106 protein-coding genes, 1 tRNA gene and 1 riboswitch (1 of these 108 running past the window's edge) are annotated in these 115,343 nt (G+C 58.2%); of the genes, 47 read left to right on the top strand and 60 right to left on the bottom strand.

Translation table 11 applies throughout. The features are described 5' to 3' along the window. The 3 genes from DFT_RS00530 to DFT_RS00520 form a co-directional block, all read left to right on the top strand. Positions 1-1,337, top strand: the 3' portion of a protein-coding gene (locus DFT_RS00530; protein WP_054029300.1) for a propionyl-CoA synthetase. Its footprint begins 574 nt before the window's first position; only the last 1,337 of its 1,911 coding nucleotides appear in the window; its start codon lies off the left edge, out of view; its stop codon occupies positions 1,335-1,337. Positions 1,338-1,477: 140 nt separating this feature from the next. Continuing rightward, the gene (locus DFT_RS00525; RefSeq protein WP_054029299.1) at positions 1,478-2,656 is read left to right on the top strand and encodes a multidrug effflux MFS transporter; all 1,179 of its coding nucleotides are present in this window, start codon (positions 1,478-1,480) and stop codon (positions 2,654-2,656) included. Between the two features lie 21 nt (positions 2,657-2,677). Continuing rightward, positions 2,678-4,141, top strand: a complete 1,464-nt coding sequence (locus DFT_RS00520; RefSeq protein ID WP_054029298.1) for an MltF family protein — start codon at positions 2,678-2,680, stop codon at positions 4,139-4,141. A gap of 18 nt (positions 4,142-4,159) precedes the next feature. Here the strand turns inward: DFT_RS00520 and dapA are convergent, their stop codons facing one another. After that, complete coding sequence (gene dapA / locus DFT_RS00515; RefSeq protein WP_054029297.1) at positions 4,160-5,200, bottom strand: 4-hydroxy-tetrahydrodipicolinate synthase; 1,041 nt, start codon at positions 5,198-5,200, stop codon at positions 4,160-4,162. A gap of 231 nt (positions 5,201-5,431) precedes the next feature. Here dapA and DFT_RS00510 point away from each other — a divergent pair, with 231 nt between their 5' ends. The 13 genes from DFT_RS00510 to DFT_RS00450 all read left to right on the top strand — a co-directional run bounded on the left by DFT_RS00510 (position 5,432) and on the right by DFT_RS00450 (position 19,664). Beyond that, positions 5,432-6,046: a tetratricopeptide repeat protein gene (locus tag DFT_RS00510; RefSeq protein ID WP_054029296.1), complete on the top strand. Its 615-nt coding sequence runs from the start codon at positions 5,432-5,434 to the stop codon at positions 6,044-6,046. 32 nt (positions 6,047-6,078) lie between these two features. Further along, complete coding sequence (locus DFT_RS00505) at positions 6,079-7,272, top strand: hypothetical protein (RefSeq protein ID WP_054029295.1); 1,194 nt, start codon at positions 6,079-6,081, stop codon at positions 7,270-7,272. 328 nt (positions 7,273-7,600) lie between these two features. After that, positions 7,601-8,917: a dissimilatory-type sulfite reductase subunit alpha gene (gene dsrA, locus DFT_RS00500; protein WP_054029294.1), complete on the top strand. Its 1,317-nt coding sequence runs from the start codon at positions 7,601-7,603 to the stop codon at positions 8,915-8,917. Between the two features lie 12 nt (positions 8,918-8,929). Continuing rightward, complete coding sequence (dsrB, locus tag DFT_RS00495; RefSeq protein ID WP_054029293.1) at positions 8,930-10,075, top strand: dissimilatory-type sulfite reductase subunit beta; 1,146 nt, start codon at positions 8,930-8,932, stop codon at positions 10,073-10,075. Between the two features lie 97 nt (positions 10,076-10,172). Next, the gene (locus tag DFT_RS00490) at positions 10,173-10,412 is read left to right on the top strand and encodes a dissimilatory sulfite reductase D family protein (protein WP_054029292.1); all 240 of its coding nucleotides are present in this window, start codon (positions 10,173-10,175) and stop codon (positions 10,410-10,412) included. 18 nt (positions 10,413-10,430) lie between these two features. Beyond that, the gene (locus DFT_RS00485; RefSeq protein WP_369688293.1) at positions 10,431-11,888 is read left to right on the top strand and encodes a cobyrinic acid a,c-diamide synthase CobB; all 1,458 of its coding nucleotides are present in this window, start codon (positions 10,431-10,433) and stop codon (positions 11,886-11,888) included. Between the two features lie 78 nt (positions 11,889-11,966). After that, a riboswitch (SAM riboswitch) is annotated at positions 11,967-12,063 on the top strand. An 88-nt stretch (positions 12,064-12,151) separates the two neighbouring features. Beyond that, positions 12,152-13,459, top strand: coding sequence for an O-acetylhomoserine aminocarboxypropyltransferase/cysteine synthase family protein (locus DFT_RS00480; protein ID WP_152971812.1), 1,308 nt, complete (start codon positions 12,152-12,154; stop codon positions 13,457-13,459). A 13-nt stretch (positions 13,460-13,472) separates the two neighbouring features. Beyond that, the gene (gene metX, locus DFT_RS00475; protein ID WP_054029291.1) at positions 13,473-14,624 is read left to right on the top strand and encodes a homoserine O-acetyltransferase MetX; all 1,152 of its coding nucleotides are present in this window, start codon (positions 13,473-13,475) and stop codon (positions 14,622-14,624) included. Next, positions 14,621-15,310 (top strand): methionine biosynthesis protein MetW, encoded by a 690-nt coding sequence (metW, locus tag DFT_RS00470; RefSeq protein WP_054029290.1) that lies wholly within the window; start codon positions 14,621-14,623, stop codon positions 15,308-15,310. Before metX ends, metW begins: the two co-directional genes overlap by 4 nt. Before the next feature lie 209 nt (positions 15,311-15,519). Then, entirely contained in the window at positions 15,520-16,233 is a 714-nt protein-coding gene (locus DFT_RS00465) for a C39 family peptidase (RefSeq protein ID WP_054029289.1), read from the top strand. Between the two features lie 19 nt (positions 16,234-16,252). After that, the gene (locus DFT_RS00460) at positions 16,253-17,722 is read left to right on the top strand and encodes a RimK family ATP-grasp domain-containing protein (protein WP_054029288.1); all 1,470 of its coding nucleotides are present in this window, start codon (positions 16,253-16,255) and stop codon (positions 17,720-17,722) included. After that, on the top strand, positions 17,719-18,954 hold the full coding sequence (locus tag DFT_RS00455; protein ID WP_054029287.1) for a carboxylate-amine ligase: 1,236 nt from the start codon (positions 17,719-17,721) through the stop codon (positions 18,952-18,954). The genes DFT_RS00460 and DFT_RS00455 overlap by 4 nt, the downstream gene beginning before the upstream one ends. Further along, complete coding sequence (locus DFT_RS00450; RefSeq protein ID WP_054029286.1) at positions 18,951-19,664, top strand: N-formylglutamate amidohydrolase; 714 nt, start codon at positions 18,951-18,953, stop codon at positions 19,662-19,664. Before DFT_RS00455 ends, DFT_RS00450 begins: the two co-directional genes overlap by 4 nt. Here the strand turns inward: DFT_RS00450 and DFT_RS00445 are convergent. Both DFT_RS00445 and DFT_RS00440 read right to left on the bottom strand, forming a co-directional pair. Further along, complete coding sequence (locus DFT_RS00445) at positions 19,577-20,395, bottom strand: alpha/beta fold hydrolase (protein ID WP_054029285.1); 819 nt, start codon at positions 20,393-20,395, stop codon at positions 19,577-19,579. The two genes, DFT_RS00450 and DFT_RS00445, sit on opposite strands and share 88 nt — an antisense overlap. A 52-nt stretch (positions 20,396-20,447) precedes the next feature. Next, positions 20,448-20,906 carry a hypothetical protein gene (locus DFT_RS00440; protein ID WP_054029284.1) on the bottom strand — a complete coding sequence of 153 codons (459 nt, stop codon included), beginning with the start codon at positions 20,904-20,906 and terminating at the stop codon, positions 20,448-20,450. 416 nt (positions 20,907-21,322) lie between these two features. Between DFT_RS00440 and DFT_RS00435 the strand changes: the two genes are divergently transcribed. Then, positions 21,323-21,838 carry a hypothetical protein gene (locus DFT_RS00435; protein WP_152971811.1) on the top strand — a complete coding sequence of 172 codons (516 nt, stop codon included), beginning with the start codon at positions 21,323-21,325 and terminating at the stop codon, positions 21,836-21,838. Between the two features lie 25 nt (positions 21,839-21,863). On the opposite strand, the gene yihG is transcribed toward DFT_RS00435, so the two are convergent. The 5 genes from yihG to DFT_RS00410 all read right to left on the bottom strand — a co-directional run bounded on the left by yihG (position 21,864) and on the right by DFT_RS00410 (position 27,309). After that, complete coding sequence (yihG, locus tag DFT_RS00430; RefSeq protein ID WP_054030031.1) at positions 21,864-22,796, bottom strand: 1-acylglycerol-3-phosphate O-acyltransferase, YihG family; 933 nt, start codon at positions 22,794-22,796, stop codon at positions 21,864-21,866. Between the two features lie 84 nt (positions 22,797-22,880). After that, positions 22,881-23,564 carry an SDR family oxidoreductase gene (locus DFT_RS00425; protein ID WP_200906992.1) on the bottom strand — a complete coding sequence of 228 codons (684 nt, stop codon included), beginning with the start codon at positions 23,562-23,564 and terminating at the stop codon, positions 22,881-22,883. 29 nt (positions 23,565-23,593) lie between these two features. Continuing rightward, positions 23,594-24,406 (bottom strand): formate/nitrite transporter family protein, encoded by an 813-nt coding sequence (locus DFT_RS00420; protein ID WP_054029281.1) that lies wholly within the window; start codon positions 24,404-24,406, stop codon positions 23,594-23,596. Between the two features lie 86 nt (positions 24,407-24,492). Then, positions 24,493-25,176, bottom strand: coding sequence for an endonuclease/exonuclease/phosphatase family protein (locus DFT_RS00415; RefSeq protein ID WP_054029280.1), 684 nt, complete (start codon positions 25,174-25,176; stop codon positions 24,493-24,495). Positions 25,177-25,185: 9 nt separating this feature from the next. Then, positions 25,186-27,309 (bottom strand): VTT domain-containing protein, encoded by a 2,124-nt coding sequence (locus DFT_RS00410; protein WP_054029279.1) that lies wholly within the window; start codon positions 27,307-27,309, stop codon positions 25,186-25,188. Positions 27,310-27,542: 233 nt separating this feature from the next. Here DFT_RS00410 and DFT_RS00405 point away from each other — a divergent pair, with 233 nt between their 5' ends. From DFT_RS00405 to DFT_RS00390, 4 genes are all read left to right on the top strand, one after another. Further along, positions 27,543-28,505, top strand: a complete 963-nt coding sequence (locus DFT_RS00405) for an ABC transporter substrate-binding protein (protein WP_076750342.1) — start codon at positions 27,543-27,545, stop codon at positions 28,503-28,505. After that, positions 28,480-30,432, top strand: coding sequence for a SpoIIE family protein phosphatase (locus DFT_RS00400; RefSeq protein ID WP_054029277.1), 1,953 nt, complete (start codon positions 28,480-28,482; stop codon positions 30,430-30,432). Before DFT_RS00405 ends, DFT_RS00400 begins: the two co-directional genes overlap by 26 nt. After that, a complete protein-coding gene (locus DFT_RS00395) occupies positions 30,429-30,863 on the top strand; it encodes an ATP-binding protein (protein ID WP_054029276.1) in 435 nt (144 codons plus the stop codon). Before DFT_RS00400 ends, DFT_RS00395 begins: the two co-directional genes overlap by 4 nt. Before the next feature lie 249 nt (positions 30,864-31,112). Continuing rightward, positions 31,113-32,324 (top strand): hypothetical protein, encoded by a 1,212-nt coding sequence (locus DFT_RS00390; protein ID WP_054029275.1) that lies wholly within the window; start codon positions 31,113-31,115, stop codon positions 32,322-32,324. 26 nt (positions 32,325-32,350) lie between these two features. Here the strand turns inward: DFT_RS00390 and DFT_RS00385 are convergent, their stop codons facing one another. The 8 genes from DFT_RS00385 to DFT_RS00350 all read right to left on the bottom strand — a co-directional run bounded on the left by DFT_RS00385 (position 32,351) and on the right by DFT_RS00350 (position 41,416). Continuing rightward, positions 32,351-32,830 carry a hypothetical protein gene (locus DFT_RS00385; protein ID WP_054029274.1) on the bottom strand — a complete coding sequence of 160 codons (480 nt, stop codon included), beginning with the start codon at positions 32,828-32,830 and terminating at the stop codon, positions 32,351-32,353. Positions 32,831-32,918: 88 nt separating this feature from the next. Next, positions 32,919-33,527 (bottom strand): DUF2284 domain-containing protein, encoded by a 609-nt coding sequence (locus DFT_RS00380; RefSeq protein WP_083453235.1) that lies wholly within the window; start codon positions 33,525-33,527, stop codon positions 32,919-32,921. Beyond that, positions 33,506-33,967: a hypothetical protein gene (locus DFT_RS00375; RefSeq protein ID WP_054029272.1), complete on the bottom strand. Its 462-nt coding sequence runs from the start codon at positions 33,965-33,967 to the stop codon at positions 33,506-33,508. Before DFT_RS00375 ends, DFT_RS00380 begins: the two co-directional genes overlap by 22 nt. A 179-nt stretch (positions 33,968-34,146) precedes the next feature. Next, complete coding sequence (locus DFT_RS00370; protein ID WP_054029271.1) at positions 34,147-36,810, bottom strand: S8 family serine peptidase; 2,664 nt, start codon at positions 36,808-36,810, stop codon at positions 34,147-34,149. Next, positions 36,807-37,724 (bottom strand): S8/S53 family peptidase, encoded by a 918-nt coding sequence (locus DFT_RS26910; RefSeq protein ID WP_054029270.1) that lies wholly within the window; start codon positions 37,722-37,724, stop codon positions 36,807-36,809. The genes DFT_RS00370 and DFT_RS26910 overlap by 4 nt, the downstream gene beginning before the upstream one ends. Positions 37,725-38,014: 290 nt before the next feature. After that, positions 38,015-40,204, bottom strand: coding sequence for a DUF748 domain-containing protein (locus DFT_RS00360; protein WP_054029269.1), 2,190 nt, complete (start codon positions 40,202-40,204; stop codon positions 38,015-38,017). Further along, positions 40,201-40,962, bottom strand: a complete 762-nt coding sequence (locus DFT_RS00355; protein ID WP_054029268.1) for a DUF748 domain-containing protein — start codon at positions 40,960-40,962, stop codon at positions 40,201-40,203. Before DFT_RS00355 ends, DFT_RS00360 begins: the two co-directional genes overlap by 4 nt. A 61-nt stretch (positions 40,963-41,023) precedes the next feature. Next, positions 41,024-41,416 (bottom strand): universal stress protein, encoded by a 393-nt coding sequence (locus DFT_RS00350; RefSeq protein ID WP_054029267.1) that lies wholly within the window; start codon positions 41,414-41,416, stop codon positions 41,024-41,026. A 545-nt stretch (positions 41,417-41,961) separates the two neighbouring features. On the opposite strand from DFT_RS00350, the gene rlmN reads away from it, so the two are divergent. Next, on the top strand, positions 41,962-43,002 hold the full coding sequence (gene rlmN, locus DFT_RS00345; protein ID WP_076750340.1) for a 23S rRNA (adenine(2503)-C(2))-methyltransferase RlmN: 1,041 nt from the start codon (positions 41,962-41,964) through the stop codon (positions 43,000-43,002). Here the strand turns inward: rlmN and DFT_RS00340 are convergent. From DFT_RS00340 to DFT_RS00330, 3 genes are all read right to left on the bottom strand, one after another. Further along, on the bottom strand, positions 42,979-43,479 hold the full coding sequence (locus DFT_RS00340; protein WP_054029265.1) for a pyridoxamine 5'-phosphate oxidase family protein: 501 nt from the start codon (positions 43,477-43,479) through the stop codon (positions 42,979-42,981). The genes rlmN and DFT_RS00340 overlap by 24 nt on opposite strands. A gap of 14 nt (positions 43,480-43,493) precedes the next feature. Continuing rightward, entirely contained in the window at positions 43,494-44,342 is an 849-nt protein-coding gene (locus DFT_RS00335; RefSeq protein ID WP_054029264.1) for an amidohydrolase family protein, read from the bottom strand. A 541-nt stretch (positions 44,343-44,883) separates the two neighbouring features. Further along, positions 44,884-45,696, bottom strand: a complete 813-nt coding sequence (locus DFT_RS00330; protein WP_054029263.1) for a dihydropteroate synthase — start codon at positions 45,694-45,696, stop codon at positions 44,884-44,886. On the opposite strand from DFT_RS00330, the gene DFT_RS26065 reads away from it, so the two are divergent. The 6 genes from DFT_RS26065 to DFT_RS00305 all read left to right on the top strand — a co-directional run bounded on the left by DFT_RS26065 (position 45,686) and on the right by DFT_RS00305 (position 50,608). Then, positions 45,686-45,859: a hypothetical protein gene (locus tag DFT_RS26065; protein WP_161807056.1), complete on the top strand. Its 174-nt coding sequence runs from the start codon at positions 45,686-45,688 to the stop codon at positions 45,857-45,859. The genes DFT_RS00330 and DFT_RS26065 overlap by 11 nt on opposite strands. Before the next feature lie 152 nt (positions 45,860-46,011). Further along, a complete protein-coding gene (locus DFT_RS00325) occupies positions 46,012-46,518 on the top strand; it encodes a peptidylprolyl isomerase (RefSeq protein ID WP_076750315.1) in 507 nt (168 codons plus the stop codon). A gap of 213 nt (positions 46,519-46,731) precedes the next feature. Continuing rightward, on the top strand, positions 46,732-47,889 hold the full coding sequence (locus DFT_RS00320; RefSeq protein ID WP_054029261.1) for an ATP-grasp domain-containing protein: 1,158 nt from the start codon (positions 46,732-46,734) through the stop codon (positions 47,887-47,889). Positions 47,890-47,905: 16 nt separating this feature from the next. Further along, positions 47,906-48,655, top strand: coding sequence for an esterase family protein (locus DFT_RS00315; RefSeq protein ID WP_054029260.1), 750 nt, complete (start codon positions 47,906-47,908; stop codon positions 48,653-48,655). Between the two features lie 118 nt (positions 48,656-48,773). Next, entirely contained in the window at positions 48,774-49,592 is an 819-nt protein-coding gene (locus DFT_RS00310; RefSeq protein WP_054029259.1) for an NYN domain-containing protein, read from the top strand. Positions 49,593-49,996: 404 nt separating this feature from the next. Then, complete coding sequence (locus DFT_RS00305) at positions 49,997-50,608, top strand: response regulator (protein WP_054029258.1); 612 nt, start codon at positions 49,997-49,999, stop codon at positions 50,606-50,608. Between the two features lie 145 nt (positions 50,609-50,753). Here DFT_RS00305 and DFT_RS00300 read toward each other — a convergent pair whose 3' ends face one another. Beyond that, the gene (locus tag DFT_RS00300; protein WP_054029257.1) at positions 50,754-51,908 is read right to left on the bottom strand and encodes an MFS transporter; all 1,155 of its coding nucleotides are present in this window, start codon (positions 51,906-51,908) and stop codon (positions 50,754-50,756) included. A gap of 158 nt (positions 51,909-52,066) precedes the next feature. Further along, positions 52,067-52,513: a hypothetical protein gene (locus tag DFT_RS00295; RefSeq protein WP_054029256.1), complete on the bottom strand. Its 447-nt coding sequence runs from the start codon at positions 52,511-52,513 to the stop codon at positions 52,067-52,069. Positions 52,514-52,747: 234 nt separating this feature from the next. Here DFT_RS00295 and DFT_RS00290 point away from each other — a divergent pair, with 234 nt between their 5' ends. Next, positions 52,748-53,563 carry an MBL fold metallo-hydrolase gene (locus DFT_RS00290; protein WP_054029255.1) on the top strand — a complete coding sequence of 272 codons (816 nt, stop codon included), beginning with the start codon at positions 52,748-52,750 and terminating at the stop codon, positions 53,561-53,563. Between the two features lie 147 nt (positions 53,564-53,710). On the opposite strand, the gene rpmB is transcribed toward DFT_RS00290, so the two are convergent. The 4 genes from rpmB to DFT_RS00270 all read right to left on the bottom strand — a co-directional run bounded on the left by rpmB (position 53,711) and on the right by DFT_RS00270 (position 56,763). Beyond that, positions 53,711-53,902, bottom strand: coding sequence for a 50S ribosomal protein L28 (gene rpmB / locus DFT_RS00285; RefSeq protein ID WP_054029254.1), 192 nt, complete (start codon positions 53,900-53,902; stop codon positions 53,711-53,713). A gap of 511 nt (positions 53,903-54,413) precedes the next feature. Further along, on the bottom strand, positions 54,414-55,085 hold the full coding sequence (locus DFT_RS00280; RefSeq protein ID WP_076750339.1) for an outer membrane protein assembly factor BamD: 672 nt from the start codon (positions 55,083-55,085) through the stop codon (positions 54,414-54,416). 5 nt (positions 55,086-55,090) lie between these two features. Beyond that, positions 55,091-55,417: a thioredoxin gene (trxA, locus tag DFT_RS00275; protein WP_054029253.1), complete on the bottom strand. Its 327-nt coding sequence runs from the start codon at positions 55,415-55,417 to the stop codon at positions 55,091-55,093. Between the two features lie 116 nt (positions 55,418-55,533). Beyond that, a complete protein-coding gene (locus DFT_RS00270; protein WP_054029252.1) occupies positions 55,534-56,763 on the bottom strand; it encodes an EAL and HDOD domain-containing protein in 1,230 nt (409 codons plus the stop codon). A gap of 199 nt (positions 56,764-56,962) precedes the next feature. Here DFT_RS00270 and purN point away from each other — a divergent pair, with 199 nt between their 5' ends. Then, entirely contained in the window at positions 56,963-57,763 is an 801-nt protein-coding gene (purN, locus tag DFT_RS00265) for a phosphoribosylglycinamide formyltransferase (RefSeq protein ID WP_054029251.1), read from the top strand. Between the two features lie 19 nt (positions 57,764-57,782). Here the strand turns inward: purN and DFT_RS00260 are convergent, their stop codons facing one another. Then, a complete protein-coding gene (locus tag DFT_RS00260; protein ID WP_054029250.1) occupies positions 57,783-58,952 on the bottom strand; it encodes a TraB/GumN family protein in 1,170 nt (389 codons plus the stop codon). A gap of 146 nt (positions 58,953-59,098) precedes the next feature. Here DFT_RS00260 and DFT_RS00255 point away from each other — a divergent pair, with 146 nt between their 5' ends. Next, positions 59,099-59,905 carry a CbbQ/NirQ/NorQ/GpvN family protein gene (locus DFT_RS00255; RefSeq protein WP_054029249.1) on the top strand — a complete coding sequence of 269 codons (807 nt, stop codon included), beginning with the start codon at positions 59,099-59,101 and terminating at the stop codon, positions 59,903-59,905. Between the two features lie 38 nt (positions 59,906-59,943). Here the strand turns inward: DFT_RS00255 and DFT_RS00250 are convergent, their stop codons facing one another. After that, positions 59,944-60,678: a response regulator gene (locus DFT_RS00250; RefSeq protein ID WP_054029248.1), complete on the bottom strand. Its 735-nt coding sequence runs from the start codon at positions 60,676-60,678 to the stop codon at positions 59,944-59,946. A gap of 281 nt (positions 60,679-60,959) precedes the next feature. On the opposite strand from DFT_RS00250, the gene DFT_RS00245 reads away from it, so the two are divergent. Beyond that, positions 60,960-64,253, top strand: a complete 3,294-nt coding sequence (locus DFT_RS00245; protein ID WP_054029247.1) for an AfsR/SARP family transcriptional regulator — start codon at positions 60,960-60,962, stop codon at positions 64,251-64,253. Between the two features lie 10 nt (positions 64,254-64,263). Here the strand turns inward: DFT_RS00245 and DFT_RS00240 are convergent, their stop codons facing one another. Together DFT_RS00240 and DFT_RS00235 are read right to left on the bottom strand one after the other, a co-directional pair. Next, positions 64,264-64,854, bottom strand: a complete 591-nt coding sequence (locus tag DFT_RS00240) for a peroxiredoxin (RefSeq protein WP_054029246.1) — start codon at positions 64,852-64,854, stop codon at positions 64,264-64,266. A gap of 2 nt (positions 64,855-64,856) precedes the next feature. Continuing rightward, positions 64,857-65,438 (bottom strand): peroxiredoxin family protein, encoded by a 582-nt coding sequence (locus tag DFT_RS00235; protein ID WP_054029245.1) that lies wholly within the window; start codon positions 65,436-65,438, stop codon positions 64,857-64,859. A gap of 288 nt (positions 65,439-65,726) precedes the next feature. On the opposite strand from DFT_RS00235, the gene fdnG reads away from it, so the two are divergent. The 3 genes from fdnG (at position 65,727) to DFT_RS00215 (ending at position 70,512) form a co-directional block, all read left to right on the top strand. After that, positions 65,727-68,792, top strand: a complete 3,066-nt coding sequence (gene fdnG / locus DFT_RS00225) for a formate dehydrogenase-N subunit alpha (RefSeq protein WP_083453231.1) — start codon at positions 65,727-65,729, stop codon at positions 68,790-68,792. 16 nt (positions 68,793-68,808) lie between these two features. Further along, positions 68,809-69,531, top strand: coding sequence for a 4Fe-4S dicluster domain-containing protein (locus DFT_RS00220; RefSeq protein ID WP_054029242.1), 723 nt, complete (start codon positions 68,809-68,811; stop codon positions 69,529-69,531). 93 nt (positions 69,532-69,624) lie between these two features. Beyond that, positions 69,625-70,512 (top strand): formate dehydrogenase accessory protein FdhE, encoded by an 888-nt coding sequence (locus DFT_RS00215; RefSeq protein WP_054029241.1) that lies wholly within the window; start codon positions 69,625-69,627, stop codon positions 70,510-70,512. A 48-nt stretch (positions 70,513-70,560) separates the two neighbouring features. On the opposite strand, the gene DFT_RS00210 is transcribed toward DFT_RS00215, so the two are convergent. The 20 genes from DFT_RS00210 to rpmF all read right to left on the bottom strand — a co-directional run bounded on the left by DFT_RS00210 (position 70,561) and on the right by rpmF (position 91,089). Beyond that, positions 70,561-72,438, bottom strand: a complete 1,878-nt coding sequence (locus DFT_RS00210; protein WP_054029240.1) for an ATP-binding protein — start codon at positions 72,436-72,438, stop codon at positions 70,561-70,563. Then, the gene (locus DFT_RS00205) at positions 72,423-73,649 is read right to left on the bottom strand and encodes an ABC transporter substrate-binding protein (protein ID WP_054030029.1); all 1,227 of its coding nucleotides are present in this window, start codon (positions 73,647-73,649) and stop codon (positions 72,423-72,425) included. The genes DFT_RS00210 and DFT_RS00205 overlap by 16 nt, the downstream gene beginning before the upstream one ends. Beyond that, positions 73,630-75,774: a RelA/SpoT family protein gene (locus DFT_RS00200; protein WP_054029239.1), complete on the bottom strand. Its 2,145-nt coding sequence runs from the start codon at positions 75,772-75,774 to the stop codon at positions 73,630-73,632. The genes DFT_RS00205 and DFT_RS00200 overlap by 20 nt, the downstream gene beginning before the upstream one ends. A 134-nt stretch (positions 75,775-75,908) precedes the next feature. Further along, a complete protein-coding gene (gene proS / locus DFT_RS00195) occupies positions 75,909-77,429 on the bottom strand; it encodes a proline--tRNA ligase (RefSeq protein ID WP_054029238.1) in 1,521 nt (506 codons plus the stop codon). Then, positions 77,426-78,511 (bottom strand): flavodoxin-dependent (E)-4-hydroxy-3-methylbut-2-enyl-diphosphate synthase, encoded by a 1,086-nt coding sequence (gene ispG, locus DFT_RS00190; protein WP_054029237.1) that lies wholly within the window; start codon positions 78,509-78,511, stop codon positions 77,426-77,428. Before ispG ends, proS begins: the two co-directional genes overlap by 4 nt. Before the next feature lie 31 nt (positions 78,512-78,542). Next, positions 78,543-79,169, bottom strand: coding sequence for an MBL fold metallo-hydrolase (locus tag DFT_RS00185; RefSeq protein WP_054030028.1), 627 nt, complete (start codon positions 79,167-79,169; stop codon positions 78,543-78,545). A 47-nt stretch (positions 79,170-79,216) separates the two neighbouring features. Further along, positions 79,217-79,693: a transcription antitermination factor NusB gene (nusB, locus tag DFT_RS00180; RefSeq protein WP_076750314.1), complete on the bottom strand. Its 477-nt coding sequence runs from the start codon at positions 79,691-79,693 to the stop codon at positions 79,217-79,219. Position 79,694: 1 nt separating this feature from the next. Then, on the bottom strand, positions 79,695-80,168 hold the full coding sequence (gene ribH / locus DFT_RS00175; protein ID WP_054029236.1) for a 6,7-dimethyl-8-ribityllumazine synthase: 474 nt from the start codon (positions 80,166-80,168) through the stop codon (positions 79,695-79,697). Positions 80,169-80,273: 105 nt separating this feature from the next. Continuing rightward, positions 80,274-81,488: a bifunctional 3,4-dihydroxy-2-butanone-4-phosphate synthase/GTP cyclohydrolase II gene (locus DFT_RS00170; RefSeq protein ID WP_054029235.1), complete on the bottom strand. Its 1,215-nt coding sequence runs from the start codon at positions 81,486-81,488 to the stop codon at positions 80,274-80,276. Between the two features lie 62 nt (positions 81,489-81,550). Beyond that, entirely contained in the window at positions 81,551-82,219 is a 669-nt protein-coding gene (locus DFT_RS00165) for a riboflavin synthase (RefSeq protein WP_054029234.1), read from the bottom strand. A 271-nt stretch (positions 82,220-82,490) separates the two neighbouring features. Further along, positions 82,491-83,594, bottom strand: a complete 1,104-nt coding sequence (ribD, locus tag DFT_RS00160) for a bifunctional diaminohydroxyphosphoribosylaminopyrimidine deaminase/5-amino-6-(5-phosphoribosylamino)uracil reductase RibD (protein ID WP_054029233.1) — start codon at positions 83,592-83,594, stop codon at positions 82,491-82,493. A gap of 34 nt (positions 83,595-83,628) precedes the next feature. Beyond that, positions 83,629-84,084, bottom strand: coding sequence for a transcriptional regulator NrdR (gene nrdR, locus DFT_RS00155; RefSeq protein ID WP_054029232.1), 456 nt, complete (start codon positions 84,082-84,084; stop codon positions 83,629-83,631). Then, on the bottom strand, positions 84,081-84,560 hold the full coding sequence (locus DFT_RS00150) for a deoxycytidylate deaminase (protein ID WP_054029231.1): 480 nt from the start codon (positions 84,558-84,560) through the stop codon (positions 84,081-84,083). Before DFT_RS00150 ends, nrdR begins: the two co-directional genes overlap by 4 nt. 59 nt (positions 84,561-84,619) lie before the next feature. Further along, positions 84,620-85,861: a serine hydroxymethyltransferase gene (gene glyA / locus DFT_RS00145; protein ID WP_054029230.1), complete on the bottom strand. Its 1,242-nt coding sequence runs from the start codon at positions 85,859-85,861 to the stop codon at positions 84,620-84,622. Beyond that, a complete protein-coding gene (rpiB, locus tag DFT_RS00140) occupies positions 85,858-86,316 on the bottom strand; it encodes a ribose 5-phosphate isomerase B (RefSeq protein WP_054029229.1) in 459 nt (152 codons plus the stop codon). The genes glyA and rpiB overlap by 4 nt, the downstream gene beginning before the upstream one ends. A gap of 353 nt (positions 86,317-86,669) precedes the next feature. After that, positions 86,670-87,911, bottom strand: a complete 1,242-nt coding sequence (fabF, locus tag DFT_RS00135) for a beta-ketoacyl-ACP synthase II (RefSeq protein ID WP_054030027.1) — start codon at positions 87,909-87,911, stop codon at positions 86,670-86,672. Positions 87,912-88,116: 205 nt separating this feature from the next. After that, positions 88,117-88,344: an acyl carrier protein gene (gene acpP, locus DFT_RS00130; RefSeq protein ID WP_054029228.1), complete on the bottom strand. Its 228-nt coding sequence runs from the start codon at positions 88,342-88,344 to the stop codon at positions 88,117-88,119. Positions 88,345-88,465: 121 nt separating this feature from the next. After that, entirely contained in the window at positions 88,466-89,230 is a 765-nt protein-coding gene (gene fabG / locus DFT_RS00125) for a 3-oxoacyl-[acyl-carrier-protein] reductase (RefSeq protein ID WP_054029227.1), read from the bottom strand. 2 nt (positions 89,231-89,232) lie between these two features. Then, complete coding sequence (locus DFT_RS00120) at positions 89,233-90,879, bottom strand: acyl-CoA dehydrogenase family protein (RefSeq protein ID WP_054029226.1); 1,647 nt, start codon at positions 90,877-90,879, stop codon at positions 89,233-89,235. Between the two features lie 27 nt (positions 90,880-90,906). Continuing rightward, positions 90,907-91,089 (bottom strand): 50S ribosomal protein L32, encoded by a 183-nt coding sequence (gene rpmF / locus DFT_RS24710; RefSeq protein WP_076750313.1) that lies wholly within the window; start codon positions 91,087-91,089, stop codon positions 90,907-90,909. A gap of 404 nt (positions 91,090-91,493) precedes the next feature. Between rpmF and gltX the strand changes: the two genes are divergently transcribed. Both gltX and DFT_RS00110 read left to right on the top strand, forming a co-directional pair. Then, entirely contained in the window at positions 91,494-92,894 is a 1,401-nt protein-coding gene (gltX, locus tag DFT_RS00115) for a glutamate--tRNA ligase (protein ID WP_054029225.1), read from the top strand. Positions 92,895-92,945: 51 nt separating this feature from the next. Next, positions 92,946-93,019, top strand: a tRNA-Gln gene (locus DFT_RS00110). 289 nt (positions 93,020-93,308) lie between these two features. On the opposite strand, the gene DFT_RS00105 is transcribed toward DFT_RS00110, so the two are convergent. From DFT_RS00105 to DFT_RS00080, 6 genes are all read right to left on the bottom strand, one after another. Continuing rightward, complete coding sequence (locus DFT_RS00105) at positions 93,309-94,709, bottom strand: hypothetical protein (protein WP_054029224.1); 1,401 nt, start codon at positions 94,707-94,709, stop codon at positions 93,309-93,311. 55 nt (positions 94,710-94,764) lie between these two features. Beyond that, complete coding sequence (locus tag DFT_RS00100; protein ID WP_054029223.1) at positions 94,765-95,790, bottom strand: lipase family protein; 1,026 nt, start codon at positions 95,788-95,790, stop codon at positions 94,765-94,767. Continuing rightward, on the bottom strand, positions 95,765-97,360 hold the full coding sequence (locus DFT_RS00095; RefSeq protein ID WP_054029222.1) for a phospholipase D-like domain-containing protein: 1,596 nt from the start codon (positions 97,358-97,360) through the stop codon (positions 95,765-95,767). Before DFT_RS00095 ends, DFT_RS00100 begins: the two co-directional genes overlap by 26 nt. 26 nt (positions 97,361-97,386) lie before the next feature. Beyond that, entirely contained in the window at positions 97,387-98,379 is a 993-nt protein-coding gene (locus DFT_RS00090) for a TAXI family TRAP transporter solute-binding subunit (protein WP_054029221.1), read from the bottom strand. A gap of 126 nt (positions 98,380-98,505) precedes the next feature. Beyond that, the gene (locus DFT_RS00085; protein WP_076750312.1) at positions 98,506-99,849 is read right to left on the bottom strand and encodes an LssY C-terminal domain-containing protein; all 1,344 of its coding nucleotides are present in this window, start codon (positions 99,847-99,849) and stop codon (positions 98,506-98,508) included. Between the two features lie 99 nt (positions 99,850-99,948). Continuing rightward, on the bottom strand, positions 99,949-100,380 hold the full coding sequence (locus tag DFT_RS00080) for a sll1863 family stress response protein (RefSeq protein ID WP_054029219.1): 432 nt from the start codon (positions 100,378-100,380) through the stop codon (positions 99,949-99,951). A 735-nt stretch (positions 100,381-101,115) separates the two neighbouring features. Here DFT_RS00080 and DFT_RS00075 point away from each other — a divergent pair. From DFT_RS00075 to nfo, 3 genes are read left to right on the top strand one after another with little or no spacing between them, the layout of a single operon-like run. Next, complete coding sequence (locus tag DFT_RS00075) at positions 101,116-102,810, top strand: glutamine--tRNA ligase/YqeY domain fusion protein (protein ID WP_054030026.1); 1,695 nt, start codon at positions 101,116-101,118, stop codon at positions 102,808-102,810. Between the two features lie 29 nt (positions 102,811-102,839). Continuing rightward, complete coding sequence (locus DFT_RS00070; RefSeq protein WP_054029218.1) at positions 102,840-104,234, top strand: MFS transporter; 1,395 nt, start codon at positions 102,840-102,842, stop codon at positions 104,232-104,234. A 9-nt stretch (positions 104,235-104,243) separates the two neighbouring features. After that, positions 104,244-105,098: a deoxyribonuclease IV gene (gene nfo / locus DFT_RS00065; protein ID WP_054029217.1), complete on the top strand. Its 855-nt coding sequence runs from the start codon at positions 104,244-104,246 to the stop codon at positions 105,096-105,098. A 110-nt stretch (positions 105,099-105,208) separates the two neighbouring features. Here nfo and DFT_RS00060 read toward each other — a convergent pair whose 3' ends face one another. Beyond that, positions 105,209-105,409: a cold-shock protein gene (locus tag DFT_RS00060; RefSeq protein WP_054029216.1), complete on the bottom strand. Its 201-nt coding sequence runs from the start codon at positions 105,407-105,409 to the stop codon at positions 105,209-105,211. A 270-nt stretch (positions 105,410-105,679) separates the two neighbouring features. Between DFT_RS00060 and DFT_RS00055 the strand changes: the two genes are divergently transcribed. After that, positions 105,680-106,045, top strand: a complete 366-nt coding sequence (locus tag DFT_RS00055; RefSeq protein ID WP_054029215.1) for a hypothetical protein — start codon at positions 105,680-105,682, stop codon at positions 106,043-106,045. 43 nt (positions 106,046-106,088) lie between these two features. On the opposite strand, the gene DFT_RS00050 is transcribed toward DFT_RS00055, so the two are convergent. Next, positions 106,089-107,048, bottom strand: coding sequence for a nuclease-related domain-containing protein (locus DFT_RS00050; protein ID WP_054029214.1), 960 nt, complete (start codon positions 107,046-107,048; stop codon positions 106,089-106,091). A gap of 570 nt (positions 107,049-107,618) precedes the next feature. Between DFT_RS00050 and DFT_RS00045 the strand changes: the two genes are divergently transcribed. Further along, positions 107,619-107,990: a 4Fe-4S dicluster domain-containing protein gene (locus DFT_RS00045; protein ID WP_054029213.1), complete on the top strand. Its 372-nt coding sequence runs from the start codon at positions 107,619-107,621 to the stop codon at positions 107,988-107,990. A 56-nt stretch (positions 107,991-108,046) separates the two neighbouring features. On the opposite strand, the gene DFT_RS00040 is transcribed toward DFT_RS00045, so the two are convergent. Next, positions 108,047-108,793, bottom strand: coding sequence for an HAD family hydrolase (locus tag DFT_RS00040; protein WP_054029212.1), 747 nt, complete (start codon positions 108,791-108,793; stop codon positions 108,047-108,049). Positions 108,794-108,820: 27 nt separating this feature from the next. Next, positions 108,821-109,738 (bottom strand): DMT family transporter, encoded by a 918-nt coding sequence (locus tag DFT_RS00035; protein ID WP_200906991.1) that lies wholly within the window; start codon positions 109,736-109,738, stop codon positions 108,821-108,823. Between the two features lie 212 nt (positions 109,739-109,950). Here DFT_RS00035 and yihA point away from each other — a divergent pair, with 212 nt between their 5' ends. The 5 genes from yihA to DFT_RS00010 all read left to right on the top strand — a co-directional run bounded on the left by yihA (position 109,951) and on the right by DFT_RS00010 (position 114,505). After that, positions 109,951-110,541: a ribosome biogenesis GTP-binding protein YihA/YsxC gene (gene yihA, locus DFT_RS00030; RefSeq protein WP_054029211.1), complete on the top strand. Its 591-nt coding sequence runs from the start codon at positions 109,951-109,953 to the stop codon at positions 110,539-110,541. Further along, positions 110,538-111,452, top strand: a complete 915-nt coding sequence (gene era / locus DFT_RS00025; RefSeq protein ID WP_054029210.1) for a GTPase Era — start codon at positions 110,538-110,540, stop codon at positions 111,450-111,452. The genes yihA and era overlap by 4 nt, the downstream gene beginning before the upstream one ends. A gap of 6 nt (positions 111,453-111,458) precedes the next feature. Continuing rightward, complete coding sequence (locus DFT_RS00020; protein WP_054029209.1) at positions 111,459-112,295, top strand: ATP-grasp domain-containing protein; 837 nt, start codon at positions 111,459-111,461, stop codon at positions 112,293-112,295. 385 nt (positions 112,296-112,680) lie between these two features. Continuing rightward, on the top strand, positions 112,681-113,016 hold the full coding sequence (locus DFT_RS00015; RefSeq protein ID WP_054029208.1) for an HNH endonuclease: 336 nt from the start codon (positions 112,681-112,683) through the stop codon (positions 113,014-113,016). Next, positions 113,009-114,505: an ATP-binding response regulator gene (locus DFT_RS00010; RefSeq protein WP_076750311.1), complete on the top strand. Its 1,497-nt coding sequence runs from the start codon at positions 113,009-113,011 to the stop codon at positions 114,503-114,505. Before DFT_RS00015 ends, DFT_RS00010 begins: the two co-directional genes overlap by 8 nt. On the opposite strand, the gene DFT_RS00005 is transcribed toward DFT_RS00010, so the two are convergent. Further along, the coding region (locus DFT_RS00005) for an efflux RND transporter permease subunit (protein WP_152971808.1) at positions 114,506-115,343 on the bottom strand (838 nt) is incomplete at its 5' end.

Genomic DNA, 115,343 nt, shown 5'->3' with positions numbered 1-115,343 from the left:
CCCAGAAGTGCATCATCTTTCAACGGCCCATGCACAAAAGCGAGCTGGTAGCCGGACGCGACCTGGATTGGCAGGAGGCCATGGCCTCGGCCAAACCGGCCGACTGCGTACCGGTGGCGGCCACCGACCCGCTGTATATCCTCTACACCTCGGGCACCACGGGGCAGCCCAAGGGCGTGGTGCGGGACAATGGCGGTCATGCGGTGGCCCTGAAATGGAGTATGAAAAGCGTCTATAACGTCGATGCCGGCGAAGTTTACTGGGCCGCCTCGGATGTGGGCTGGGTCGTGGGCCATTCGTATATCGTCTATGCCCCCCTGCTCAAGGGCTGCACGACGATCCTCTTCGAAGGCAAACCGGTGGGCACGCCCGACGCAGGCGTCTTCTGGCGGGTCATTTCCCAACATAAAGTGTGCACCATGTTCACCGCCCCTACCGCCTTCCGGGCCATCAAACGCGAAGACCCCAAGGGCGAACTGATCAAAAAGTACGACCTGTCCAAATTCCGGGCCCTTTTCCTCGCGGGCGAGCGCCTCGACCCCGATACCCTCAAGTGGGCCCGGGGCCACCTGGGCATACCGGTGATCGACCACTGGTGGCAAACCGAGACCGGCTGGGCCATCTGTGCCAACTGCATGGGCCTGCACACCTTCGAGGTCAAAGAGGGATCGCCCACCAAACCCGCGCCGGGCTGGAACCTGCAGGTGCTGGATCCAGAAAGCAAACAACCGGTCAAGGCCGGCGATATCGGCGCCCTGGTCGTCAAACTGCCGTTGCCGCCGGGCAGCCTGCCGACCCTGTGGAACAATGACCAACGCTACATCGAATCCTACCTGGAAGAGTTCGATGGCTATTACAAAACCGCCGATGCCGGCTTCATCGACACGGATGGGTATGCCTTTGTCATGTCCCGCACCGACGACATCATCAATGTGGCCGGCCACCGTCTCTCCACCGGCGCCATGGAGGAGGTGCTCTCCGATCATCCGGATGTGGCCGAATGCGCCGTGCTGGGCGTGGAGGACAGCCTCAAGGGCCAAGTGCCGGTGGGCTTTGTCGTACTCAAGGCCGGGGTCAAGCGACCCGAGAAGGAGATCATCGACGAAGTGGTGAAAATGGTCCGCGACCGCATCGGACCGGTGGCCTCGTTCAAAAAAGCCACTGTGGTCAAACGGCTGCCCAAGACCCGCTCGGGCAAGATCCTGCGCGGCACGATCCAGAAAATCGCCGACAACAAAGCGTTCAAGACGCCGGCCACCATCGATGATCCGGCCATCCTGGGGGAAATCGAGGCGGCCTTGAACACCATCGGCCTGGCCGGTTCTCGACCCAAATAAACGAAATACCCTATTCACCCTATCAGCGAGGGGGCGCATCGGCGCCCCCTTTTTTTTCGATGGCTCTTGATGATCAGGAATTCATAAAGTAAGAGACAAAGCTTTTAACGCTGGTCCATCCGGCCATGGAAAGTGACCCCATGAACCATATCCGTGCGTTGCTGCTGCTCTCTTTACTGGCCGCATTTCCGCCCATGAGCACCGACATGTACCTTCCGGCGTTGCCTACGCTGCAAATCCTTTGGCACGCCGACACCGCCACCATCAACCTGACCCTGATTCTTTTTTTCGTCTGTTTCAGTGCCGCCCTGCTGATTTACGGCCCCATATCGGACAGCTTCGGCCGTCGCCCGCTGCTTCTCGTCGGCATCGGCGTCTACATGGCCGCCAGCGTCTTATGCGGCCTTGCCGACAGCGTGCACAGCCTGATTCTATTTCGCATCTTTCAAGCCTTGGGCGCCGCCTCGGCGGCCTCACTCACCATGGCCATCGCAAAGGATCTGTTTGAGACGAACGAGCGTCAGCAACTGCTGGCCTATCTGGGGGTGATCGTGGCCCTGGCCCCCATGCTGGCCCCCATGCTGGGGGGCCTGATTATCAAATGGCTCAGCTGGCAGTGGGTCTTCTTCATCCAAGGCCTGTGGGGCCTCATTGCCTTCGGCGGGGTGCTGCGCATGCCGGAACCCCTTAAAATCAAGGTTCCGGCCACGATCAACCAAATCCTGGGACGATACCTGCGGTTGCTGAAAAACGGCCGCTACCTGGTCATGACCCTGCTCATCTCCATGTGCATGACGCCGCTCTTCGCCTTCATCGCCGGTTCACCGAGCATCTATATGTCTCATTTCCGACTCGGCCCACAGCGCTTCGGACTCTATTTTGGCGCCAACGCTTTGGCCATGATGTGCGGCTCGTTTCTGTGCGGTTGGCTGACCCGGCGGGTAAAAGGCTGGCTGCTGCTGCGCATCGGATTCGCCGGCATGGTTGTCGGCGGATGCGCCATCGGTTTCATCGGCCATCTGGGACCGCCGGCCTTTGCCGCCGCCATGTTTACGGTAACCATCTGCTTGGGGCTGACACGGCCGATGAGCAATAACCTGGTGCTCGAGCAAGTGGAGCAGGATGTGGGAACCGCCGCCTCCCTGCTCATGTTCGTTCATTTCGTGGCCGGTGCCGCCGGCATGGCGTTGATCTCCCAACCATGGTCGGATCGAATCGGCATCATCGCGGCTCTGTCAGCGGGTTGCGGTCTGACGATCCTGGTCGGCTTGCAAGTGATGGCCTTTTATTGGAAAAGCGCGTTCAAAGCGGTTCAATAGGTTCGTGGATGGAAATGGATCATGCATAGGAGCAAACTGACCAGCTGCACTTTTTTCGTCTTCCTGTCCGCGTTCGTCATGATGGCATGCGACGGCAACCCGCCTTCCGAACAGAGTTCTGCCGCCGCGGTCGAACGCATATCGGCGCCCTGGCACGGTGATCTACCTGAAATCCTTGAGAGCAGAAGATTCATCCGGGCGCTGGTCACCTACAATCAAACCAACTTTTTCATCGAAAATGGAACGCCGCGGGGACTGGAATACGACCTGCTCAAACGCTATGAAGAATTTCTCAACCAAAATCGAAAAAAAAATGAACTCAAAATCAAAATGGTCTTTTCGGTACTGCCTTTCGACCAACTGCTCTCGGCTCTCGAAGATGGCCGGGGGGATATCGTCGCGGCTGGCCTGACCATCACCCCCGACCGAAGCGAAAGAGTTGCTTTTTCCGCTCCCTACCTATCAGATGTCGACGAAGTCCTGCTCACCGGCCCCAATGTGAGGGACCCGGTAACCATCAACGACTTGTCCGGCCGCACGATTCATGTCATGGCAGGAAGCAGTTACGCGACCCACCTGAAAGAGTTGAACCTCGATCTTCAAATGCGATTTCAGCGCCCGATCCGAATCATCGAGGCCGATGCCCATCTCGAAGAAGAAGACTTGCTGCAGATGGTCAATGCCGGGATTTACGACATGACCGTCGTCGATTCACACCTTGCCCAGATCTGGTCCAGGGTGCTGCCCGATATTCAGGTGCACGAAGAGATCAAGGTCAGCAGCGGTGGAGAGATCGCCTGGGCCGTGCGTAAAGAGAACCCAGAATTGCTGGCCAACCTGAACCAGTTTTTCAGGACTCACAGGCAGGGAACCTTCGCCGGCAACATGCTCGTCCGGCGCTACTACGAAAACACCCGTTGGATTCAAAATCCGCTTTCATCCAAATATAGAAATCAATTCGACACGCTGAAGGAGCTGTTTCAAAAATATGCTCGGACCTACGGATTCGACTGGCTGAAAATCGCGGCGCTGGCCTACCAGGAGTCCCGCCTGGACCACGCGGCCCGAAGTCATCGCGGCGCGGTAGGCATCATGCAGCTGCTCCCCAGCACCGCTGCCGGCCCGGCCATCGGCATCCCCGGCATCACCGACGTCGAGAACAACATTCATGCCGGCGTCAAATATCTGGCCTACCTCCGGGATACCTATTTCGACGATCCGGCCATTGCGCCCGAATACCGCATCGACTTTGCCATCGCCGCCTACAACGCCGGCCCGACGCGAATCAACCAGATGCGCAAAAGGGCCGAAAAACTTGGACTGGACCCCAATCAATGGTTTTCCAATGTGGAACAGGCGGCGCTCAGGTTCATCGGGCGCGAACCGGTCCAATATGTCAGCAACATTTACATCTATTACGTGGCCTACCAGACAGCCGCACAGGTGGTCGACCAGCGGTCCGACAGCGCATTTCCGCCTTCGTAGGATCTACCCGATTTTCATCTAATAATTTTCGTAATACAACCCATCCTGATACTTTGGATTGTCCAGCCGTTCGGAGATGTCCACGTTGAAGAAATCACCAATCGGTTGAAGCAGTTCCGGATGGTCGCGCCACACGCCGCGGGCGATCGCAAGGACGGCTTCCAGGCCGTTGCGCGTCATCTTGCCAAGGGGTTGTCGGCAGGGTCCTGAAGGCATGCCCAACAAACGCATCAGGGTCTTGATGGCCAGGGGATTTCGGGCGCGGCAAACCACCTCTCCATTTGCGGTCATCTCCCGGGTCTTCACGGTCACCAAACCGAAAAGCGGCTCCAACCCATTGAGAAGGGATTCGGCGCCGGCCCGGTCACCGCCGATGAGCCGTTCCACCATCTGGGTAGCCGCCTTGGGAACGATATTGCTGACCACCGAGATGACGCCGGCAGCGTCTATGGCCGTATCGGTCACCATCTCGTAGGTCATGGCATCGTCACCGGAGAGAATGGTAAAGTCCGACCCGCAACAGGTCCGCGTGCGGCGCATATTGTTCAAATCGGCCGTGGCCTCTTTGACCGTGCTCACATTGGGATGGGTCTTGAACAGCAGGGCCAGGTCTTCGGGCAACATCTGGGCACCGGTACGGCCTGGAATGATGTAGGGAATGATCTCCACACCCGGAAAAGCTGCGGCGATAGGCGCCACATATTCCCGTCGGATTTCTATGGAACTGGGACCGTTGTAATAGGGGTCCACGAGCAGGACCGCATCGACACCCTGTTCGACGGCATGGGCCGTTGCCTTCATGGCCTCCTGGGTATTGTTGCTGCCAGTGCCGGCAATGCAGAGGCAGCGTCCCTTGCAGGCCTTGGCCACCTGCTCCACCACCAGATTATGCTCTTCCCAGTCCAAGGTCGGACTCTCGCCGGTGGTGCCCACGGCCAGAATACCGGTGATGCCGCCGTCGATCTGAAACGCCGCCAGCTGCTCCAACCCCTCCCGATCAACGCGGGTCCCGTCTGTGGTGAACGGTGTCACCAGGGCGGTATAACATCCGGGTTTCATTTTTCCCCCTCTTGTCAGGTTTACAGAATTAAAGTTAAAGAATTAGAGAAGCTCGGGAATGCTGTCAAGATCTTATTGTGAAATGCCTTGACAAGCCCCGAACGGCAGCATAACGATGACCGGGTGCCCATCGGCAAGCGGCCAATTTGTTCGATATCTGCGTTATGGTTATGCTCAACATGTTATCCAAGGACTTATAATCAAACATCCAAAAAAAAGGGACCGATTACCATGCCCCAGGCAAGAAACATAGACGAATATATTGCAATTCAGAAACAGGCGTTGGCTGCCAACCCCGAATGTGGAACGACCCATTACAACCTCGGCGTGGCCCTGCTGGGCAAACATCAGGATGACGAAGCCGAGCGTGCTTTTTTAGAAGCCATTGACTGCAGTCCAAGTTTAGCCGAAGCTTACGTCCAACTGGGTGGATTGTGTCTGAAGCGCGGCGACCTGGATGGTTGCCTGGATTGGAACCAGCGGGCCGTCAAAGCCCGACCGGGGTTTTCGGAAGGCTACGGCAACATCGGTTATGTGCACCTGCAAAGAGGCGAGGTGGACAAGGCCATCGAATCATTCAAACGCTCCACCGCCTTCAACTTCCGTTTTGTGCAGGGGTACACCTCCATGGCGACGGCCTATCTCATGAAAGGCGAGGTGGACCTGGCCATCGAGGCCTGCCAGAGCGCCCTCAAGGCCGAACCCAACTTTCCCGTGGCCCACAACAACCTGGCCGTCGCCTACCTTGAAAAAGGAGATCTGGAAAAGGCCAGGCTGCATGCCCGGCGCGCAGTGGAATTGGGATTTGAGGTCGCCCCCCAAATCCTCAAGGATATCGAGGCATAGCCTGTCACTCAACAGAGGCGGAACCCCCCTCTATGAATCGGTCTGAAACCGACGTCGCATCCAGCGTGGTCTTTTTTGTCGGCCATCCACCGATGGCCATCGGCCCAAGGGACGATCAATGGCATCGGCCGCTGCCCCTCGATCGAGCGTATTTCGAGAAGGGAGCCGCTCATCATTCTCAGGCCGCAGTGACATACGGAGACTATTTTACGGCGGTCGTTGACTTCCTGACCCGAGACCGCATGGCCGTCGGCCGCCGGGCGGTCAGCAGGATGCGGGAGAAGCATACAAACCATGCCATTGAGGAAATCCGCATCCACCTGGTCAAACACGGCAACTGCTATCACCCGGCCATGGTCATCCTGGCAACGGGTGGTGTCGATGTCCCCATAGTGGTCAATGTGGCCGTCAGTCGAGAGGGGCAGGATATCATCGCGATCGAAACCGAGTGCCTGAAGCAGCTGAGTCGCCGATTTGCCGACCACCTCCTGCCCGAGGTCTACCACTTCGGAGCGGGCAGGCCCGGCAGCGGCGGCGAACTCCCCATGTTCGCCGGCGAATGGTTTTCCCACTATCACGAGTTTCACCTGGCCCACTCCAGTCCCAGCGGCGCCAATCGCCATGTGGTGTGGGACCCGGATCAGGGCCACTGGCAACTAAGCGAAACTCAAAGTGCCGACCTCTATCGTCAGGCCATGCTGATACTGACCTGCCACTTCGATCCCTACACCCTATCCGCCATTCAGCATTGGCACCATGCCGCCGGGGATTTCGTCGTCAAGGCAACACCTGATGGCATCGATCTGCGCCTGATCACCGTCCGCCGGTGTGCCCCGCTGCTGAACCTGGACACGCAAGACCCCATTACCCTGGAAACCTTGCTGGAAACGTTGGCCGTTTTTTTTCTACGCACCTCCTTGTGGATGCGCATCGATCGCATCGATGGCGTCGGCGAACTGATCTGGGCCGGAGAGGCCGCCCTCGCCCCCATATGGAAGGGATTTGGAGAAGGGCTCGAAAAGATGGCCGGCCGTCACGATCTGCCACCGGCATTCGCAGAGGCCGCTAAGCAATATCTGGCATCCCACACCCGGGAGGACCTGGTCGATTTGGGGCTGGAGATCCTGAACCGATATCCCCGGTCCCTGCCGGAGGCGACCCTGATCCAACGCCATCTGAAACGACACGCCGAGCAAATCCAAGCGTTGATGCACACAACCACCTGACGAAAAAGCCTATCGGCCATGGCCGGCAAATTGCGATGGGAAGGGTTTCCAGGATATAAGCGTTATCGCCCGGAACGGCGAGCAGCCAGGGTCTCCATCAGCCGTCGATAAGGGCTTTTTTATTGACAAACCAGGCAAATCTTTCTATATCAGCATCCTTTGATCGAGATTTTTTCCGCCCGTTATTCAAGCGTCATGCTTTTTTGGATATAACCTGAAAAATCAAGCGATAAATAATGCATACCGAGAGGAGGTGACCATTTTTTAACTCAGCCTATTGCGTCGTTAAGTCATAAGATTTGTTTATTAACCAAATGGAGGTAAAAAGATGGCAAAACACGAAACCCCGATGTTGGACCAGCTTGAATCCGGACCGTGGCCAAGCTTTGTGTCTGACTTGAAGCAGCAAGCCGAGAAACGGGCGAAAAACGCGGAAGGCATCGAGTTCCAGGTTCCCCAGGACGCCGTTGAAGACCTTCTGGGCGTGCTCGAACTCTCTTACAAGCATGGCCGGACCCACTGGAAACATGGCGGCATCGTGGGTGTTTTCGGATACGGCGGCGGCGTCATTGGCCGTTACTGCGACCAACCCCAGATGTTCCCCGGTGTCGCGCACTTTCACACCATGCGGATCAACCAGCCGGGCGGCAAGTTCTACACCACCAAATTCCTGCGCGACCTCTGCGATTTGTGGGATTTCCGTGGATCCGGTATCACCAATATGCATGGCTCCACCGGCGACATCATCTTCCTGGGCACCACCACCCCCCAACTGGAAGAAATTTTCTATGAACTGACCCACAAGCTGGATCAGGACCTGGGCGGCTCGGGCTCCAACCTGCGCACCCCGGCCGACTGCATCGGCCAGGCACGATGCGAATATGCCTGCTACGATACCCAGGCGCTTTGCTATGACCTGACCAACGAGTACCAGGACGAGCTCCATCGTCCGGCCTTCCCGTATAAATTCAAGTTCAAGTTCGATGGCTGCCCCAACTGCTGCGTGGCCTCCATCGCTCGTTCAGACCTCTCCTTCATCGGTACCTGGAAAGACGACATCAAAATCGACCAGGCAGCCGTACAGGCCTATATCGGCGGCGAAATCGTCCCCAACGCCGGCGCCCACTCCGGACGCGACTGGGGCAAGTTCGACATTCAGAAAGAAGTCATTGATCTTTGCCCCACCGGCTGCATGGCCATGGACGGCAAGACCCTGAAGATCAATAACCGTGAGTGCACCCGCTGCATGCACTGCATCAACGTCATGCCGCGCGCCCTGCGCATCGGCGACGAACGCGGCGTCTCCATCCTGGCCGGCGCCAAGGCCCCGATCCTCGACGGCGCCCAGATGGGCACCCTGGTCGTGCCCTTTATCGAGTGCGAACCTCCCTACACCAAGATCAAGGAAGAGGTCATCGAGCCGCTGTGGGATTGGTGGATGGAAGAAGGCAAGAACCGTGAACGTTTGGGCGAATTGATGAAACGCCAGGGCCTGCAAAAAGTGATCGAGGTTCTGGGCGTTGATCCTGATCCGCGCATGGTGCAAGAGCCGCGCTCCAACCCGTACATCTTCTGGAAAGAAGAAGAGGTCGAAGGCGGCTGGGAGCGCGACATCAACGAGTTCAGAAAACATCACTTGAGATAGGAGGGCGACACCATGGCATTTATTTCTTCAGGATACAATCCGGAAAAACCGATGGAAGACCGGATCACCGATATCGGCCCGCGCAAATACGACGAGTTCTATCCGCCGGTCATCGCCAAGAACAAAGGCAAATGGCTCTATCACGAATACCTGCAGCCGGGCGTGCTGGTTCATGTGGCCGAATCCGGAGACGAAGTCTACACGGTCCGCTGCGGCGGCGCCCGCCTCATGAGCACCTCACACATCCGTGAAATCTGCGAAATCGCCGACAAGCACTGCGGCGGCCACGTGCGTTGGACCACCCGCAACAACATCGAGTTCATGGTCGACAACAAATCCAAGGTACAGCCCCTGCTCGACGACCTGGCCGGCCGCAAGTTCAAGGGCGGTTCGTTCAAGTTTCCCGTGGGCGGCACCGGCGCCGGCGTCTCCAACATCGTGCACACCCAGGGCTGGATCCATTGTCACACTCCGGCCACCGATGCTTCAGGGCCGGTCAAGGCGGTTATGGACGAAGTGTTCGCCGATTTCCAGCAGCATCGCATGCCGGCCCACGTGCGCGTCTCCCTGGCCTGCTGCCTGAACATGTGCGGCGCCGTGCACTGCTCGGACATCGCCATCCTCGGCTACCATCGCAAACCGCCGATGCTGGACCATGAGTACCTGGACAAGATGTGCGAAATTCCGCTGGCCATCGCGGCTTGCCCCACCGCCGCCATCAAACCGGCCAAGGTCGAAATCAACGGCCAGAAACTGAATTCGGTGGCCGTGAACAACGAGCGCTGCATGTTCTGTGGCAACTGCTACACCATGTGCCCCTCCATGCCCCTCGCCGACACCGAAGGTGACGGCATCGTCATCATGGCCGGCGGCAAGGTCTCCAACCGCATCAGCGCGCCCAAGTTCTCCAAGGTCGTCGTGGCCTTCATCCCCAACGAAGCGCCGCGCTGGCCGAAAACCGCAGAGACCATCAAGCAGATGATCGAAGCCTATGCAAAAGATGCACGCAAATACGAACGGCTGGGTGAATGGGCCGAGCGCATTGGCTGGGAGCGGTTCTTCGAAAAATGCGAACTTGACTTCACGCATCATCTGATCGATGATTTCCGTGATCCGGCCTACTATACCTGGCGCCAGACCACGCAGTTCAAGTTCTAATGAACGACCGTTAAGCAAGAGTGTTATACACGAACTGCAGGGGGCCTTGGCCCCCTGCAGCCCTTAGACCCGCAGAGGATGAAAGGGGAATATGGCAATGGAATATGAAGAGGCGAAACAGTTAATCGTTGACCAACTGACCAAGAAGCTGAAGACCAAATCGAAGTTTTACTTCAACGATCTTTCCAAGATTCTCGACATGAAACCCCGGGATGCGAAGAAGATCGTCAACAAGTTGGTCGAGGACGGCGTTCTGGAGTATTGGTCCAGCGGCAGCACCTCCATGTACGGTCTGCATGGAACTGGCAAGCAAGCCCACAGCGAAGGCGAAGATTAGACCTTCGGCACTCCAACATTGATACCGGTTCCATCACAAAGGCCCCAGGCCGGCTGCCCCGGCTTTGTCGTCGCTGCCTTGCGCGGCGGTTCGGGAAAAACGATTTTCTCGGTCGGCATCATTGCGGCGCTCAGGAACCGGGGTGTATTGGTTGCACCCTTTAAAAAGGGTCCCGATTATATCGATGCCGGCTGGCTGGCTCTGGCCGCCGGCCGGCCTTGCTATAACCTGGACACCTTCCTTATCGATTCCCCCACCATTGTCGACTCTTTTCAAAGACACACGCAAAGCACCGGCGCCGCAGTGATCGAGGGCAATCGCGGCCTCTACGACTGCATCAGCACCGACGGCCTGACCTCCACCGCCGAACTGGCCAAACTGCTCGGCCTGCCGGTCATCCTCTGCATCGATGCTACAAAAACCACTCGCACCATGGCCGCCGTGGTGGCCGGTTGCATCCAATTCGACCCGGCGGTGCAGATCAAGGGCGTCGTCCTGAACCACGTCGCCGGCGCAAGACATGAAAACATCCTGCGCACCAGTATCGAGGAGCACTGCGGCATTCCTGTGGTGGGAGCGGTTCCCAAGCTTCGCAAACAGAGCTTTCCCGAACGCCACATGGGGCTGGTGCCCACCTACGAGCACCAGTGGGCCCAGGACGCCGTGGCCACCATCGCCGAACTGGCGGAACAATATATCGACCTGGCCCGGCTGTCCGACATCGCCGGGGTACCCTTACACGGCCGCTTCGATTCCATGGGCACAGGGACCCGCTCCGCAAGAACAATGACACCCAAAACAACTTATGCGGAGCCGGCCCTGCCGCGGCCGCGGATCGGCATCATCCGGGACTCGGCCTTCCAGTTCTACTACCCGGAAAACCTCGATGCCCTGGTTCAGGCGGGCGCGGACCTGGTGGTCACGAGCCCGCTGTTCGAAGACAACCTGCCCGACGTAGACGCCCTTTATATCGGCGGCGGATTTCCAGAAACCCACGCCCAGCGCCTGGCCCGCAATGTGACTTACCGTGACCAGATCAAAAGCCAGGCCGAGCAAGGCCTGCCTATTTATGCCGAGTGCGGCGGGTTGATGTACATGGGCCGGGAACTCGTCCTCGACGACGGGACCTTTCCCATGACCGGCGTGCTGCCCGTCTCTTTCGGGTTTTCCAAGCGGCCCCAGGGGCACGGTTACACCATCGCCCGGGTGGCCCGCCCAAATCCTTACTTTGAAACCGGCCAGACCATCAAAGGACACGAATTCCATTACTCCACGGTGCAGCTTCTGGAAAGCCCCCCAGAATCCATGGCTTTCGAAATGGAGCGCGGAAAGGGGCTCAAAAACGGCCTGGACGGCTTGTGCCACAATCGCGTATTGGCCACCTATACCCACATCCACGCGCTGGGCACCCCCCAATGGGCACCCGCCCTCGTGGACAGAGCGCGGGAATTCCTCCAGGCCAAATCGGGCCGCTGATCCTTACAACGCGTTCGTTGCCCTGATCCCCGGCTTGACAATTCGAAGTTGATGCCTTAAATATTCCGGTCACATACATAATCATGTTGAGAGGCGCGAGGGAACTGGCCTGACGACCGCCCGGCAACCTGTCCATAAAGGTGCCAAATCCAGCCCGTAAAGGGAAACATGAGGTCGGCGAGACAACATGGGATATGTTAGACCTCTCCGGCGCGAGAGGTTTTTTTATTTTAATACCGACAGACGATCCGAGGAGGATTGCCATGACCAAGACATACAAGGGATTTTCCACTCAGGCCATCCATGGCGGCCACACGCCGGACAGCGAGACCCATTCGCGCGCTGTGCCGCTCTACCAGACCACCTCCTACACGTTCGACGACACCACCCACGCGGCCGACCTGTTCGGTCTGCGAAAATTCGGCAATATCTACACACGCATCATGAACCCGACAACCGACGTGCTCGAACAGCGCATGGCGGCCCTGGAGGGCGGTGTGGGCGCCCTGGCCGTGGCCTCGGGCCAGGCCGCCGCGACCCTGACCATTCTCACTTTGGCTCAAGCCGGTGATGAAATCGTGGCCTCCACCGATCTGTACGGGGGTACGGTCAGCCTCTTCACCCACACCCTGCCCAAACTCGGCATCCGGGTTCGCTATGTCACACCGGGCGATCTGAACGGCTGGGAGCAGGCGGTCAACGATCGCACCAAGGCCTTTTTCGTGGAGAGCATCGGCAATCCCAAGCTCGACATCATCGACATCGAAAAGATCTCCAGAATCGGGCAAACCCACGGCATTCCGCTGGTCGTGGACAACACGGTCACCACACCCTACCTGCTCCGCCCCATCGCGTATGGTGCCGCCATTGTGGTCCATTCGGCCACCAAATTCATCGGTGGTCACGGCACCTCCATCGGTGGAATCATCGTCGACTCGGGCCGGTTCGATTGGGCCGCTTCGGGCCGCTTCGCCGCTTTCCTGGAACCCGAGCCGGCCTACCACGGTCTCAAGTTCCACGATGCCTTCGGCAACCTGACCTTCATCCTGCGTGCCCGGGTGCTGGGGCTGCGCGACATGGGCGCCGCCATCAGCCCCTTCAATGCCTGGCTTTTCCTGCAGGGACTGGAAACCCTGGCCCTGCGCATGCAGCGGCACAGCGAAAACGGGATGGCCGTGGCCCAATGGCTGGAAAAGCACCCCTGCGTGGCCTGGGTGCGTTATCCCGGATTGCCTTCGTCTCCCACCTATGACCTGAAAGGGAAATATCTTCCCAAGGGGCAGGGAGCGCTGGTCGGCTTCGGCATCCGGGGCGGACGTCAGGCGGCCGTGAAATTCATCGAAAGCTGCAACCTCTTCAGCCACCTGGCCAATATCGGCGATGCCAAGAGCCTGGTCATCCACCCTGCCTCCACCACCCATGAACAACTGAGCCCGGCGGAACAGCAGGCCGCCGGCGTCACGCCCGACTTTATCCGCCTCAGCGTGGGCATCGAGGATATCGACGACATCATCGCAGATCTGGATCAGGCCCTGAAACATGGCGTCAGCTGTACCCTGCAGGGAGATTAAAGGTATTATTCATATGGATCGCAAGTCGGTTGGACGGGTAACCCCCCAGACATTCACCTTCGGCGGCAAGGATGATCCGCTGGTCCTCGAATCCGGTTATACGCTGGGTCCGGTGGACATTGTCTACGAGAGCTATGGCGAACCCAACGCGGATCACTCCAATGCCATTTTGATCTGCCACGCCCTTTCCGGGGACCACCACGTGGCCGGATATCACGACCCCCACGATCGCCGCACCGGCTGGTGGGACAACATGATCGGCCCGGGCAAGGCGTTCGACACCCGCCGCTACTGGGTCATCTGCTCCAATATCATCGGCGGCTGCAAGGGATCGACCGGTCCGACCAGCATCGATGCGCGCACCGGCGATCCTTACGGCCTCACCTTTCCGGTGGTGACCATCGGCGACATGGTCGCGGCTCAGAAGCGCCTCCTGGACCACTTGGGTATCCAACGTCTCTACAGTATGGCCGGCGGCTCAATGGGCGGGTTTCAGGTGCTGGAATGGAGTCTGCGTTATCCGGAAATGGTGCGTTCGGCCATCTGCATCGCATCGGCCCCGCGCCTTTCGGCCCAGGCCATCGCCTTCAACAGCATCGGTCGAAGCGCCATCACCCGCGATCCGGAATGGAGAGAGGGGCACTACACCGGCAGGGGGCCGGAGCAGGGACTGGCCACGGCCCGCATGATCGGCCACATCACCTACCTGTCGGAAATGCTGCTGGACGCCAAGTTCGGCCGCCGGCTCCAGTCGGCCAACCGGCTGAGCTACAACTTCTCCAGTGAATTCGCCATCGAAAGCTACCTCAACCACAAGGGCAGCGCCTTTACCGAGCGGTTCGACGCCAACAGCTATCTTTATATCACCAAGGCCATGGACTACTTCGATATCGAACGATCCTACGGCCCGCTGAAAGAAGCCTTCGCGCGGGTTCAGGCGCGCTGCCTGTTCGTCTCCTACAGCACCGACTGGCTCTTTCCCACCAGTCAGACCAAGGAGATGGTCCGCGCCATGCTTTCCTGCGGCAAACCGGTGTCCTTCATCGATATAGATTCGCCCTACGGCCACGACGCCTTTCTGGTGGAGGAGGAGAAGTTGACCCGTATCGTCTCCGGGTTCCTCACCGGCGTGGAGAAGACCGTAGATAAGGAGATAACCGCATGAACGCCCAATACGTAGACCGCCTCAGCCGCACCGACCGGGATGTGATTCTTACCCTGGTGCCCGAGGGTGTCTCTGTGCTGGACCTGGGATGCGGCGATTGCAGCCTGCTCAACGAGTTGGTCGCCAAGCGCCGCATCCGCGGAACAGGCGTGGACATCAGCGGCGACCAACTGATCGAAGGCCTCGCCTTCGGCCTCAACGTCTACCAGGGCGACCTGGACGAGGGGTTGGCCGACTTTCCCGACAATGCCTACGACTACGTGATCCTGAACCAGACCCTGCAGGTGGTCAAGAATCCCCTGCTGGTCTTCAACGAAATGCTGCGCATCGGCCGCTATGGCGTCGTGGGCTTTCCCAATTTCGCCCAGTGGCAGCTGCGGCGCGGGCTGTTTTTCGGCGGGCGGGCTCCCAAATCGCCGGCCCTGCCTTTCGAATGGTACGACACCCCCAACATCCGCGTGCTCTCCATCCGCGACTTTTTCGACTACTGTCACGCCCAGAACATCCGGATCGTGCAGGAGCGCTACCTCATCGCCGGCAAATGGATGCACCGGCTGCCCATCACGGTGACCAACCTGATGGCCCATGTGGGGATGTTTGTCATCACCCGAAAACAATTCCAACTGAATGTGATTCCCACTGAAGGGCGCACTTCCCAAAAGTTTATTGATAAAAAAATCGCATGACAACGGAGATGGCAGGCGTGGGTGGCCCTGGCCACCTGTCCCACACACGCCGGGTTAAATACATCGCGCTCAGTTAGAATCCCTGATCACTCGATTATTCGATTGATTTTGGGACCGGGCAAGATTATGGTCGCTTGTGACGTTGAAAAAGGGGTTATACCGCCGAAACAACTTGAAAACATGGATTACCACCGCCTGCCCGTGCCGACATGGACACCCAGCTGCAATTTGAAATTTTGGCTCAACCCGACGACACCACCTGCGGTCCCACCTGCCTCCAGGCCGTCTACAACTACTATGAAGACGACATCCCGCTCAAGCAGGTGATCCGCGAAGTCAAGCAGCTCAAAGGCGGCGGTACCCTGGCCGTGCTCATGGGTTGCCACGCCCTGCAGCGCGGGTACCGGGCCAAGCTCTACACCTACAACCTGGAGGTGTTCGATCCCACCTGGTTCAAAATGAGTCCCAGGGAGATGGGCGAACGGCTCCAACGCCAGATGCGCACCAAAGTCCATCCCAAAATCAGGTCGGCCAGTAAAGCCTACCTCGATTTTCTGCGCATGGGCGGAACCATCCGCTTCGAGGACATGACCGCCAGCCTCATCCGCGGCCTTCTCAAGCGAGGCGTACCGATATTGACCGGGCTGTCTGCCACCTACCTTTATCGCACGGCACGGGAGGTCGCGGTGGGCCGCAAAATGGTCTATGACGATATCAAAGGGGAGCCGACGGGCCATTTTGTCGTTCTGTGCGGCTACAGCATGAACACCCGCACGGCCCTGGTGGCCGATCCCTTGCTGCCCAACCCCCTCAGCGAAAGCCAGATCTACCCGGTGCGCTTGAACCGGCTGGTGTGCGCCATCATGTTGGGCATCCTCACCTACGACGCCAATCTGCTGGTCGTCACCCCCAAAAAGGGGTAAGCCCAAGGAGGAAATCAAAGTGACCGTTCTCGTGGTCATCGAAAACCCGGAAGAGTGCCCCCTCAATTTCAGTGATGTGGAACCCGTCGCCGCCCGCACCTATCTGTCCGACTCATCCTATGCCGCCCTGAAAGGCGTCAAAGTCTTTAATATCTGCCGCTCCTATCGCTATCAGAGCATCGGCTACTATGTCAGCCTGCTGGCCGAGGCGCGGAACCACAAGCCGGTACCCAACATCACCACCATCCAGGACATCAAATCCATGGGCATCATCCGGCTGGTATCCGAAGAACAGAGCGAACTCCTTCAAAAAATTTTCACATCCGAAGACCCGCAAAAGCTATCGATCAATATCTACTTCGGCAAGTGCACGGACAAACGCTTCGAGCAGATCGCATCACGGCTCTTCAAATATTTTCCGGCGCCGTTTTTAAGGGCCGACTTCGGTTTCTACAACAACTGGCAGCTCTCCAACGTCTCGCCGCTGACCGTCAAGGAGATCCCGGTCGAAGAGCGCGCCTTTGCCGAATCGGTAGCCTCGGAGTATTTCGCCGGCAAGAAGCTCTATATCCCCAAGCGCTCCATCTCCCGCTACGACATGGCCATCTTATACGATCCGGCCGAGCAGCGCCCGCCGTCCGATGCCCGGGCCCTCAAACGATTCATCAAAGCCGCCGACGAACTAGGCATCGGCACAGAGCTGATCACCAAGGAGGACTCCAACCGGCTCTTCGAGTTCGATGCCCTCTTTATTCGCGAAACCACCAACGTGGATCACCACACCTACCGATTGGCCCGCAAGGCCGTGGCCGAAGGCCTGGTGGTCATCGACGACCCGGAATCGATCCTGCGCTGCTCGAACAAGGTGTACCTGGCCGAACTGCTGCGGCGCTCGAAAATCCCCACCCCCCAGACCCACATCGTACACAGCAAGAACCTCGAACAGATCCTGCCGGAAATCAGTTACCCGTGCATCCTCAAACAGCCGGACAGCGCCTTTTCCCAGGGGGTGGTGCGCGCCGAGGACGAGGCGGCCATGCTGGAACAGACCCGGCAGCTGCTCAAGAAATCGGAACTGGTCATCGCCCAGGCCTACCTGCCCTCGCAATTCGACTGGCGCATCGGCATCCTGGACCGCAAGCCCCTGTTCGCCTGTAAATATTACATGGCCGGCAACCACTGGCAGATCGTACGCAAGGACAAGGGCGGCCGGGAAATTTACGGCAAAGTGGAGACCCTGCCCGTGGCCAAGGCCCCATCGGTGGTGGTGAAGACCGCTCTCAAGGCCGCCAACCTCATCGGCGACGGCCTCTACGGCGTGGATCTCAAACAGGTGGGTAAAACGGCCATGGTCATCGAAGTCAACGACAACCCCAATATCGATGCGGGCTACGAGGACGACGTACTCCAAGATGAGCTCTACACCCGCATCATGGAGGTCTTTTTGAAACGCATCGAGATGCGCACATCGGGAAGCCGCAACGCATGAACGATACCCCCCTGCACCTGTTCGACGCCATGGGCATCGAGCTCGAATACATGATCGTGGATCGCCGGGACCTATGCGTGCGGCCCGTTGCCGATCGGGTCTTGATGGCCGCGGCCGGGAATATCGTCTCGGAGATCGAGCTGGGGCCGCTGGCCTGGTCCAACGAACTGGTGCTGCACGTGATCGAACTCAAGACCAACGGACCGGTCCCCACCCTGGCCGGCCTGCACCGCACCTTCGAACGCCATCTCGATCGGATCAATGGCCTGTTGCTTCCGATGGACGCCAGGCTCATGCCCACGGCCTGCCATCCCTGGATGGACCCCCAACGCGAAACCGTGCTGTGGCCCCACGAGTACAGTCCGGTCTACGAAGCCTACGATCGCATCTTCGGCTGCAAGGGACACGGCTGGTCCAACCTGCAGAGCATGCACATCAACCTGCCCTTTCACGGCGACGATGAATTCGCCCGGCTGCACGCCGCCATCCGCCTCCTGCTGCCCGTCATGCCGGCCCTGACCGCCGCCTCGCCGATCCTCGACGGCCGCCCGACCGGTTACATGGACGCCCGCATGGAGGTCTACCGTCACAACGCCGAGCGCATTCCCTCGATCGCGGGCAGCATCGTGCCCGAGCCGGTCTACACCCGGGCGGATTATGAACGACAGATCTTCCAGCGCATGTACGCCGATATCGCCCCCTTCGATCCCGACGGTACCCTGCAACATGAATTCCTCAACTCCCGGGGCGCCATCTCCCGTTTCGACCGCGGCGCCATCGAGATCCGGGTCCTCGACATCCAGGAGTGCCCGAGGGCCGACCTGGCCGCCGCCGCCCTGATCGCGGCCGCCCTCAAGGCCCTGTGCGACGAGCGTTGGGTGTCGCTGGAACGTCTCAAGGCGATGGCAACCCGGCCGCTGGCCGACCTATTCCTTCGCGTCATCCGCGAAGCCGACCAAACCGTCATCGAGGACAAAGACTTTTTACAGGCCGTGGGCATGCCGCCCTCAAAGGTCCAGGCCAGGGAGATCTGGCAGCACCTGGCCGAAACGACCCTGTCGACGCAAACAGTCGATCCGGATTTGAACCGGGCTCTCGAAAGCATCTTAGCCAAGGGGTGCCTGGCCCGGCGTATCAGCAGGGCCGCAGGCGCCGGTCCAAGCCGGGAAAAACTGTGTGACATCTACGGTGCCCTGTGCGATTGCCTGGCCAAAGGAGAGCAGTTCCTGTGAAGACCCTAGCCCTGATCGTCACCTGCGAGCACGGGGGCCACGTCATCCCCCCACCGTATCGCGACCTTTTCAAAGGCCGGCGCAACCTGCTCGACTCCCACAGCGGCTACGACTTGGGGGCCCTGGCCATGGCGCGCCGCATGGCCAAACGGTTCGACGCGCCCCTTTTTGCCGCCACACGCTCACGCCTGCTCGTGGACCTGAACCGCAGCATCGGTCATCCCAATATCTTTTCAGGCATCACCCGGTCCCTGCCGGCGACGGAAAAAGAGAACATTCTCAGGAAGTACTACGCCCCCCATCGCGACCCGATTCAAAAGAGCGTCTCCGAAGCCATCCTCAACGGTCGGGCGGTACTGCACATCGCCGTTCACAGCTTCACGCCGGTTTTAAGGGGCCGCAGCCGAAGTATGGACGTGGGCCTGCTTTACGACCCGGCGCGACACGGCGAACGACACTTCTGTCGAACATGGAAAAGAGAGATGCAGGCGCACAGCCCGAAATGTTCGGTCCGCTGCAACGCGCCCTATAAAGGCGTCTCGGACGGCCTGGCCACCTATTTTCGGACCCTTTTCACCCGCGACTATATGGGCATCGAACTGGAGTTGAACCAGTATCACTATCAGAAGGGACCGGCGGCCTGGCGAAGATTGGGCGGCGTGGTGCTCGATGGGCTTGAAGCGGCTTTGATGAACCCGGACATCAACTGAAGCACAGCCTCCGGCTCTTCCAGGTGGGGGACGTGGCCGCAGTGGTCGATCAAAGCCGGAGTTGCCGGCCCGCCCGACCTGGCGACGATGGTGCGCACCTGCCGTTCGGTGGCGTATTGATCCTCTCGCCCCTGGATTACCAGAAGGGGTACGGCGATGGCCGGCAGGGCGTATTCGATGTTCCAGTCTGCGAACCAGTCGCTGAGCCAGGTGTCGCTCCAGGCGCGAAAGACCGCTTCGCTCCTTTCGCCGTGGTACTTGACCAGCCCGCCCAACCGGCCGTTTTCAAAGGCCGTCACCGCAGCCCGGATGCCGTCCAGAGTGACCGATTCCACGAACACATGGGCCGCCTCGGTAATGATCCCGGCCAGGTACGGCGGCCTTTCGGCGCCATGCAACAGGGCGATGGTCCCCCCATCTGAATGCCCCACCAGAACAATAGGCCGTTCCGGTATGATCGCCGCAATCACCCGAGGCAACTCCTGCAGGGCATAGGCGTGCAGGTAGTGAACCGTGCGCGGCGCGGCCGCTGGTGAGGATCCGCCATACCCCAGACGGTCATAGACCAGACCGGAACAACCGGTGAGCCGGCAGAGCCGCCGGGGAAAATCCTTCCACATAGCCGCGCACCCCAGGCCTTCGTGAAGGAACACCAGGCAGGGCAGATCTCCATCGCCGTCGATGGACTCGTAGTAAATCCGCTGCCCCTCATGTAAGGTGATATGCGCCAACAGGAATTCTCCCCCGTTTTGTCGGTTGGTTGCATGCGGCCGGCAAGAGCGGCTATTTTTTCCTTCGGGACCTCAATAGGCTGCCGATTTTGCTGCCGCACACGGAAAGCAGGGGCACGATCAACAACGATGAAACGAACCCCTGCACGATGGAGGACACGGCCCAGCCGGGAATTTCGTCATACTGGCGCCAGTAGGCGAAGAGGCTGCCCACCTGGAGATACACGGCGACGGCGACCGCGCCGATCACGAACAACAGCACTCTGGAGGACGTGGCGTCCGAATAGAGGCCCAGAATGAAAGCGAACAGAAAACTCAATAGAAATGCCGCCATATGAGAGTAAAGCATGTTGGCCACGTGCTTGATCAACATGGGATGGTCACCGGCATTGATCGTCCTGAACGACTCGATGAACAGCGGCGATACGAAAAAATGAAACACATAGACCGTCAGGCACCAGGAGAGTAAACCGGTGCCCAGCCACAGCAGGCCGACCGACCAATTTTTCATTCCGCTATCACCTGTCGTCATGGTCCATGCGCTCGCTTCCAAATCCGTGGTCAAAACCCAGCAGTTCTAACTGAATGTGATTCACCCTGAAGGGCCTGCATTCCAGAAGGTGTTTGACAAAAAAAATCGCATGGCACCGGTTATGGCAGGCCCAGGTGGGGCAGGTGGCCAGGGCCACGTGAGCCTGCGGTCTTGGAGCCAGTTAAATGCAAACGGCGGACAAGCGGCCCAGACTGTTTGAGCGCAGCGAGTTTCTGGGTCGCCCGCCGTTCATTTTACTGGCACTTGACCGCTTGGCGTGTGGCATCGACCACCTGTCCCATCCGGGCCGGGTTTAATGAATGGCATTCAGTGAGAATCGATGGTCAAAACCGGCACCCTTTGAAAAATCCGAGCCAAAGGTATATGACGACGCCATGCAGACACCCGATGTCGTCATCCCGTGGCACACCCCGTCCCTCTGGAACGAGGCCAATGCCGCATTCGCCCATCTGCTCGATCACCGCAGGTCGGCGCTCCAAGCCACACGCCGGATGGCTGATGAGATTCGGGGGCGGCTCGCATCGCTGTTTCCGCTCATGGTGGATCTGTGCCATGCCTCATGCCCTACCTGCTCTGATATCTGCTGTCAACACGCCTGTGTCTGGATCGATTTCAAGGACCTGCTCTTTTTGCACCTGGCCGCCGTCCCCCTGCCCGAACGCCAACTGCGCGAAAAAAGCGGCGATCGCTGTCGCTACGCCGCCCCGCATGGCTGCAGCCTCGAGCGCCTGCAGCGGCCATTCGTGTGCACCTGGTATCTCTGCCCGGCCCAGACCCGAATCCTGCGGGAACACCCTGCACCATGGCACCAGACGCAAACCTGCCTGCAGCACATCAAGCAGTTACGCCGGCAGATGGAAAACGCATTCATCCAGGCGATCACCGGCTGAAATGAATCTCGCCCCACCGTCCGTGTTACGGCGCTTCGTTCGCCTCGGCCGAAAGCTCACCACCCGCCTTGATCGCCGCGATGCGCCGATCCTTGGCCCGCCAGAGCCCATTGACCCATTTCTGAATTTCATTCCGGAAGCCTGCATCTTCTTCATAACTTCGGCCGACCACATTTCCGGGAATAGGCAGAACCGCCACATGCACCGTGATGTGAGGCACTTTCCCGCTGAGCAGATCCCAGAAGTGCACCGGCGGGACGTTTTCCGGATAGACGATCGTCACGTCCAGAACGCTTGACAGATAGTCTCCCATGCTGGAGAAGACCAGGGCCACGCCCCCGGCCCTTGGCACGAGCAGATGCTCGTAGGGCGAGTTTTGCTTCGCATGCTTTTGATAGGTAAAACGGGTCCCCTCCAGAAAATTCATGACGGAAACCGGGTAATCCTTAAACTTTTCGCACGATTTGCGCGTCGCGGCCACATCTTTGCCGCGCATCTCCGGATGCTTCTCGAGGAAGTGGCGCGAGTACCGCTTGAGGAACGGAAAATCCAGCGCCCACCAGGCGATCCCAAGAAGAGGCACCCAGATCAACTCCTGTTTCAGGAAGAACTTGAGGAAAGGAATGCGCCGCTTGAAAATGTGCTGCAGAACGAAGATGTCCGCCCAGGAAATATGGTTGCTCACCACCAGGTAGGAGTGGGCGGTAGAGAGGTTTTCCACTCCCCGGAGATCCCACCGGACCTTGTGGATGATGGAGAAAATGAAACTGTTGCCTTCAATCCACACGTTGGCGATGACGATCAGTATGCGTGAAATATGGCGCCGGAAGCCTTTGTGGGGAACTATCCATTTGACGAGGACAAACAGGTATAAAACGCTACACCACCAGACGGTGTTGAGGCTGAACAACAGCAGGGTAAGTCCTCCCACGAGGAGCGGCCGAAACGATTGGGTCATGATCATATCTCCTCGCAGACAGAGGGCGAAAAGCCTTTTTGGAAGAATGACAATAAGGGTTCATCCAAGAACTATCCTCGACACCTACCGCGCCACCCAACCCCCGCAAACCGGAAAAACCTGGCCCACGAAGCAGTCCGCGCCGTCGCTGCACAGGTATGCGGCAAATTGCGCGTCTTCCCGCGCCGAAACCAGACGCCCCAGCGGCACCTCCCGCTTGAGCCGCTCCTGGAAGCGTGGATTTTCCTGAATCTCCCGGGGAAAATAGGTGGGGTTGTCGACAAAGTTCTGGGCGACGATATTGATCTGCACGTTGTGCGGGGCCGCCTCGACCCCCACGGCCTGCACATAGGCCGCCTGGGCGCCCCGGGCCGCGCTGTAGGTCGATGCCCGCTTCATGCCCCGCAAAGCCGATGCGCTCCCCATAACCACGATCTTGCCCCTGCGGCGCTCGACCATCTGCGGCAGAACGGCACGCACCAGGCGCGGCAGGGGATCGACCAGGGCGGCGAAGGTGTCGCGCCACTCCGCGTCGGTCACGTCGGCCACCGGTGAAGAGGGCGCCGGAATTGAGAGGTTGGCAACGAGCACATCGATACGACCGGCGGCGGCGACAACGGCTCCCGGTGCTTCGGGAGGCACAAGCGATGCCGTGCTGGCGATTACCGTGGCCCCCTGTTCGGCCAGCACCTCGCAAATGGCCGGTCCCATGAAGGCGTCGGCCTGGGTGACGAGAATCCGTTTATCTTGAAGTGCTCTATTGGTCACGCGACCTCCTCCAATAATGTAAATGGGCATCAACCGTCTTGCTTGGGCTCGCCGCGCAGATAGGCGATCCAGTAAACGCCGGCGACCATGAGGGTCCCGCCCACAATATTGCCCGCTGTGACAAGGAGCAGGTTCCAGGCGGCGCCGGCGACCGGAATCGTTGCTTGCATGTCTATCGCCAAACCGAAAGGCAAAAAGAACCAGTTGGCAATCGAGTGCTCGAAGCCGATGGTCACGAAAGCGGTAATGGGGAAAAGAATCGCCACAATCTTGTCTGCCACGCTGCGCCCACCCATGGTCAGCCAGACGGCCAGACAGACGAGCACGTTGCACAAGACCCCGCGGGCAAATGCCTGTCCAATGGAAAGGCCGGCTTTGCTGCGGGCGATCTGAACGGCCGTTTCGGCCACTGCGCCTCCGCCAAGCGTGCCGACATCGGCCCACACGACAAAGAGAACGGTTCCCATGCAACCGATGACGTTCCCGATATAGACGATCACCCAGTTGCGCATCACATCGCGCGTGCCGATCAAGCGGCTGGCCCATGCCATTGCCAGAAGGTTGTTCCCGGTGAAAAGCTCGGCGCCGGCAACGATCACCAGCACCAGACCGAGAGAAAAGCTCAATCCGCCGAGCAGACGGGTCGCCCCGAAACCGAGACTCGACCCTGTCACCACTACGGTGTAAAAAAATGCACCCAGCGAAATAAACGCACCGGCAAGCACGGCCAGCACGACCAGGGTAATGGTGTCTGTCTGCGCTTTCGAGACCCCCAGGTGTTGTACCAAACGGGCAATCTCGCGCGGCGTATAGGCGTCCGCCAAGTAAGGTTTCGTATCCATGCTCGGGATTCCGTCTAGGGTTTACTCGGGACTTTAGCGCCATGAAGCAAAATTGACGGCAGCAACTTTTGATGAATTCATTAAAATTAGCGCAAATTCACTTCCGCAACAAGCGGCAAATGATCGGATGCCGATCGGGCCAACGGGCTGCGATACGCATATACGCTTGCGATAACAGACGCGGGCTGCGCCCAGATCCGGTCCAGTGCCAATATCGGCGAACGGGCCGGAAAAGTTGGCATCGCCGGTAAACGTCCGAAGGTCCCGCGCAACCGACGCAGCGTGCCGCTCCAGGGGAACCATTCATTGAAGTCGCCAAGCAGGATCTTCATGCCGGCCGTCGAAGCGTCGAGCAACGATAGCAACCGCCCGACCTGAAACCCGCGCTCATACGCACGCAGGCCGAGATGGGTAGCCATGAACTGCAACGCGACGCCCTCCACGTTGAGGTGCAGTTCGATGACCCCGCGCTGTTCGCGGCCGACCACGCTGATGTCGTGGCGACGGATCACGGCCACGGGCAGGCGGGTGAGCACGGCGTTGCCGTAATGGCCCCGTTCGTCGAGCAGGGTGACGCCTTCGATGACGGACGCGGCCAGCGCGTCGCTCAAGGCCTTCAGCACATGTGCCGGATCATCTTGACGATAGCCGACCTCCTGCAGTGCGATGAGGTCCGCATCGATCTCCTTCAACACGGTTGAAATGCGCGTCGCATCCGGACGACCGTCGCTGCCGACCGTCCGGTGGATGTTGTAGGTGACGATGCGCATAGGCCTTTCCTATGCTTTCCCGGGCTCACGCTTGCGCCGCACCAGGTAACGCAGGCCGGCCAGAAACAGGATCACGCAAACCGCCACGGCGACGAGTATCAGGATACTTTCGACGCCGGGTTCGCGCAGTGAGGCGACGATACGGTCGGCAAGCAGGGCGATGGTGACCACGCCGGGCACCATGCCGATGAAGCTGCCGATGGCAAAATCTCGCAGCCGGATCTCCGATACGCCGGCGATGACATTGATGACGCTGAACGGCGCCACCGGCACGATACGCAGCGTCACGATGGTCAACACGCCACGATTGGAAAGCGCGCGGTCGATGCGATTGATTCGGCTTCCGGCGATTCGGCTCACCGCTTCGCGTCCGAGCAGGTGACCCAACCCGAAGGTGACAAGGGCTGATGCTTCGGCCCCGAGCAACGCATAGGCCGCACCGAGCCAGGGACCGAACACCGTCACCGTCGCGACGATCAACAGCGTGATGGGTACGACGACGATGCCGCCGACGACAAACGCGGCCAGCACCAACGGGGGGGTCAAGGGACTTTCCGCAATCCAGTGCAAGGCGCTCTCGACCCGTTCTATGGCGAGCCAGTCGGACATCGGCGTCCAGCGCCACATGGCGGCCAGCCCCGCCACGCCGAGCAGCAGCAATCCGATGCGCAACATATGACGATAGGCCGGTTTTTGCTGATCGGATGGAATAAATTGATCGAAAAAGGCATCCGGTTCGACCGGCTTCTCCGGATCGAGAAGGGCCGAGTCCGGGACCCATTGGTCGATCTCCTGGGGCACGTCTCCGGACAGCGGCTCAAGCGTCCGTCGGCCGCCCCGCATGGACTCGATGGCCGCGATGAGCGATCCATGCCGCTCCTGGGCCGCCGCCACCTCATCCACATCCACGCCGAGATGCTCGGCCAGCAGCCGGTGCCGGAAACGCGCAACGGCTGCACCGCATGGCTGGGATTCGGTGACTTCCACGGCGATATCGCACTCCGAATCGAGGCCCATCGAGCGGTTGCTCAGGTTGGACGAGCCTACCCGGGCGATGCGGTCGTCGACGATCATCGCCTTGGCATGCACCATGAGGGAAACGTGGGGATCTTTTGAAAGTCGCACATAGTAGACCCGCAGCCGGTCATGGCGGTCCGCATGGCGCAGCTTGGCCAACAGTCGGCCGCGCAATACGTCCATGGTGTGCTGCTCCAGCCAGCCGCCGGTCTTTTCCGGTAGAACGAGCACCACTTCAGGCGCGTCGGACTGTTCAAGACGCCGGGAGAGGGCCTCGCCGATGCAATGGGCGCTCAAGTACTGGTTTTCAATATAGATGAAGGATTGGGCCGCCTCGATGCTCTCCAGGTAAAGCCGCTCGACCTCGCGAATTTCGTCGCGACCGCCGTAATCCGGCAGCGTGCGTGCAATGCCGAGTGTCACCTTTTCCAGGTCCGGCTGGATACTCGGCGGCCAGGGATCGCCACCATCATTAGGATCCAGAGCCGCGGCGTCTTGCCCCACGGCGGCCCGCCAGCGCTCGCGCACCAGCTGCCCCATGGCCGCCGCCGCCTCGCCGTCGATCGCCATCTGCACGTCGTGAAACGGCGGATACGCTTTGCCGTCCGGATCCACACGGCGTTCGTCATCCGGATGATGGCGTGACGTATCCCAACGCCACTTGCTCAGATCCAGCCCACCGACAAAAGCCACCCGATCATCCACCACCACGATCTTCTGATGCTGGGAAGCTCCGACCGGATGTTGGCCGTCGAGGGAAAAATGAATCCGCTGGTGTGATTTCCAACGCAGCTTGTAGACGGGAAAAAATTCGCGTTCCATGGCGTAGATCATCGCGAAATCCCAGTTGAGAATGTAGATCTCGAGCTCGCGGCGGTCGTCGGCGAGGCGGTCGAGCAATTGGCCCAGCTTTTCGGGATAGCCGTCATCCTGGCCATTGCGAACCAGTCGCAGTTCGCTGTGGATATCCCAGCCGACGATGAAGATGGTGCGCCGCGCACGGCACATCGCCTCCCGCACCGCGCGAAAGTAATCTTCTCCATCTATCACGAACGCCGCCCGCTCGACTTGCGCCAGACGCCAGCAATTGCGCCCTTTTTCCAGAATTCCGCCCATGGCATATCCGCCTTATCGTTGTCAAAGCGTCACCATAAAGTACGACGCATGCCATGTCAAACCACTGAAAAACTAAAGATCGGTCGCCTGAGTGCCGATCAAAAAACGACAATCGATACCCGGTCAGGCGCCTTCAACGGCATTGATCCAATGGTCCGGTCGTCGATATCGTTCTCATTTGGGACAAAGGATGGATCACCGTGAACCATGCGCGGGCAAATAAGATAACCGGCATGCTTTGCATCTGGCTTTGGGCATGCCTGCTCGCCACCGGGGCGGCGCGGGGCGACGCGTCTGTATCCGTCGACTTTCTCCCCCAGTGGTCTCCCCAATCCCAGTTTGCCGGCTATTACGTGGCCGATGCCAAAGGATTCTATGAACGTCGGGGCCTGAGGGTGAAGGTGGTGCGAGGTGGTCCGGATCGGCCGGCGGGGGCATATCTGGCGAACAGACGGGTGACTTTCACGACCCTGTTTCTGACCGAAGGCATCGCTTTACGCGATCAGGGGGTGCCGCTGGTCAACATCGGGCAGATCGTCCAGCGCTCGGCCCTGATGCTGGTGGCCCGCAAAAAGAGCGGCATCCGTAACCCCGATGACCTCGATGGCCGGCGGGTGAGCGTATGGGACGAGTTCCGGCTGCAGCCGTTGGCCTTCTTCCGCCAGAACCATCTGTCGGTCTCCCTCGTGCCTCAAGGATACACACCCAACCTGTTTCTGATGGGCGGCGTGGATGCGGCCTCGGCCATGTGGTACAATGAATACCATGTCATTCTCAATTCCGGGATCGACGCCGACGAGTTGAGCACCTTCCTGCTGGCCGATTATGGCTTCAATTTTCCAGAAGACGGCATCTACTGCCTGGAAGAGACGCTGGATGGCAAGCCGGAGGCGGTGCGCGCTTTTGTGCAGGGTTCCATCGAGGGGTGGCGCTACACCTTCGACCATCCCGAAGAAGCGCTGGCCATTGTCATGGCCAGCGTCGACGCCGCCAACCTGCCCACCAACCGCGTCCACCAGCGGTGGATGCTGGCCCGGATGGGAGATATTATCTGTCCGGGCGGCAATTGCGATGATTTGGGAAAACTGAACGAAGCGAACTATCTTTTCGTCGGCCGGCAGCTGCGCGGCAACGGCATCATCCAAGCCATTCCGGACTACCAGGAGTTCTATGACCCGCGCCACGCGACACCCTGAACGCCGGGGACTGGCCTTACGTCTGGCGCTGTTCATTCTCGCCAGCACCACCTTGATCTTCCTGGCGGCCTTCGGTTACAGCCACTACCACTCCCGCCGCCTGGTTCTGAAAAATGTGCGCGCCGTGGCCATGGACCGGGCTGCATCCGTGGTGCTGCAAATCGAAATCAAACTGCGTTCGGTGGAGGCGCTGCCGCGTGTGGTGTCCCGGTATCTTGAGAATCGAACGGTGACAGACGAGCTGGTGCTGCCCCTGATGCATGACATGGTGGCCGGGTCGCCGGAGCTTTTCGGCGGGGCAGCGGCGTTCGAACCCCACGCATTCAAGCCCGACCAACGCTTCTACGCCCCCTATTTCTTCCGGAAGGGAAGCGAAGAGGTAACCTTCGCCCAGCTTGGCAACGAAACCTATAACTACTTTCTCTGGGACTGGTATTTGATTCCCAAGGAACTGAACCGGCCGGTGTGGAGCGAACCGTACTTCGATGAAGGCGGAGGTGGCATCCTCATGACCACCTATTCCCATCCCTTTTATGAGCGCTCTGAAGAGGGTCGCCTGTTCCGGGGGGTGGTGACCGCCGATGTCTCACTGGAAAAGCTGGTGTCGGATATCGGTGCCATCTCCCTGTATGAAACGGGCTATGCATTTCTGATCAGCAACCGGGGGGCTTTTCTGGCTCATCCGGATCAAACCCTCATCATGCGCGAAAGTATCTTCAGCACGGCCGAGGCCCGCGGACTTCCTGAATTGAGAACCGTCGGCAAAGCGATGATCCAGGGCGGATCTGGATTTACCGCCATGACCTGTCCCCATACGGGCCGGCGGTCCCTGCTGGCCTATGCGCCGGTAACGGCGGCCGGCTGGTCGGTGGGCGTGGTGATCCCGGAACACGAACTGTTTGCCGATATCCGGACCCTCAACCGAACCATACTGAAGATTGCAGCGGCAGGATTGGCCCTGCTTCTATTGGTGGTCGTGGCCATTTCGCGATCCATCACCCGGCCGTTGCAGCACCTGGTCGGTGCCACCGCAGAAATCGCCAAAGGAAACCTGGAAGTGCAACTGCCAGTGGTGCGCACCGGGGATGAGGTGCAGGTGCTGACCCGTTCGGTGGATGACATGCGCGTCGCCCTCAAAGCATACATCGCCGATATTGCCGAAACCAGCCGGGCCAGGGAGCGCATCGAGAGCGAGCTGAAAATCGCCAGCGCCATTCAGATGAATTTTTTGCCCAAACGCTTTCCGCCCTTCCCCGATCAGACGACATTCGACCTCTACGCCGCTCTGGCACCGGCCAGGGAGGTCGGCGGCGACCTGTACGATTTTTTCATGCTGGACCCGGGACATCTCTTTTTCTCGGTGGGCGACGTATCCGACAAAGGGGTGCCCGCGGCCCTCTTCATGGCGGTGACCAAGACGCTGATGAAGGGGATGGCCGAACAGGGATCGACGCCGGCCGATGTGCTGGGCCGGGTCAACGCAGAGTTGTGTCGAAACAATGAAACGGCGATGTTCGTGACCCTGGTCTGTGGTATCCTGGATTTGGCCACCGGCGATCTGGTCTATTCCAACGCCGGCCACAATCCGCCGGTATTGCTGCGCGCCGGCAAGCGCCCCGAATTTCTGCCGCTGCCGCCGGGACTGGTGTTGGGCGCGGCCGAGGAGGCTGCTTTTGAAACCCGCAGCATCCGGCTCTTCCCCGGCGACCGGCTTTTGCTTTATACCGACGGGGTGACCGAGGCCATGGACGTCGATCAGCAGCTCTTTTCCGACGAGCGGCTGTTGCGTGAAACGACATGGATGGCCGGTGAGACGCCCCGGCAGATGGTGGAGCGACTGATGGCCGCCGTACAGACATATGCCGGGGGCACGGCCCAGTCCGATGACATTACCGTACTGGCCCTGCACTATAAAGGAAGCCATTGAAGCCACTGGATGACTCGACATTGGCGTGGCAGCACCTGCCCGGTCTGCCGGAATCATTGAACCAGTTTCGTGATTTTGTCTTGTCGCGAGCCCGGGCCGCAGGCCTGCCCGAGGCGATCCAGGAAAAGATCGACCTGGTGATGGAAGAGGTGCTGCTCAATGTATTTCACTATGCCTTTGAAGGCGCTCCGGTGGAGCCGGTGGCCGTGGGGTGCGGCATGATACCGGACAAAGGGTTTCTCGTGCGCGTCATCGATGCGGGTCTCCCCTTCAATCCCCTCGAACAGCCATCTCCGGACATGACCCTGGGTATCGGCGAACGGGAGATCGGTGGCCTGGGGATCTTCCTGACCAGAGAGCTGAGCCGTGCCATGGCCTACGATCGCTGTGACGACCATAATGTGCTGGATGTCTATTTCCCCGAACGATGAGAAATGGCCGAGACGAATCCTTCTCTCCCCGATTTAATGGTTGACGCAAGCTTAATGCACTAGTATTTTGTAAGAATTCCTCAATCCCCATCTCTTTACCAGCGACACCCGCACTGAGTCGTCTTCAGTTGCCGACCCGATTTCAGATCATCAACCGGCAAAGTTGAGCATCCCTAATTTTAAGCGGATTCTGTTTTTTCTTTCAAGTCGAAACCCATGGTGTTTACCTTAACCAAGCGAGGTGAAAACATGAACCCGACAGCCAACGGAGCCTTACTGGAGAGGGATCAGCCGCTTCAGGTCTGGTCAAAAATCAAAAATTTTCTTTTCCGGCAAACGTCACCCATCCACCGACAGGACGCCAGGGAAAAATACTGGATCCTGTGGCGGGAACTGGAATCCGAGATGCATGCCAGGGCAGTCGAATTAAAGCATTACGGTTTTACCGGAATTAAGGACAAAAGAAACACCGACGAGGTCGAAAAGAAATTTGACGCCTTCAATGAGTTCCTTCAAAAGAACACGGTCGATACGGGCAAGGCCAAGTCATTTGGCAATCTATTGATTTACGCGCGCATTCTTTCCAGGCAAAACCTGGAGGCACTGAACCAGGCCGATGCACTCAATATGATGTGGCGGGACATCACATTCGTTCGATCACGATTGCTGACCGATGGGATCATTTCCGATGAGCGATTGCCGGCCCAACTGGAATACTGCCGGATGGAATGTGCCAAAATTTGTCCAGGAAAAGACAATGCCCTGGAAGAGATGTGTCACGACACAGCCCTCGAACTGACGGATACGAATGAAGCGGATAGTAATGGAGACGAAACAAAACGGATGAACAACCGCAAGGCGAGAAGAACCATCGCCCTGATGCTGGCCAAACTCAACCATATCCGTCTCAATGATATCAATGCACAATTGAGGATCAAGAAGATCTACAATGTCGCCCTATTGTTGCTCGTACTGCTTTCGTTTCTCCTGCTACACCTGAACGAACGCTTGACCACCGATGCGGTGCCTTACTGGGTCGCGTGGAACCAATTCAGGGAAACATTTGAACTCACCGTACCCTATTCGTGGGCGAAGGCACCCATGGACCTTGCGGTTTACATGGTTCAGAACAACCTGCTGGTCTTTATCTTCTTTGCGGGACTGTTGGGCGGCTTTTTCAGCACGGTGATGCGACTCAGGTCCAGGGAGGTGAACATCGGCGACGTCTATCTGCGCACTTACATGCTGACCAAACCCATTGTCGGGGCGGTGGCCGCAACGATCCTGTACATCATCATCAAATCAAACATCGTGGCCCTCAATCTGGGTGAAATCCAGATGGTCGATAAAATTGCGCAGAATTCATATATGTTCGGTCCGCTGGGATTTGCGTTCGGTTTTATCATGGGTTTTTCCGAGCGGATCATTCTTCCCACGGTCGGGACCGAAAGCGGCAAATAGGAAACGAATGTGGTGCCATCCTATGCTTATGCTTTTGTCCGGGTTTGACGATGCCTGAATTCCATTAACGCGAGAATGGCAAAGGCGCGCGTCACACAAGCGAAAAACAAGGCATAGAACGGGACGACACCCACGAGATAGAGGATATAGTCGTCCGTACTATCGAGGAACGGGAAAAGATGTTCTCGAAGCATGTATTCAAAGTGCGCCAAAAGTAAAAACAGGGCCAGGGAGACAAAACCGAGCATGAAGCAGGCCCCCGAGTGGCGGGCAGATAAAGCTCTTGGATTCTGGCGCTGTGCGAATGTGTAAAACAACATGAAAAACGCCACCAGGGAGGTGATCGGAATGGCAATCGGCGCAGTGGATTTCCCATAGGGATCAACGGGAAGCGGTATCACCTTGAAAAGGACGTCGGCCAAGGGAAAAATCACTGTGATGCTGCCGAGCGCTCCCCATAACGAGCTCAGATATTTGATGAATCCCTTAAAATCGTCGGTTTCCATAGGTCAATGGCTTTTTGAAGTCGTTCGGCTCACAAATCGTCGCTAACCGGCGACCGTGCACAAATGGCCAATTACGCACGGGCACGATCTAAACCAAAACCAAACCACAGATGCTGGCCATGGGAACAGGCGGTCCACCATGGCCGGGTGAAACCCAACGCATCTCCCATCCGCATGTTTTGAACAACCGGGCCACATCGATTCCAAATCCGGACATGGAGGGTCTGGCATACTGCGGATACCGGCAGGTGCCAGCGCCCTTGAGCGCCAGGCACGCATCGTCGTCATCGCAAAAGATTTGTTTGCAGGATCCACCGGCATACGCTTGTGCGTTGCCGAACCCCGCCTCGATGGCCGCCTTTTCCATACCGGCGGCGATCTCATGCAGCAGTCGGAAAATCGCGCGGCTCTCGGCGGAACGCGACAGGCTTGCGGCATCGATCATCTCGGCCGGCACATCGATCGTAACAAATAGGGCGTGCGTCCGCCTTTCAAGCTGCTTTCTCAATACAGAAGGACCGGCCACATGGGGTGGACAACTCTTCGACAACCCGTAATTGGGACACCGCGGCTGCCGGCATAAATCGGCCAAGGCATCGTTGACCACGATCCGCCCGGCCGGAATAATGGCCGCTCGGCTGGCCCCCAATGTGCGGGCATGCTCCACAAGACCCATCAGTTGATGCGCGTTTTCCATTCGATCAGCTTTTGTATGTGTACTTTGGTTGCCTCTTCCAGCCGGGTGCGAACCTTTTGCGCCTCGGGCGCGGTCAGCTTGAATAGTCTGAAAAAGGCCGTCTCCAATAGCGATTTTTCGATATCGATCGCCATGTTCAAAAACCGCTTCAGATCCGGCGGCTCCTTGGATGCCCGTTCGATCTGCTTTTCTACGTAATCGATGGCCGTCTTGACGGACTGAACCGTAAACTTGGTGCTTTCCAGTGGTATCCTGCCCTCTTTTTGAAAGAGATTAAGTTTGTCGACCCACTTGGCATGGAGTCGCTCTTCTTCGGCGAAGACCAGCCACTCCTGCTTCGTTTCAGGCAACTTGGATGCAAACGTCTCATATAAAGCGGCGATAGACAATTCATGCTTCGCGAGGAGCTGTATCAGCTCATCAATCTTTGTGGGGACCATGTTACTCCCATTCCAAAGCCTGAGTGACTCCTTTGAAGAAATTTGCTTTCTTGCCGGCACCCGTCCAGGGATTTTAACTGAACGCTATTCATTAAACCCGGCGTGGATGGAACAGGTGGCCAAGGCCACCTGCCCCACCCATGCCTGCCAATTCCGTTGCCATGAGAATTCAGCTTCCATCACACACCGTCATCGGCCAGGGCATGGAGCGCGGCGAATGGCTCTCCTCGTCCAGCTGTGAAGAACAGCGCGCGCAGCGGATCGGCTGTGGCCTGGCGGATGAAATCCGCAGTGCGGGCCTGACGGGTTTTGCTGTCGATATTTTTGACGATCCGGTATTTCACTTCCGACGCGGACAAATCCACGACCAGGGTCGAACCGCCACGGAACACGAATTCCGGCAGACCGTTTTTCCGATCTTCCTTCATCCGCTTCGACTGTGTCAAGGCCACGATGACCTGGGGGATGGGCTTACCGTCTGGGCTGATGCGCAGGGAGCGGCGCAGTTCGTGGACCTCGAAGCTCTTGTCGGCCGGATCTATTCCCAATTCTTTGGCAAAAAACGGCGCCGCAGCGAAGATCTCTTCGAGCTGCTGGTGCAATCTCACTCTGTGCCCGCGCGTTTTTTTGAAGAGGGCCTCGCGGTTTTCCATGTAGAAGCAGGCGTCCGAAAATCGTTTCAGGTCCCTGATGATCGCGTTGTACTTGTTCATCAACACACGCGCCGCCTTGGAACCATTGGACCAGTCGAATCCCTGCCAACGCAACGTATCCACCGAGAGGGTACGCAGGGTATCCCGGGAGGGCGCGCCGAGATTGACCGGGTAGATGCCTCGACGGCGGAAAGCCTCCACAAACGCTACCCGATAGTTGTGCCGGTCATCGGCCACCAGGTCGAAATCGGCGGTTATGAGGGCGCGCAGGTACTCGAAGAAGGTTACGTCCACGGGAGGCAGGTAGTCGAGGGCGCGGATGCAGATATTGAGGACATGCTTGGCCGATTTAACGGCCTCGTCGGCGAGCCGCCGCGCCAGATCCGGGTGTATGGCGCCTTGGGGCAGAATCCCGGTGCCGCCCGTATAGATGCGCAACAGGTCGGCGATACGGGACTTGTAAATGGCGAGAAACGCATCGAAGACCGCGGCCACCAGCACGGCGCCGCGCGCATGCGGCGTCAGTCGCCGCTGGAGCTCTTCGGGATCGGGTTTCAGGCGCTTCCAGACACCGTCCTCCATATGTCCGATGGCATCGCGCAGTGCCCCGCGTCCGCCCGTCGCGCGGCCGAACTGGATGGCGAGGCTGCCGAGCATGGATTCGGTTTCCAGATCGCCGCGCGTCCGCTTGATCTCGGCCTCGAGGATCTCCGGAATGGTGAAATGCTGCATGAGGGCGACGATGTCGGCGAACGCCTCGTGCAACGCGAGCACGTCCGCGTTGGTCGGCTCGTTGAAACGGCGGTGCATCCCGTCCAGAACTGCGTGGGTGGTCTCATGGGCGACAATATCATGCGACAGGCAGGCGTAGATGCGGCTGCCGGGCACATGATGGCCGGGATCGTCCGCTCCGGCCTCGAAGTAGCCGAACAGGAGCGCCACCTCCTGGGGGCTGTAATAGGCGTTGGCCTGCCGAAGCGCGTGGGGCCGCACGGCCAGTTGGCCGACGAAGGCGCCGTCGTCATTGGGGTCCTGGGGATTGGGCCGGGGCCGCCACAGGACCGGCCGGCCCAGGGCATGCTCGAAGTGTTCGATGGTCTTCATGGCCACCGCGTAGACCATCTGCTGGTGGAACTGGGGGTTGCCTTCCGAAGGCGCCCAGCCGTCCTGGGCAAGTATTCGGGGATCTTCCAGGTCCACGGGGTCGTAGATCTTCCCGGCGTCATCCATATCATGGACGGCGAGATATTCTCCGCAAGGCCCCTTCTTCAGGGGTTCCCAGCGCACGTTGAGCACCACCTCGTTGATGCCCGCGGTGTGGAACTGGGTGGAGAGACTGGGGTCAACGGCATAGACCCGAATGCGGCGGTAGGGCGGATCGCCGAGCGCCGGCTGGGGATGGGAACCGAAGGCGCCTTGCTCCTCCTCGGTTCCGGCCTTTCCTATGTCCTTGCGCGGCGCGGGCTTTCGGGCCGCAACCGGGTAGCGAGCCAGGACGTGCTTTCGCAGGGCCTGGGATATCTGCGGATCTTCGATGATGGCTTCCATGAATTGGGTGAGGGCCTTCTCGTCGAGCGGCTCACCCGCATCTGGATCGGGCACGATCTTCTGCAGCGCGGGGTTGAGCATCCAGCGCTGAGCGATCTCGAGGTTGAACATCTCTTCACGCGGCGGCGGCATCACCACGCCGAGACCGGTGATGACCCGCAGAAAGGCGAACCAATCGCTGTCCGAAGGGGTCTGTTCGAGGCCCAGCACCGGTCTTACGGTCAGGGCGTCGAAGGCTTGCAGAATGCCGCGGCCCATCCGTTTCTGATCGATGCCCTTGACCCTGGCGCTCTTGAACAGGGCGTGGCGGACCGCTTCGACCCGTTGCCAGTCGCGGGGCAGCTCATTTTTGAACTTTTCGAACCACAGTGCCGCGGCCGCCGCCACCTGGGGGGTCGCCGCAGAAGTGCCCTCGCCGTTGAGCCGCACCATCTCCTCGCATCCGAACAGGGCCCAGGGAATGTTCGGCGTGTAGGCCGACAGCGCCACCTTCATCATGCTTTTGGGACCGTAGTTGCCCTCCATCGTGGTCAGGCCCTTGAGACCGGCATAGGGCTTGTGATTGGCCATCGCCCCGCAGACGGCCAGAACCCTGCCGTAGTGGGCCGGATAGACGATATGCCGCGTCGGCAGGCCGTTCACATGTTACCCGCAGCGGCCACGAGGCAGAGCCCGCTCAAATAAGCCTTGTCCACCGCCTCGCGCCAGGCGCGCGAAGGCAGCCCGCCCATGCTCATGGTCACCACGTCGCAATGCTGGACGACGGCATAGTCCAGGGCCCGGGCAAAGGCGCTCGTGTAGAGCAGCACCACGCTGTCGGCGATCCGGAGGGGTAGAACCTCCGCCTCGGGCGCACCGCCGAGATCAATGTCGCCGAAGCCCGGCACCTTGCCGCCGGCCAGGATGCTGATGGTGCCGGTGCCATGGCCGGAATTGTCCAGCAGAAGACGCCGATTGTCCGGGTCCTCGGCGCTGTGCGGATCGGCGTCGCCGCTCACGAAGTTGCGTTCCAGGTGCCGCAGGACGTGCCGGGGCGTGGTGCAGTGCGCCCGGTAATAACCCGTGTCCAGGTGGGCGATGCGCGTCCGCGGCTCGGTGAAAGCCACGGCGTCCCGCGCCTTGCCCAGTTGCGTATAGTCTTCGCCGAGATGCCAGGCGAAGCGATCCGGCCCGAGCGCCTTGCCGTGGCCGCCGTCCTGGGGGGTGTCGACGCACTGCTCGCCCACCGCAAACGCCTGGCCGACCTTTCGCTCGGTGACATCCGGGTAGATGGTATGGACCATGTCCGGCTCCACAAAAATGACGTCCGATTCGGCGACGCCGAGCTCGCCGGCGACCCTTGCGTGAGCCAGGTCCCAGGGATTGATGGCGCCCTTGGGCAGATCGGCCAGAAACCACTGCGGTTCGGTGCCGAATCCGAGCATGGCCGCTTTGGCCTGGGGCGTGTCGTAAAGCGGGCGCAGATGGGCCCGGGACTCCGCCGCCTTGAGCGTGGGAGAGGGGCGGAGCTTCACGAGCAAACGGTTTGCAGACACGGTCGCAGTTTTGTCGTTCATGGCGCATGCCCTCCTTGGAGTTGATGCTGAATGCTCCTGTTGATCGAAATTTCCATCGTCGGCCGACGTATGTCCCAGGACATCATCCCGCCAGCGAAATCGAATCGACACCATTTGCCCGGCTGCGTTCAACTCAAGAAGAGAATCAGGTGGGAAAGAGGATACGGCTGACATGCCGCCCCAACCCGCCGAGAGATAGATGGTGATTCTGGAGATATGAATTGGATCGGTCGCCTTGTCGTTATGACTATTGCAACAGATGCGGAAAAACAACCAAATTTTAACCGCACCTATTTGACTTTGAACTGGACCTGGCTCGTGTGCTTCTCTTCTCCCGCACCGCCCTGTATGTCGGAATCGACCACGAAGAGGCGGCCGGCGGCGATGCCGCCCGCGTCGATGAGGTGGTTCTTGGCAGCGTTGGCGCGGGCCAAGGCAAGCTGGCGCAGGGCGTCGGTGGAGATCTCGATGGCGGTGACGAGCAGTTTTTCCATCTCGTCGGGTGTGATCGCTTTGAAATTGCCTTTGTCGTCGCGCGGCTTGGGAAAGTCGGCCGCTTCATAGGCCTGGCGAATCAACGCCGATCGCTCTTCGGGGGAGATCTCGATCTCCTCGATGGGAACGGCGCGGCCCAGGGATCTGAGCTTGATGTTTTTCAACCGGCGCTCGAACCGAAGCCGGCGCAGGGTGTTGCGGTCGGCGTCGGGATCGATGCGGCCCTGGATGTCCAGGTTGAGGGCCGGCCGCTCGGTCAAGGCCTTTGCCAGAATGACCAGCTTTTCCCGAGCGGCATCGGTCGTCTCCGCGCTGCCCGGCTCGAACTGCAGGTACTGCAACTCCTCTCCGCCGCCGAACAACGCGCCGAGCATCTTGAAGGGCGCGCTGACGATATCCACGATCAGATTCTGCAGCACGGTGAGGATGGCGCTGCCCAGGCTGAACTTGGGGTCGTCGAGCGATCCTTTGACCGGCAGATCGAGGTCGATGTTGCCTTTGCTGTCCTTGAGCAGGGCGATGGCGAGCTTCACCGGCAGCTTGGTGGCCTGGGGGCTCTTCACCGGAGCTCCCAAGGTGAGTTGATCGACGGCCACCTTGTTTTGACCGACCAGGAGATTGTTCTCCAGGTGATAGTCCAGATTCAGGGAGAGCTGGCCCTTATCCAACTCGTAACCCAGATATTTGCCCGAATAGGGGGCGTAGGCGCTCAGGTCGATGTTGGCGAAAACGATCTTCATATTCAGGAAGGGTTTTTCGATCAGAGGGTTGATCTGTCCGCTGATCTCGAAAGGGATCTGGGGGCCGGTGGTGCCGCGCAGCAGCACCTCGGCCCTGGATTCCCTGATCGAGGCCAGGCCCGATATGTGGCCGCCCAGGTCGCCCAGAACCGCTTTCACGTTGGGCTCAACGAGCCGATCCATGAAGTCCACAGTCCCCCCCTGCAGGGTGATGGTGTTGATGCGAATGGCCCCGGACCGATCCTCCTTGACACGCACACCGGCCGGTCCGTCCTCGGCCACGGGCTTCAGGATGGTCTTAATATTGGTGGTGCCGTCGGGATAGACGACCACTCGGCTGAAAAAATCGGTCAGGGCGACTTCGTCGATGTCCACCCGAAGAGGCGCGCTGCTCATGTCGATCCCCGAAAGAAAAAGACTCTTCCAGGATACGAAGTCTCTGTTTTTGATGCTGTCCGCGGCGTTTATGTCATTCAGGGCGGCCTGACCGGCATAGTGGATGTTCGTTGCCTGATCCGCGCTGGATGCGATCTTCAGGGTCCCCTGGGTAGCGGCCCCGCCACGAGTCACAGTCAAATTCAAGAACTGGCCGATGTACGGCTGAACCGGGCGGAGGTCCAATTCCGCGGCGTCGATCTTCAACTCTGCCTGCAGCGGCGCCGGGGTCAGGGTGCCCTCGGCATTGAAATGACCCCGATCGCTCCATAGAAGAGCGAATGTCACCTTGGCCTGGGTATCGGTCCGGGTGCTAACCCCCTGGGCCGAAGCCGATATCTCGTGGGCCTCGATGTGGGCCGGCGGATCGGAGAACTGGAAATCGGTGAAATCAAGGGCATAGCCTTCCAGCTTGAAGTCGCCCAGGTCCACCTGCCAGGTGGGCTGCGAATCCACCGCCGGCTTTTGCTCCCGGGGCGTTCCGGCCTGCACGACGGGACTGTCGACCCGCGAGTTGTCCAGCGTGTCTACCCGAGTATCGACCAGGGTATCCACCAGGGTATCCAATAGATCGATGCGGCCGTCGGCGCCGCGGACGAGCGCGATCCTGCCGTCCCGGGTGAAAATGCGGCCCGCCGCCAGGGTGCGCTTTTTCAGATCGACGGCTGCCTCGGCCACCTCGACATGCGGCAGCGTCACCATGGGTTGCGCCTTGTCCCCATCCGCGCGTGCGATCTGCAGGTCGACCATCTGCAGCCCGATCGGGTCGATACGGCCGCTATCCTGGACCCAGACCGCATCCGCGTTCACATCGACCTTACCGCCGGTGATGCGCCCCTTGAAATAGGGCTGATAATAGGGGGCGTAGCGGGCCAGGGAACACCGGCGAGGCGCAGGCCGGCCCGGACCGAGAGAGGGGCCATGACGGCCTGGCCCTCGACGTTAAGGGTTTCTCCAGCGTCACTGACGGCGCTGAAGCTGAATTTGGCCGGATCGACGCCATCGGCGGTATCGAACCCCTGCACCTGGATCTCGATGGCCTGCCATCGGGTGACGAACGGAGCCGATGCGGCGCGATCCTCGAATGCGACTCGGCCGTCGGTCAGGGCCAAGCGGCCGAGCATCATGCGCATGGGTTTCGCGTCCTTGTCAGCTTCTTCGGCCGGGGGCGGCGGAATGAGGTCGGAAAAGTTGAACCGCTTCTCCTTCATGCGCACCACACACAGGTCGGCGCCGTCCAGTTCCACGGTTTTGACGATCAGGGCGCGTTGCAGCAGAGAGGAGAGTTGCGCGTTGAGATAAATCCGGCGGGCGGCCATGAAAGGCGCATCATCCTTTTCGGTGACGGCCAGATTGAGAAGCGTGACGGAAAGGGTGTAAGGATTGAAGCGCGTGGATTCCAGGGCGACCTTGCGCTGGATCAAACCGGGCAGCCGGTTGACGACGCCCCGCTGAATCACCAGGGGGACGATCAGGAAACCGGCCAGTGTGTAGAAAAGCAGCAGGCCTATTAGAATCCAGATGGCGATCCGGTATCGACCGAACCCATCGGTGATCGAACGTTTCATGCGCCTGGCCTTTCCTGGAAGGATCAATGGCGGCCGGGGCGGTCCCGGGAAAATCAGGACCCTATTTGACGCACAGCACCGGGCAGGGGGCTTCGAGTATGACCTGGCGCGATGTCGATCCGAAAATTAATTTGCCCAGCTGGGAACGCCGGCGCAGACCGATGACGATTTCATCGATCTCATTCTCCCTGGCGTAGCGCACCAGGTCCTCGGCCACGGACATGTTCTGCTGTTGGGACATTTCGATTTTACACTTGATATTGCACGCCTGACATAACATTTCGCTGTCTTTGAGCCCTGACTCCAATCGCGAATTTTTGGGGCTGTCCATTTTGCCGTTCACGGCCGCAGCAAAAATGTGAAGTTCCCCCTGCAGAGCCTTGGCACGTCTCTGGGCGATGGTCAATGCCCGCTGTGCCATGTCCGAACCATCATATCCAACCAAGATTTTCATTCGCTTAGAACTCTCCTGTAGAACAGATCTTTTTGGAACATGCCGATTTTTTTAAACGTCGGAGAATGCCAGACAACCCATAAAAAGTCAATCAAATATCCAAAACGGGAGGGATTCTAACTGAATGCCATTCACCAAATCCGGCCCGGGTGGGACAGGTGGCCGATGCCACACGCCAAGCGGTCAAGAGCCGGTAACATGCACGGCGGGCGGCCCAGAAACTCGCTGCGCTCAAACAGTCTGGACCGCTTGTCCGCCGTTTGCATTCAACCGGCACTAGCGACCGCTGGCTGACGTGGCCCCGGCCACCTGCCCCACCCGGGTCTGCCATCTCCGCTGCCATGCGAATATTTTTAGCAAACATGCACTGGAAAGCAGGCCTTTAAGGGTGAATCACATTCAGTTAGAATTGCTGCCAATACGGCAGGGATTTCAACGCAATGTGTTCCACACCAGCCGGGTCTAATCAATGGCGTTCAACAGGAATCGTTGGGCATCCTGTTTGATTATTGCCAGCATCCGGCGAAAACGTTACATTCGGCCCGATGAATCCGCTCAGCCTCACATACGACCAGCTTGTGGAGCAGCTCCAGCGGCGCTATGGCCGCGGTCCGTTCCATGCCGGTGCGCTCTACCGCGCCTTCTACAACAGGCCGGCGCTGGATCTGCGGGAAGTGCCTGAATTCAGCGGTTCTCCGGAACTGGCGCGACACATCGGCCAGGATCTGAAGGTGCACCTGCCGAAAGTGTCCGGCCGGATCCAGGAAGAGGGTGTGACCAAGCTGCAGTTTCGCCTGGCCGACGGTCTGGTCGTGGAAACCGTACTCATCCCCATGGTGCAGCACACAACGGTGTGCGTCTCCTGCCAGGTGGGCTGCCGCATGGGCTGCCGCTTCTGCCAGACCGGGCAGATGGGATTGCTGCGACCGTTGTCTGTGGATGAAATAGTGGCCCAGGTCTTTATGGTCAAGATCCATATGGGATTGGATGTGCGCAATGTGGTCTTCATGGGCATGGGCGAGCCCCTGGATAATTTCGATGCAGTGATCCAGGCTATCGCGGTCTTATCGGATCAACGCGGCCTGAATATCGCCAAGCGGTACATCACCCTCTCCACAGTGGGATGGGTGCCGGGCATCGAGCGGTTGGCCGCCTTGAACTGGCCGCAGCTCAAACTGGCCGTCAGTCTCAATGCGGCCGACGATGCGCTTCGAAGCAACCTGATGCCCGTCAATCGGCGGTACGGGCTCGGGACGCTCCGGGCGGTCCTGGAGGGCTTTCCGTTGGCCCGGGGCAATGTGTTGCTGGTCGAATACGTCCTGATCCGGGATGTCAACGACCGGCCTGAAGATGCCCGCCGGCTGGCGCGCTTCGTGTCGGGGCTGCCGGTGCGCGTCAATCTGATCGTCTACAACCCAAGGGAGGCGTCCCCGTTCGAGGCGCCCTGGCCTGAAGAGGTCGAACGCTTTCGCCGCGCCCTGGTCGACCTGGGAGTCTTCGTGCGCCTGCGTGGCCCCAAGGGGGCCGGCATCCGCGCGGCCTGCGGCCAGCTGGGGGGCGTTTCAGGCGGACCGGTCGGATCCTGACTTGGGGTTACGCAGAGGTTGGGAGCGTTTGCCGCTGATCGCTTCGATATGGATTCGCCAGATCCTGAGGCCCGGACCGGGCGACACCAGGGGCATGTGCCGCTCCCGGGCGTAATGCCGCACGATGTGATGGAGCGCCGCCGCTTTCTCGATGGGGTCGTCCAGCTCCTCGATGCGGCCCTGGCCGGCCACGCTCTCGAAGGCGAAGCTCCATTTACAGGGCGTGGGGGCCTCCAGCAGTCGAAGATCGGTCTCCATGGCAAAGGCGACTTGAGGGTTGCGGCGGATCAAATCGATCTTGCGCCCTTCGGGCGCGGTGTGAACGTATAGGTGCCGGCCGTCGTATCCGAAACAGACCGGGATTACGTAAGGCGCATCGTCGGCGGCCAGAGCGAGGTGGCAGATCAGGCAACGATCGATGACGGCATCGATTTCCGAGCGGTGGACGATCTCTTTTTCAGAGCGCTGCATGGGCATGTCCAAAACTCACCTTACCGGTCGTTGATCCCGAACAGGGCAGCCGCGTTGAGGCCGCAGACCTTTTCTTTTTGGCCCTCGTTCAACCCGGCCTGGGCCATCTCGTCGAAATAGCGTTTGGGCGCGAGCAACGGGTAGTCGGTGCCGAAAAGCACCTTCTCCTCTCCGGCCAGTTCCATGGCCAACCGGTAAATATCGGCCCGGTAGAGAAACGGAGAGGCCGCCGTGTCGAACCATACGTTGGCCAGGACCTGGGAAACTTCCTTTTTCATCAGCTTGTACCAGAAAATGCCGCCGCCCCAGTGGGCCAGAATCAGTCGGTTTTCGGCGTACTTCTTGATCAGGGCGTAGATCTGGGCCAGGGTGTTGCTGGTTTTGCCGGAATACGAATGGCCGACGGGTTCGTTGGTATGAAGCATCACCGGGCAGTCGAACCGGCGCGCCAAGTCCATGATGGCGTCCAAACCGGCCAGATACTGACAATCCATGTCCGAACAGTAAAAGGCCAGCTCGCCGACGCCGGAAATGCCGGCCTGCAGGCAGCGCTCGACCTCCCTGGGCGCTTCGGCTTGTTCGGTGTCCATGCAGCACAGGCCGATCAGGCGATCGGGATGACGCTGGACCGCTTCGAGGATGTAGTCGTTGTGGCGTCTGAAGTGGTCGGCCGTGCGCCAGGGAAACCCGAAGGTCACCGCCTTGTCCACCCCATGGGCATCCATGGCCGCCACCAGTTCGTCCGCCCCGACCATCCTGGACTTGGGTGACGCATAGAGCAGTTCGAAGGCCGGTTCGTTGTCAAAATAACGGTCGCGGCGGTCGCGCATGTCACAGGGAAATATATGGGTATGTGCGTCGATAATCATATGGGGCTGTTTTGGTTCTTATCCGGTGATAGAAAAAGCATGTCCAACAGCAACGGCTGATAGCATATCAACCTGAATTTGTCTTGCCCTTTCCGGTTGCCGGTCAGCGGTTCTAACTGAATGTGATTCGCCTTCAAGGCATGCTTTCCAGTGCATGTTAGATAGTGCCCATCCACAAATGGCCAATTTGCCCAATATCTGCGTTCTGCTCAAAATTTTATCCTCGGAATATCAACTATATGCCTGCTGTAAAATTTTTCGCACGCCTTGATCTCAACCAAATTTACCTATTTGTGGGCGGACAATAGATAACAATATTCGCATGGCAGCATAAATGGCAGGCCCGGGTGGGGGCGGGTGGCCAGGGCCACGTGAGCCTGCGGTCTTAGAACCAGTTAAATGCAAACGGCGGACAAGCGGCCCAGACTGTTTGAGCGCAGCGAGTTTCTGGGCCGCCCGCCGTGCATTTTACTGGCTCTTGACCGCTTGGCGTGTGGCATCTGCCGCCTGTTCCACCCGGGCCGGATTTCAGTAATGGCATTCAGTTAGAACCGCTTGTTGCCGGCCCCGATGCCGCCCAGGCAAAGACCCCTTCACCCAGCAGGCCGTTGCAGAGCCGGATCGTTTCCACGGTCGGCCCATGGCACACGTTGACCAGGGCCATGTCCAGGCCGACGGCGGCCAACATGGGTACGAACGCCTTTTCCAGGGAAATCTTGCGATCGAGCGGCATGGCGCCGGATGCGAGATTGGAAATGCCGGCGATGGTGCGCACCGGGGTGCCCAACAGATCGGGTAGCGCACCGATCACCTCGAGCACGGCCCGATTGTGACGCGCACCGTCCTGCCAGGAGAGGGGTGCGATGACCGGATCGAGGATCAACCGCCGGGGATCGAGTCCGCCATCGGTAACGGCTTGAAACAGATCAACGGCCAGGGCCATCATGTCGGCCGCGTCGATGGGGACCTGGCTGTTGGGGTGCAGAAGGTAGCCGATCAGGTCGGCATCGAACTGCACGGCCAGAGGCAGAATCCGTTCGAGTTTGGCCGGCTCCAGAGAGACCCCGTTGACCATGGCCCGGCCCCGACAGGCGGCCAGGCCGGCGGCCATGGCCGCGGGATTGGTCGTGTCGAGCAACAGCGGCAAATCGGTCATGGCCTGGACGGTTTCGACCAGAAAGACCATGGCCGCTTCCGGGTGTTTGCGCAGGGGACCCGGATTGAGGTCCAGCCCCTGGGCGTCGTTTTGCAGGCACGCCTCTACCATGGCCCGCACAGGGACCGGGTCCAGGGAGGTCAATGCCCGGGCAAACAGCGGCTGCATGACATGCAGGTTGTCGGCGATGATGATCATGGTTTCAAATACACTTCCAGAACGTGTTCGTGCGGCTGCCGGTAAGGGTGGCGCCGAGACGCCGCATCGATTCAGGGATATACAGGGTGCCATGAAAAAGATCAAACCACCGGCGCGAACGACAGGGATCATTCATGGCATTTTTCGCCGGTTTGATGTATAAAACCGACGATACGAGGACTTGCCATGGGCGCCAACGATACGCATATTGGCGTTGTCATTTCATCCGGCGGGCCGGAAATTCCGGGTGCGGGCTTTCAATAATGCCCCGCGCCTTCGTTTCGGACGGCTGATCTATAAAGAAAGGAAACAACAGTGGTTAGACTAGAAACCAGCATGGGCGACATCTTTTTGGAATTGAACGCGGAAAAGGCCCCTCAAACGGTAGCCAACTTCCTCTCATATGTGAAAGCGGGCCATTACGACGGGACCATCTTTCACCGGGTGATCGACGGATTCATGATCCAGGGCGGCGGCATGACCGCCAACATGTCGGAAAAACCGACCGGTGCGCCCATCGAGAACGAGGCCGACAACGGCCTGACCAATGATCCCTACACGGTGGCCATGGCGCGCACCATGGATCCGCACAGTGCCACCGCGCAGTTCTTCATCAACGTGAAAAAGAACGACTTTCTCAACCATACCGCCAAAAACGAGCGCGGCTGGGGCTACGCGGTCTTTGGTAAGGTGGCCAAGGGTCACGCGGTAGTCAACAAAATCAAGGGAGTCGCCACCGGGCGGGCCGGCATGCATGACGATGTGCCCAAAACGCCGATCGAAATCATCAAGGCCGAGGAGGTCGACAGCCTGCCGGAATAGTCCCGCTCTCCGCCTTTCCTATTGCACGCACAGCTCTCCTGGCACCCCGGCCCCTTCTTCGAGAAACTGATAGGGCCGGGGTGATTTGAACCTCATCCGGACGCACCTCGCTTGAATGGCAAAGCATTGGCCATGGGCCAGCCCGACGGCGACTTAAACGACCCGTCCGTCAGCCCGTGAACAACCCTATCTTCCCGAACCGGAGCCGCGATTATGAATGTCGTTTACCTCTCCCCCCAGTTTCCACCCCAATACTACCTTTTTTGCCAGGCCCTTAAAACCGAGGGGGCCCATGTGCTGGGCATCGCCGACACCCCCTGGGACCAGCTGGCGCCAGAGGTCCGCCAGGCCTTGACCGAGTACTACCGGGTCGACGACATGAACGACTACGACGCCCTGGTGCGTGCCTGCGGCTATTTTACCCACAAGTATGGCAAGCTGGACCGTTTCGAATCCCTCAACGAGTATTGGCTGGATACCGAAGCGCGTATTCGCGACGACTTCAACATCTTCGGCATCCGTGGTGACCAGATCGGCACCATCCGTCGCAAGTCTTTGATGAAAGAACGGTTTCGCGCCGCCGGCGTGACGGTCGCCGCCGGCCGGGTGGTGGAAGATATTCAGGATGCCCGCGCCCTGATCGCCCAGACCGGTTACCCGGTGGTGGCCAAACCCGATGCCGGCGTCGGCGCGTTGGACACCTTCCGCCTGGACAACGATGCGGACCTGACCGCCTTCTTCCGGAACAAACCGCCGGTCCAATACATCATGGAGGCCTTTGTGCACGGCACCATCTACTCATTCGACGGACTGGCCGACCGCCAGGGTAACCTGCTGTTCTACACGGCGCACACTTACAGCCAGGGCATCATGGAAACCGTAAACGAGGCGCGCCACGTCAGCTATCATTCGCTGCGCGAGATCCCGCCGGAACTGGAGCGGCTGGGGCGGCGGTGCGTGCAAAGCTTCGCGGTGCGCGAGCGTTTCTTTCATTTCGAATTCTTCCGCACCGGACCCGATCGATATACGGCGCTGGAGGTGAACATGCGTCCGCCGGGCGGCTATACCACCGACATGTTCAACTTCGCCTGCGACATCGACATCTACCGCACTTGGGCCCGGCTTCTGGTTCACGGAAAAACCGATCTGGAGTATTCCCGCAAGTACCACTGCTGTTACGCCAGCCGGAAAAACAGCATTTCATACCGCCACCATCACGATGAGATCGTCTCGCGATACGGCCCTCAAATAGTGCAGGTAGCCAGCGTACCCGGCGTCTTCAGCAGTGCGCTGGGCGACGTGGGCTATATCTTCAGATCACCGCGCACCGAAGATATAGAAGAGATCACGGCCTTTATCCACGCGACATAGTCAAGCAGGAGCTCAAATGCACATCGAAGAACATGCATGGCACAGCCCAGCCCTGGGACGCGATATGTCCCTGAAGGTCTACGGCCACTGGGGCGATCCCTTCATCGTCTTCCCCTGTTCCCGGGGCCGCTATTTCGACTACGAAGGGATGGGCATGGTGGCGGCCATCGCCTCCGTTATCGACGGCGGTCGCATCAAACTCTTTTGCGTGGACAGCATCGACAGCGACTCCTGGTACGACTTTTCCGTCCCCCCGGCGCACCGCAACGCGCGCCACGAGGATTACGACCGCTATGTCACCGGCGAAGTGGTGCCGTTCGTGCGGGCGCATTGCCATCAACCCGAAGCACGCCCCATGACCAACGGGTGCAGCATGGGCGCCTATCATGCCCTCAATTTCTTTTTCAAGCATCCGGACCTGTTCCAGGGCACCGTCGCCCTGAGCGGCCTCTACCGTCTCGACCGCGCGGAATTCGGGCTGGGATCGGACGACCTGCCGGCGGTCTATTTCAATTCCCCGCTCACCTACCTGGCCGGTTTGGTCGATGGGTACATCCTCGAGCAATACCGGCAACGCACCATCGTGGTATGCGCCGGACAAGGCGCCTGGGACGAGGAGGCGCTGGCGGACACCCGCCATCTGGAAAGCATCTGCCGGGAAAAGGGCATTCCGGCCTGGATCGACATCTGGGGCCACGATGTGAATCACGACTGGCCATGGTGGTACAAACAGATGAACTATTTTCTGGGACACCTCTATCCTTGACCCCATTGACGCCACTGCTTTTGTCTTGAGCCGATCCAGGGAGTTGGGCTAAATAGAGTCAGAGTCGCCACTTTTACCGCTATCCGTTAAAACGGCAACAACCCCACTGGGAGCGCGTATGGACAAGACCACCGAAACCGAAAATATCGCCGTCTTTTGCGACTTTGAAAACGTAGCCCTGGGCGTCAAAGAAGCACGCTACGACGCCTTCGATATCGCCAAAGTGCTCGAACGTCTCCTGCTCAAGGGCAGCATCGTGGTCAAGAAAGCCTACTGCGACTGGGAACGGTACAAAGACTTCAAGGCGGCCATGCACGAGGCGGCATTCGAGCTGATCGAAATTCCCCACGTGCGTCAATCGGGCAAAAACTCGGCCGATATCCGCATGGTGGTCGATGCCCTGGACCTGTGCTACACCAAATCCCACCTGGATACCTTTGTCATCATCAGCGGGGACTCCGACTTTTCACCGCTGGTGAGCAAGCTGCGCGAAAACAATAAGATCGTCATCGGTGTGGGGGTTAAAAACTCCAGTTCCGATCTATTGATCGCCAACTGCGACGAGTTTATCTATTACGACGACCTGGTGCGCAAAAAGAAGGCACGCAAAAAGTCGACCCGCAAAGCGGCACGTCAGGGAACCAAGAGCAGCGTGCCCGAAAAGGACGCCGAAGAGCGTACCCAGGAGGCGCTGGATCTGATCATGGAAACCCTCGAGGCCCTGGCCGAGGAGCGCGGCTCGGAAGAGAAGATCTGGGGCTCCATGGTGAAACAGACTCTCAAGCGCCGGCGTCCGGGTTTCAACGAGTCCTACTATGGCTTTCGCTCGTTCAAACGCCTGCTCGAAGAGGCGGCCGCCAGGGACTTGATGGAGCTGGAACCCGATGAAAAGTCGGGCGGGTATATCATCAAACGTTTCCATCAGGAAGACGAGTAGCGAGATCCTCGAAGCAAGCGCCTGGCTTCAATTCCCGCCAATTCCGCTGGCCCACGGTTTTCCTTCCTAAACATAACGTCACTGCATGCCGTCGTTCCCAATTCAGTGAACGGAAGTGATCACGCCTCCATGCCCTGGCAAGCCAATTGCAATATTCCATAGTGCCGATCGCTCGTCTGGATATTCGAGTCCACTTTCGCGCCTGTACCGCCGCTCGCCAAACGATGCGCAACAACTTGTAACACCAGGATATTTGAATTCATCCCCCGCTGTTGACACAAACGACGGATGATCCAAGTGGTCCCAAGAAATGAGGCGATTCATCCCGGAAGGAGAAATTTTTGCATCCAGTGTCATCAAAAGTGCACCCCTTGATCGATGGACGCCGTAAAAGGAATGATACGATGACCCTACCGGCCAACATTCTCGTGGTTGAAGACGATACCCATGTGGCAACCGTATTGGAAGCGCGTTTGAGCTCCTTTGGCTACCATGTGTGCGATATCGCACGAACAGGCCCAGCGGCGGTTCGCATGGCTGTCGAGCAATCCCCGGACCTCATATTGATGGACATTCTGCTGGAAGGCGACATGAACGGGGTCGAGGCCGCTGAATTGATTCACAATCAAAAAGACATCCCCATCGTTTTTGTCACCTGCTTGAGCGATCAGGTCTTGCTGGAACGCGCCGTCAACGCCAATGCCTATGGCTATATACTCAAGCCCTACGACAATGCCGAGCTGCGCTATACGATCGAAATCGCACTGATCAAATACCGCGCCACCAAAGAGCGCGAACGATTGATCGCCGACCTTGAAAAGGCGCTGAATGAAGTCAAACGGCTCAGCGGATTGTTACCGATTTGCGCTTCCTGTAAAAAAATCCGCAACGAGGAGGGGCGGTGGCAGCCCATTGAAGTGTATATCCATGAGCATTCGGAAGCGGACTTTTCCCACAGCATCTGCCCCGAGTGTGCCAGGGTGCTCTATCCCGAACTGGACCACTCCCGGCGATAACGAAAAATTTATCTTCCGATGGTCAAGTCCAAGGCGCATGGAAATTTGAACCGCAGGCATATGGTCGATATGGCTAAGATCAAATTTTCCGCGCAACACCGAAATCGGGCCAATTGGCCATTAGTGGATGGACACTGTTCGAGCATTACTTGTTTCGCGGGAACCCCATGATCAGGGGCAACGTCAGCAGGGGCACCAGCGCCAGGGCCGTCAAGGTGGCGTGAATGGAGTAGAGATCGGCCATTTTCCCCACCAGGGGCGATACGATACCACCCAGGCCGAAGGCAAATCCCATCATCAGGCTGGCCACCATGGAGCGCCCTTTGGGGGCCAACTGCTGGGCCAGGGCAACGCCCAGGGGCATGGTGGCCAAGACGAAGATACCGGCCAGAACGACGCCCAGGTAGACCCATGCGCCTTCGAGGCAAAGCAGCAGCAACAGGACCGGTGCCATCAGTCCGTGCGTGAAAATGAAAATCTTTTTAAACCCCATCCGATCGGCCAGGTGCCCGGCGGCCAGACCACTGAAGGTGCCGGCCATGGTGAACAGCGAAAAAAGAAGACCGGCCGACACCACCGAAAAGCCTTTCTGGACATAATAGACCGGCATGAAGGTCATGAAGGACTGCCCGACGATGGCACGCAGCACCATCACCATCCAGATCAATCCCACCGTTTTCCAGGCCGAACCGAGGCTCTCCTTGATCGATCCGACAAACCCCAGGGAACGCATCCCTTCGCTTTGGGGCACCGGAACGACGGCAAACAGATAGACCACCACCATCAAACCCAGCAGCATGGTGTAGGGCACCGCCGTCAGGCCGAAGCGAGTGGCAAACCAGGTGATGAAGAGCGGCCCGATCCCGAAGGCCAGCGTGCCACCGGTGTTGAATACCGACATGGCGAACCCGGGATTGCGTCCCGAATACAGCGGCACCATGCCGGTGACCGGCGGATGGAACATGGACGAACCCACGGAACCGAGCGCAACGACCACGAGAAGCGACCAGAAACCAATGGAGATCCCCGAAAGGGGAATGAACACGACCGTCATGATCAGGCCGGTGAGTAGGTACCCTCGGGTCGGATAGCGGTCGGCCATGTACCCGATAAACGGCTGCACGATAAAGGCCAGCAACCGGTTGACACCGGCGATGACGCCCACAGCGGTCATGGAAAGTCCCATCTTCTCAACAAAAAGAGGAAACAGGGGCGTGGTGAACGAACTGTAGAAATCACCCGTGAAGTGCACCAGGGTCAGGGCGGCCAGTATCTTGATATTGGCTTTTGCGGAAGGCATCACGAAGTTAAACCCATCCTTATTTAAAATGGGGATTTTTATGCCATGACGGGGCTGTCCAGCGCGATCCCGGCATCAGTGGCGGCACTATAGGGACCGTCCTGTGGGGCGTCAACCGGTTTTACCGATCGAATTTATCAATCGGGAGGAAAAGGGATTCAGATGTTGTCCGGCATGGATATCTGCAACCAGCACCGGAGGCACTGATCGACCACGCCATCGCGCAACCGCGCTTTATTCACGGGAATCAGTCCGACTCGCATGGAGACTTTCTGATCTTCACCCCACGGCCACCAAGCCACACAGAGAACCAGGTTGTGCAGGGCATAGGTAGTGAACAGCACCTGACCGGGCATGAGCCCGAATTGGCTGTCGACCCACTCGATGATCGAGGCGTTTTCGGGCGGAGTGGAAGTAAAATTCCAATGATGGCGGAACTCTTTGAACAGGGGAAAAAAAACAAGCTCGGCATCCTCGCCTTCGAGAACGACCATGGCCATATGTCGTTTGTCATCCCATCCCCAGGCATAACCTGCCGGGATATTAAGGCATATTTTACGACATATCTCCTTGAAGGGTGCCAGATCCTCCAGTGTAATCTTCATACGGCGTCCTTGCATCCGTCTTCTGTCCGCCCCTGTAGATGACTGCCTCGGGCCTTATTTTGGTAATATCGGCCCTTTGTGGTGATCCTTGAATCATTTTATTAGCGCCGCACCCTTCCGGCACTGGCACCACCATCGGCGTTTCCTGTTGAAGCTGATCCCATTATCTGCAAATGTGCCCGTTCATGCTGGCCCTCGATGGCCATGTAAAAAATCGTTGCCAGGAGTGTCCCGATGATCCGAGTGACCTGGACCGGTGCCGCCGGTCTCCAATTTGAAACCGGCCAACATACCATCCTCATCGACCCCTATCACACACGGGTGGGCATTTTTCATACCCTGACCCGCGTCATTGTTCCGAACGAGGCGGCCATCTCCACCCATCTGCCCGATATGAAACAGATCGATGCGATTATCGTGAGCCACACCCATTCGGACCATGCTCTGGATGTGCCTTATATCGCCGGTCATTGCGACTGCACGGTGGTGGGCAGCGCCTCGTTGAACACGTTGATGGAAATCAACGGCCTGCCGAATCGGGTGCAGGTCTGTTCCGGAAGGGAAACGGTGCCGTTGGGAGAGAATACGGCGGTCACCATGGTGCCATCGGCCCATGGTCTCGTGGCGATGGGAAAGGTACCCTTTCCGGGAGAAATTGGGGCTGACAGTTGCCTGCCCATGAAAGCCAGCGGCTATCGCGTGGGAACGGTATTCGCCCCCAAACTCGCCATCCAGGGCAAAACCTTCATCCATGTGGGCAGCGCCAATTTCATTGACGCCGAAATGGCGGGGCACACCTGTGATGTACTCTTTCTATGCGTGCCGGGTTGGAAAAAATGCCGGGGGTATCCCCGGCGGCTGATCGAACGGGTCCGACCGCAAACCGTGGTCCTTTTCCATCATGACGATTTTTCCAGGCCCCACATTAAGGGAAGCCGCACCAGAAGCCTGCCGTTTACGGATATCCAGGGGATGGTGAAGACGATCGAGAGGTGTTTTCCTGAGCTCGAGGTAGTGGTTCCGGATGTGTATGACACCTTCGAATTTTGAAAACCCCGACAACCTCGTTGCGGACGGCCAAACAAAAAAAGATGGATCTGCAGCCTGTCGCAGATCCATCTCGATGGGTCTGTATACCGTTTTCGGTCGCGGTGCACCCGAGGTGAACCGGTCGCTACGATGCCAGATGGTTGAACATCACGCCGTCTTGATGACGCGACCCGATTTGATACAGTCGGTGCAAACCAGGATCTTTCTGGGACGACCGTCCTTTAGGGCGCGAACGCTCTGCAAGTTGGGCTTGAAACGACGTTTGGTGACGTTGTGGGCGTGGCTGACATTGCTTCCCACCATCGGCTTCTTTCCACAGATTTCGCATTCTCTGGCCATTGGATCTCTCCGCTACGCTCGATATCATCAAAAAAATTGAAATAGATTCACCGGGGTGGCTCAACCCGTGGTATCACGCCGGTCGAGTCGGCCGGTATAGCTCGATAGACGAATTTGGCTTCATACCCCCTTTTAAGAGTCCTGTAAAGCTCTTTTTTGGATGCCCAGTGATTCTAACTGAACGCTATTCATTAAACCCGGCGTGGTTGGAACAGGTGGCCGATGCCACACGCCAAGCGGTCAAGAGCCAGTAAAATGCACGGCGGGCGACCCAGAAACTCGCTGCGCTCAAACAGTCTGGACCGCTTGTCCGCCGTTTGCATTCAACTGGCTCTAAGACCGCTGGCTCACGTGGCCCTGGCCACCTGGCCCATCCACGCCTGCCATATCCCTTGCGATGCGAATTTTTGTATCAAAAAACTTTTGAGGGGCGCGCCCGTCAAGGGGAATCGCATTCTGTTAGAATTGCTGCTGGATACCATCCCCCGGAGCCGGGCCTGTGTTTCTCGGATTAAGGGGATTTCTCATCCACCGGTTGGTAGGCTTCACAAGCGGCGATATACAGAAGAGCCTCACGATGAAACCCGACGTCCGGGTACTCGTTGATCACCGCAAGGAATCTTTCCAGGGCGGCCGCGTAAACACCATGGCGAAAATAGTACCGTCCCACGTAAAATTCATTGCCCGCCATGCTCTTGAAGCAGTGGTGAATATTGTTTTGGGCTTTCAACGCATAGGGATCATTGGGAAACTGACCAATGAGGCGACGAAACGTTTCCAAGGCTTTGCGAGCCGGGGTTTGATCCCGATCGATGGCATCGATCTGCTCGAAATAGCACATACCGATCTGGAAAACCACATACGGCGTCGCTTCGTTGCGGGGGTGAAGACGCTCGAACTCTTCATAGGCGGCCACAGCCTCAGGATATTCCTGAAGGTGGTAATGCGCATCGGCGATTTTCAACTCAGCCAGTATGGCATAGTTACTGAACGGATACCAATCTTTGAGCTGACCGAAGGCTTCTATGGCCTGCTTGTAGTTTCCTTTGTCATAGGCTTCGACGCCTTCCTGGATCAACTCGTCGGCCCGTTTTTCCTGGCCGTCCTTTCCAAACCAGGCACATCCGGAGCAGACCACCATGGCCGCCATCAGAGAAATTGCAAGAAAACGTATCGCCTTCATGGCGATCAAAGAATGTTCTTGAGGGTGTCTTCCAGTTTGGTTTTGGCAACCATACCGGTGATCTGGTCCACCACCTTGCCCTCTTTGAAGAAAATCAGGGTGGGAATGGCCTTGATACCGAACTTGCCCGGCGTGACAGGATTGTCATCGACATTGCATTTCGTGAATTTCACTTGGTCGCCATAAGTTCCGGCTAAATCTTCGAGCACCGGGCCGATGGCTTTGCACGGCCCGCACCATGGCGCCCAAAAGTCTACCACGACGGGTTTGTCAGACTTTAAAATTTCGCTGTCAAAACTGCTGTCACTGATTTCCATGATCCCTTTTGCCATAGCGTTATCGTCCTTTCTATCAAGGCGTTCGTTTGAAAAAGCCAAAAATAATATGAACCCCCAGGGTTGTCAACACGCACGGCGGCTTTAATCCCGGCGGATCGGTCGCAGACCCGCTACTCGGGCTCGGAAAAGGTATTGGCCCAGGCACAGGCCTTTCGATAGGCCTCCGTGAGATGATCCGAGGGGATCTTCAAAGCTTCGGCCAGGCGCCCGACCAATGCCCAAAGGCCTTTCTCGTAGTTTTCCACTAACGCCAGGTATCCGATCAGTTCGCCCCGCCGATCGCACAGAGCACTTTTGATGCTTTCAGAGAGGGGCAGCTCTTTCATCACCCGAGCCATTGGCTGATCGACAATGGCGTCGATCAGCGAGAACATGCCGAGGGTAAACAACTCACCGGGATCGCAGCGCTGATCGGCCAATGCACCCAGCAATTCGCAAAACTTGCCGCGGATGCATGAAACCCGAATCAGTTCGTCCGGTTTGCCCTTGGCAAGGTTGGACATGGCAATCAGGGAGACGAATCGGCGTATTTCCGCCTCGCCCATATAGACCAGGGCCTGCTGGATAGAGGTGATCTGCCGGGCCTTGGCAAAAAAGGCTGAGTTGATATATTTCAATAGCTTATAAGAAAGGCTCACATCTGGAGCGATCAATTTCTCCAGTGTGGAAAAGTCAAAATCGGTCCGGTTCACTGCGGCCATGATCTGCAACAGGTTCAGCTGGGACCCGGAAATCTGCTTTCCTTTGACCAGCTCGGGCTTACAGAAGAAAAATCCCTGGAAAAAATCGAACCCCATCGCTTTGGCCTGTTCGAACTCCTGGTACGTTTCGATTTTTTCGGCCAGCATGTTCAATCCATTGCGACGGGGAATCTGTTCAAGATAGGAGGCGATCTGGTCAGCCGACGAAAGCCTGAAATCGAACTTGATGATGTGGGCTAGATCGATCAGGGGTCTGAGTTCAGGGGTATAGGCAAAATCGTCCAGCGCCAGCGTGCAGCCTTTTTTCACCATCTCCTGGCAGGCGGCGATCAATTCCGGGGTGGGGCGAACATTTTCCAGGATCTCTATGACGGTTTCTCCGGTGGGCAACAACAGAGGAATCTTTTTAACCAACAGGTTCTCGGTGAAGTTGATGAAGGATTTTTTGCCGCCGCTCAAGGCATCGATCCCGATGTTGAAAAAGGTGTTGCCCAGGACGGTCGAAGTGGCGGTGTCTCCGTCTATTTCGGGTGTAAACCGTGCCGTGGCATCCCTGAAGAGCAATTCATATCCGAATATTTTTTTCCGACGGTTGAAAATCGGCTGTCGGGCAACGTAGGCGTCCATGATCTCATTCATCCATTGGATATCCGGTTGGATATCCGGTTCAACACCTGTTCGAATCTTGAATCAATATCGGTTGGCGGTGGGGAAACTTAAACCCGTCGGCAACCGGGGCCTTTGACACCCGCCGCAGGGTCTGATAGCCATGGGCCGACAGTCATTTCGATGGCGGACCTGCCGAACCACATCATTTGTAATAACCAGGAGTCCTACGATGGAAAAAAAAATAATGATCGGCGCCATGATTTCTGGCGGCGGCACCAATCTGCAGGCGATCATCGACGCCTGCGAATCGGGCAGGATCAACGGCGAGATGGTCTTCGTGGGGTCGGACAATCCGAATGCAGCGGGCCTCGGGCGGGCCCAACGGCATGGGATTCCGAGCTTCGTGGTCGATTACGGTGCCATCATCCAGGCGTACAAGGAGGCCCCAGAACGGCTGAAACTACCGTCAGATTTCGACATCGACGAATTAATCAAAAAACAAAACCTGTTCAAAACGGACGGTCAACGGAAAACGGTGGAAAGGTTCTTGACCACCCGCGCCATCGCCGAGTCCCAGCTCCTGGAAAAAATGGCCGGCTATCCGGTGGATCTATTGGTCCTGGCGGGGTTCATGCGCAATCTGACGCCCTACTTCATCGACCGCTTCAATACCGATCCGGGACATCCCCGCATCATGAACATCCATCCGGCCCTGCTGCCGGCATTTCCCGGCGTGGATGGTTATGGCGACACCTATCGTTATGGATGCAAAGTCGGCGGCTGCACGGTTCATTTCATCGATTACGGCGAGGATTCCGGTCCGATCATCGGCCAGCGCTGTTTCTCCATCGCGGAAGAGGACACGCTCGACGCGATCAAGCGCAAAGGGTTGGAACTGGAGTGGCAGCTCTACCCCGAATGCATCCAGCTGTTCGCTGAAAACCGTCTGCAGACGATCATAATGACCCATCGGCTGGACAATGGGCAGGTGGTTCAGCGTCGGGTGGTCAAAATCGTCGAGCAGGAGTAAAACCGGTTCATAGTAAGGATCACAGCAACTGCATCATCATGGGGAAGGCCACAAATGTGCCCGCGGCGCTGCCCAGATTGGTAAAGGCAACCACCAGCAGAATGCGCGTGACCTTGTTGCTCCAGAAACCACGCAGGGACTGAATATCCTCCTGGAGGCGCTCGAAGTCCTTCACCTGGGGTTTGCGCGAAAAGGCTTCCACCAGGCCTGAGACCCAGCCGGCAGCGATCATGGGATTCAAGGAGGTCAGGGGGGCCGCCAACATGGACGAAAGAATCGTCATGGGGTGAGCCCAGGCAGCCAGCGCGCCCAGGCCGGCCAGCAGGCCATTGGCGCCGATCCACCACATCACCATGCCGGCGCCGACCTCTGACCCGCCCCTGAAAAAGCCATAGGCCATCAAAGCAACGATGATCGCGGGAATGCCCCATTTGAAGAGGGATCCCAGACGCCCCTTGGGCGGCAGGGTTTCCAGCTCCCCGATCGACAATGGCTGGGACCAGTATTTCAATATGCCCGGCACATGGCCGGCGCCCACCACGGCCACGATCTTTTGTCCGGGTGCGGTGCGAATTTTGGCGGCCAGGTATTGATCGCGTTCGTCGATCAGCGTCTTGCGAATGGTGGGCAGGGATCGGCCCACTTCAGCCAGGATCGTCTCGAGCATGTCCTGCTGTTTCAAACGCTCCACCTCTTCGGCGCCGATGTCGTCCACATCCCCAAAAGAGAGTATCAGCTGGAAAATCAATTTGATGCGCGCCCACCAACCCATCTGGCGCCAGGTGCGCGAAAGGGTAACGCGCACGTCACGGTCAGCCAGATGAACAGTCGCCCCGATCGCCTCGGCCGACTCGATGGCCTGGATCATCTCCTGTCCGGGACGAATATCCAGCTTGGCGGCGATACGTTTTTGAAAAGCGGCCAGGATCAGATTGGAAAGCAGCAGAAACGACTTTTTTTCCCGGATCACCTTGACGATGTCCATCTGCTGCCAGCTGTCCTTCTGGCGCAAGGTTTGGAACCGGCCGGCGCACAGCTCGACACACACCGTGTCGGGCCCCTCCTGGTCGATCACGGATTGCACAAGCTCCACACTCTGTTTGGAAACATGGGCCGTACCCACCAGGAGAATGTCCTTGCCCTCATAGGCAAGGCGATGAACGGGATCAGTGTTGTTTTTCGAATCCATCGATATTATAGGTAACCTTTTGTGCGTTGATTGGCGTGCACGTCCGGGGGAAGGCATCGGGGGAAACTCCATCGGCCGGCAGGCAAAGCCGGATCAATATATACGCTTAACGAGAGATGTCAACGGCATCCAGGAGGCATCCGGGCATGGGACCCCAAGAATCAGCGAATTTCATCATTTCCGAAGAACCGTTCTATCTGAGCAGCGCCAATGAAATTCAGCTGTTCGAAGCGGCTTGGCGGGCCAAACTGCCGGTCATGCTCAAGGGGCCCACCGGCTGCGGAAAAACACGCTTCGTGCAGCACATGGCCTGGCGCCTCAAACGGCCGCTGGTCACAGTGGCCTGTCACGAAGATCTGTTCGCGTCCGACCTGCTGGGGCGCTACCTGCTGCAACACGATGAGACGATCTGGGTGGACGGCCCGCTGACCCGCGCCGTTCGCATGGGAGCCATCTGCTACCTGGATGAAATCGTCGAGGCACGCAAGGACACCACGGTCGTGATCCATCCGCTGACCGACGATCGCCGTATGCTCAGCATCGACAAGAAGGGCGAATTGCTCCATGCCCATGAAGACTTCATGCTGGTGATCTCGTACAATCCGGGTTACCAATCCGTGCTCAAGGATCTCAAGCAAAGCACGCGCCAGCGATTCGTCGGCATCCAGTTCGACTATCCGCCGGCGGAACAGGAGGCTGGCATCGTGGCCACCGAAGGCGGCATCGCACCGGAAATGGCCGAACGCCTGGTCAACCTGGCCGGCAAGATCCGCAATGTCCGGGAACAAGGGTTGACCGAAGGCGCAAGTACCCGCCTCCTGATCTATGCCGCCCAGCTGATCCGGCGCGGTATCCCGCCGGCCCAGGCCTGCCAAACGGCCGTTTGCCTTCCGCTGACCGACGATGACCGCCTGCAGGAGACCCTTGCCGATCTGATCGCCGATCTTTTTTAGCACCCATCCATAAAAGATGGATGGGCCTTTGTCCGGCTTTAAAAGCCGGTCAGGTATCGCGCGGCATCGCCCTCTGCATCGTGAAGCGTGGCAAAACGCATCACGCCCACCATCTCGAAGATCGCCTTGAAGTTTTCGGACAATCCGACGATCGCCACTGGCAATTTTTCCCGGTTGATGATCGCCAGATGGTTGATCAGCTCTGCGATCCCGGTCCCATTGACGGCGGCATTGTCCGCAAACACGAACAAGACGCCTCGCGTGGCCTCCTGCAAGGCGCGTTGACAACAAGAGTTGAGATCTTCGCGGTTTTCCCGTCGCAAGGTTCCCTGTATGAGGATGCGGGCAAGACCTTCTTCAAATCCTATCGACAAGCGGCAGCCCATGGAAAGCGGATTTTTCAACCGGTCGAGTGCGCGCCGCAGCGCAGATTCCAAGGCGCTGCGCTTGATCGGTTTATTGATAAAATCCGTGGCGTCCAGGTTCAGCGCCTGAATGGCGAGATCCATATCGCCATGACCGGTAATGACGATCACCTCGGTCTGCGGCGACAGGTGCTTGATCTGTTTCAGAACCTGAAAACCATCCATCTCAGGCATTTTGAGGTCGGTGAAGACGATGGACGGGACCTCTTGTTCAACCATATCCAATGCCGATCGGCCGTTTTCCGCCAGCAGGACGTTGTATCCGAAGGCCTTAAGGAAAAGATTGAACATGGTGAGCGTGGCGCGTTCATCATCGACGACCAAAACGGTGGGCAAATTTTCTTCCATGGCGTTCCGCATCCTTTTCCAAGGGAGTCAAACCGGCGGCCACAGCAAAAAATAGGCCGATATGCGCGACCGACGGACCCCTGGGTGATTTACATTCAGCATACACCATTTCAAGCGCTCAAATCAGTATTTTTGTCGTGATATGTTCAGATGAATGTTCAAGGGGAAGGCGACGATCCACAATTGGATGTTTTCAGGCCAACAGGGATCTGTTAGAATTAAACCGATTTTTTGATGCCTAATGTACGGCTGAACCTTTCCGGCAGTGCCGGATGACGAGCATGCAACCCATATCTGTCTGTCTGGCCACCATCAACCCGTTGCGATGGCCTTGCCTGGTCCCCAGACCTCGCCTGTGGGAAGGGTTGCGGTCTCAGCCGGCAAGGGGTCCTCTTTTTATTCAGGGTCAGGCAGCCCAGGGCAAAACAAGCCTGGTCGCCGACTTTCTCAAGTCGCAAAACGCCAACATCGTCTGGATCGCCATCGAAGAGAGCAGTAACGCTGCCGAGGCTTTCGCCACGCAGTTTCTTGACGCATTGGCCCATGCCTCGCCCGCAGCGCTCAGCCTCCGCTCGTTGGATCACGCGTCCCCACCGCAGCAAGCGCTGGAACGCATCTATGACGAACTGCCCGAAGGGCTGGAAATCGTCATCGACGGCCTCGACCGTCTGGCAGCCGGTTCACCAGCCTACGATCAAATCGGTGAGTTGTGCCGCAGAAGCACAGGCCGCTGGCGTCTGTGGCTCCTGTCTCGACGGGCAGAAACATTCTCGGCCCTCGGAGAATGGATCGTGGCCGGTCGATGGGTGTTGAACAACGAGGATTTGGCCTTCACACCGGCCGAGACAGACCAATACTTCCGACACCTCCATGGACTCGAACCGGATCCGGATTGGATCGACCGGCTGCACCGTCTGACCGATGGCTGGGCTGGCGGCTTGGCACTGATAACCCGCGCCCTGGCACAGCGGCCCCAGATGTCGGGCGACGGTTCCCTGGAATCTCTCCTGGAGACACTTTCCGTGGACGCGGCGCCGTTTTTCGATGCCGAGGTTTTCGGCCGGATCTCCGATCATCAGAGACACCTCCTGTTGCAACTCTCTCTGCCGGACCTCATCGATCCCGAACTGCTTCGAAAGATACCGGACATGGCTGCCGGACCGACCCTGATCCGTCATTTTTCCGAAAATTCGGGATTCCTTCATATTGTGGGTCATGGCCAGGAGGCCCCCCTCCGCTATCGCTTCACCCCCCTGTTCCGGGAGTATTTGCACACCCGGATGGCCATGGATCTCGCGCCGGAAGAGCGACAGAGATACTGCCACGACCTGGGACTGGCTTACGACACCCAGGGCGAACTCAAGGCGGCCATCCCCTGGTACCTCAAATCGGGCAATCCCCTGAGCGCCGCCGAGGCGATCAAGGGGGCCGGCATAGACATGATCATCGAAGGACGGCTGGCCCGACTCGAGTTCTGGCTGACCCAACTGCCCTCGCAACAGATCCAATCCGACCCCTGGCTCTTTCTGCTCCTCACGCTGGCGCGCCGCCTCAAAGGCCAGGCCAGATCCGTGGCGGATTACCGTGCGGTTTGGGAGGCGTTTCAAACTCAAAAGGACATGCGCGGGTGCATGTTGACCGCGGCCTTTTCCATAGAGGCGCTGGTTTTTCAAGGACGCACGCCCGATGATATCCTCACCTGGATCCGCAGGGGTGAAGCGCTACTATCCGTGCAAGGCGAGGTACCCTATCATGCCTGGGCCAAGTTGCTCCTCTGGCTGCAGATCGCTTTTGGATATATCGCCGGAGGCCTGGATCTGGCCAGGGGAATGTCCGCCGCCCGCAATGCATCGCTGCTGGCCGGCAAGATGGGCAATGCCGGTTTGATCGCCCAAGCCAGCATCATATTCAGCCTGGGCTTGATCGATGAGGGCCGATTCGACCAGGCCCGGGCTCGGCTGGCCAAGGCCGTGCCCGAATCCGAATCGCTATCCGAATCCCCGCCTGCGTTGACCTGGGATATCCTCAAGCGCCTGGCCACCGTGGATATGGATCGACGCCATGGAGATCTGAACGGCGCGGAGATGATCCTGCCATCGGTGCGCACCGACATCGAGACCCATGGTCTCGTCTTTCTCTATCCGCGCTATGTGGAAGCCACCGGCATGATCCAGATTGCCCGGAAGGCCTGGATCCCGGCCCGACTGACGGCCCGCCATTTTCTGGATGTGGCGCTACTGTCCGGCAGCATGCACTTCAAGGCCCTCGCCCATCGATTGAACGCTCTGGTGGAATACCATTGCGGGAACCATTCCCAATCAGCCGCCGCAGCCGACCGCGCTCTTAAGATGATGGAGGATACAGGCGTCGACATCCTGCCGGCCATGCAAGCCCGGCAATTGCGGGCCATGGCCGCCCTGCACCTGGACGACCATTCCCAGGCCCTGATGCTGCTGAACCGCGCCAGGGGTTATTTCGAAGCCACGGCCAACGCCCCGGCGCTGGCCGAAACCCACCTGATGCTGGCCCTTGCTCATGATCGGGCCAACAATCTGAAGGCTGTCCAGCTACATCTGGATCAGGGGTTCAACATGGCGGCCGGGGAAAAGATATTGCCCTTTGTCGTTCTGAGTCCCGGTGACCGAGAAGCAGTTTGTGCGATGGCGGATCGAAACAATGAATCCTTGGGCCGGCCGGCGTCATCGAGCCCGCCGAGCCAGGAGCGTGTCGAGGTCCATCCGGTGGGGCTTCATACCACCCTCGCAGCGCTCTTTGACGCTGACGACCGACCCCAGGCGCCACCGGGTTGGCTGGACATCCGCACCTTCGGCGGTTTCGCGGTACTGCGCGACGGCCGGCAGCCGATCACCGAACGCCAGTGGGGCGGCAATCGCCCCAAATTGTTGTTCAAGGCCTTGCTCGTCCATGGATTGCGTGAGATCCCCAGGGACATCATCATGGACAACCTCTGGCCTGAAAGCCTCCCTTCCTCCGCCCGACAAAATTTCAAGGTCACGCTGCATCGGCTTCGTAAATCCCTTGAGCCAGACCTGAACAGCCACCAGAGTTCAGCTTTCGTGCACCTCAAAGACAACCTGATCTCCCTGGACAAATCGCGATGCCGAGTGGACCTGGAAGAGTTTCTCGTCTGCTGCAAAGAAATCAAACGTCATCTGGCCGACGGAACGGTGGAGCAGATCCCGCCCCTGGGCCATCACCTCGTGGCCCTCTATCAGGGCGATTTCATGCCCGAAGAGCCCTATGCCCCCTGGATGGAGATGAAAAGATGGGCGCTGAGGGACACTTATTTCGAAACGGTTCTGGCTGTCAGCTCGGTGTACCGCGACGGGGGCCAACTGGAGGCGGCCGCTGATTGCTGCCGGACCGCCATCCAAATTGACCCGTTCCAGGAAAGGGTCATCCGGGAGCTGATCATGCTCTACACCCGCCTGGGACGACACAAAGACGCCAGAGATGTGTTCGAGCAGTTCCGATCCGCCTTGAAGATGGAATTGGGCATGGAGCCGGACGGCGAGATGCTTGCCCTGATCAAAAATGGCCCGGTCAATGCCTGAACGGCTCGGCTCACTTGTTCATGGCGGCCAATTGAGCGGCAATCAGGTCCAGCTTGGGGCGGGTGTTGATATCGTTGACGTGCACGTAGGTGATGATTCCCTTCTTGTCGATAAAGACGAGGGCCCGTTCGGTCATGCCGTCGCCGCGCAGCAGGCCGTATTGATCGGCCACAGCGCCATGGGGCCAGAAATCCGACAGCACCGGAAACCACAACCCCTCCATTTGCCGGACCCAGGCGAACTGACTGGGCGTATTGTCGGTGCTGATCCCTAATACGACGGCGTCATGGTCCTCGAACAAGCCGCGTGCCAGATGGTATCCCGGCCATTGATCCGAACAGACCGGTGTCCAGGCAGCCGGAACGAAGGACAGCACGACATTCTTTTCCCCTCGATAATCGCTCAGGCGAATCGTGCGACCGTCGATGGCCGGCAAGGTGAAGTCCGGCGCGATCTGTCCGGCCGTTACCTTCACACGGCTGTCGATGCTCTTGAGTGGACCGGGGTCAAAAATCTTCTCCTTGTAGGCCGTCGACTGCGCCAAGGCCGTACCCCATAAAAACACGAGCAGCAGAACGAGAGAGAGAGACATACGCTTCATCACTATTTTCCTCCTTTGATTCCGCTGGCCTTGATGATGTCCGCCAAAAAGCCCTCGACCGATTCAAAAGCCCCCAAGTGCGTAAAAAATACGATGGGTTGACCGTCGGCACCCCGTTTAATACCGACGAAAAAGGGAGTGCGCACTTCGCCGAATGCTTTGTGAATCGTGAAGTCTCCGTCCGAAAACAAGGGGAAATCAATTTGATAAGACTTGCGGAAGTAATCGACTTCGTAATCCGAGTTCCCCACGCCGATGCCGATCAGCTTGACGCGACCGGCCAACGCCTTGTCCTCGGCAATCCGCTTAAACAGGGTATTCACCTTGGGCGCTTCGAGCTGGCAAAACGGACAGTACATGCTGAATATTTCGATGATCACCACATCGGCGTCGATATCACCGACGGTAAATTTGGATTTTTTTGCATCCACCCCCAGATAGGCGAGTCCGCCCTGGTCCTGGGGGGTGGACAATTCAAAGCGCGGCAACGGGTTCTGGGGAGAAATCACGTCAGACGCTGCCTGGCCCATCGAAACGGCGAGGACGAAGCCCAACACCACCCAAGCCCATACTTTTTTAAGCATAATCCCCCCTCTTCTATATGGTTAAATATTTTATATCTCAATGCGGTTGCTGGGAATAATCAAGCAAAAAAACAGCCTTTCCCCGAATTGATCTCTTTCTAGGCTCAAAACTTTCAGGATTAACCCGATCTGTAACCTTTCCGTAACCTTTCCGTAACTTCCAACTGCTATGAGGGAATATGTTCGCCATTCCTTCCTGCCGCGCCTCTCTGTGCGAAGGCCGCACAGCTCTTTGCGCAGAGATGTTTGAGCCACGCAATGTTTAAACCATTCAAGGAGGTGCCGTCCATGAAGCTTGACCGAAGGCAGTTTATTCAAATTTCAGGTGTCACCGCAGCAGGGGTGGCCGTCAGCCGGTTCGGTTTCGATCTCAGGCCGGTCAAGGCGCATGCCAGCCTGCTCAAGATCCAGCATGCCAAGGAGACCAAGACCATCTGCTGTTACTGCGGCGTCGGTTGCGGCGCCATCGTCTCCACCAGCCAGGACGCCAACGGCCGGGTCATCAACATCGAAGGTGATCCGGAGCATGTGATCAATCGCGGCTCCCTCTGCAGCAAGGGGGCCAACCTGCGCCAACTGGTGGAAAACAACAAACGGCTCATTCAACCCCTTTACCGTGCGCCGAACAGCGATAAATGGCAGGAGGTCTCCTGGGACTGGGCGCTGGATGCCATCGCCCAACGCGTCAAGGCGACCCGGGATGCATCCTTCATCACCCAGAACGCCCAGGGACAAACCGTCAACCATACCACCGCCATCGCCTCGGTGGGGAGCGCGGCCCTGGACAATGAGGAGTGCTGGATCTATCAGGCGATGCTGCGCGCCCTGGGCCTGGTGTACATCGAACACCAGGCACGTATCTGACACAGCGCGACTGTTGCGGCTCTGGCAGAGTCGTTCGGACGCGGCGCGATGACCAATCATTGGATCGATCTTAAAAACAGTGATTGCATTTTAATTATGGGCAGCAATGCTGCCGAAAACCACCCTGTCTCCTTCAAGTATGTCACAGAAGCCCAGAGCAAGGGAGCCAAACTGATCAGCGTGGATCCCAGGTTTACGCGGACCTCCTCACGGGCCGACATCTATGCCTCTCTGCGATCGGGCACCGACATCGCTTTTCTGGGTGGCATGATCAAATACATTCTGGAGAAAAAACTCTTCGACGAAGCCTACGTCACGGCCTACACCAATGCCGCATTCATCGTGGGCGAAGCTTATAGCTTCAAAGACGGATTGTTCAGCGGCTACAAAAAGGGAGATCAGAAAAAGGACGCGGCCCTGGGCAGCTACGACAAGAGCACATGGGCTTTTGAAATGGACGACCAGGGCGTTCCCAAGATGGATCGTACGCTCAAGCACGAACGCTGCGTTTTCCAGTTGCTGAAAAAGCACTTCAGCCGCTACGACATGGATACCGTATCCAAAATCACCGGCACGCCCAAGGCAGACCTGCTCGAGGTCTACCAGACCTATGCGGCCACCGGCGCCACCGGCAAGGCCGGCACCATCATGTATGCCATGGGCTGGACCCAGCACACGGTAGGCACCCAGATCATCCGCTCCATGTCGATCATCCAGCTGCTGCTGGGCAACATGGGGGTGGCCGGCGGCGGTGTCAACGCCCTGCGCGGCGAGTCCAACGTGCAAGGCTCCACCGACCATTGCCTGCTCTTTCACATTTGGCCGGGTTATCTGCAAACTCCGAACGCAGCGGATGCGACGCTGCAGCAATACCTGGATCGCGCCACGCCCGTCAGCAAAGATCCCCTCTCGGCCAACTGGTGGCAGAACTACCCCAAATATGCGGTCAGCCTGCTCAAGGCCTATTTCGGGGACAAGGCCGCCAAAGCAAACGATTTCGGCTTCGGGTGGCTGCCCAAACTGGAGAAAGGGGTCTCCTATTCCTGGCTCGATCTCTTCGATGCCATGTACAAGGAACAGATAAAAGGCCTGTTTGCCTGGGGCATGAATCCGGCCTGCAGCGGCGCCAATTCAAACAAGACCCGCGAGAGCCTCACCAAGCTGGACTGGCTGGTCAACGTCAATATCTTCGACAATGAAACCGGGTCGTTCTGGAAAGGCCCGGGCATGGATCCCGCCAAGATCAAGACCGAGGTGTTCATGCTGCCGGCCGCCGTTTCGGTGGAAAAGGAGGGCAGCATCACCAACAGCGGTCGCTGGATGCAGTGGCGCTACCGGGGCCCCAAACCCATGGGCAACAGCAGGCCCGACGGCGATATCATCATGATGCTGGGCCACCGTCTCAAACAAGCCTATGCTTCTGGTGGCCAATTCCCCGATCCGATCATCAACCTCAAATGGGACTACGAAACCGACGGCGAGTTCGATGCCCACAAGGTGGCCAAGGCGATCAACGGCTACTTCCTGCAGGATGTGACCGTCAAGGACACGGTTTACAAGAAGGGCACGCTGGTGCCCAGCTTTGCTTTTCTGCAGGCCGACGGCAGCACCAGTTCGGGCAACTGGCTCTACTGCAACAGTTACACTGAAAAGGGCAACATGGCTGCCCGGCGCGGCCAGAAGGACGCGGAAAACGGCATCGGTCTCTATCCCGAGTTCGCCTGGTGCTGGCCGGTCAACCGGCGTATCATTTACAACCGCGCCTCGGTGGACCTGAAGGGCAACCCCTGGAACGACAAACGCTGGGTCGTGCGCTGGGACGGCACCAAATGGCTGGGAGACGTTCCCGACGGCGGTTGGCCGCCATTGGACGACCTGAGCAAGCCCAACCCGGCCAGTCGTTATCCGTTCATCATGCAGAAGCACGGTCATGGACAGATCTTCGGCCCCGGCCGTAACGACGGCCCGTTCCCCGAGCACTATGAACCACTGGAATGCCCGGTGGAGAAAAACTTCCTCAATCCACTGTTGACCAATCCCACGGCCGCCGTTTACGGCACCGCCGCCGACGCCCATTTCTCCTGCGACCCAAGATTCCCCTATGTGGGTACGACCTACCGTGTCAGCGAACACTGGCAAAGCGGCGTCATGACCCGCTGGCAACCCGGCCTGCTGGAGCTAGAGCCCCAGGTTTTCGTGGAGATGAGCGAGGAGTTGGCCAAACTCAAAGGGATACAAAATGGCGAACGGGTCAAGGTCAGCTCGGCACGCGGCAGCCTGCAGGCCACGGCCATCGTCACCAAACGGTTCAAACCCATGAAGATCGGGGGCGGGATTGTCCATCAAGTGGGCGTGCCCTGGCATTTTGGCTGGCGCTGGCCCGAGAGCCGGGTGGAAGAGAGCGCCAACCTGCTGACCCCGTCGGCTGGTGACGCCAATACGCGTATTCCCGAATCCAAGGCCTTCATGGTCAACGTGGCTAAGCTGTAAAAGGAGGTGGTCTGCCATGAGTTACGCATTTTTCATCGACACCACACTGTGTACCGGCTGTCGTGCATGCCAGGTCGCCTGCAAGCAGTGGCATGACCTGCCGGCCGAAGAAACCCTCAATCGCGGGACCCATCAAAATCCGCCGGATCTCTCCGATCGCACCTATAAGGTCGTGCGCATGAACGAGGTGGTCATCGAAAACAAGCTTCGGTGGCTCTTTTTCCCGGAACAGTGCCGTCACTGCATAGAGGCGCCCTGCCTGGAAGCGGCCGGAGAGCCGACGGCGATCTACAGGGACGATGCCACCGGTGCCATCCTCTACACTGCCGAGACCCGTCATCTGGCGGCCGACGATATCATTGCGGCCTGTCCCTACAACGTGCCGCGCAAGGGGCCCGACGGCGTGCTCTACAAATGTGACATGTGTATCGACCGGGTCCGCAACGGCCTGCAGCCGGCCTGCGTCCAGACCTGCACCGCCGGCGCCATGCATTTCGGTAAACGCGAATCGATCCTGGCCACGGCCGAAGAACGACTGGCCAAGGTGCGCAAGCAGTTTCCCAAGGCCTCCCTGGCAGATGCGGACGATGTCACGGTGATCTACCTGCTCGCATTCGACCCCATGCAATACCATGAGAATGCCATCGCTTCATCCGAGTTTCAGGGCATCAGTCGTCACATGGCATTGAGACGCATGATCCGGCCGTTTTCCCGTGCGGTTGCCGGCCTATCCGGATGATCGATTCCATTTGACGTGTCTGCGGCGGCGGTGACCCGGTGTCACCGCCGCCGCATCGCTCCCCATCATCCAATTATTCCCAGGAGACGTTCCATGCTGCTCCCCGAGCGACTGTCCCCCAGCCAATTGACCCAACTGTTTGAAACGGTCCACACCACAAAACCAGCATACGCCGAGATCTGCTCGCTTTTGAAAAAAATTTTCAGTCTGCAGGAAGGTGGCCTGTCCGCCTGCCGCCCGCCTGTCATGTCCATCGTCGAGACGCGCCTGGATGCCCAGCGGCAGGGCGGACTACCCCTGATCGAGAAGGGACAGATCTTAGTGGATTGGCCCTCCATGGAATCTCTTTTTCAGCGCCTCTGCGCAGCGGCGCTCGGGGAAAACGCTCTCATGGAGGCGGCCGGAACGACCCTGCTGGAAAGGTGCCAATCGGGGAAATTGGATCTGAAACACTTCGGAACCCTGCTGATGAACGACGATTGGCCGCTATTCGAACAGCAAGCCGTGGGTTCCGATCTTCAGTCGGAAGTACTGGCCTTGTTGACCTACCACAGCATCTGGCCGTCGGTGGCCATCCACCTGAACGGATTGAAAGGCCATCTGCCGGAAAACGAAGATTGGCAACTGGGATACTGCCCCTTTTGCGGCAGCCACCCCATGCTCAGCTTGCTGGCCGAAGATGGCGGTCGCTCGCTCGTCTGCAGCTTTTGCCGACACACCTGGACGGTTCCCCGGATTTTCTGTCCATACTGCCAAAACCGGGACGCAGAAACCCTGGGTTACTTCTTCTCCGAAGCGGAACCCGAATATCGCGTGCACACCTGCCAGAAGTGCAAGAGCTATCTCAAGTCCATCGATCTGCGGCAGCTCCTGCGTCCGTTTCATCCGTTTCTCGAGGCCGCCATCACCGCGCATCTGGACATGCGCGCCCGTGAGGACGGATATCTGGACAGGACACCGGTCTGGGTCAACATCGGGTAACATGAATTCCACCCACCCGAACGCGACAAACGTGCTGACGCGATCACCTCACTCTTGGCCTGCCGGCGGAAAGGCGAGCTTGAAGGTAGTGCCGAGGTTCTCTTCGCTGAACACCTCTATTTTTCCGCCATAATCCTCCACGATGCCGTATGAGATGGAAAGTCCCAAGCCCATGCCCTCGCCCATCTCCTTGGTGGTGAAAAACGCTTCGTAGATTCGCTGTTGATCGGATTCCGGGATGCCGACCCCGCTGTCCGTGACGGTCACGATCGCCCAATGGGCATCCCGACAGGTTCGGATGGCAATGCGGCGCTCGGCAGCGGGCGCCAACTCGGTCTTCTGGTTGATGGCGTCGCGGGCATTGGTCAACAGGTTGAAGACCACCTGCTCGATCCGGTTGGATTGGGCCAGGATCACCGGTGATGGATCGGCCAGATCCAGTTCGATGGCGATGTTTTGCAGCGCCAGTTGGCGTCCCAGAATCTTGAGCACGCTGTTCACCGGCTGGTTCAGTGCGACCCGTTCACGGGAAAAATCGGATTTCCTCCCAAAATCGCGCAGGCGGGTAATGATGTCCTCCGCCCGGTCCACCTGGCTACTGATCTCCGCAGTGACCACCTCCAGGTCCTGCTCGTGGACCTGGCGCCCGGTTTGAATGACCATCTGCAAATACTCACTGCCCATCTTGATGGCATTCAACGGTTGGTTGATCTCATGGGCGATACCGGCCGACATTTCCCCCAGGGTTTTAAGTTTGCTGAACTGGATCAGCAAGTTGTCCTTCTCCACCATGGCCGTGATGTCCGTGGTGGCCACGATAAGGGCCTGCTGCTCGGCGTAGCGCACCGGGCAGGCCTGAACATGGACGAAGATCGGAATCGATCCTTTCTTGAGAAAACGCTCCTTGGCGCTCACGACAATGGTTTCCGACGTTCCTGGCTTCTGATCGGCCGGTGTGCCGCTGTCCTTGAAGGTAAAAGGTCCCAGCATGGTGAAGGGTTGGCCGATCAGTTCATCCCGGCGATAGCCGTATAGATCCAGTGCCGCAGGGTTGGCATCCATGATCACCGAAGTGTTCTGATGGATGACGAAAATCGGGTTGGGCCCGCCGGCAAACAACGAACGGTATTTTTGCTCCGACTCTTTGAGCTGCAACTGGGATTGAACGATGCGCTGGGTCATGTTTCGAAAGGATTGGGCCAGTTGGTAGACTTCATCGTTTCCCGGACTGAGGCGCTCCATGCGCCGCCCCAAATCCATGTTCAGTTCGAGGCTGCCGCGGCTCAGGGCATCCGAAATATCGGTCAGTCTGGATATGGGCAGGGTGATATAACGCGCCAGACGCAGGCTCACGAGGAAGCAAAATATCACGACCACCGAAATGAACCCCAGGAAGGTGGTCCGCAGCTTTGAGATCAACTGGTCGATGTGATTTTTATACAACCCCACATGGACGCTGCCGATCTGATAGATGCCCTCCTTGACCGGAACAGCGATGTCGTAGATGTCGCTGCCGCCCAGGTGAAGCAGCGTGATGCGTTGGGATTCCTCGTCGCCGAGGCGGTTGGCGGTTTTGAGTTCCGGCTGAAAAGGCGACATGAAGGTGTGGGCCAACACGTTGTCCTGCTTGTCCGACACGAACACGTAGGCAACCAGCAGGCGCCGTTCGCCTAAGCGGGCATCGATGATCAGGCTGGTCAACTGGGGAATATCCTTGGTGAGGATGTAGCTGCGGGCACTTTCGGCGATGCTGCTGGCGATGCCAAGACCCCGTTGCTGCAGCTCCGAAGTCAGGCTCGAAATAAGAATCCAGCGGGTGAACAAGGCGATGAAGACGCTGATCAACAAGATGACCAGGGTCGTCGAGATAAAGATTTTATTTTTGAGGCTGCTGTCGCGCAGGCGGGCGATCAATCTTTCAACCATACGAACCGCCCGTTCTCGAAAACGGTGAAGTAAACCCGCTCCAGCCCCTGGTGGTCGGTTGGACTGAAAGAGAGCGTGTTGGCGATGCCCAGATCGATGTCCTGGATCGATTCAATGGCATCGATAAATCGCTCCCGGTCCACCTGGGGGCCCGCCCGCCGCAGCCCTTCCACCAGGACCTTGGCGTTGACATACCCTTCGAAGCTGACGAAGTTGGGCGGGTCCGTCGGAAAGTACGTCTTCAACCGCTGGACATACTCAGCGGCCCCCCACAGGGATTCTCCATTGTCCATGGGTTCGGGCGGCGGCACCACCTGGGTGATGATGACGCCTTGGGCGTCATTTCCCAGGCGACGGATCAATTCATTGGCCCCTACGAAAGAGACGTTGTAGAAGGTGGGTTTGAATCCCCTGGATACGGCCAGCTGGATAAAACGGGCACACGGCTCGTAGGTGCCGATCATGACCACGGCTTCGGCCTCGGCCGCCATGATCTTTTCGAGGCCGTCTTCCACGTTCAGGGTGCCGCGCAGATAGGTGCCGGTGGCCACCGGCACCAGATGGTAGGCTTTCAGGGCGAGTTCCGCCCCGCGCAGCCCATCGAAACCATAGGCGTCATATTGATAAAAGACCGCGATCCGCTTGAAACCTTGCTTTTCCACCAGGTATTCCACGGCCGCACCCGTTTCCTGGTAATAGGAGGCGCGTACATTGATCAAATAACGATGGACCGGATCCCGCAAGGCCTGGGCGCCGGTGAACATGCCCACCAGCGGAATGCGCGCCTCCTGGACCAGTGGAATGACTTTGACCGTGGTCGGCGTGCCCACATAACAAAAAAGGGCGAACACCTTGTCTTCGATGACAAGACGCTGGGTATTGAGGACGCAGCGGGGCGGATCGTAGCTGTCATCGTAGTGGATAACCCGGATCCGGCGACCGTATACGCCGCCCGAATCGTTGATATGGTGCAGGTAGGCCAAGGCGCCATGAAGGGTTTGAACACCGAGATAGCTGGCATGGCCTTCCAGTGCCAGCGATGCACCGACGAGAATCTCATCGGACCGGATGCCGACTCGGCCCGTATCGGTGTGATCGGCGGCCCGCTCGGCAGAGCAGCCCGCCAGGCCCCAGAGCCAGAGCAAAACCAACAGGAATGTCACAGCCGGGATAGCCGGCAACGTGCGCAGCCTAGCTGACGCGCTGGGCATCGATCACCTGCCTGATCTTCTTGAGACCGGCCATGACCTGGGTGAGTTGTTCCGTATCGGCCACTTCGAGGGTAAAAAAACTGTTGACCGCCTTGTTCTCCAGGGTCTGGGTGTTGGCGCTGAGGATGTTGGCGCCGGCCTTACTGATGCAGGCGGCCACATCGGCCAGAAGCCCCACACGATCCATGGCGCGGATTTTAATTTTCACGGGGAACGGCTCACGGGTGGCGGTATCCCACTCCACCTCGATGAGCCGTTCGGGGTTGGCCTTGATGACATTGACGCATCCGGCGCGATGCACGGTCACGCCGAATCCGCGGGTGATGAAACCGACGATGGGATCGCCCGGGACCGGCTGGCAGCACTTGCCGAAGCGCACCAGCATGTCATCCACGCCCTTGACGATCACCCCGCTGCCGATCTTTTTTTTGCGCACCTTGTCCATGAGCCGGTTGAGCAGGGTGTGGTGTTCGTCGCTCTCCTCGCTCTTGGGCATCAGCTTGCGCACCAGCTGCAACGGCGTGATTTTCCCGTATCCCACGGCGATGATGAGGTCGTCGAGGTTCTTAAAACCAAAATCCTCCACCACCTTGTCCATCTCCGGCGACTTGCTGAGCACCGCGAAATTCATGCGCACCTTGCGGAAGGCTTTTTCGCACATTTCCCGTCCCAGGGTGAGGCTGCGCTCTTTTTCCTGGGTCTTGATCCATTGACGGATCTTGGAGCGCGCCTTGACGGTCTTGACGAAGCTGAGCCAATCCTTGCTCGGCTGATGGCCTTTCTGGGTGATGACGGCGACGCTTTCACCGGTCTGGAGCTGATATTTCAACGGCACCATGCGTCCGTTGACCTTGGCCCCCACACACTGATCGCCCACCTCCGAATGAATCGCATAGGCAAAATCCACGGGCGTGGCACCCTTAGGCAGGGACTTGATCTGGCCTTTGGGTGTGAACACATACACATCGTCGGGGAAGAGATCGATGCGCACATTTTCGAGGAACTCGTCCGGATCTTTGATATTGGCCTGGTTTTCGACGATGTTCTGGACCCAGGCAAAGGCTTCGGCGGTCTTGGGGTCCGCGGTCTTGCCCTCTTTGTAACTCCAGTGCGCGGCAATGCCCGCCTTGGCCACCTGGTCCATGTCGCGCGTGCGGATCTGAATTTCCATGCGCTCGCCATAAGGACCGATCACGGTGGTATGCAGGGATTGGTACATATTGGGCTTGGGCATGCCGATATAGTCTTTGAACTTCTTGGCGATCGGTTTCCACAAGGCGTGCACCAGCCCCAACGCTTCATAGCACTGGGGGATGGTGTCCAGAATGATGCGAAAGGCGATGATGTCGTAAATCTCTTCGAACTCGAGGTTCTGCTGAATCATTTTCTGGTAGATGCTGTAGGTATTCTTGTACCTTCCCAGTACCTCGCCATGCAGGCTGTTCTCGTCCATCTTCCTGCGGATGAACGACTTCACGGTTTCGACGTATTTATCCCGCTCCTCCTTGCCCTTGGCCACCAGGCTCTCTATGCGTTCAAACTCTTCGGGATGGATGTACTTGAAGGCGATGTTCTCCAATTCGTTCTTGATCCAGAAGATACCCAGTCGTGAAGCGATGGGAGCATAGATGTCCAGGGTTTCCTGGGCGATTTTGCGCTGTTTGACCTTGCTGGAGTGATACTGCAAAGTTCGCATGTTGTGCATGCGGTCGGCCAGCTTGATGAGAATGACACGGATGTCGTCGGCCATGGCCAAGAGCATCTTGCGGATACTCTCGGCCTCGCGCGCCTGGGCGCTGGAAAAGGGCAGGGTGCTCAGTTTGGTGACCCCGGAGACGATGTGGCGCACCTCGCGGCCGAACATCTGCTCGATCTCTTCGGCCGTGGCATGGGTGTCCTCGATGACATCGTGGAGCAGACCGGCGGCCACGCTGACCACATCGAGTCTCAGCTCGGCCAGAATACCGGCCACCTCCAACGGATGGGAGAGGTAAGGCTCTCCCGACAGCCGCACCTGGCCATCGTGCACCTTGGCCGAAAAAACGTAGGCACGGTCGATCAGATCCAAATCCGCATCGGGATTGTAGTCGTAAATCTTATCGATGATGTCGCTGATTCGGATCATGAAAAAGTGAAAAGTCTTAAGATTAAAGTGTTAAGTTTTAAGTGAAGGTATTCTGTCCTTTTGATGCATCGCGAGTCCAATGCGCTCCTCAGCACCAGGGAAGTAGTATTCCTAATCGTGCCTGGTGTTGAAAATCAATAGGCTTTGGCAAAGACCACCCGCTGGCCGCTGGCCTTGCCGCAGCAGATGCAACGGCCCATCTCCTTTTCCCCGTCCAACGGGAGGCATCGGATCGTCACGGTCAGGTCCTCTTTGATCTTGTTTTCACAGGCCGCGTCGCCACACCAGTGGGCCAGGGCGAAGCCGCCGTGAATCTCGGGCTTTTCCGAATTTTCAGGCGTAAAATAATCCCGAAACGCGGCGAAGTCATCTATCGTCCGGGTGTTTTCCTCACGGAAGCGGCGGGCTCGCTCGAAGAGCGTCACCTGGATCTCGTCGAGCAGGGAGTCCACCTGCCCGATGAACGAGTCGCGCGGCATGGCCGTCTTCTCTTTGTGCGCCTTGTCGCGCCGCCCCACGAAGACCGCGTTGTTGGCAATATCCCGCGGGCCGATCTCCACCCGCAGGGGAACCCCTTTCTTGATCCAATCCCATCCCCTGGCACCGCCGATGTCGCGCCGGTCGACCTCCACGCGCAACGGGCGGCCGTTGTACTGGACGGTTCGCAGTTGAGCGGCCAGCTGGTCGGTGTACGCGTCCACCATCGGCCGGTCATCCTCCTTGTGAACGATGGGCAGGAGCACGACCTGGGCGGGGGCGACCCTGGGCGGCAGGATGAGTCCGTCGTCGTCGCTGTGGGTCATGATCAATCCGCCGATCAGGCGCGTGGAGGCGCCCCACGAAGTGGTCCAGGCAAACACCTCCTGCTCGTCGGCGCTCTGGAAGCGGATATTGGAGGCCATGGCGAAATTCTGACCCAGGAAATGGGAGGTACCGGCCTGCAGCGCCTTGCGGTCTTGCATCATGGCCTCGATACACTGCGTGTCCACGGCGCCGGGAAACCGTTCGGCCGCCGATTTGCTGCCCTTGATCACCGGCATGGCCAGGAACTTTTCCGCCATGCGGGCATAGACGTCCAGCATCATGGCGGTGCGTTCCCGGGCCTCTTCGGCCGTGGCGTGAGCCGTATGCCCTTCCTGCCATAGAAACTCGCTGGTGCGTAAAAAGATGCGGGTCCGCATCTCCCAGCGCACCACGTTGGCCCATTGATTGATGAGCAGCGGCAGATCCCGATAACTGCTGATCCACTTGGAGAAGGCGTCTCCGATGATGGTTTCCGAAGTGGGACGAACCACGAGGGGTTCGGTCAGCTCACCGCCCGGCACCAGACCGCCCTGGGGGCCCTTTTCAAGGCGGTGGTGGGTAACCACGGCGCACTCCTTGGCGAAACCCTCTACGTGCTCGGCCTCTTTTTCCAAAAAACTCAGCGGAATAAAAAGAGGGAAATAGGCGTTCTGAACCCCGGTGGCCTTGAACATGTCGTCCAGCTCGCGCTGGATGTTTTCCCACAGCGCGTAGCCCCAGGGCTTGATCACCATGCAGCCGCGCACCGGAGAGCGCTCGGCCATATCGGATGCGCGCACCACCTGTTGATACCATTCCGGATAGTCTTCGGCGCGGGTCGGGCTGATGGCGCTTTTTGGTTTTTGGGTCATACGATGGCAGTTCCTTTCTTCAAGTGCTCAGCTTCCCATTTATCCACCTCATCCAACAGGACCTCGACCAGTCGCTCCTGGGGCACCTTTCGGACCACCTTGCCCTTCTGGAACAGGATGCCCTGGCCCTTGCCGCCGGCCACGCCGATGTCGGCCTCCTTGGCTTCGCCCGGCCCGTTGACGACACACCCCATGATCGCGATCTTGATGGGCACAGTGCGCGTCAGCAGCGCCTGATCGACCTGCTCGACCAACGACATCAGGTCGATGCCGCAGCGGCCGCAGGTGGGGCAGGAGATGATTTCGGGTCCGCGCTGACGGATGCCCAGGGCTTTCAGGATTTCAAAACCGACCCGGACCTCTTCCACCGGGTCCCGGGTAAGCGATACCCGCAGGGTGTCGCCGATCCCCTCGGCCAGCAGCATGCCGATGCCCAGGGCCGATTTGACCACCCCGGAATAGAGCGATCCCGCTTCGGTGACCCCCACATGCAAGGGGTATTCGGTACGTTGGGCCAGCAGACGGTAGGCCTCCAGGGTGCGGGGCACGTCCGACGCCTTGATGGAAATTTTGATCTGGTCGAAGCCGGTGCGCTCCAGCAGGGCCACGTGGCGCATGGCACTCTCCACCATGGCCTGAGCCGTGGCGCCATTATAGGTTTTAAGCAGATCCTTTTCAAGCGAGCCGGCATTCACCCCGATGCGGATCGGCAGCCCCAGGTCACGGGCGCAATCCACCACGGCCTGTACCTTGCGCTGCCCGCCGATGTTGCCCGGATTGATGCGCAACCCGTCGGCGCCCCGCCGGGCGGCTTCCAAGGCCAGGCGGTAATCGAAGTGGATATCGGCGATCAGTGGAATATGGATCCGGGCTTTGATGTCGGCAATGGCCTCGGCGGCCTGCTGGTCCGGCACGGCCACACGCACGATCTCGCATCCGGCGGACTCGAGCCTCCGGATCTGTGCGACCGTGGCGGCGGCATCCTGGGTGGGCGTGTTGGTCATGGATTGCACGGTGATGGGCGCATCGCCGCCCACCGGCACTTTTCCCACGTGAATCTGTCGGCTCTTGCGTCGTATCATGGGTGCCGTCCCGACCGAATCGGCCGCGCCGCTATCGGATCCCGCAAAAAGGATTGTATCGTTTTTCCCTGCCGATGGTGGTCGCCTCCATGTGGCCGGCGTAGACCGCCACGTCCTCGGGCAGGGTGAACAGTTTGGTATGAATGCTGCGGATCAGGGTGTCGAAATCGCCGCCCGGAAAATCGGTGCGGCCGATGGATCCGGCGAAAAGCGTGTCACCGACGAAAACGGCGTTGTCGGTATAGAGCGAGATGCCCCCGGGGGTGTGGCCGGGGGTGTGGAGCACCTTGAAAACAATGTGGCCGACGGTCACCGTATCGCCGTCTTCGAGCAGCCGGTCCGGTTCGGGCGAATCCTCGGACCGCATGCCCCACATGGCCGCCGCACCGGAGAGTTGAGCGAGCATGGGCGCATCCTGGGGATGGATCATCAGCTCCGCACCGGTGGCCTTTTTGAGGGCCTTGTTGGCGCTGACGTGATCGAAGTGTCCGTGGGTGTTGATGATCGCCTTGAGGGTCAACCGGTCTCTGGCCAATGCCAGAAGGATCTGATCCACATCACCGCCCGGGTCGATGACGGCCGCATGGCGCGTCTCCTCGCAGCCGAGGATATAGCAGTTGGCCTGAAGCGGCCCGACCGGCATGGCGCGAATGATCATGATGATATTTCCTTTCTCGGTGGGGAACCGTTGCGTCGCCTGGACCATTAAAGGTCGTTGATCGCCTGGGATGCGGTCCCGTCGCCGGCCGGGGGCGTCTCGACCGTGGCCAGCTGCCCCTTTTCGATGGCAATGCGGATGCTGTCCAGGATACCGTTGATGAACGAGCCGGATTCCGGAGAACCGAATTTTTTCCCGATATCGATCGCTTCGTTGATGGTCACTTTGGCTGGAATATCGGCGCAGTAGATCAACTCGAACACGGCCATGCGCAAAATATTACGATCCACACAGGCCATGCGCCGCATCTTCCAATTACTGGAATAGGTCTCGATCACGGCGTCGATATCGGCCTTGTATTGCAGCACGCCGTTGACCAGGAGTTCGAAAAAGCTTTGAAAACGCTTGCCTGGTGGAAAACAGCGGCAGTAATCGGTCAGCATCTCCGCACTGAACGCACAACTCATGTCCATGCTGAACAGCGCCTGCATGGCTAATTCTCTGGCTTGTCGACGGGTCCCCATATCAGATCTTTTCCACCGCCCCCATCAGGTTGGCCATCTCGACGGCTGCCAGAGCCGCATCCCAGCCCTTGTTACCGGCCTTGCTGCCGGCGCGCTCAATGGCCTGTTCGAGCGTGTCGGTGGTCACCACACCAAAGATGATCGGCATGCCTGTCTCCATGCTGGCAGCGGCAACGCCCTTAGACACCTCTGCGCTTACATAGTCGAAATGGGGAGTGGCCCCGCGAATGACGGCACCCAGGCAGATGACGGCATCATGCTGCTTGCGGGCCGCCAGCTTCTTGGCCAGCAGGGGTATCTCAAAGGCGCCGGGCACCTTGACGATATCGATGTCTTCCGCTTTGGTGCCACTGCGGGTCAGGGCGTCAACAGCACCACCGACCAGCTTGTCGGTGATAAAATCGTTGAACCGGCTCACCACGATGGCGAACTTTTTCCCTTCGGCCACAAGATTGGCTTCGATGATATTGGGCATCGTTAAACCTCCGATTGAGTGACTGCTCAAAATGTTGTCAGTAAAACCAGGCGGCCGCGCGTGGCGACCGCCCGCCATGTCCGATGGCTCTCCGCAAAAACAGGATTACTGCTCGATCAAATGCAACAGGTGCCCCATCTTCAGCTTCTTGCACTCCAGGTAGCAGCGATTGTGTTCGTTGGGCGCCACCTCGATGGGAACCAGCTCCTCTATGCTCAGGCCGTAGCCGTCCAACCCGACCATTTTCTTGGGATTGTTGGTCAACAGACGCATTTTGCGGACGCCCAGGTTGCGCAACATCTGGGCGCCGATGCCATAATCGCGCAGGTCATCCTTGAATCCCAGCTTGAGATTGGCCTCCACGGTGTCGAGGCCCAGCTTCTGTTGCAGCTCGTAAGCTTTGAGCTTGTTGACCAGTCCGATGCCCCGTCCCTCCTGGCGCAGGTAGATAATCACCCCGGTGCCCTCTTTTTCGATCATGCCCATGGCCCTGTGCAGTTGATCACCGCAGTCGCAGCGCAGAGAACCGAAGATATCCCCGGTCATACACTCGGAATGGACGCGCACCAGCACGGGCTTGTCCGGGCTGATCTCGCCTTTGATCAGGGCGATGTGGGTCAGATGGTCCACGTCGTTTTCAAAAGCGACGATGCGGAAATCTCCGCCGAAAACCGTGGGAATGGCGGTTTCGGCCGCGCGATGCACGAAAAACTCGTTGCGCATGCGGTATTCCACCAGGTCCGCGATGGTCACGATGCCGATGTCATGTTTTTCACTGAACTTTTCCAAGGTCGGCATGCGCGCCATGGTGCCGTCTTCGTCCATGATTTCGCAAATCACGCCGGCCGGTTTCAATCCGGCCAGCCGCGCCAGGTCCACCGATCCTTCGGTCTGGCCGACGCGCACCATCACGCCGCCGTCCCTGGCCCGCAAGGGAAAGATGTGGCCGGGCCGAACCAGATCCCGGGAGGTCGCGTTATCGGCCACCGCCGTCAAGATGGTGGTGGCCCGGTCCGCGGCGGAGATCCCGGTGGTCACACCGCGCTTGGCCTCTATGGAGACGGTGAATCCGGTCTCGAAGGGAGAGGTGTTGTTCTTGACCATCATGGGCAAGTCCAACTTGTCGCACTTTTCACTGGTGAGCGACAGGCAGATCAGCCCGCGGCCGTATTTGGCCATGAAATTAATCGCCTCGGGGGTGACCTTCTCGGCGGCCATGGTAAGATCGCCTTCGTTCTCCCGATCTTCGTCATCCACGAGGATGACCATCTTCCCGGCGGCAATCTCTTCGATTGCCTGTTCGACTGTGATGCGTGACATGGTTCTAAACTCTCCTGTTTCGATTTCGTGCCAATGCACGATGGCTTTTCCAGCGGGCGCTGCTACCGATCCAGAAACCCGGATTTGGCCAAAAGGTCCATACTGACACCAGGGCCGGCGGTCGGGGTTCCGGTTCCCTCCTGGAGGCGTAACACGAATCGCTCCACGTATTTTCCGATGATATCGGTCTCAATATTGAAAAGGTATCCCACACCCTTGCGGCCGATGGTGGTGACGGCGGCGGTATGCGGAATGATGCTCACCTGGAAACCGGCCGTATCGCATTGATTGATCGTCAGGCTGATACCGTCCACGGCCACGGATCCTTTTTGAATCATATAGCGGGTCAGCGCCTGGGGGGCGCTGAAGTCCAGGATCCAGGCGTTGGCATTGATGTCGCGCCGCTCCAGCCGGGCCATACCGTCGATGTGGCCCGACACCAGATGGCCGTCCAGTCGATCGGACAACCGCAGGGCGCGTTCCAGGTTGACCCGTTCGCCAATTTTCAAGGCCCCGAAAGTTGTCTTGGACAGGGTCTCGGGTGACACGTCACAGGTGAACCGACGCCCGGAAAGGGTCACTGCCGTGAGGCAGGCGCCGTTGACGGCAATGCTGTCGCCGATGCGCGTCCCCTGCAGGTCGAAATCTGCCTCAACGGTCAGCACCCGGCCGGTACCGGAGGCGCGCATCGCCGCCAGGGTGCCCATTCCTTCTATAATACCTGTGAACATAAACTATCCACGCTTCGGCCTTGATGCACTCCAAATTGATAAAACTGAAAAAAGTCGCAGAGGCGTCATGCCGGCGAACGCCGGCATCCAGAACCTATTGGAAATACCGGATCCCGGCTTCCGCCGGGTTGACGGGAGAGCGAATTCCGTACGTGTTACGGTGCCGTCAACACTAATCTAAAACAATAAGATCAAAATCCTTCTATACAATCGATCACCGCGCTCGCCACACTGTTCTTTTAAGCCGATCGTCCTGTCCTCCCCCTGGTCTTCATTCGCCCATGTCATGCCGGTATCCCTGCACCAGGATATCCGCCCCCACCCGTTCCACGGTGACGTTCTCGAGGGCCAAGGCCTCTTTCATCCACTGGGGGCCGGGACCGGCGCACATGGGCACACCCTCGCCGGCCAACAGCTTCGGGGCATAAAACAGCGCGAGCTTGTCCACGATGTCCGATCGCAAGGCGCTGCCCGCCACTGTTGCACCGCCTTCGATGAGCACGCTGGCGATGTTCATCCGTCCCAACTGTGCCATCAGTGCCACCATATCGACGAGCACCCCATTCAGGGGGACCTCCAGAATCCGGGCCCCGGCATCGGTCAGCATCCGGTGCCGCTGCCGGTCGGGTTCCGGACCGCACACCAGATAGGTGGGCGCCTCTGAACGCTGCCGAAGCATTTGCGCGTCGGGCGGCATGGCCAGGTGCGTGTCAAGGACCAGGCGGATGGGATCGACGCCCGCTTCGTCCTGTAGACGCGCGGTCAGTTGGGGATCATCCGCCTTGACCGTGCCGATCCCCACCAGGATGGCATCCATGCGATGTCTCATCCGGTGCACCATGGACCGGGCCTCCGGGCCGGTGACCCAGCGGGCATCGCCATTGCTTGTGGCAATGCGGCCATCCAGGGTCGCGGCGATTTTGAGCACCACGAAAGGCCGCCGGGTCCTGACGAATTTGACGAAACTCTCGTTGAGCCGGCGCGCTTCCGCTTCCCGGATGCCACAGACCACCTCGAGGCCGTGATCGCGCAAAAAGGAATTGCCGCCGCCGCGCACATCGGGGTTGGGATCGGCCATTGCGACCACGACCCGCCGGATGCCGGACCGGAGAATTTTCTCCGTGCACGGCGGCGTGCGGCCATGATGGTTGCAGGGCTCCAGGGTCACATAGAGGGTGGCGCCCACCGCCTGTTCGGCGGCATCGTCGAGGGCATGGACCTCGGCATGGGGGCCGCCCACGGCCTGGTGATAACCTTTCCCGACGATCCGTCCGTTTCGGACCACCACGGCACCCACCATGGGATTCGGGGATACCCGCCCCGCCCCCCTGGCCGCCAGTTCAAGGGCGATGGCCATGTATTCGTTGTCGTTCATGCCGCCGTCAGCGTCCGATGATCCGTCTTTTCCATCAACGCTCGCTCAAGAGCGTCTTCAGCTCCGCCACGAAATCATTCACATCCTTGAATTCCCGGTAGACCGAGGCAAAACGTACGTAGGCGATATCGTTCAAGGTGTGGAGCCGCCCCATGATCTTTTCGCCGATCACCCGCGAAGGAATCTCCTTTTCACCGGTTTCACGCAGGTCACGCTCCAGATCATCGATGAAATCCTCGATAACGTTCATGCTGATATCCAGCTTCTGGCACGCCTTCTGAAGCCCGACACGCACCTTGTCCCGATTGAACACCTCGCGCCGCCCATCCTTTTTAACGATCATGATGGGGATCTCTTCGATGTGCTCGTAAGTGGTAAACCGCCGGGCGCAGTCGGTACACTCCCGACGGCGCCGAATCACCGTGCCGTCTTTGCTTACCCGCGAATCGATCACCTTGTTGTCCATCTCCCCGCAAAACGGACACTTCATGGCCCCACCTCCGTGTGACTGCTTGGCAATTGAACGAGTTCCACTCCCGCTTCGGCCAACATCTCCTCGGACATGACATCGGCATAACCGGACTGGTAGACAATCCGAACAATCCCTGCGTTGATGATCATCTTGGCACAAATGGAACAGGGCAGATTGGTGCAGAAAAGATCGGCACCCTTGATGGAAACGCCGTGGTAGGCGGCCTGGATGATGGCATTCTGTTCGGCATGGATACCGCGGCACAATTCGTGCCGCTCACCCGAAGGCACCTTCAATTTCTCCCGCAGGCAGCCCACTTCGAAACAATGGCGGACCTGGCTCGGCGCACCGTTGTACCCGGTGGACAGCACCCGCCGGTCCTTGACGATAATGGCCCCCACTGCGCGCCGCAAACAGGTGGAGCGCTTGGCCACCAGGCAGGCGATATCCATAAAATATTGGTCCCACGAGGGCCTCTCTTCCGGATGCCGCATGGCTAATGCCTTCACTTTAAACTTCTCACTTTACACTTTAAACTTCCGGCGAAGCCGGTCTAAGCATACAATGGAAACGCATTGCACAGCTCGGCCACCTCAATGCGCGTCCGCTCGATCACCCGCTGATTGTCCGGGTCCTTGAGGACCTCGATCATCAATCCCGCGATCTGGTGCATCTCCTGGACCCCCATACCCCGGCTGGTCAGGTAGGGCGTCCCGATGCGCACGCCGCTGGTGACCACAGGTCCGCGCCGGTCGAAGGGCACGGCATTTTTATTGACCGTGATGCCGGCGCGGCCCAGGGCGATTTCGGCCGCCTTGCCGGTAATATCCCATGTGGTCAGGTCGGCCAGCATGAGATGGTTGTCCGTCCCGCCGGAAACCAGCGGCAATCCTGCCGACTGGAGGCTCTCGGCCAGGGCCTGGGCGTTGGCCAGAACGCGCTCCTGGTACGTTTTGAATTGGGGGAGCAATGCCTCCTTGAAGGATACGGCCTTGGCGGCGATCACATGCATCAACGGCCCGCCTTGAATCCCAGGGAATACCTCGCTGCGCAATTTGGCTTCGAATTCCGCCTTGGCCAGAATCAGTCCACCGCGTGGTCCGCGCAAGGTCTTGTGGGTAGTCGAGGTGACCACATCCGCATAAGGCACCGGCGAAGGATGAAGGCCCGTGGCCACCAACCCGGCAATGTGGGCCATGTCCACCATCAATCGTGCACCCACCGATGCGGCGATCTGGGCGAACGCGTCAAAATCGATGATACGCGGATAGGCGCTGGCCCCGGCTACGATCAGCTTGGGTCGATGTTCATTGGCCAATCGCCGCACCATATCGTAGTCGATCCGGCCGGTCCGGCCATCGACGCCGTAATGGACGAAATGGTAGAGCTGCCCGGAAAAACTCACCTTGGCACCATGGGTCAGATGCCCGCCATGGGCCAAATCCATACCCAAGACCGTATCCCCGGGCTGAAGCAGGGCGAAATAGGCCGCCATATTGGCCTGGGAACCGGAATGGGGCTGAACGTTGACATAATCGGCGCCGAACAGTTGAATGGCCCGCTCGATGGCCAGGCGCTCGGCCACATCCACGAATTCGCACCCGCCATAGTAGCGTTTATCCGGGTAGCCCTCGGCATACTTATTGGTCAATAAACTGCCTTGGGCCGCCATGACGGCTCGGCTGGCGATATTTTCAGAGGCAATCAACTCGAGGTGACTACTCTGCCGCTCCAGTTCCTGATCAATGACCTGGTCAATTTCCGGGTCCACCGCCGCAATATACGTGTTGCTCAATGTTGCTCCTCATATTTTTGTGAGTCGATGATGTCGAATTGATCCAGGCGCCGCTGGTGGCGTCCGCCTTCGAAGGGGGTTTCCAGCCAGGCGTTGAGAATGTCGATGGCCAGCACATCACCGATCACGCGTCCACCCATCACCAGGATGTTGGCGTCGTTGTGCCGGCGGCTCATCAGGGCCGAAAACAGATCATTGCAGAGGGCGGCCCGCACATGGGGATATCGATTGGCCACCATGGACATTCCCAAACCGGTGCCGCACATTAAAATGCCGCGTCCATAGCGGCCTTCGGAAACCTGGGCCGCGACCTGCATGCCGATCTGTGGATAGTCCACGGACGCCTCACTGAAAGCCCCCACGTCTTCGACCTCATGGCCGGTTTCGATCAAATAGCGCTTCAGGGTCTCCTTGAGTCCGTAAGCGGCATGGTCACATCCGATCAACAGCTTCATCGCCAGCCCCCTTAAAGTCTTCCTATCGATTCAATGGTGATGAGATCATCACCCCAAATAACCAATGTTCCCCCCGAGAATGCCTGTTCCGGCATGACATCCCTTCGAAGGTTCAGGTGTAACACGACTTCATATCCTTATCCATACCGGACCGCAAGCAAAAAACCCCGTCGCCGGGGATCCTGACTGAATGCGATTCATTCAACCCGGCATGGGCGGAACAGGTGGCCGATGCCACATATTGAACGGTGCGATGCGCTGGGGGGATCGTCGGATGAAGGGAAGGGCAGTCATCGAGGTCCGCGGTGGCATCCCCTTGCGGACCTCGATGACCTCCTCGATGATCTCATGGATCAGGCAGTGAATTTTTTAAGAATCAGGGAGGCGTTGGTCCCGCCAAAACCAAAGGAATTGGTCATGGCGTTGGCCACATCGGCTTTACGGGCGACATGGGGTACATAGTCCAGATCACACTCCTCGCCCGGGTTGTCCAAATTGATGGTCGGCGGAATGATACCTTGCTCAATCACCAGTGCGGTGAATACGGTCTCGATACCGCCCGCCCCGCCCAACAGGTGTCCGGTCATGGATTTGGTCGAACTGATCGGTACTTTGTAGGCCGCGTCACCAAAAGCCAATTTGATGGCGCGTGTTTCATAAAGATCGTTGAGGGGAGTCGATGTGCCGTGGGCATTGATGTAATCGATATCGGCCGGTTTCAGCCCCGCGTCCTCCAGGGCCGCCAGCATGCACCGGGCCGCGCCCTCTCCATCCGGCGGCGGCGACGTCATGTGGTACCCGTCGCCGCTCATGCCGAAGCCCGTGATCTCGGCGTAGATCTTGGCCCCCCTCGCCTGGGCATGCTCCAGCGCCTCCAGAATCAGGATGCCTGAACCTTCGCCGACCACGAATCCGTCCCGATCCCGGTCGAATGGACGCGACGCCTTTTGGGGGTCGCTATTGCGGGTGGAGATCGCCTTCATGGCACCGAACCCTGCGATACAGGTGCGGGTAATGACCGATTCCACGCCGCCGGTGATCATGGCGTCGGCCTTGCCGTACTTGATGATTTCGAAGGCCTCTCCGATGGCATGGCCGCCTGCGGCACAGGCGGTGGCGATGGAGGAGTTGGGCCCCTTGGCGCCGAATTGGATGGAGATCATGCCCGGGGCCATGTTGCCGATCAGCAGGGGGATAAAAAAAGGGCTCACCCGCTTGGGCCCCGCGTTTTCCACGGTACGGGCCGTTATCTCGAGCATGTTCAGACCGCCCAGGCCACACCCGGTGATGACACCGACCCGATGCCCGTTACTGCTATCGATCTTCAAACCCGAATCCTCGATGGCCATACGCGTCGCCGCAACGGCATAGGCGATGAAGGTCTCCATGCGCTTGGCATCTTTTTTGGGCATGAAGTCTTCGGCATTGAATCCTTTGACTTCCGCGGCGATTTTGGTTGCGTAGTCCGTCGTGTCAAAACGGGTGATTTCACCCACACCGGATTTACCGGCAATCAGCGCGGACCAGGTCTCCTCGACGCCGATTCCCAGCGGCGTGACCAAACCGATTCCGGTTACCACTACCCGTCTTTCCAAAAGTACCTCCTTATACGCGCCGATGCCGATTCTAACAGACAAAAGGAACTGCCCGAACATGCGGACAGCTCCATATGTGCGGCTGGACGACCGGAGCATCGTTTCAATCGTGCCGACATCCCGTGGCGCAACGTCAACGCGTCCCGAATCGGTTGGCCCAGCGTCAGCCGACCCTGTGGCGCCGCCTGTGCTATATCCCTTGTCTTCAGTGGGAAGTGATATAGTCGATGGCGTCCTTTACGGTCACCAGTTTTTCTGCGTCCTCGTCCGAAATGTCGATATCGAACTCTTCTTCCATGGACATGATCAGCTCCACCAGGTCCAGGGAGTCGGCGCCCAGGTCATCCACAAATGAAGCTTCGGGGACCACCTCATCCAGATCGACACTCAATTTTTCGGCAATGATTTTTTTGACTTTGTCTTCGACTGACATTTGAGCTCTCCTTTCACGTTGGGTCAGCACCTCGCCCCCAGATCACCAGAACCACTCAGCAGTGCGGGCCGGGCCATGATATCTTTCTAATTGATCCATAACATCTTGATATTTTTGACTTCTACATGAACATGCCGCCACTGACATGCAACACCTGTCCAGTCAGATAGGCGGCCTCGTCCGATGCCAGGAACGCCACGGCATTGGCCACATCCTCGGGTTGTCCGGCTCGCCCGAGAGGGATCGTGGCCAGCATGGCTTCCTTGACCTTTTCCGGCAAAACAGCTGTCATCTCGGTATCGATAAACCCGGGGGCAACGGCATTCACGGTAATCCCCCGGGCCGCATATTCCTTGGCCGTCGTCTTGGTCAGGCCGATAAGGCCCGCCTTGGCGGCCACATAGTTGGCCTGACCGACATTGCCGATCACCCCTACCACGGATGCCATGTTGATGATGCGGCCATAGCGCTGCTTGGCCATGGCACGGGCGGCGATCTGGGTGCAAAGAAAAGGGCCCTTGAGGTTGATGTTCAACACCGCGTCCCAATCGGCCTCTTTCATCCGGGCCATCAGGTTATCCCGGGTGATGCCGGCGTTGTTGACCAGCACATCGATGCGGCCGGTGTCGGACACGATCTGGTCGAAAAAAGCCGCCACCTCTTCCTGGACTGCCACGTTGGCCCAGATGCCTACGGCCTCGCTTCCGGCTTCCCGCACAATGGCGATGGTTTCGGCTGCAGCCGCCTCTTCCCGTTCACGGTCGGCCGGAGAAAAATAGTTGAAGAAAATTTTGGTCCCCGGTGCGGCCAGCTTGATGCAGATGGACCGGCCGATACCCCGGGAGCCGCCTGTAACCACGACAACGCGCTGGGTGTCTGAAGTCATCTCTACCTCTCGAAAATAAAATCCGCGATGCGGTCCATGTCCTTGGTCCAGTTGGTGCGACCGGCCAGCATTTCCGTGTAGGCGATGTCGGCCAGGTGCTGCTGGGCCGCGGCCGCATCCAACTCTCCGCTCATGGCGATGCGCAGCGCCTTTTCCCCCACGACCTGGGTCACCTCACCGGCGAAAACCCGCGCCATGGCCTTGAACTTTTCCGCTTCGGGATCGTTGGCCTGCGCCAGGCGGCACGCCTTGCGGGCCAGGCTGACACCGACCTCCACGTGGATCATCATGTCGGCCAGGTCGAACATCAGTGCCTGCTGACGGGTCAGTCGGTTGTTGTGGGCCAGATCGATGGTCTTGTTCAGCGCGTCGGCCGCCAGGGCGTAAAACCGGCAGCCGGCATCGGCGACCTTGGCATCCAAAGCAGTCATCTCCTCAGCCATGTCGCCATAGAAGGCCCCTTTGGATTTGCGGCTGGTTTTCCAGCGAAACGTGCTGATGATGCTTTGCTGGATCTCGCTGGTGCCTTCGTAGATACAGGTGATCTTCACGTCGCGTTTGATCTTCTCGACACCGAATTCACAGATGTAGCCATAGCCGCCCAGGGCCTGCATGCAGTCGTTGGCCGCTCGGTCGGCCGCCTCGGTGGCAAAGATCTTGCCGATGGCCCCTTCGACCTGCAGGTCATCTTCGCTGCCGTCGAGCATATGGGCCACGTCGTCGATGTAAGCCTCGGCGGCCGCCATGCGAACGGCGTTGGGAACGATGAGTTTGTGGGTATAGCCCTGCTTTTCCGACAGGGTCGTACCGAATTGGATGCGCTCCTTGGCGTAGGGGATGGCGATCTCCAGGGCCGCCTTGCCGGCGCCCAACCCCATGGAGGCGACCATCAACCGGGTATAGCCGAACACCTGGTTGGCTTGCTTGAGTCCTTTGCCCGGCTCGCCGCCGATCAGATTTTCGATGGGCACGAACACATCGTCGAAGGTCAACGGCGAGGTGTTCGAGGCTCGGATCCCATGTTTCTCCTCGCCCTTGTGCTGTTTGAAACCCTCCATCCCTTTTTCGACGATGAAAAAGGATGGGCCCTGGGGCGTGCTGGCCAGCACGGTCACGATATCCGCATAGCCGCCGGTGGAAATGAACTGTTTGGAACCGGTGATCCGGTAGCCCTTGATCTGGCCGTCCTCTCCGGTGACCGGTTCCGCCTTGGTCTTCAGTGCCGCCAGGTTGCTGCCGGCGCCGGGTTCGGTCACCGCATAGGCCACCAGGGAACCGCCCTCGGCGATTCGGCCCAGCCACTTTTCCTTTTGTGCTTCGGTGGCACCCACCAGGATGGGATCGGTACCCAACTGGATCGCAAAAAAACCGGTGGCCACGCCCAGACAGATCTTGGCCGTCTCTTCGGTCACCTTGCAACAGTCGCGCGCCCCGCCGCCCATGCCGCCGTATTCCTCGGGAATAAAAAGGAGTTGCAGGCCGATCTCAGGCCCCAACATCTCACGGATCTCCGCTTCTGGAAACACCTCTTCCTTATCCCACTTGCGAATATTTTCCTTGCTCAGCAGCTTTTTCCCAAGCTGGCGGACCGTATCCACCACCATCTGACGTGACTCGAGATCCAATCCGCGGTATGCGTTGTCGCTCATTGGTACGCGTCCTTTTTTTAACTGGGATTAATCTTTTTCGGTTTCGGTGGCGGTGCGGCCTTTATAAGAACCGCAGCTGGGGCAGGCATGATGGGGCAGCATCGCCTCACCACACTCGGGGCAGGTTACGGTGGTCGGTGCGTCGATTTTCTGGTGCGTGCGTCTTTTGTCCCGTCTTGACTTGGATATCTTTCGTTTTGGTAGCGCCATGAGTAATCTCCCAACTATTTGAAATAATTATACTTATAAGTATATTTGCCATCCCTTCGAACACAGAGGCCTCTAGTAATTAAAATCAACGGGCTTGTCAAGGCGTTTTTGACCTGAAACGTACACGCCGTGCTTGTGCGGTCCCAAGGGATATGTTATGGATGGCCGTTTTAAAAGCCACACGTAATGGGCAACATACAATCGGTTTGATATATTTACAATATTGCGACCGAATCACCAAATGAATTTCAAGACCCGATCAAAAAAGCCGGATGCTCGACAATTTTGCCGGCCAACGCAAAGTGTGAAGTACCATAGAACTATCCAATCGATAGATGAACAGATTGACTAGTTTAACTATGCTAACAAAAATACCCGCAAGTAAAAATCAAGGATAATGCCCCATGTCAACCGTCAGAACCCGATTCGCCCCCAGCCCAACCGGTTACCTCCACGTCGGCGGCGCCCGCACGGCCCTGTTCAACTGGCTCTATGCGCGCCATACCGGCGGCACCTTTATCTTGAGGATCGAGGATACCGACCAGGCCCGATCCACCGAGCAATCGGTTCAGGCCATATTCGACGCCTTGAAGTGGCTCGACATCGACTGGGACGAAGGCCCTTTCTATCAAAGCGACCGCTTGAATCTTTACAACGACTATATCGATCGGCTCGTGGCCCAGGGCCATGCGTACTATTGCACCTGCACCCCCGACGAAATCGAAGCCATGCGTGAACGCGCCCGTGCCACCGGGGCTAAACCCCGCTATGACGGCACCTGCCGCGAAAAAGGGCTGCCGCTGTCCGAGGGGGCGGTGGTGCGCTTCAAATCCCCTGTGATGGGCACCACGGTCATCGAAGACGTGGTCAAAGGCCACATCGTCTTTGCCAACGACGAACTCGACGACTTCGTGCTGCGCCGCAGCGACGGCATGCCGACCTACAACTTCGCCGCCGTGGTGGACGATGTGAGCATGGAAATCACCACCATCATTCGGGGCGACGACCATATCATGAACACCCCCAAGCAAATCCTGCTCTACCAGGCACTCGGCCGGCCCTTGCCCGTGTTCGCCCACGTTCCCATGGTCCTGGGCAACGACCGAACACGCATGTCCAAGCGTCATGGCGCCACATCGGTGACCGCCTATCGCGACATGGGCCTGCTGCCCGAAGCGTTCATCAATTTTCTGGCCCGGTTGGGATGGTCCTACGGCGACCAGGAGTTTTTTACACGCCAGGAACTGATCGAGAAGTTCAGCCTCGACCGGGTGGGCAAATCGGCCGGCATTTTCGACGCGGTCAAACTCAACGCCCTCAACGCCGACCACATCCAGGCTGCCCGACCCGCGGATCTGGTCCGCCACCTCAAGCCGTTTCTCGAGAGCGAAAGTTGGGACACCCAAGACGAGGCCTATATTAAAGGTGTCATCGCGACCTTGCAGACCCGCAGCAAGACCCTCAAAGAGATGGCCATGCAGGCCCGGTTTTATTTCGAAACGGATGTCGCTTATGACGAACAGGCCGCCAAAAAATTTCTAAAGCCCAATGTCCTCGAACCGCTGAAGCATCTCAAAGAGCAATTGGCCGCACTGACGACCTTCGACGAGAAAGCCATCGAGCAGGTGTTCGTACAATTGATGGAAACATTCCAGATCAAACTGGGCAAAATCGCCCAGCCGGTGCGCGTGGCCCTCACCGGCACCAGCGTCAGCCCGGGTATCTTCGAAATCATCACGGTGCTCGGCCAGGCACGGGTGGTGGCCCGACTGGAAAAGGCCCTCGGCTACATCGCCCGGCACTAATTTGCCCTTGACTCAAGGGCGTCGTTTCATTATGTAACGGGCCACACACGCTGGGGGATCGTCTAGCGGTAGGACTACGGACTCTGACTCCGTCTGCCGAGGTTCGAATCCTCGTCCCCCAGCCAATTTAAAATCAAGGGGTTACAGCTTTTTTGCTGTAGCCCTTTTTTGTCGGGTGAGCGTCTGTGTGAGAATCTGTGTGAGAAAAATCCTCAAAACGATCCTCCAAAACAGTCATCGCCGGCGCTCGGATTCACCGATAGAATGCAAATAGATTTCTGTCGTGGTCCGGTTCTCATGGCCGAGCAGGCGCTGGATCGATCCGATAAGAACGTTGACCTGATCGAGCATCGAGGGAACCGCCGTTGAAAACCTTCTGATCTTTTTGGCTAATTGCTGGCAACAGGGTTTTCTCTACCGCTGCGTTGGTTGGTCTTCTTTCTCTGTACCTTTGAAAAAATGCGGCACCAATCGAAGTAGTCCCAGGCCAACAATCAAAAAAGAGACGAGGATCACCCCCCGCCAGAAGATTCGATCGACAATCGCATCTACAGGCTCACGCAGACCTGAAATTTTCTGATCCCACGACTTGGATTCGAGCACCTGCAGCACCTGTTCGAGTAAGTGGGTCACGTGAACTGCGGCGCGTCCGGTTTCGATGGCCGCATCGCGCACGTCGGTCATGCGAAGGGGTTCCCCTTTGTCTTGCGGATCGAGCACAAATCGACCTACGACCGTGTCTATGGCGTTCACTGTTCCTGTCAGCTCATTGGCGAGCGTTCCGGAAACCGAAATCGTTTTATTGAGTTCGTCCATAAGATCCAGTATCTCGCTTTTCCGGGTCGCAAGGTCGTCCAGAAGCATTTTCCGCTCTTGGGCAAACCGCTGGAAGAGATGGTCGATGGCGGCCGCTCTTTCGGCCGACAGATTTGAAAAAAAGGCCGCCTGCTGTTTTCCCAAATCGTCTTGCAGCGTACCGACGCGCTCGGCCAATGCTTCGCTGAGCCGCTTGATCGATTGAACCGCCCCGAAGATCTGTACACCTTCAGTTTGGCCGGCGAGACGATATGCCGTGAGTTCGGCCTGCTCTCCAAGAAGGTAGGGATAACGGCCGGCGAACCAAAGCAGCCGTTCTCCGAGAAGGCGCGTCTCGTCGATAACAGCGCTGGCTTCGCCGATATCCTTGAGCAACCCTTTCGCTTTGCCCCGCAGTGGCAGTGCGCTTATCCTGCGTTCGTCCGTGAAATCCTCGAATCTTACCAGCGAAACGACCGTCTGGTCAGAATTCTCCGCTATCCACGCACCGATTAATTCATGTAATGTGCGCTCCTGATCTTCCGATAGTGTTTTTCGAGCTGAACCCCAAGCATGCGCTTCGGCGCGCTTCAGCCGTTGGACCGCAGGTATGCCAGCGCCGCCTATGCCTGCCGGTATCCAGTGCACCTCGAACGACCATGTCTGAAGAGAAGTCAGAACCAGCAGATCAAGTAAACTTACTGAAGGATTTGGACCTACCGCGATGTCAAGACTGGCGCCCACACCGTTCCGGAGAAATGACTGTGCGAGCCAGCGCCCTTTCGAATCCAGTTCGCCGCTGTGTAATAGCAAATATATGGACTCGCCGAGAGATGCGATATAATCGTCGGCCATGCTCATGACCAGCGCCTGTATTTTCAATGCCGCGCCGTCGTCCTGCCGCGTTTCCGTGGAAGAAGGCGTGGATGATGTCCTCAAAGCACAGGAGATAACAAGCACAAAGACCAGGGCAGAAGTGTAAAAGGATATGACTCGGCATGCGTTACGCCACTTTGACATCGGTCATGTCTCCATGAATCTTCTCGGAAAAGAATAACTATCCGTTCAAAAAAATCTAATCTCGTTTCTTCATGGTTTCCACCAATTCGTTCCAGAGGAAAATGGCATAAAACAAGGGAACATGGTCGCGGATTGCACTCGGCACCCAAAGTACCGATCCCAGGTCGCCACCTTCGGAAGCATCAGAAGCCTCTCCACAAGGCCCTTGGATCGCCAGCTCCCACTCGCCGTGGCCATCATCAGGACCCGTCTTGGGGGTGATCCGTCTGAGCTCCCCAACATGGCGAAATGATCCGGCAGGCGGGAGGCTTGCAAAAATATCGTTGCCATTGACGATCCGGAACGCTTTCGGTCGAAACCGCGATTCAAAGGTCCGATCTCCCACTCGCGGCGACCCGAAGGTGTAAAGCCCTTGTACAGTCTGCAACCGGTCGGCGGCGAGCGTTGCAAGCGCCGCACCCAAGCTATGGCCGGTAATCCAGATCTTGATACCTTGGTCCTGCAATCGTTCGGTCTCCTGAAGCAGTTCGTCCCAAACATCTTCCAGGGCGGCTTTGAAGCCGCTGTGAACCCTCCCCCCTGGGACCCATTCGGATAACCTAATGTCGATGTCGGTTTTTAAATCAGCCACGATCCGACGTGGATTGAAGGACTCGCCTCGCTTCCAGATCTCGCTGCCGCGAAACGCGATGATGGCGTAACGATTGTTCGCGGCGATAAAGCACTGGGTACTCGATCGGTTCAGGAATCTGATGTGTTTCAGGCCGGCCTGGGTGAATTGCGCTCTTACATAGGTCTCGTCCGCATAGACCAGCGTAGAAATTTCCGCCAACCACCAAGCATTGATCAAACTGAATGACGAGGCATTGTATTCGAACGGGAAAATCTGCCGAAACTGAAAATAGCTGTAGTCCTTGTAGGGCGGAGAAAGGTTCCTTAGGGTGATTTTGGGAACTTCCTTTTTGCAAATGAATGTTGCGCCGGGCGCATCATTGAAAAAACCAAGGGTGACAGACGCCACCATTACAAAGAGCCCGATAGAGAAAATGATTGATTTACAGCAATGGCTCAAATAGATCACCGAACTCCTTTCGAAGTTTGTAGAGCACATCGGAAGGCGCTTGGAATTCATTCGCTTCTTCCACTGTCACTGGGCGGCTATATGCCAGGTCATTTTCATAAAAAAATTTCGAAAGCTGAGTTGAAAGGATATCGCTCTCGAAAACAATAGCCGTTTCGCTATTGAGCTTTTCACTACGGGGATCTAGATTATAAGAGCCTACAAGTGCATAACGTCGGTCAAAGACAGCGTATTTTGCATGAATGGTCCCTTCGCTCTGATGTGTCTGGTCGTAACGCCGGCCGTGCCATTCCCAGATTTGGAGGCGACCGCCGCTTTTCTTAACCCCGCCCTCCTGGTTAAGGGACAAAAGCTTCTTGTAATACCCGCGCCCGACCATCGTCAATTCGGGCAAGTCATTCGTCTCGGGGCTATTGGTGAGAATCATCACTCGTAGTCCCCGGTCAACGGCATTTCTAACCGCATCGAAAAAGTCAGGGGAGGGAATGAAATAGGCGTTACAGATGATCACCTCACGCCGGGCATGGTCAAAAAGCTTCCGATAGGCCTGCTGGATATAAGTTTCCCCGAACCGAGGGCGATTGTGGAAAAAGCGGCAACGCGCGTTGACGTAATTCAGTTTGAGTTCCCTCTGCGCCATACGTTTGACCTGCTCGGCCAGCTCGGAGCGAATGACGTAGGAAACCGTTAGCTTCCCCGTCCCATCCAGCAGCTTTCGTGTTGCGTCCCAGTAGATATCGGTATTCAAAACACCCCGACTCTCCTTGATGTCAACAAAGTGCTGGTAGTTGCGGTCGAAAGCCGTCACCATGTCGGCCACGACAGCACCTCTGACGATAATGTCCTGATCGCGCCAGCACCGGTCAGGGTCCGCGGGATCGACGCGGAAATATTCGTTGGCGATATTCAACCCACCGACCACCGCAGCCCCCTGCCCCGTTTCGCCATCCACGATCCACATTTTTTCATGGTAACGGTGGTTCGGCGCCTCGGGATCCTTTAGCGGCGATAAAAATGGCACCGGCACCTCGTTGAACCACTCGAGATAGAGAGATTCGTAACCCTGGACTTCTATGCCGTGCTGCTTCAAATCGAAATACATCCACTGAGTCTGCAAACCAAGGTTCGATGGCGCGTCCACGATCACGCGGACGTCGAGACCTTCAGCTTTTTTCCGCTTCAGGATTTCCGCAATATGAAGCCCAGATTCATCTGCCCAAAATACAAGCGCCTGGATGCGAATCGATCTCTTGGCTTTTTCAAGCAACTGAACACGGGCTGTGAAGGAAGTGTCGCCGTTTTTCAGAAAGGCCAACTGATTGGACTTGGGCTCATGCGGGTCGAACAGGCCGCGAAGTGCCGGGTCGCCAAGCGGACTTTCAGCATATTCATGGCGAGGACCGAACACCGGCGCCGAACGGCTGCCGGGGTTGGGGTTTTCAAACCGCGGCATCGGAGGCGGCGGAGCGCCGCTGCCGGATATGGGTGGCGCCCCAACCTTACTCCCGCAACCCAGCAGGGCCAGGGCAAGGATAAAGTCGATTATAAATCGCCCGCATCTGTTCTTCATAAGACCTCAACCCGGCATCAAATCGGTTATTTGATCAAACTAGTTTCCTTGAAATATCTGAGCGCCCCGGGATGAAGCGGCGCACTGAGCCCTTCCAGCATCCCCTCCTTCGTCAAATGGTGAAGGGCTGGATGCTGTTGCCGAAACATCTCCAGATTTTCAAATACTTCCTTGGTAAGGGCATACACCACCTCCGCCGACATTTTGGATGAGGTGCACAGCGTTGCGGCAACACCCACCGAGATCACGTCCGCCGGGTTCTCCGATACCGGATAGAGTGTTCTCACCGGAATGGCTGTTTTGGTGTAAAAGCTGCTGCTCCCAACCAATTTGTCGATGATCCGACTGGAAATGGGAACAATATGGGCCTTGCGCTGGCCGGACAACGCTTTTTGAATCGTTTCACTCGGATGTCCCAAAGTCGAAAAAAACGCGTCAATACGATGGTCCAGCAGCAGTTCCGGTGCTTCGAAAGCCTCAATTTCGTAAAGCAGCATATCTTTCTTTGGATCTAAGCCCGCGGCTTCGAGGACGTCGATAGCATTCCGATGTTGGCCGGAGCCCGGATTGCCGATATTGACCCTTTTGCCTTTGAGATCCTCAATTTGAGCGATGCCCGCATCCATTGCCGCCACTAGCGTCACGGTTTCATGATGAAGGCTGAAAACGCTGCGCAGCTCTTGCTGGGGCCCTCTTTCCAACCATTCAGTTAACCCATTGACGGCCTGGAATTGTTTATCGGCCTGCGCCAGACCGAATTCCAGATACCCTGCCAGGATTGCATTCAGATTGAACACCGATCCGGGTGTTGACTCAACCGTTGCCCGAATTCCATATTGGCTGCGCTTCTGATTGACTATCTTCGCGATAGCCAGGCCGGCTGGAAAATAGACACCCGACAAATCGCCGCTGCCAATCGTTACAAAGACATCCTCGGCTTTAAGTTCTACCGGATCTATATTCAAGAAACAGGTTGCAACAAAACAAACAACGAGAAAAGCCGCTGTCCTTTTCTTCATCGAAACCCCTCTGCAGTTCCGAGTGGTGCCGGCGTATTCCAGTCGAAACCGGCACCGTTGCCACTCAAAGGAAATTTCATTATGCTCCAGACACTTCAAAGGCGTTTGCAGGCGAAGGAGATACGGCTATTTTCCGTTTGAAGACCCCAGGTGGAATGTCTCAGGCCTCTCCCAGTCGAGATCTTTGAGTTGGTTCATGGCAATAGGCCCCTGGTCGAGAATCAGTACGGTCCGGTATCCGTCCGTAAAGTATGGATCGCCGGTCAGGTTGATTCTCGGATTCGATGGCCTGGCGCGCCCCACACCTTTCACAAAACCGACTTTGGCAAGCATCTGGGAATATATCAAATCTTCGATCAGCGCGTGACGCGCTTCGTCGACGTCAGGGTCAATCTTGTGGGTGACAGGCGGCCATGCTTTCAGCGTAAAGCGCACGCCGATGTCGCGGCTGATTTGTCCGACAAAGACAGGCTTACCGTTGAAGCGCAAGTTGCTATACCACAGGCGCAGATGGTTGCGCTCGTGAATGTCACGGCGTGGTTTCTGACGGGCAAAATCCTGGCCACGGCCGAAATAATATAGTGGACTCACCGGCGAATATCGGTAGCGGGAACCAAAGAGAAACGACTTAATCGTCTTCCATACCGCGGTGGCGTAGGTATCCTCGGCAGGCAGCCAGCCCTTGCGGGCAAACGCGGCTGCCACGTCTATGAAGTCTCCGATGATAACGAGGTTGATGGGGTCGCCCAATTTGGTGCCGTCCTTGTCGGTGGTGCAACATGGCAACTGTTCCAGCGCGGCCCTGAGAGCGTCTTCAGTGACATCGGCAATCTGCTCCTCCGGATAGAGACTTTTGAAATCCACCCTCCGATAATCGACGCGCATACCGGGAATTTCGACGAAGAAGGTAAAAAACTTGACCTGTTCGGCTGCAATGAGATCGATTTGTACCACCTTTTCGCCTTCATCGAGATTCGTATAGATGAAGCCCGATACCGCCGTGTTCGGTAAAATCGGGTTCCGGAAATTCATCGACCTGAAAAACCGTTCCATGTCATCTCGATAAACGCCAAACAGACCTCCCCGTACCGTGTAAACCGCTTCTAAAGGCGAAAAGTGGTTGGGGTCCGTTGCGGTACTGATGAGGTAATAAGCGTCGTTGCTGTGGTTTTCAACTTTCACCCAGACCGGTTGAATCTCCCTGCCGATCAAATTGGCATTGAAGAGGACCCGAGCCTCTTCGGCGGTCGGAACAGCCGCTGTCACTCGTATGTCGTGGTCGGATTTCGACAGCGCACGGTCCCGGAATCTGACCTCATTGATCGAGCCCGGTTTGAAAGAGGATGGCGACTGCAATAAAGCGCAACCACTTATCAGGATCATGAAAAGGAAGGTCGACAGGATCCTGGGGATACTCCTGGCAATGTCTTTTTTATTTTTGAGAGTTATCTTCGGAAGGATTATTGCCATAACCTGTGTCCAAGGCCCCTGCTTAATTACAAGCGCTCATGTCGGCAATGACGGCACCACCGCTTCAATATGATTTAACCTTTGCAAGTCTGCCGTGCGCTATTCAAACTTCGCCAAAGCCTCTTTGTAGGCATCGTAAAGGGCTTTGTATGCTTCGGCAAAACCTTGCTTGGCTGAATCCCAGGAACTCGTGGAGGCATTGGCCAATTCGTCCAACTTTTTTGAAGCTTCAGCACGCTTCTGCTTCAAACTTTTCAGTTCCTGGTCATAGGCTTTTCGGGTTTCACCTGAGGCCTTGGCAGCATCGGCCTCTAACTTCTCGATCTCTGTATCCGTTTTGGCCAGCAGTGCTTGTCCATGCTTAATGGCGTCATCTTTCTTTTCTGCCAAATAAGATTTGATGGTTTTCAATGTCTCCTCGGCCGTGACAGCCAAACTGGAAGTCGATTCCGCAGCCGCGGATAGATTGGGCTTCGTGAACGCCACCATCAGCGGAATGATGAGAATCATCAAAATCGTTGTTTTTACCATGAAAACCTCCCTTAATTTTAAGATAAATTCATATGCTGCCTACTTAATTCGAAGCGAAAAGGCGCAAGGCGAGGTGGTACGTATCAGCTTGAAGATTTAAGGACTTCGTTCCGGCATCGCAGCTTATGCCAATACGGTGGGTCTATGGAATCAGCTGGTGAGCTGCTTTTATTTCCCGATGCAAGGACCCAGCAAAACATCAATGAGCTTCAGCGCCTCCTCCGGAAAAGCATGGTCAATCCAAACACTGAATGGCATTCGAAAACTGAATATAAAAAATAAATTATATATATTTAGCTGAAATATGGTTTGTCAAGATCCGACATTTCCTTTTTACTTTGCCTTTTTTTACCTTGGGTCTCAAGCGCCTTTTTGACTGATCCTGAACATCGAGTTTTGGACTTGAAGAGGGGCTTGCCATGATAATGATCAATTGAGCAACGGTGGATAAACCTTTTGTTTACAGAGTACACCGCTTGTTGGATGGTTGTACGGATGACTTGAGCGGATTCTCGGCACCCAAATTGGCATGAATCTGTGTGTGAAAAAGCTTCCAAAACTGACCAAAATATGTAAAATAGGCAGAATTAAAAGGAGCGCTCAAAGGCAACGGGCGCTCCTTTTTTCTTTTAAAGGCGCGGCATCGAGGCTAAAATCGACAAAACCGCCTTTATGTCATATGGTAAGCAACATTATTTTTCAAAGCCCGCTAATCGGGCCCGGGAGAATACCGATATGGCCGATACAGAATCCAAAGCCCCTTCCAACTTCATCCAAACCATCATCGAAGAGGACTTGAAGGCCGGCAAAAATGACGGCCGGGTGGCCACCCGCTTTCCGCCGGAGCCCAACGGCTACCTGCACATCGGCCATGCCAAGTCCATTTGTCTGAACTTCGGCCTGGCGCAAACCTACAACGGCACGTGCAATCTGCGCTTCGACGACACCAACCCCACCAAGGAAGAGGTCGAATATGTCGATGCCATCAAGGAGGATGTGCGCTGGCTGGGTTTCGACTGGCAGGATCGGGAGCACTACGCTTCGGACTATTTTGACCAGCTGTACGATCTGGCCGTCCGCCTGATCAAGGAGGGCAAGGCATATGTGGATAGCTTGAGCGCCGATGAGATCCGCCAATACCGGGGCACGCTGACCGAACCGGGCAGGAACAGCCCGCATCGCAACCGGTCGGTCGAGGAAAACCTCGATCTGTTCGAACGCATGCGCAACGGTGAGTTCGAGGACGGCCGGCATGTGTTGCGGGCCAAGATCGACATGGCCCATCCCAACATGCTTATGCGCGACCCGACCCTGTACCGCATCCGCAAGGCCGCCCATCACCGCACCGGCGACCGGTGGTGCATCTATCCCATGTACGACTTCACACACTGCCTCTCCGACGCCATCGAATGCATCACCCACTCGATCTGCACCCTGGAGTTCGAAAACAACCGGGCCCTTTACGACTGGGTTCTGGATCAGCTGGCCATGCCCTGCCGGCCGCGCCAATACGAATTCGCCCGGCTGAATCTGACCTACACCGTGTTGAGCAAGCGCAAACTGATCCAACTGGTTCAGGAGGGCCACGTGAGCGGCTGGGACGACCCGCGCATGCCCACCATTTCGGGCATCCGCCGCAGGGGCTACACGCCCGAAAGCATTCGCACCTTCTGCGAACGCATCGGCGTGGCCAAGGCCAACAGCATCGTGGACGTGGCCCTGCTCGAACACACGATCCGTGAAGACCTGAACCGCCGGGCGCCGCGCATGATGGCGGTGTTGCGCCCCCTCAAGGTGACCATCAAAAACTACCCGGAGGGGCGGACGGAAATGCTGACGGCCGTCAACAATCCGGAGGATGCGGCCATGGGCACCCGCCAGGTGCCCTTTTCCCGAACGCTCTATATCGAACGGGAAGACTTCATGGAGGATCCGCCCAAGAAGTACTTCCGTCTGGCGCCCGGCCGGGAGGTGCGCCTGCGCTATGCCTACTTCATCACCTGCACGCAAGTGATCAAGGATCCCCGCAGTGGTGACATCGTCGAGCTGCGCTGCACCTACGATCCGGCCACCCGGGGCGGCGACGCGCCCGACGGCCGCAAGGTCAAGGCAACGTTGCACTGGGTTTCGGCCGAGCACGCCGTGCCGGGGCAGGTGCGCCTCTACGACCGGCTCTTTGTCAAACCGGATCCGGATGAACGCGAGGACGGCAAGACTTTCATCGACTTCCTCAACCCCGATTCACTGGACGTGCTGGACGACTGCCGGCTCGAACCGGAATTGGCCGAAGCCAAACCCGGTGCGATCTTCCAATTCGAACGACTCGGATACTTCTGCGCCGACAGCAAGTTGTCGTCCCGCGACCACCTGGTCTTCAACCGCACGGTGACCTTGCGGGACGCCTGGGCGAAAATCGCCGGCAATAAATAGAGATCTGGCGGCAGAACAGAGAGCCAACCATGTCTGACAGCAGTTCCGAAGAACGCTCGGCCCTGTTCGTGGCCACATTGACCTCGTTCATGGCGCCGTTCATGCTGTCGGCCGTCAACGTGGCCCTGCCGGCGATCCAGGCCGAACTCGATGTGGACGCCATAACATTGAGCTGGATTCCGACCGCCTATCTGCTGGCCACCGCCGTCCTGCTGGTGCCCATCGGCAAGGTGGCGGACCGCTATGGGCGGCGGAAGATCTTCACCGCCGGCCTGGTTTTCTACACTCTCTCTTCCACCCTCATCGCCTGGGTCCCCACGGCCGCCTGGTTGATCGGGATGCGCATCGTCCAGGGGTTCGGGGCTGCCATGTTCATCACCACCGGCATGGCCATACTGAGCGCCGTATTTGCACCTGAACGACGCGGCCGGGCCATCGGCCTCTATGTGGCGGCCGTCTATATCGGCCTCTCGCTGGGGCCTTTTGCCGGTGGGCTTTTGAGCCAGCACGTGGGATGGCGAAGCATTTTTCTTCTGATGCTGCCCCTGGGGAGCGCATCGGTCTGGGTCACCCTGCATTTTCTCAAAAGGGAGTGGGCCGAAAGACGCGACCTGCCGTTCGATCTGATCGGCAGCGTGCTCTATGCCATGGCCATCTGTGCCCTGATCTATGGTGCCATAGATTTGCCGGCCCAGGGCGCCTGGGCCCTGGTTGCGTTGGGCGTGGTGGGCATCGGACTGTTCGTTTGGCGTGAAAAAAGAGCCGCCGATCCGATCTTCGATATCGCTCTTTTCCAACAGAATCGGACGTTCGCCCTCTCCAGCCTGGCGGCCTTGATCAACTACGCGGCCACATATGGCGTCACCTTCCTGCTCAGCCTCTTTCTGCAGTACATCAAGGGCCTCTCTTCCCAGACCGCCGGCATTGTACTGGTGGCGCAGCCCGTCGTGATGGCGTTGTTTTCGCCGCTGGCCGGCCGGCTGGCCGACCGCATCGAACCCCGATGGATCGCCACTCTGGGCATGCTGATCACCGCCATCGGACTGGCCGGATTGATCCCCCTGAATCCAGATACGCACATCATCTATATTATCTGCGATCTTATGTTACTCGGCTTCGGCTTCGCCCTTTTCTCTTCGCCCAATATGAGCGCCATCATGGGATCCGTGGCTCCGCGCCACTACGGCATTGCCTCGGGAACGGTGGCCACCATGCGCCTGCTGGGCCAAATGGTCAGCATGGCCACCGCTGCGGTCGTGCTGGCACACTTCATCGGCAGAGCGCCCATCGGACCTGACAATTACCCGCTTTTCATCGAAAGCACCCAGATGATTTTCCTGGTATTCTTGTTGATTTGCATACCAGGGATCTACTTTTCATTTTCGCGCGGCGCCTTGCGAAAGCAGGTGCCGGGAGCAGAATAGGAGTCCATCATGAAATTCATCGGCGCTCACGTCAGTACCAGCGGCGGTGTGGAAAACGCCCCCCTCAATGCCCACGCGATCGGGGCCACCGCATTTGCCCTTTTCACCAAAAACCAACGCCAGTGGCATGCCAAGCCCCTGGAGCCGAAGAGCATCGACGCATTTCAACGCAACTGCAGTGAATTCGGCTACACACCCGAGCGGATATTGCCCCACGACAGCTACCTGATCAATTTGGGCCACCCGGAGGAAGAGGGATTGGAAAAATCCCGCAAGGCTTTTATGGACGAGTTCCAGCGCTGTGAACAGCTGGGGTTGATCTACCTGAACTTTCATCCCGGCAGCCATTTGAACCAAATCAGCGAATCCCAATGCCTCGCGCGGATCGCCGAATCGATCAACCTGGCCATCGAGAGTACTCGCCATGTGGTGGCAGTCATCGAGAATACGGCCGGCCAGGGCACCAATGTGGGCTTTCGCTTCGAACACCTGGCCGAGATCATCGACCGGATCGAAGATCAATCACGGGTGGGGGTATGCCTGGACACCTGCCATGCCTATGCTTCAGGGTATGATATCAAAACCGAGGCCGGTTACGCGGATACCTTTGAAAAATTCGACCGCATCGTCGGCTTTTCTTATCTAAAAGGCATGCATTTGAACGATTCCAAGAAAGACCTCACCAGCCGGGTGGACCGGCACGAAAGCATCGGCAAAGGCACATTGGGCGTGGAAACTTTCCGCAGGATCCTGCAGGACGACCGCTTCGACGGAATTCCGCTGATCCTGGAGACGCCGAACGACGCCCTGTGGCCAGATGAAATCAGGTTGCTGAAGGGTTTTTTTGCCGAAGGTGGGGCGTGAAGCAATGTCTGCGCGCTGATGATCCCTGCCGGTGAACCATCGAAAAGATGAAGTAAAGGGGGGCAGGCGCGTTCGGCGGATGCCCCTTTTTCAAGCGGTGTCGGGAAAGGTTAAACCACGGTCACATTGACCGCAGCCGGTCCCTTTTGACCCTGCTCCACGGTAAAGGTCACGCGATCGCCTTCATGGAGTGTCCGAAAACCTTTGGCGTTGATACCCGAATGATGAACGAACACATCGGGTCCGTCTTCCTGCTCAATGAAACCGTAGCCTTTTTTCTCGTTAAACCATTTAACGGTGCCGTTGGCCATAGTGGCGTCCTCCTTTCATAAAATTCTCTTGGTCCCAAACTTCAGGTCGCCACGCGGCATGTCGCACCTTCAGCTTAAAACCGGCCTCGAATAGACGGCAGGCCTTTAAAAGATTGAAAATATTTTATTCGATGGCCGGTCGTTGTCAAGAGTTTTGAAGTGTTTCATGTTGACAATGCCAGGGGCATGAGGATAGGTGTGCATAACTTTAACGCGATGAGGTAGCGCTCATTGCAGGTTGGATGAAACACACAATCCAGGAGGCCGCCAATGAGCGATTTCGTCAATCCGAACGACCTTGATTTCAAAGTCGACACCCGAAACCTTTACCGGGAAGAATCCATCACCGATCTGAAAGTGGCCGCCATCCGGCGCATGACACCCATCACCCCCGATGGCAGCGACGACCCCACCCGCAGCCCCATCTTCGTCGCCAGCACCCAATTGATGACACCCGAGGGACCACTGCCGCTCCAGGCGCGCCTGCAAGCCAACAACCTTAAAGAAGCATATGAAGAGTTTCCAAAAGCCATGAAAATGGCGTTGAACGAAGTCGTGGCCCAGGTCGAAAAGCTACAGCGGCAACAGGCCGCAAACAAAAGGGATGACTCCCGCATCATCGTTCCGGGGAGATAACCGCTCCATTTGAACATAACGGCATGACAGAGCGAAAGACGGCTCAACCGGGAGATCCACCCCGCTCCCCCAGGTCGACCGTGGATCCGTCGGGTGCGTTCGTGCGGACCGAAGGGCCGGGACTGATGCAGAGTTGCTCCATCCGTGCGGATATGAGAGCCACCTCCTCTGTCGTCAGGGGCCTGGGCCGGACATACTGAAATAGCGCTTCAAATTGCGTCGGGTTGATGACGGATATGCCTTCGGCCGAGGTTCGCTTGATGCGCCACCCTGGAAGGGCGACGATGGCGCGAGCGGCCAGTGGAATGTCCAGGGCTTCGGAGAGCCATTCGGAGAGCTTTTCCGCATCCTCACAGGCCTGGGAGACCGTCTCATGATCCTCCTTGCCGGGGAAAAAAAGTGCCCGCCCGTCATAGGTGGCCGTGTCATGGGTGTTTAAATCGGCCTGAAAGGCGCTCAACCCAATGGCTGTTTGCACGACGAACACCCCCTTGGGACCGACGAGAATGTGATCGATCGCCCTGTCTCCCAGGCGGCAATCGGTAAACACCATGAATCCGCGCAGTTTCAACTCGGAAACACGCTCGGCCACCATGGCCTTGGCATCATGGAGCCAGCGGATCCGGCTCAGGTCGCGGCCCGTTGCCCGCCACTTCAAAACCGCGCACCCCCACATGATCAACCCCAGGGTGCCCGCCATGGCCACCCCCTCAGCCGCCGGCGCGGTGGACTGGAAGAACACAAAGACCCCATAGGCAACGGCGAATATCAGCGGTGTCCCCATGGCCGCCAGGAGGGCCATATCCACCCCCATCCGGCCCTTTTCGATCTGTGCCTTCAACCCCGCCAACGACGGGACCCGTTCTCCTTGCGTAGGGACTGTCACATGGGGCAATCGTTTGCCGCGCACTTTGAAAGAAAGGAACAGGATTCCCCAAAGCACCAGGGTGGCCCCCACGGACCAGGCAGGTCCTTTCAGCCAGGATGATATCGCGGTATGCATCGGTCTATTGGCTCATTCTACTTGGCGGCCCATTCTATTTGCAGGCCCATTCTATTGGACGGCCATGTCGATTTGGCAGCCTGTTCGATTTGAAAAAACAGGGACGCTTATATCTGATCGGGATGCAGGACACCAGTTAAATTGCGTCCGGCCTTTTCCGATCGCCGACCGGCTGTGCCACCTGCCGGGGGGCAAGTAATTCTAACTGAATGAAATTCACCCTGAAGGGCATGCTTTCCCGGCGTTGTTTGCGATGAAAATTCGTATGGCATCACTCATGGCAGGGCCGGGTGGGACAGGTGGCCAGGGCCACGTCAGCCAGCGGTCGCTAGTGCCGGTTCAATGCAAACGGCGGACAAGCGGCCCAGGCTGTTTGAGCGCAGCGAGTTTCTGGGCCGCCCGCCGTGCATTTTACCGGCACTTGACCGCTTGGCGTGTGGCATCGGCCAACTGTCCCACCCGGGCCGGGTCTAACGAATGGCGTTCAGTAAGAATCGTTGCCGGAGACTTGACTTGGATCGCCGGCATGGTACTTTAGCCGGCAACTTTCATCGAGGGAAACCTGCTTCCATGGCCGACCGACCCACTTTCTGCGATCGTGTGACCCAACGCTGCGGGGACGATTTCAAGCGGTGTTCACAATGCGTCAATTGCAGCACCCAATGCCCCTTCGCAACGGCCATGCGCCATGGCCCCAATGGCATCATCCGCCTCATTCAATACAATCTGGCGCTGGAGGTGCTGGAGAGCCCGGATATCTGGCCCTGCATTCACTGTCGGGTGTGCGCCATCGTCTGCCCCATGGCCATCGACATTCCGGCCCTCATGGCGTTCCTCAGGGAGATGGCCATCGAAGAGGGCGTCGGTATCGATGAAAAGGCCATCGCCAGATTCCACCGTCTGGCCGCCACCTTCAAACCCTCCGATGACACGGGCGATTGAGACTGCAATTCAAAAACTCGCTTCGACCGCCCCCCCGCACAACCGCGAACCGATGATCAAGATGACCTGAGCCGTTCCACCACGGCAAGCAAATCCGCCAAAGGCCCGGTGAAATCGGCGCTGTAGGTTTGCCCCAGGCGTATGTTGCGCCCCCGGGTGACGGCGCTGTAGTCGACGGCGCCGGCCTCGTTGGTCAAATAGGTGGCCATGCCCGCACTGCCCGCCACCATGTCGTTGACCGCATCGTTGCCCACCATGATGCAGGCCTGGGGCGGTCTACCGATCGCGTCGCTGATCTGGTGGTAATACTCGACCCGCGGCTTCACATAGGTCGAATTGTCCAGGTGGGTGATCCATCGGAAGCGACGGCGATCCAGTCCGGCCCACTGCATTCTCTTCTCCTGGGCGATCTGCGGGAAAAGGGGATTGGTGGCCACCACCAGCTCCATGCCCCAGTCATCCAATTGATCGAGGACCCGATCCAGGCCGGCAGGGGGCGCCGCCTCCACCGGCACCTTTTCATACTCTTCTTCGTAAAACCGCATGAAACGTTCCCAGACCGCCTGCCGTACCGCCCCATCCCCGTCACAGAAGGTGTCCAGAAAAAATTCCCGGTTGCTCACCTCTCCATTGTTCCGAAGCAACCCGCGGATCCCTCTCAACAACCGGTCCCGAAACTGATCTTCGGGAATCAAATCGGCAAAAAAGGGGATGATCCGCTCCATGTATCGCAGATAAAAAGCGGTTTCATCGAACAGGATCATCGTATTGTCCAGATCCAGCAGAACGGCCTTGATCTTCATCGTAACGGATATCCTTTCCAACAATGGCTAACGCGATGGCGGCTGCCGGCGGACCGGCCAGGCGGTCAGGGCGATGCCGCTGAATATCATTATCATTCCGAGCAGGTGATGCAACTGGAGCCGTTCGCCCAGAAATGCGGCCGCCATGACGATCGAAAAGACCGGCATGAGATGGAAAAACACCCCGGCCCGATTGGCGCCGATCATGTCCACCCCGCGATTCCAGAAAATGTAAGCCAGCACCGATGGAAAGACGCAGACATAGGCGATGGCGGCCAGGCTGGGGGCTGAGAGGGCAAATCCGCCCTCCACCCATAGCTCCCAGATATAAAAAGGTAGCAGGAAGAGAAGCCCGAAGGCCATCAGGGCGGTCAAGAACACCAGGGGATCCATCTGCATGGGCCTCAGCCGCAGCATGACCGAATAGATGGCCCACGACACACCGGCACCCAGGGTCCACAAATCTCCACTGGAAAAGGCCAGGTTCTGTATGACGCGCCAGTCGCCCCGGGTGATCAGAAAAACCAGCCCGCCCATGGATATCAACACCCCGAAGACCTGCCGGCGCGCCATGCGCACACGGAAAAAGAGCCATGCGGCCAGGGCGATGAAGATGGGGACCATGGCATTGAGCAGCACCGTGTTGGTGGTGGTGGCCGATTGCAGGGCCCGGTATATGAAAGCGTTGAAAATGGTGATCGAAGGAATGCTCATCAGCGCCAGCAAGGGCCAATGGCGTCGGACCAGGGGCCACTGCCGGATCGTCCGAGACCACGTGAACGGCAGCAGCACGGCAAAAGCGCCGGCCCAGCGCCAGAAATTGAGACTGACCGGCGGGATCAATTCGCGGATCCCCCTGCCGAGCACGAAGTTGCCCGACCAGAACAGCACGGTCAGGGTCAACAGCAGGTAGGGCATCCAGGCCGCGGCTCTGCGTTGCGCCATTGTCGATCTTTCTTCATCGTTTCATCGGTTTCATCGTTGCACGGGCGTCCATCTGCGTCCGGGTCTCACCAATACCACCGCTCGCGGTTTAAAAAATGTACCATCATCCCACGCGATGGACAAGGACTCCGACAAAGCGCCCCTCAAGGCTTCCCATGCATCGTGCGGTAAAACCAGTTCCAATCTCGCCCCGTATTTGATAATCACAGCCCATGATCATCAAATCTGCCGAATTTGTCACCAGTGCGGTCAAGCCCGAACAGTATCCGCCTCCCGACCACCCCGAAATCGCCTTCGCGGGGCGATCCAACGTGGGCAAATCCTCACTGATCAATCGATTGATCCAGCGCAAGCGTCTCGTCAAGACCTCTTCTACGCCCGGACGCACCCAGCTGATCAATTTTTTCATCATCAACGCCGATTTGTTGCTGGTGGATCTGCCCGGGTACGGCTACGCCAAGGTGCCCGAGGCCGTGAAGAAGAAGTGGGGCCCCATGGTTGAAACCTACCTGTCGCAGCGGGACAACCTGGAAGCCGTCGTCGTGCTCATGGACCTGCGCCGCACGCCGGGTGTGGAGGAACACCACCTTTTCGACTGGCTGCGCCATTACAGGATCACGGCCATACCGGTGTTGACCAAGAGCGACAAGCTATCGAAAACCCAGCAGAAAAAACAACGCGACGCGGCGGCCCGCACACTGGATCTACCCAGCGACCAACTGACCCTCTTTTCGGCCAAAACCGGCCTGGGCCGGGAGGATCTCTGGCGCCGCATCGAAGCGTCCCTTCAGGAAAAGCCATGAACCCAACCACCTCCCCAGATAGTTACGACAACTTCAAGTCCGGCTTTGTGGCCATTGTCGGTGCGCCCAATGCCGGCAAATCGACTCTGCTCAATCGCATGCTCGGGCAGAAAATCGCCATCACCAGCAAAAAGCCGCAAACCACCCGCAATCGTATCCTGGGGGTCCTGGATCGACCCCAGGCCCAGCTGATCTTTCTCGACACCCCGGGCATCCACCGGGCCGAAAAACTGCTCAATGTGCGCATCGTGGACGTGGCCCTGGCTGCCCTGGCGGACGCCGATGTGGCGCTGGTCATGCTGGATGTCGCCACGCCCAACAGCGACGCCGAAGCCTATCTCATCGAAAAACTCGGCACAGTGGCCACGCCCACCGTGCTGGCCCTGAACAAAATCGATCTGATCGCCAAACCCGAACTGCTCGCCGTGATCGACCATTGGTCGAAGAGCCATGCCTTTCAGGCCATCGTTCCCATCTCGGCCGAAAAGGGCGACCAGGTGGACGCGTTGATCGACACCCTCGTCCGGTTGATGCCCGCCGGTCCACCGTTCTATCCACCCGGCAGTCTGACCGACATGTCCGAACGCTTCATCGCCGCGGAGATGATCCGGGAAAAGGCCTTCCGCCTGACCGGCGAAGAGGTCCCCTATGCCGTGGCCGTCACCATCGATGCCTTCAAGGAGGAAAAAAACGGACGGCTGATCGCCATCGATGCGACCCTGCATGTGGAGCGCGATTCCCAGAAAGGCATCCTGATCGGCAAGGGCGGACGCAAACTCAAGGAGATCGGCGAGGCGGCGCGCAAGGAGATCGAACGCATGGTGGGCGCCCAGGTCTTCTTGAAACTGTTCGTCCGGGTGCAGAAAAACTGGAGCCGGGACGCCAAGGCACTCGAACGATTCGGTTATTGACATGTGATGATTCTATCGTTTCACCCCATCATCGAAGCGGACGAGAACCGGATCTGCGCCGGACGCGATCCAGGGGCCGACGACTTGGCGGCCATCCGGAGGGCCGATGCGGTCATCCTGCCCCAGGGATGCCGGGAATCGCTCTACCGCATGGCCCGCGCCAACTGCGCGCACATCTTTCCCAATCTGGATGTGCGTTTCGATTACCCCGGCAAAAGGGGACAGATCCGCCTGTTTCGCGAATATGGCGTCGCCCATCCGCCGACGGCCCTGTATGACACACTGGCAGACTACCACAGCCGCGCGCCCGAAATCGAATTGCCGGCCGTGGTCAAGCTCGACTGGGGCGGCCAGGGCGACACCATCTTCCGGGCCGCGGACCAACACGAGATGCAGGCGGCCCTGGACCGTGTGCGGGCCTGCGAGAGAACCGGTCAGACCGGGTTTCTCGTCCAGGCGTACGTCCCCACCACGCAGCGCGCCCTTCGGGTGACCGTCATCGGCCTGCGCCTGATCTCCTACTGGCGTATCATGCCCACCGAAAACCGTTTCGGCTGCAGCGTGGCGGCCGGTGCTCGCATCGATTTCGAGAGCGATCCGGCCCTGACCGCCGCGGCACAGGAGGTCGTCATTGATTTTTGCAACCGCAGCGGCCTCCAACTGGCCGGATTTGATTTCATTTTCGACACGCACCGCCTGGCCGACGGGCGAATCGAACCCCTCATGCTGGAGATCAACTATTTTTTCGGCCGCACCGGTCTGGGCGGATCGGAGGCCTACTACCAGATCCTCACCCAGGCCGTCGGTGCCTGGCGGTCGACCTTAAAATTGCAGAAGTTCTAACTCAATGTGAGTCAGACTGACGGGCATGCATTCCAGAAGTTGTTTGAAAAAAATTCGTAGCGCAACGGTCATGGCAGGCCCGGGTGGGGCAGGTGGCCAGGGCCACGTGACCCATGCGTTGTAGTGCCGGTTGAATGCAACCGGCGGACAAGCGGCCCAGACTGTTTGAGCGCAGCGAGTTTCTGGGCCGCCCGCCGTGCATTTTACCGGCACTTGGCCGCTTGGCGTGTGGCATCGGCCACCTGCCCCGCCGGACCGGGTCTAATGAATTGCATTCAGGTCGAATCGCTGCGAACGGTGCAGAAGGCTTGATTTTTCTGCGTATTTGGATAAACTCGTCTCTTTGCCGCAGAAACATCCGGCTCCCTTACGGAAAACGACGCCCATGGCTAAAAGCAAACGTCCCAGCCCCTATGCATTCGACCAGGAAGCCTCGGAAATCAGCGCCGAGAGAAACAAGGCGCGTGACCTGCGGGCCTCCCAATGGTGGAAGCGCCGTTGCGCCAAGGGCCAATGCTACTGGTGCCTGCAATCCGTGCCGGCCCGGGAGCTGACCATGGACCACATCGTGCCGCTGGCACGGGGCGGCAAGACCACCAAAAGCAATGTCGTGCCGGCCTGCAAGACGTGCAACACCAAGAAGAAGCAACTGCTGCCCATGGAATGGGAAGCCTATCTGATCTCGATCCGCCAACCTGCCGATGGAGAGAACGATGCCTGACACGCAACCGCCGGTCGGTGTTCTGGTCGTTGATGACGAACCGAGAATCCGCGACGCGTTGATGCGTGTGCTGGGCCCCATGGGATTCAAAACCGAGACCGCCGGACGGGGAAAAGAGGCGCTCGACATCCTGTCCCGCGAGGCGATCGACATCGTGCTGCTCGACCTCAAACTGCCGGACATCAACGGCATGGCGGTGCTGGGCACGATCCGTGAACGTCATCCGCATATCGTGGTGATCATCATCACCGGCTTCGGCACGGTCCAGACCGCGGCCGAGGCCATGCGCAACGGCGCCTACGACCTGCTGCCCAAACCCTTTGAACCCGACCAGCTGCGCATCGCCATCAACCGGGCCCTGGAAAAGATGCGCCTGGAACGCGCCGCGCTTCAGCTCGAACAGGAACGGTTGCGCACGCTTTCGGATCTTTCGCTGGAGAAGAGCCGCGTCCACACCATTATCAACGCCCTGCCCATCGGCGTCATGGTCACCGATACCCAAGGCGAGGTGGTTCTGATCAACCCCGCGTTTGCCCAATATATGGAACTGCCCGCCGACACCGGCGCTGGCCGGCCGCTGAACGCCTATGTTCACGACGAAGGGCTGCGCCGCCTGATCATGGAGTTTTCCCAGGGATGCCATGTCGATACGGAAGAGGGCCCCACCTACGAATTCAGCGTGGGCGAGGAGAGATACCTCTTTGCCCGGGGAAAGCCGGTTTTGGGGGCCCGGGGACAGTGCCTGGGGGCCGTGGTCACCATCGTGGATATCACCGCCATGAAGGCCCTCGATCGCCTCAAGCGGGAATTCGTGGCCAAGGTGTCGCATGAGCTGCGGTCACCCCTGTCCACCATCCACGAACAGCTGGCCATGGTGCTCACCGACCTGGTGGGGCAGCTTTCCGCCGCGGATGCCCACCTGCTGGCCCGCGCAAAGGAAAAGACCCAGGGACTGATCTCTCTGATCGGCGATCTGCTGGATCTCTCCCGCATCGAATCCGGCGTGGTGAGCGAGGCGCCGGCACGGGTGCAACCGGAAGAGATCATCGAAAATATCGTCTCGTTTCTCAATACCAAAGCCGCCGGCAAACAACAGACCATCTCGCTGCACCGGCCTAGGAAGGCCCTGCCGGCCCTCCTGGCCGACCCGCTGGCCCTGGAGAGTATTTTCGGCAACCTGATCACCAACGCCATCAACTACACGCCCGAGAAAGGCGCCATCGATATCTTCCTGGAGGAGAACGGCGGGTTTGTCGAAGTGCGGATCCAGGACAACGGCTTCGGCATGGAGACGCGCCACCTGGAGAAGATCTTCGAGCGGTTCTATCGCGTCAAAACCGAAAAAACGCGCTACATCACCGGCACCGGCCTGGGGCTGCCCATCGCCAAAGGCCTGGTGGATGCCATGGGCGGCCGGATCCGGGTTCAAAGCGCGCCGGACCAGGGCAGCACCTTTACCGTCCTGTTGCCGATCCGCCCTGACAAATAATCAACGCGTCGGCCGTTCGCGCTCCGCTGCCTCAGGGACATGGCGCAGTATGGCCGAGATCCGCCGGGCACCCCATTTGACATCTTCCAGAATCATGTAGATCGACGGCACCAGGGCCAGGGTGATCACGGTGGCGAACACGACACCGAAACCCAGGGAGATGGCCATGGGGATGAGAAAGCGTGCCTGGCGGGAGGTTTCGAAAATCATGGGGGCCAACCCGCCGAAGGTGGTCAGGGTGGTCAACATGATGGGGCGGAAGCGCATCTGCCCGGCCTGGAGGATGGCTTCATAGGCGGTCATCTCGCGGATACGGTTGCGATTGGCCATGTCGATGAGCACCAGCGAATCGTTGATCACCACGCCGGTCAGGGCCACCACGCCGAACATGCTCATCAGGCTCAGGCTGTAGCCCATGATCAGGTGACCGACGACGGCGCCCACGATCCCGAAGGGAATGGAGATCATGATGATGATGGGCTGGATGTAGCTGTTGAGGGGGATGGCCAGGACGGCGAAAATCACCAGCAGAATGGCCAACTCCCCCTTGAGCAGGGCCTGTATGCTCTTACGCCGGTCGGCGTGCTGTCCCTCCAGGCTGTAGTTCAACCCGGCATACTTGCGCTGCAGTTCGGGCAGCACGTTTCTGATCACGTCGGCGAGCACCAGGTCGGCCTGGCTGCGCGGCTCTACGTCGGCCGTAACGGTGACGATTCGGCGCCCTTCACGCCGGTTGATGTCGGTGTAGGCCCGGCCCCGACTGAGATCCACGGCGGCCACGAGCGGCAGCTCGCCGCCGCCGGGCGTTCGCAGCACCATCTCTTCGAGATAGTATTCG

It is taken from the genome of Desulfatitalea tepidiphila, assembly GCF_001293685.1.
In the GTDB taxonomy this organism is placed as follows: domain Bacteria; phylum Desulfobacterota; class Desulfobacteria; order Desulfobacterales; family Desulfosarcinaceae; genus Desulfatitalea; species Desulfatitalea tepidiphila.
Note: the sequence above shows the minus strand (reverse complement) of the source record. Positions and strands in the feature narration are given on the sequence as shown.

Excerpts from the sequence above, each read along its gene's own strand:
- DFT_RS00525 (WP_054029299.1), top strand. The coding sequence starts at position 1,478 with ATGAACCATATCCGTGCGTTGCTGCTGCTCTCTTTACTGGCCGCATTT.
- DFT_RS00520 (WP_054029298.1), top strand. The coding sequence starts at position 2,678 with ATGCATAGGAGCAAACTGACCAGCTGCACTTTTTTCGTCTTCCTGTCC.
- dapA (WP_054029297.1), bottom strand. The coding sequence starts at position 5,200 with ATGAAACCCGGATGTTATACCGCCCTGGTGACACCGTTCACCACAGAC.
- DFT_RS00510 (WP_054029296.1), top strand. The coding sequence starts at position 5,432 with ATGCCCCAGGCAAGAAACATAGACGAATATATTGCAATTCAGAAACAG.
- DFT_RS00505 (WP_054029295.1), top strand. The coding sequence starts at position 6,079 with ATGAATCGGTCTGAAACCGACGTCGCATCCAGCGTGGTCTTTTTTGTC.
- dsrA (WP_054029294.1), top strand. The coding sequence starts at position 7,601 with ATGGCAAAACACGAAACCCCGATGTTGGACCAGCTTGAATCCGGACCG.
- dsrB (WP_054029293.1), top strand. The coding sequence starts at position 8,930 with ATGGCATTTATTTCTTCAGGATACAATCCGGAAAAACCGATGGAAGAC.
- DFT_RS00490 (WP_054029292.1), top strand. The coding sequence starts at position 10,173 with ATGGAATATGAAGAGGCGAAACAGTTAATCGTTGACCAACTGACCAAG.
- DFT_RS00480 (WP_152971812.1), top strand. The coding sequence starts at position 12,152 with ATGACCAAGACATACAAGGGATTTTCCACTCAGGCCATCCATGGCGGC.
- metX (WP_054029291.1), top strand. The coding sequence starts at position 13,473 with ATGGATCGCAAGTCGGTTGGACGGGTAACCCCCCAGACATTCACCTTC.
- metW (WP_054029290.1), top strand. The coding sequence starts at position 14,621 with ATGAACGCCCAATACGTAGACCGCCTCAGCCGCACCGACCGGGATGTG.
- DFT_RS00465 (WP_054029289.1), top strand. The coding sequence starts at position 15,520 with ATGGACACCCAGCTGCAATTTGAAATTTTGGCTCAACCCGACGACACC.
- DFT_RS00455 (WP_054029287.1), top strand. The coding sequence starts at position 17,719 with ATGAACGATACCCCCCTGCACCTGTTCGACGCCATGGGCATCGAGCTC.
- DFT_RS00440 (WP_054029284.1), bottom strand. The coding sequence starts at position 20,906 with ATGAAAAATTGGTCGGTCGGCCTGCTGTGGCTGGGCACCGGTTTACTC.
- DFT_RS00435 (WP_152971811.1), top strand. The coding sequence starts at position 21,323 with ATGCAGACACCCGATGTCGTCATCCCGTGGCACACCCCGTCCCTCTGG.
- yihG (WP_054030031.1), bottom strand. The coding sequence starts at position 22,796 with ATGACCCAATCGTTTCGGCCGCTCCTCGTGGGAGGACTTACCCTGCTG.
- DFT_RS00420 (WP_054029281.1), bottom strand. The coding sequence starts at position 24,406 with ATGGATACGAAACCTTACTTGGCGGACGCCTATACGCCGCGCGAGATT.
- DFT_RS00415 (WP_054029280.1), bottom strand. The coding sequence starts at position 25,176 with ATGCGCATCGTCACCTACAACATCCACCGGACGGTCGGCAGCGACGGT.
- DFT_RS00410 (WP_054029279.1), bottom strand. The coding sequence starts at position 27,309 with ATGGGCGGAATTCTGGAAAAAGGGCGCAATTGCTGGCGTCTGGCGCAA.
- DFT_RS00405 (WP_076750342.1), top strand. The coding sequence starts at position 27,543 with ATGCTTTGCATCTGGCTTTGGGCATGCCTGCTCGCCACCGGGGCGGCG.
- DFT_RS00400 (WP_054029277.1), top strand. The coding sequence starts at position 28,480 with ATGACCCGCGCCACGCGACACCCTGAACGCCGGGGACTGGCCTTACGT.
- DFT_RS00390 (WP_054029275.1), top strand. The coding sequence starts at position 31,113 with ATGAACCCGACAGCCAACGGAGCCTTACTGGAGAGGGATCAGCCGCTT.
- DFT_RS00385 (WP_054029274.1), bottom strand. The coding sequence starts at position 32,830 with ATGGAAACCGACGATTTTAAGGGATTCATCAAATATCTGAGCTCGTTA.
- DFT_RS00380 (WP_083453235.1), bottom strand. The coding sequence starts at position 33,527 with ATGGAAAACGCGCATCAACTGATGGGTCTTGTGGAGCATGCCCGCACA.
- DFT_RS00375 (WP_054029272.1), bottom strand. The coding sequence starts at position 33,967 with ATGGTCCCCACAAAGATTGATGAGCTGATACAGCTCCTCGCGAAGCAT.
- DFT_RS26910 (WP_054029270.1), bottom strand. The coding sequence starts at position 37,724 with ATGAACGACAAAACTGCGACCGTGTCTGCAAACCGTTTGCTCGTGAAG.
- DFT_RS00355 (WP_054029268.1), bottom strand. The coding sequence starts at position 40,962 with ATGAAACGTTCGATCACCGATGGGTTCGGTCGATACCGGATCGCCATC.
- DFT_RS00350 (WP_054029267.1), bottom strand. The coding sequence starts at position 41,416 with ATGAAAATCTTGGTTGGATATGATGGTTCGGACATGGCACAGCGGGCA.
- rlmN (WP_076750340.1), top strand. The coding sequence starts at position 41,962 with ATGAATCCGCTCAGCCTCACATACGACCAGCTTGTGGAGCAGCTCCAG.
- DFT_RS00340 (WP_054029265.1), bottom strand. The coding sequence starts at position 43,479 with ATGCCCATGCAGCGCTCTGAAAAAGAGATCGTCCACCGCTCGGAAATC.
- DFT_RS00335 (WP_054029264.1), bottom strand. The coding sequence starts at position 44,342 with ATGATTATCGACGCACATACCCATATATTTCCCTGTGACATGCGCGAC.
- DFT_RS26065 (WP_161807056.1), top strand. The coding sequence starts at position 45,686 with ATGATGATCATGGTTTCAAATACACTTCCAGAACGTGTTCGTGCGGCT.
- DFT_RS00330 (WP_054029263.1), bottom strand. The coding sequence starts at position 45,696 with ATGATCATCATCGCCGACAACCTGCATGTCATGCAGCCGCTGTTTGCC.
- DFT_RS00320 (WP_054029261.1), top strand. The coding sequence starts at position 46,732 with ATGAATGTCGTTTACCTCTCCCCCCAGTTTCCACCCCAATACTACCTT.
- DFT_RS00315 (WP_054029260.1), top strand. The coding sequence starts at position 47,906 with ATGCACATCGAAGAACATGCATGGCACAGCCCAGCCCTGGGACGCGAT.
- DFT_RS00310 (WP_054029259.1), top strand. The coding sequence starts at position 48,774 with ATGGACAAGACCACCGAAACCGAAAATATCGCCGTCTTTTGCGACTTT.
- DFT_RS00305 (WP_054029258.1), top strand. The coding sequence starts at position 49,997 with ATGACCCTACCGGCCAACATTCTCGTGGTTGAAGACGATACCCATGTG.
- DFT_RS00300 (WP_054029257.1), bottom strand. The coding sequence starts at position 51,908 with ATGCCTTCCGCAAAAGCCAATATCAAGATACTGGCCGCCCTGACCCTG.
- DFT_RS00295 (WP_054029256.1), bottom strand. The coding sequence starts at position 52,513 with ATGAAGATTACACTGGAGGATCTGGCACCCTTCAAGGAGATATGTCGT.
- DFT_RS00290 (WP_054029255.1), top strand. The coding sequence starts at position 52,748 with ATGATCCGAGTGACCTGGACCGGTGCCGCCGGTCTCCAATTTGAAACC.
- rpmB (WP_054029254.1), bottom strand. The coding sequence starts at position 53,902 with ATGGCCAGAGAATGCGAAATCTGTGGAAAGAAGCCGATGGTGGGAAGC.
- DFT_RS00280 (WP_076750339.1), bottom strand. The coding sequence starts at position 55,085 with ATGAAGGCGATACGTTTTCTTGCAATTTCTCTGATGGCGGCCATGGTG.
- trxA (WP_054029253.1), bottom strand. The coding sequence starts at position 55,417 with ATGGCAAAAGGGATCATGGAAATCAGTGACAGCAGTTTTGACAGCGAA.
- DFT_RS00270 (WP_054029252.1), bottom strand. The coding sequence starts at position 56,763 with ATGAATGAGATCATGGACGCCTACGTTGCCCGACAGCCGATTTTCAAC.
- purN (WP_054029251.1), top strand. The coding sequence starts at position 56,963 with ATGGAAAAAAAAATAATGATCGGCGCCATGATTTCTGGCGGCGGCACC.
- DFT_RS00260 (WP_054029250.1), bottom strand. The coding sequence starts at position 58,952 with ATGGATTCGAAAAACAACACTGATCCCGTTCATCGCCTTGCCTATGAG.
- DFT_RS00255 (WP_054029249.1), top strand. The coding sequence starts at position 59,099 with ATGGGACCCCAAGAATCAGCGAATTTCATCATTTCCGAAGAACCGTTC.
- DFT_RS00250 (WP_054029248.1), bottom strand. The coding sequence starts at position 60,678 with ATGGAAGAAAATTTGCCCACCGTTTTGGTCGTCGATGATGAACGCGCC.
- DFT_RS00245 (WP_054029247.1), top strand. The coding sequence starts at position 60,960 with ATGCAACCCATATCTGTCTGTCTGGCCACCATCAACCCGTTGCGATGG.
- DFT_RS00240 (WP_054029246.1), bottom strand. The coding sequence starts at position 64,854 with ATGAAGCGTATGTCTCTCTCTCTCGTTCTGCTGCTCGTGTTTTTATGG.
- DFT_RS00235 (WP_054029245.1), bottom strand. The coding sequence starts at position 65,438 with ATGCTTAAAAAAGTATGGGCTTGGGTGGTGTTGGGCTTCGTCCTCGCC.
- DFT_RS00220 (WP_054029242.1), top strand. The coding sequence starts at position 68,809 with ATGAGTTACGCATTTTTCATCGACACCACACTGTGTACCGGCTGTCGT.
- DFT_RS00215 (WP_054029241.1), top strand. The coding sequence starts at position 69,625 with ATGCTGCTCCCCGAGCGACTGTCCCCCAGCCAATTGACCCAACTGTTT.
- DFT_RS00210 (WP_054029240.1), bottom strand. The coding sequence starts at position 72,438 with ATGGTTGAAAGATTGATCGCCCGCCTGCGCGACAGCAGCCTCAAAAAT.
- DFT_RS00205 (WP_054030029.1), bottom strand. The coding sequence starts at position 73,649 with ATGCCCAGCGCGTCAGCTAGGCTGCGCACGTTGCCGGCTATCCCGGCT.
- DFT_RS00200 (WP_054029239.1), bottom strand. The coding sequence starts at position 75,774 with ATGATCCGAATCAGCGACATCATCGATAAGATTTACGACTACAATCCC.
- proS (WP_054029238.1), bottom strand. The coding sequence starts at position 77,429 with ATGACCCAAAAACCAAAAAGCGCCATCAGCCCGACCCGCGCCGAAGAC.
- ispG (WP_054029237.1), bottom strand. The coding sequence starts at position 78,511 with ATGATACGACGCAAGAGCCGACAGATTCACGTGGGAAAAGTGCCGGTG.
- DFT_RS00185 (WP_054030028.1), bottom strand. The coding sequence starts at position 79,169 with ATGATCATTCGCGCCATGCCGGTCGGGCCGCTTCAGGCCAACTGCTAT.
- nusB (WP_076750314.1), bottom strand. The coding sequence starts at position 79,693 with ATGGGGACCCGTCGACAAGCCAGAGAATTAGCCATGCAGGCGCTGTTC.
- ribH (WP_054029236.1), bottom strand. The coding sequence starts at position 80,168 with ATGCCCAATATCATCGAAGCCAATCTTGTGGCCGAAGGGAAAAAGTTC.
- DFT_RS00170 (WP_054029235.1), bottom strand. The coding sequence starts at position 81,488 with ATGTCACGCATCACAGTCGAACAGGCAATCGAAGAGATTGCCGCCGGG.
- DFT_RS00165 (WP_054029234.1), bottom strand. The coding sequence starts at position 82,219 with ATGTTCACAGGTATTATAGAAGGAATGGGCACCCTGGCGGCGATGCGC.
- ribD (WP_054029233.1), bottom strand. The coding sequence starts at position 83,594 with ATGAACGACAACGAATACATGGCCATCGCCCTTGAACTGGCGGCCAGG.
- nrdR (WP_054029232.1), bottom strand. The coding sequence starts at position 84,084 with ATGAAGTGTCCGTTTTGCGGGGAGATGGACAACAAGGTGATCGATTCG.
- DFT_RS00150 (WP_054029231.1), bottom strand. The coding sequence starts at position 84,560 with ATGCGGCATCCGGAAGAGAGGCCCTCGTGGGACCAATATTTTATGGAT.
- rpiB (WP_054029229.1), bottom strand. The coding sequence starts at position 86,316 with ATGAAGCTGTTGATCGGATGTGACCATGCCGCTTACGGACTCAAGGAG.
- acpP (WP_054029228.1), bottom strand. The coding sequence starts at position 88,344 with ATGTCAGTCGAAGACAAAGTCAAAAAAATCATTGCCGAAAAATTGAGT.
- fabG (WP_054029227.1), bottom strand. The coding sequence starts at position 89,230 with ATGACTTCAGACACCCAGCGCGTTGTCGTGGTTACAGGCGGCTCCCGG.
- DFT_RS00120 (WP_054029226.1), bottom strand. The coding sequence starts at position 90,879 with ATGAGCGACAACGCATACCGCGGATTGGATCTCGAGTCACGTCAGATG.
- rpmF (WP_076750313.1), bottom strand. The coding sequence starts at position 91,089 with ATGGCGCTACCAAAACGAAAGATATCCAAGTCAAGACGGGACAAAAGA.
- gltX (WP_054029225.1), top strand. The coding sequence starts at position 91,494 with ATGTCAACCGTCAGAACCCGATTCGCCCCCAGCCCAACCGGTTACCTC.
- DFT_RS00105 (WP_054029224.1), bottom strand. The coding sequence starts at position 94,709 with ATGTCAAAGTGGCGTAACGCATGCCGAGTCATATCCTTTTACACTTCT.
- DFT_RS00095 (WP_054029222.1), bottom strand. The coding sequence starts at position 97,360 with ATGAAGAACAGATGCGGGCGATTTATAATCGACTTTATCCTTGCCCTG.
- DFT_RS00090 (WP_054029221.1), bottom strand. The coding sequence starts at position 98,379 with ATGAAGAAAAGGACAGCGGCTTTTCTCGTTGTTTGTTTTGTTGCAACC.
- DFT_RS00085 (WP_076750312.1), bottom strand. The coding sequence starts at position 99,849 with ATGGCAATAATCCTTCCGAAGATAACTCTCAAAAATAAAAAAGACATT.
- DFT_RS00080 (WP_054029219.1), bottom strand. The coding sequence starts at position 100,380 with ATGGTAAAAACAACGATTTTGATGATTCTCATCATTCCGCTGATGGTG.
- DFT_RS00075 (WP_054030026.1), top strand. The coding sequence starts at position 101,116 with ATGGCCGATACAGAATCCAAAGCCCCTTCCAACTTCATCCAAACCATC.
- DFT_RS00070 (WP_054029218.1), top strand. The coding sequence starts at position 102,840 with ATGTCTGACAGCAGTTCCGAAGAACGCTCGGCCCTGTTCGTGGCCACA.
- nfo (WP_054029217.1), top strand. The coding sequence starts at position 104,244 with ATGAAATTCATCGGCGCTCACGTCAGTACCAGCGGCGGTGTGGAAAAC.
- DFT_RS00060 (WP_054029216.1), bottom strand. The coding sequence starts at position 105,409 with ATGGCCAACGGCACCGTTAAATGGTTTAACGAGAAAAAAGGCTACGGT.
- DFT_RS00055 (WP_054029215.1), top strand. The coding sequence starts at position 105,680 with ATGAGCGATTTCGTCAATCCGAACGACCTTGATTTCAAAGTCGACACC.
- DFT_RS00050 (WP_054029214.1), bottom strand. The coding sequence starts at position 107,048 with ATGCATACCGCGATATCATCCTGGCTGAAAGGACCTGCCTGGTCCGTG.
- DFT_RS00045 (WP_054029213.1), top strand. The coding sequence starts at position 107,619 with ATGGCCGACCGACCCACTTTCTGCGATCGTGTGACCCAACGCTGCGGG.
- DFT_RS00040 (WP_054029212.1), bottom strand. The coding sequence starts at position 108,793 with ATGAAGATCAAGGCCGTTCTGCTGGATCTGGACAATACGATGATCCTG.
- DFT_RS00035 (WP_200906991.1), bottom strand. The coding sequence starts at position 109,738 with ATGGCGCAACGCAGAGCCGCGGCCTGGATGCCCTACCTGCTGTTGACC.
- yihA (WP_054029211.1), top strand. The coding sequence starts at position 109,951 with ATGATCATCAAATCTGCCGAATTTGTCACCAGTGCGGTCAAGCCCGAA.
- era (WP_054029210.1), top strand. The coding sequence starts at position 110,538 with ATGAACCCAACCACCTCCCCAGATAGTTACGACAACTTCAAGTCCGGC.
- DFT_RS00020 (WP_054029209.1), top strand. The coding sequence starts at position 111,459 with ATGATTCTATCGTTTCACCCCATCATCGAAGCGGACGAGAACCGGATC.
- DFT_RS00015 (WP_054029208.1), top strand. The coding sequence starts at position 112,681 with ATGGCTAAAAGCAAACGTCCCAGCCCCTATGCATTCGACCAGGAAGCC.
- DFT_RS00010 (WP_076750311.1), top strand. The coding sequence starts at position 113,009 with ATGCCTGACACGCAACCGCCGGTCGGTGTTCTGGTCGTTGATGACGAA.